The 115,343-nt window shown below is 35.4% G+C and carries 102 protein-coding genes, 2 tRNA genes, 1 other RNA gene and 1 pseudogene (1 of these 106 running past the window's edge); 30 read left to right on the forward strand and 76 right to left on the reverse strand.

Annotation, left to right across the window (positions count from 1 at the left end; genetic code table 11):
• The first annotated feature begins 208 nt into the window (after window positions 1-208).
• Window positions 209-2,419 carry an ATP-dependent RecD-like DNA helicase gene (locus AB1410_06730; GenBank protein MEW6456388.1) on the forward strand — a complete coding sequence of 737 codons (2,211 nt, stop codon included), beginning with the start codon at window positions 209-211 and terminating at the stop codon, window positions 2,417-2,419.
• Between the two features lie 291 nt (window positions 2,420-2,710).
• On the opposite strand, the gene AB1410_06735 is transcribed toward AB1410_06730, so the two are convergent.
• The 7 genes from AB1410_06735 to AB1410_06765 all read right to left on the reverse strand — a co-directional run bounded on the left by AB1410_06735 (window position 2,711) and on the right by AB1410_06765 (window position 8,688).
• The gene (locus AB1410_06735; protein MEW6456389.1) at window positions 2,711-3,112 is read right to left on the reverse strand and encodes a PIN domain-containing protein; all 402 of its coding nucleotides are present in this window, start codon (window positions 3,110-3,112) and stop codon (window positions 2,711-2,713) included.
• Entirely contained in the window at window positions 3,105-3,332 is a 228-nt protein-coding gene (locus tag AB1410_06740; protein ID MEW6456390.1) for an AbrB/MazE/SpoVT family DNA-binding domain-containing protein, read from the reverse strand. The genes AB1410_06735 and AB1410_06740 overlap by 8 nt, the downstream gene beginning before the upstream one ends.
• 355 nt (window positions 3,333-3,687) lie before the next feature.
• A complete protein-coding gene (locus AB1410_06745; protein MEW6456391.1) occupies window positions 3,688-4,506 on the reverse strand; it encodes a hypothetical protein in 819 nt (272 codons plus the stop codon).
• A 510-nt stretch (window positions 4,507-5,016) separates the two neighbouring features.
• A complete protein-coding gene (locus AB1410_06750; GenBank protein ID MEW6456392.1) occupies window positions 5,017-7,149 on the reverse strand; it encodes a hypothetical protein in 2,133 nt (710 codons plus the stop codon).
• Window positions 7,150-7,156: 7 nt separating this feature from the next.
• A complete protein-coding gene (locus tag AB1410_06755) occupies window positions 7,157-8,350 on the reverse strand; it encodes an aminotransferase class V-fold PLP-dependent enzyme (protein MEW6456393.1) in 1,194 nt (397 codons plus the stop codon).
• Between the two features lie 183 nt (window positions 8,351-8,533).
• Window positions 8,534-8,610: transfer RNA gene (locus AB1410_06760), tRNA-Arg, on the reverse strand.
• A 2-nt stretch (window positions 8,611-8,612) separates the two neighbouring features.
• Window positions 8,613-8,688, reverse strand: a tRNA-Pro gene (locus tag AB1410_06765).
• Window positions 8,689-8,890: 202 nt separating this feature from the next.
• On the opposite strand from AB1410_06765, the gene AB1410_06770 reads away from it, so the two are divergent.
• On the forward strand, window positions 8,891-11,002 hold the full coding sequence (locus AB1410_06770; protein MEW6456394.1) for a prolyl oligopeptidase family serine peptidase: 2,112 nt from the start codon (window positions 8,891-8,893) through the stop codon (window positions 11,000-11,002).
• A 584-nt stretch (window positions 11,003-11,586) separates the two neighbouring features.
• Here the strand turns inward: AB1410_06770 and tsaD are convergent.
• From tsaD to AB1410_06940, 34 genes are all read right to left on the reverse strand, one after another.
• The gene (tsaD, locus tag AB1410_06775) at window positions 11,587-12,633 is read right to left on the reverse strand and encodes a tRNA (adenosine(37)-N6)-threonylcarbamoyltransferase complex transferase subunit TsaD (protein ID MEW6456395.1); all 1,047 of its coding nucleotides are present in this window, start codon (window positions 12,631-12,633) and stop codon (window positions 11,587-11,589) included.
• A 103-nt stretch (window positions 12,634-12,736) separates the two neighbouring features.
• Window positions 12,737-13,774, reverse strand: a complete 1,038-nt coding sequence (mtnA, locus tag AB1410_06780; GenBank protein ID MEW6456396.1) for an S-methyl-5-thioribose-1-phosphate isomerase — start codon at window positions 13,772-13,774, stop codon at window positions 12,737-12,739.
• 2 nt (window positions 13,775-13,776) lie between these two features.
• Window positions 13,777-14,613, reverse strand: a complete 837-nt coding sequence (locus AB1410_06785) for a hypothetical protein (GenBank protein MEW6456397.1) — start codon at window positions 14,611-14,613, stop codon at window positions 13,777-13,779.
• Window positions 14,606-15,184, reverse strand: coding sequence for a hypothetical protein (locus AB1410_06790; GenBank protein ID MEW6456398.1), 579 nt, complete (start codon window positions 15,182-15,184; stop codon window positions 14,606-14,608). Before AB1410_06790 ends, AB1410_06785 begins: the two co-directional genes overlap by 8 nt.
• 141 nt (window positions 15,185-15,325) lie before the next feature.
• Window positions 15,326-16,180 carry a PIG-L family deacetylase gene (locus AB1410_06795; GenBank protein ID MEW6456399.1) on the reverse strand — a complete coding sequence of 285 codons (855 nt, stop codon included), beginning with the start codon at window positions 16,178-16,180 and terminating at the stop codon, window positions 15,326-15,328.
• Window positions 16,181-16,189: 9 nt separating this feature from the next.
• Window positions 16,190-17,593 (reverse strand): ROK family protein, encoded by a 1,404-nt coding sequence (locus tag AB1410_06800; GenBank protein ID MEW6456400.1) that lies wholly within the window; start codon window positions 17,591-17,593, stop codon window positions 16,190-16,192.
• A gap of 126 nt (window positions 17,594-17,719) precedes the next feature.
• Window positions 17,720-19,513 carry a translation elongation factor 4 gene (gene lepA / locus AB1410_06805; GenBank protein MEW6456401.1) on the reverse strand — a complete coding sequence of 598 codons (1,794 nt, stop codon included), beginning with the start codon at window positions 19,511-19,513 and terminating at the stop codon, window positions 17,720-17,722.
• Window positions 19,510-20,409 (reverse strand): ROK family protein, encoded by a 900-nt coding sequence (locus AB1410_06810; protein ID MEW6456402.1) that lies wholly within the window; start codon window positions 20,407-20,409, stop codon window positions 19,510-19,512. The genes lepA and AB1410_06810 overlap by 4 nt, the downstream gene beginning before the upstream one ends.
• On the reverse strand, window positions 20,406-21,308 hold the full coding sequence (locus AB1410_06815) for a class I SAM-dependent methyltransferase (GenBank protein ID MEW6456403.1): 903 nt from the start codon (window positions 21,306-21,308) through the stop codon (window positions 20,406-20,408). Before AB1410_06815 ends, AB1410_06810 begins: the two co-directional genes overlap by 4 nt.
• Before the next feature lie 115 nt (window positions 21,309-21,423).
• Entirely contained in the window at window positions 21,424-21,633 is a 210-nt protein-coding gene (locus AB1410_06820) for a hypothetical protein (GenBank protein MEW6456404.1), read from the reverse strand.
• Window positions 21,634-21,652: 19 nt separating this feature from the next.
• A complete protein-coding gene (gene tatA / locus AB1410_06825) occupies window positions 21,653-21,859 on the reverse strand; it encodes a twin-arginine translocase TatA/TatE family subunit (GenBank protein ID MEW6456405.1) in 207 nt (68 codons plus the stop codon).
• A 213-nt stretch (window positions 21,860-22,072) separates the two neighbouring features.
• Window positions 22,073-23,029, reverse strand: a complete 957-nt coding sequence (locus tag AB1410_06830) for a M48 family metallopeptidase (protein ID MEW6456406.1) — start codon at window positions 23,027-23,029, stop codon at window positions 22,073-22,075.
• 6 nt (window positions 23,030-23,035) lie between these two features.
• The gene (locus AB1410_06835) at window positions 23,036-23,584 is read right to left on the reverse strand and encodes a LemA family protein (protein MEW6456407.1); all 549 of its coding nucleotides are present in this window, start codon (window positions 23,582-23,584) and stop codon (window positions 23,036-23,038) included.
• Window positions 23,585-24,163: 579 nt separating this feature from the next.
• Window positions 24,164-24,400 (reverse strand): hypothetical protein, encoded by a 237-nt coding sequence (locus AB1410_06840; GenBank protein ID MEW6456408.1) that lies wholly within the window; start codon window positions 24,398-24,400, stop codon window positions 24,164-24,166.
• Window positions 24,401-24,528: 128 nt separating this feature from the next.
• Entirely contained in the window at window positions 24,529-25,419 is an 891-nt protein-coding gene (locus AB1410_06845; GenBank protein ID MEW6456409.1) for a cation diffusion facilitator family transporter, read from the reverse strand.
• Window positions 25,409-25,750 (reverse strand): P-II family nitrogen regulator, encoded by a 342-nt coding sequence (locus tag AB1410_06850; GenBank protein MEW6456410.1) that lies wholly within the window; start codon window positions 25,748-25,750, stop codon window positions 25,409-25,411. Before AB1410_06850 ends, AB1410_06845 begins: the two co-directional genes overlap by 11 nt.
• Before the next feature lie 11 nt (window positions 25,751-25,761).
• On the reverse strand, window positions 25,762-28,866 hold the full coding sequence (locus AB1410_06855; protein MEW6456411.1) for a CusA/CzcA family heavy metal efflux RND transporter: 3,105 nt from the start codon (window positions 28,864-28,866) through the stop codon (window positions 25,762-25,764).
• Between the two features lie 32 nt (window positions 28,867-28,898).
• Complete coding sequence (locus tag AB1410_06860; GenBank protein MEW6456412.1) at window positions 28,899-30,380, reverse strand: efflux RND transporter periplasmic adaptor subunit; 1,482 nt, start codon at window positions 30,378-30,380, stop codon at window positions 28,899-28,901.
• On the reverse strand, window positions 30,373-31,605 hold the full coding sequence (locus tag AB1410_06865) for a TolC family protein (GenBank protein ID MEW6456413.1): 1,233 nt from the start codon (window positions 31,603-31,605) through the stop codon (window positions 30,373-30,375). Before AB1410_06865 ends, AB1410_06860 begins: the two co-directional genes overlap by 8 nt.
• Before the next feature lie 411 nt (window positions 31,606-32,016).
• Window positions 32,017-32,895, reverse strand: coding sequence for a hypothetical protein (locus tag AB1410_06870; protein ID MEW6456414.1), 879 nt, complete (start codon window positions 32,893-32,895; stop codon window positions 32,017-32,019).
• An 18-nt stretch (window positions 32,896-32,913) separates the two neighbouring features.
• Window positions 32,914-34,332 carry a mercury(II) reductase gene (gene merA / locus AB1410_06875; GenBank protein MEW6456415.1) on the reverse strand — a complete coding sequence of 473 codons (1,419 nt, stop codon included), beginning with the start codon at window positions 34,330-34,332 and terminating at the stop codon, window positions 32,914-32,916.
• A 302-nt stretch (window positions 34,333-34,634) separates the two neighbouring features.
• Window positions 34,635-35,129, reverse strand: a complete 495-nt coding sequence (locus AB1410_06880) for a copper ion binding protein (protein ID MEW6456416.1) — start codon at window positions 35,127-35,129, stop codon at window positions 34,635-34,637.
• A gap of 17 nt (window positions 35,130-35,146) precedes the next feature.
• Window positions 35,147-35,470: a mercuric transporter MerT family protein gene (locus AB1410_06885; protein ID MEW6456417.1), complete on the reverse strand. Its 324-nt coding sequence runs from the start codon at window positions 35,468-35,470 to the stop codon at window positions 35,147-35,149.
• 14 nt (window positions 35,471-35,484) lie between these two features.
• Complete coding sequence (locus tag AB1410_06890; GenBank protein MEW6456418.1) at window positions 35,485-35,778, reverse strand: metal-sensitive transcriptional regulator; 294 nt, start codon at window positions 35,776-35,778, stop codon at window positions 35,485-35,487.
• A gap of 374 nt (window positions 35,779-36,152) precedes the next feature.
• The gene (locus AB1410_06895; GenBank protein MEW6456419.1) at window positions 36,153-36,764 is read right to left on the reverse strand and encodes a cation transporter; all 612 of its coding nucleotides are present in this window, start codon (window positions 36,762-36,764) and stop codon (window positions 36,153-36,155) included.
• Window positions 36,765-37,010: 246 nt separating this feature from the next.
• The gene (locus tag AB1410_06900; protein MEW6456420.1) at window positions 37,011-37,703 is read right to left on the reverse strand and encodes an isoprenylcysteine carboxylmethyltransferase family protein; all 693 of its coding nucleotides are present in this window, start codon (window positions 37,701-37,703) and stop codon (window positions 37,011-37,013) included.
• A 98-nt stretch (window positions 37,704-37,801) separates the two neighbouring features.
• Window positions 37,802-38,311 carry a TlpA disulfide reductase family protein gene (locus AB1410_06905; protein MEW6456421.1) on the reverse strand — a complete coding sequence of 170 codons (510 nt, stop codon included), beginning with the start codon at window positions 38,309-38,311 and terminating at the stop codon, window positions 37,802-37,804.
• Window positions 38,312-38,326: 15 nt separating this feature from the next.
• Window positions 38,327-39,061 carry a cytochrome c biogenesis protein CcdA gene (locus tag AB1410_06910; protein MEW6456422.1) on the reverse strand — a complete coding sequence of 245 codons (735 nt, stop codon included), beginning with the start codon at window positions 39,059-39,061 and terminating at the stop codon, window positions 38,327-38,329.
• 487 nt (window positions 39,062-39,548) lie between these two features.
• A complete protein-coding gene (locus AB1410_06915; GenBank protein MEW6456423.1) occupies window positions 39,549-40,013 on the reverse strand; it encodes a hypothetical protein in 465 nt (154 codons plus the stop codon).
• Window positions 40,014-40,069: 56 nt separating this feature from the next.
• Window positions 40,070-40,723, reverse strand: coding sequence for a c-type cytochrome (locus tag AB1410_06920; protein ID MEW6456424.1), 654 nt, complete (start codon window positions 40,721-40,723; stop codon window positions 40,070-40,072).
• Window positions 40,724-40,853: 130 nt separating this feature from the next.
• Window positions 40,854-41,714: a DUF5667 domain-containing protein gene (locus tag AB1410_06925; GenBank protein MEW6456425.1), complete on the reverse strand. Its 861-nt coding sequence runs from the start codon at window positions 41,712-41,714 to the stop codon at window positions 40,854-40,856.
• Window positions 41,711-42,250, reverse strand: coding sequence for a sigma-70 family RNA polymerase sigma factor (locus AB1410_06930; GenBank protein ID MEW6456426.1), 540 nt, complete (start codon window positions 42,248-42,250; stop codon window positions 41,711-41,713). The genes AB1410_06925 and AB1410_06930 overlap by 4 nt, the downstream gene beginning before the upstream one ends.
• Before the next feature lie 146 nt (window positions 42,251-42,396).
• Window positions 42,397-43,578, reverse strand: a complete 1,182-nt coding sequence (locus AB1410_06935; protein MEW6456427.1) for an acetyl-CoA C-acetyltransferase — start codon at window positions 43,576-43,578, stop codon at window positions 42,397-42,399.
• A gap of 36 nt (window positions 43,579-43,614) precedes the next feature.
• A complete protein-coding gene (locus AB1410_06940) occupies window positions 43,615-44,574 on the reverse strand; it encodes a transposase (GenBank protein MEW6456428.1) in 960 nt (319 codons plus the stop codon).
• Window positions 44,575-44,756: 182 nt separating this feature from the next.
• Between AB1410_06940 and rpsU the strand changes: the two genes are divergently transcribed.
• Genes rpsU through AB1410_06960 form a run of 4 tightly spaced genes read left to right on the forward strand, consistent with a single transcriptional unit; the run spans window position 44,757 to window position 47,549 of the window.
• Window positions 44,757-44,960, forward strand: a complete 204-nt coding sequence (gene rpsU / locus AB1410_06945; protein MEW6456429.1) for a 30S ribosomal protein S21 — start codon at window positions 44,757-44,759, stop codon at window positions 44,958-44,960.
• Window positions 44,961-45,019: 59 nt separating this feature from the next.
• Window positions 45,020-45,877, forward strand: coding sequence for a lipoyl synthase (gene lipA, locus AB1410_06950; protein ID MEW6456430.1), 858 nt, complete (start codon window positions 45,020-45,022; stop codon window positions 45,875-45,877).
• Entirely contained in the window at window positions 45,874-46,614 is a 741-nt protein-coding gene (locus tag AB1410_06955; protein MEW6456431.1) for a metallophosphoesterase family protein, read from the forward strand. The genes lipA and AB1410_06955 overlap by 4 nt, the downstream gene beginning before the upstream one ends.
• A complete protein-coding gene (locus AB1410_06960) occupies window positions 46,614-47,549 on the forward strand; it encodes a radical SAM protein (GenBank protein MEW6456432.1) in 936 nt (311 codons plus the stop codon). The genes AB1410_06955 and AB1410_06960 overlap by 1 nt, the downstream gene beginning before the upstream one ends.
• A gap of 152 nt (window positions 47,550-47,701) precedes the next feature.
• Here the strand turns inward: AB1410_06960 and AB1410_06965 are convergent, their stop codons facing one another.
• Together AB1410_06965 and AB1410_06970 are read right to left on the reverse strand one after the other, a co-directional pair.
• On the reverse strand, window positions 47,702-47,932 hold the full coding sequence (locus AB1410_06965) for a hypothetical protein (GenBank protein ID MEW6456433.1): 231 nt from the start codon (window positions 47,930-47,932) through the stop codon (window positions 47,702-47,704).
• A gap of 169 nt (window positions 47,933-48,101) precedes the next feature.
• On the reverse strand, window positions 48,102-50,030 hold the full coding sequence (locus tag AB1410_06970; protein MEW6456434.1) for a carbon starvation CstA family protein: 1,929 nt from the start codon (window positions 50,028-50,030) through the stop codon (window positions 48,102-48,104).
• 157 nt (window positions 50,031-50,187) lie between these two features.
• Between AB1410_06970 and AB1410_06975 the strand changes: the two genes are divergently transcribed.
• Entirely contained in the window at window positions 50,188-51,867 is a 1,680-nt protein-coding gene (locus AB1410_06975; GenBank protein ID MEW6456435.1) for a M20/M25/M40 family metallo-hydrolase, read from the forward strand.
• Window positions 51,860-52,480, forward strand: coding sequence for a hypothetical protein (locus tag AB1410_06980; protein MEW6456436.1), 621 nt, complete (start codon window positions 51,860-51,862; stop codon window positions 52,478-52,480). Before AB1410_06975 ends, AB1410_06980 begins: the two co-directional genes overlap by 8 nt.
• A gap of 152 nt (window positions 52,481-52,632) precedes the next feature.
• On the opposite strand, the gene AB1410_06985 is transcribed toward AB1410_06980, so the two are convergent.
• Both AB1410_06985 and AB1410_06990 read right to left on the reverse strand, forming a co-directional pair.
• Window positions 52,633-53,454 (reverse strand): DUF481 domain-containing protein, encoded by an 822-nt coding sequence (locus AB1410_06985; protein ID MEW6456437.1) that lies wholly within the window; start codon window positions 53,452-53,454, stop codon window positions 52,633-52,635.
• A gap of 164 nt (window positions 53,455-53,618) precedes the next feature.
• On the reverse strand, window positions 53,619-55,391 hold the full coding sequence (locus AB1410_06990) for a phosphoenolpyruvate carboxykinase (GTP) (protein MEW6456438.1): 1,773 nt from the start codon (window positions 55,389-55,391) through the stop codon (window positions 53,619-53,621).
• 290 nt (window positions 55,392-55,681) lie between these two features.
• Between AB1410_06990 and AB1410_06995 the strand changes: the two genes are divergently transcribed.
• Window positions 55,682-58,108 (forward strand): hypothetical protein, encoded by a 2,427-nt coding sequence (locus AB1410_06995; GenBank protein ID MEW6456439.1) that lies wholly within the window; start codon window positions 55,682-55,684, stop codon window positions 58,106-58,108.
• 182 nt (window positions 58,109-58,290) lie between these two features.
• Here the strand turns inward: AB1410_06995 and AB1410_07000 are convergent, their stop codons facing one another.
• The gene (locus tag AB1410_07000; protein MEW6456440.1) at window positions 58,291-59,433 is read right to left on the reverse strand and encodes a Fic family protein; all 1,143 of its coding nucleotides are present in this window, start codon (window positions 59,431-59,433) and stop codon (window positions 58,291-58,293) included.
• A gap of 532 nt (window positions 59,434-59,965) precedes the next feature.
• On the opposite strand from AB1410_07000, the gene AB1410_07005 reads away from it, so the two are divergent.
• On the forward strand, window positions 59,966-61,303 hold the full coding sequence (locus AB1410_07005) for an amidohydrolase family protein (GenBank protein MEW6456441.1): 1,338 nt from the start codon (window positions 59,966-59,968) through the stop codon (window positions 61,301-61,303).
• On the opposite strand, the gene AB1410_07010 is transcribed toward AB1410_07005, so the two are convergent.
• From AB1410_07010 to AB1410_07035, 6 genes are all read right to left on the reverse strand, one after another.
• A complete protein-coding gene (locus AB1410_07010; GenBank protein ID MEW6456442.1) occupies window positions 61,286-62,584 on the reverse strand; it encodes an ATP-binding protein in 1,299 nt (432 codons plus the stop codon). The genes AB1410_07005 and AB1410_07010 overlap by 18 nt on opposite strands.
• Window positions 62,585-62,775: 191 nt before the next feature.
• Complete coding sequence (locus AB1410_07015; GenBank protein MEW6456443.1) at window positions 62,776-63,042, reverse strand: type II toxin-antitoxin system RelE/ParE family toxin; 267 nt, start codon at window positions 63,040-63,042, stop codon at window positions 62,776-62,778.
• Complete coding sequence (locus tag AB1410_07020) at window positions 63,029-63,220, reverse strand: type II toxin-antitoxin system Phd/YefM family antitoxin (GenBank protein ID MEW6456444.1); 192 nt, start codon at window positions 63,218-63,220, stop codon at window positions 63,029-63,031. The genes AB1410_07015 and AB1410_07020 overlap by 14 nt, the downstream gene beginning before the upstream one ends.
• A 291-nt stretch (window positions 63,221-63,511) precedes the next feature.
• Complete coding sequence (locus AB1410_07025) at window positions 63,512-65,218, reverse strand: acyl-CoA dehydrogenase family protein (protein ID MEW6456445.1); 1,707 nt, start codon at window positions 65,216-65,218, stop codon at window positions 63,512-63,514.
• An 11-nt stretch (window positions 65,219-65,229) separates the two neighbouring features.
• Entirely contained in the window at window positions 65,230-67,353 is a 2,124-nt protein-coding gene (locus AB1410_07030) for a 3-hydroxyacyl-CoA dehydrogenase NAD-binding domain-containing protein (GenBank protein MEW6456446.1), read from the reverse strand.
• 56 nt (window positions 67,354-67,409) lie between these two features.
• Window positions 67,410-68,705: a thiolase family protein gene (locus tag AB1410_07035; GenBank protein MEW6456447.1), complete on the reverse strand. Its 1,296-nt coding sequence runs from the start codon at window positions 68,703-68,705 to the stop codon at window positions 67,410-67,412.
• A gap of 354 nt (window positions 68,706-69,059) precedes the next feature.
• Between AB1410_07035 and AB1410_07040 the strand changes: the two genes are divergently transcribed.
• From AB1410_07040 to AB1410_07050, 3 genes are read left to right on the forward strand one after another with little or no spacing between them, the layout of a single operon-like run.
• Window positions 69,060-69,668: a GTPase domain-containing protein gene (locus AB1410_07040; GenBank protein ID MEW6456448.1), complete on the forward strand. Its 609-nt coding sequence runs from the start codon at window positions 69,060-69,062 to the stop codon at window positions 69,666-69,668.
• A 32-nt stretch (window positions 69,669-69,700) separates the two neighbouring features.
• Window positions 69,701-71,314, forward strand: a complete 1,614-nt coding sequence (locus AB1410_07045; GenBank protein ID MEW6456449.1) for a LysM peptidoglycan-binding domain-containing protein — start codon at window positions 69,701-69,703, stop codon at window positions 71,312-71,314.
• Window positions 71,307-72,833 (forward strand): YifB family Mg chelatase-like AAA ATPase, encoded by a 1,527-nt coding sequence (locus AB1410_07050; GenBank protein ID MEW6456450.1) that lies wholly within the window; start codon window positions 71,307-71,309, stop codon window positions 72,831-72,833. The genes AB1410_07045 and AB1410_07050 overlap by 8 nt, the downstream gene beginning before the upstream one ends.
• A gap of 502 nt (window positions 72,834-73,335) precedes the next feature.
• On the opposite strand, the gene AB1410_07055 is transcribed toward AB1410_07050, so the two are convergent.
• Complete coding sequence (locus tag AB1410_07055) at window positions 73,336-73,938, reverse strand: cyclodeaminase/cyclohydrolase family protein (GenBank protein ID MEW6456451.1); 603 nt, start codon at window positions 73,936-73,938, stop codon at window positions 73,336-73,338.
• Between the two features lie 283 nt (window positions 73,939-74,221).
• On the opposite strand from AB1410_07055, the gene AB1410_07060 reads away from it, so the two are divergent.
• From AB1410_07060 to AB1410_07075, 4 genes are all read left to right on the forward strand, one after another.
• On the forward strand, window positions 74,222-75,238 hold the full coding sequence (locus tag AB1410_07060) for a 6-bladed beta-propeller (GenBank protein MEW6456452.1): 1,017 nt from the start codon (window positions 74,222-74,224) through the stop codon (window positions 75,236-75,238).
• Window positions 75,239-75,330: 92 nt separating this feature from the next.
• A complete protein-coding gene (locus tag AB1410_07065) occupies window positions 75,331-75,495 on the forward strand; it encodes a hypothetical protein (GenBank protein MEW6456453.1) in 165 nt (54 codons plus the stop codon).
• 329 nt (window positions 75,496-75,824) lie between these two features.
• Window positions 75,825-76,709 (forward strand): polyprenyl synthetase family protein, encoded by an 885-nt coding sequence (locus AB1410_07070; protein ID MEW6456454.1) that lies wholly within the window; start codon window positions 75,825-75,827, stop codon window positions 76,707-76,709.
• A 15-nt stretch (window positions 76,710-76,724) separates the two neighbouring features.
• Window positions 76,725-77,318 (forward strand): hypothetical protein, encoded by a 594-nt coding sequence (locus tag AB1410_07075; GenBank protein ID MEW6456455.1) that lies wholly within the window; start codon window positions 76,725-76,727, stop codon window positions 77,316-77,318.
• A gap of 264 nt (window positions 77,319-77,582) precedes the next feature.
• Here AB1410_07075 and AB1410_07080 read toward each other — a convergent pair whose 3' ends face one another.
• The 3 genes from AB1410_07080 to AB1410_07090 all read right to left on the reverse strand — a co-directional run bounded on the left by AB1410_07080 (window position 77,583) and on the right by AB1410_07090 (window position 80,814).
• The gene (locus AB1410_07080; protein MEW6456456.1) at window positions 77,583-78,626 is read right to left on the reverse strand and encodes a hypothetical protein; all 1,044 of its coding nucleotides are present in this window, start codon (window positions 78,624-78,626) and stop codon (window positions 77,583-77,585) included.
• A 72-nt stretch (window positions 78,627-78,698) separates the two neighbouring features.
• Window positions 78,699-80,372 carry a ribulokinase gene (locus AB1410_07085; GenBank protein ID MEW6456457.1) on the reverse strand — a complete coding sequence of 558 codons (1,674 nt, stop codon included), beginning with the start codon at window positions 80,370-80,372 and terminating at the stop codon, window positions 78,699-78,701.
• 187 nt (window positions 80,373-80,559) lie between these two features.
• On the reverse strand, window positions 80,560-80,814 hold the full coding sequence (locus tag AB1410_07090; protein MEW6456458.1) for a hypothetical protein: 255 nt from the start codon (window positions 80,812-80,814) through the stop codon (window positions 80,560-80,562).
• 137 nt (window positions 80,815-80,951) lie between these two features.
• On the opposite strand from AB1410_07090, the gene AB1410_07095 reads away from it, so the two are divergent.
• The 4 genes from AB1410_07095 to AB1410_07110 all read left to right on the forward strand — a co-directional run bounded on the left by AB1410_07095 (window position 80,952) and on the right by AB1410_07110 (window position 85,783).
• Window positions 80,952-81,842 carry a DUF362 domain-containing protein gene (locus AB1410_07095; protein MEW6456459.1) on the forward strand — a complete coding sequence of 297 codons (891 nt, stop codon included), beginning with the start codon at window positions 80,952-80,954 and terminating at the stop codon, window positions 81,840-81,842.
• Between the two features lie 12 nt (window positions 81,843-81,854).
• Window positions 81,855-82,997: an AmmeMemoRadiSam system radical SAM enzyme gene (amrS, locus tag AB1410_07100; GenBank protein ID MEW6456460.1), complete on the forward strand. Its 1,143-nt coding sequence runs from the start codon at window positions 81,855-81,857 to the stop codon at window positions 82,995-82,997.
• A 3-nt stretch (window positions 82,998-83,000) separates the two neighbouring features.
• Window positions 83,001-85,148, forward strand: coding sequence for a hypothetical protein (locus AB1410_07105; GenBank protein MEW6456461.1), 2,148 nt, complete (start codon window positions 83,001-83,003; stop codon window positions 85,146-85,148).
• Window positions 85,149-85,243: 95 nt separating this feature from the next.
• Window positions 85,244-85,783, forward strand: coding sequence for an arginine decarboxylase, pyruvoyl-dependent (locus AB1410_07110; GenBank protein ID MEW6456462.1), 540 nt, complete (start codon window positions 85,244-85,246; stop codon window positions 85,781-85,783).
• A 5-nt stretch (window positions 85,784-85,788) separates the two neighbouring features.
• Here AB1410_07110 and AB1410_07115 read toward each other — a convergent pair whose 3' ends face one another.
• The 15 genes from AB1410_07115 to AB1410_07185 all read right to left on the reverse strand — a co-directional run bounded on the left by AB1410_07115 (window position 85,789) and on the right by AB1410_07185 (window position 101,377).
• Window positions 85,789-86,769, reverse strand: coding sequence for a peptidyl-prolyl cis-trans isomerase (locus tag AB1410_07115; GenBank protein MEW6456463.1), 981 nt, complete (start codon window positions 86,767-86,769; stop codon window positions 85,789-85,791).
• A complete protein-coding gene (locus AB1410_07120; GenBank protein ID MEW6456464.1) occupies window positions 86,766-87,698 on the reverse strand; it encodes a peptidyl-prolyl cis-trans isomerase in 933 nt (310 codons plus the stop codon). Before AB1410_07120 ends, AB1410_07115 begins: the two co-directional genes overlap by 4 nt.
• A 37-nt stretch (window positions 87,699-87,735) precedes the next feature.
• Window positions 87,736-91,137: a transcription-repair coupling factor gene (mfd, locus tag AB1410_07125; protein ID MEW6456465.1), complete on the reverse strand. Its 3,402-nt coding sequence runs from the start codon at window positions 91,135-91,137 to the stop codon at window positions 87,736-87,738.
• 509 nt (window positions 91,138-91,646) lie between these two features.
• Window positions 91,647-92,117, reverse strand: a complete 471-nt coding sequence (rfaE2, locus tag AB1410_07130; protein ID MEW6456466.1) for a D-glycero-beta-D-manno-heptose 1-phosphate adenylyltransferase — start codon at window positions 92,115-92,117, stop codon at window positions 91,647-91,649.
• On the reverse strand, window positions 92,105-93,385 hold the full coding sequence (locus AB1410_07135) for an ABC transporter ATP-binding protein (GenBank protein MEW6456467.1): 1,281 nt from the start codon (window positions 93,383-93,385) through the stop codon (window positions 92,105-92,107). Before AB1410_07135 ends, rfaE2 begins: the two co-directional genes overlap by 13 nt.
• The gene (locus AB1410_07140) at window positions 93,386-94,195 is read right to left on the reverse strand and encodes an ABC transporter permease (protein MEW6456468.1); all 810 of its coding nucleotides are present in this window, start codon (window positions 94,193-94,195) and stop codon (window positions 93,386-93,388) included.
• A complete protein-coding gene (locus AB1410_07145) occupies window positions 94,192-94,935 on the reverse strand; it encodes a methyltransferase (protein MEW6456469.1) in 744 nt (247 codons plus the stop codon). The genes AB1410_07140 and AB1410_07145 overlap by 4 nt, the downstream gene beginning before the upstream one ends.
• A complete protein-coding gene (locus AB1410_07150; GenBank protein MEW6456470.1) occupies window positions 94,925-95,356 on the reverse strand; it encodes a F0F1 ATP synthase subunit epsilon in 432 nt (143 codons plus the stop codon). The genes AB1410_07145 and AB1410_07150 overlap by 11 nt, the downstream gene beginning before the upstream one ends.
• Window positions 95,353-96,762 (reverse strand): F0F1 ATP synthase subunit beta, encoded by a 1,410-nt coding sequence (atpD, locus tag AB1410_07155; protein ID MEW6456471.1) that lies wholly within the window; start codon window positions 96,760-96,762, stop codon window positions 95,353-95,355. The genes AB1410_07150 and atpD overlap by 4 nt, the downstream gene beginning before the upstream one ends.
• A gap of 9 nt (window positions 96,763-96,771) precedes the next feature.
• Entirely contained in the window at window positions 96,772-97,638 is an 867-nt protein-coding gene (gene atpG, locus AB1410_07160) for an ATP synthase F1 subunit gamma (GenBank protein ID MEW6456472.1), read from the reverse strand.
• Window positions 97,638-99,158 carry a F0F1 ATP synthase subunit alpha gene (atpA, locus tag AB1410_07165; protein MEW6456473.1) on the reverse strand — a complete coding sequence of 507 codons (1,521 nt, stop codon included), beginning with the start codon at window positions 99,156-99,158 and terminating at the stop codon, window positions 97,638-97,640. Before atpA ends, atpG begins: the two co-directional genes overlap by 1 nt.
• Complete coding sequence (gene atpH / locus AB1410_07170) at window positions 99,134-99,703, reverse strand: ATP synthase F1 subunit delta (protein MEW6456474.1); 570 nt, start codon at window positions 99,701-99,703, stop codon at window positions 99,134-99,136. Before atpH ends, atpA begins: the two co-directional genes overlap by 25 nt.
• A gap of 2 nt (window positions 99,704-99,705) precedes the next feature.
• A complete protein-coding gene (atpF, locus tag AB1410_07175) occupies window positions 99,706-100,293 on the reverse strand; it encodes a F0F1 ATP synthase subunit B (GenBank protein ID MEW6456475.1) in 588 nt (195 codons plus the stop codon).
• A gap of 164 nt (window positions 100,294-100,457) precedes the next feature.
• Window positions 100,458-100,919 (reverse strand): hypothetical protein, encoded by a 462-nt coding sequence (locus AB1410_07180; GenBank protein ID MEW6456476.1) that lies wholly within the window; start codon window positions 100,917-100,919, stop codon window positions 100,458-100,460.
• 143 nt (window positions 100,920-101,062) lie between these two features.
• Window positions 101,063-101,377, reverse strand: a complete 315-nt coding sequence (locus AB1410_07185) for a zinc ribbon domain-containing protein (protein MEW6456477.1) — start codon at window positions 101,375-101,377, stop codon at window positions 101,063-101,065.
• Window positions 101,378-101,533: 156 nt separating this feature from the next.
• Here AB1410_07185 and ftsH point away from each other — a divergent pair, with 156 nt between their 5' ends.
• The 9 genes and pseudogenes from ftsH (at window position 101,534) to rnpB (ending at window position 111,706) form a co-directional block, all read left to right on the forward strand.
• On the forward strand, window positions 101,534-103,408 hold the full coding sequence (gene ftsH / locus AB1410_07190; protein ID MEW6456478.1) for an ATP-dependent zinc metalloprotease FtsH: 1,875 nt from the start codon (window positions 101,534-101,536) through the stop codon (window positions 103,406-103,408).
• Window positions 103,405-104,250 carry a dihydropteroate synthase gene (gene folP, locus AB1410_07195; protein MEW6456479.1) on the forward strand — a complete coding sequence of 282 codons (846 nt, stop codon included), beginning with the start codon at window positions 103,405-103,407 and terminating at the stop codon, window positions 104,248-104,250. The genes ftsH and folP overlap by 4 nt, the downstream gene beginning before the upstream one ends.
• 8 nt (window positions 104,251-104,258) lie before the next feature.
• Window positions 104,259-105,029, forward strand: a complete 771-nt coding sequence (gene cdaA, locus AB1410_07200; protein ID MEW6456480.1) for a diadenylate cyclase CdaA — start codon at window positions 104,259-104,261, stop codon at window positions 105,027-105,029.
• Window positions 105,026-105,697: a CdaR family protein gene (locus tag AB1410_07205; protein ID MEW6456481.1), complete on the forward strand. Its 672-nt coding sequence runs from the start codon at window positions 105,026-105,028 to the stop codon at window positions 105,695-105,697. Before cdaA ends, AB1410_07205 begins: the two co-directional genes overlap by 4 nt.
• Before the next feature lies 1 nt (window position 105,698).
• Window positions 105,699-107,033 (forward strand): phosphoglucosamine mutase, encoded by a 1,335-nt coding sequence (gene glmM, locus AB1410_07210; protein ID MEW6456482.1) that lies wholly within the window; start codon window positions 105,699-105,701, stop codon window positions 107,031-107,033.
• Window positions 107,030-107,746, forward strand: a complete 717-nt coding sequence (locus tag AB1410_07215) for a pyridoxine 5'-phosphate synthase (protein ID MEW6456483.1) — start codon at window positions 107,030-107,032, stop codon at window positions 107,744-107,746. The genes glmM and AB1410_07215 overlap by 4 nt, the downstream gene beginning before the upstream one ends.
• A gap of 490 nt (window positions 107,747-108,236) precedes the next feature.
• Window positions 108,237-109,913, forward strand: a complete 1,677-nt coding sequence (locus AB1410_07220) for a PHP domain-containing protein (protein MEW6456484.1) — start codon at window positions 108,237-108,239, stop codon at window positions 109,911-109,913.
• A gap of 2 nt (window positions 109,914-109,915) precedes the next feature.
• Window positions 109,916-111,241, forward strand: a pseudogene (locus AB1410_07225) (sigma-54 dependent transcriptional regulator).
• A 29-nt stretch (window positions 111,242-111,270) separates the two neighbouring features.
• Window positions 111,271-111,706: RNase P RNA component class A (rnpB, locus tag AB1410_07230), an RNA gene on the forward strand.
• Between the two features lie 63 nt (window positions 111,707-111,769).
• Here the strand turns inward: rnpB and phoU are convergent.
• The 5 genes in view from phoU to AB1410_07255 are tightly spaced (at most 47 nt apart) and all read right to left on the reverse strand, a layout consistent with a single transcriptional unit that may run on beyond the window.
• A complete protein-coding gene (phoU, locus tag AB1410_07235) occupies window positions 111,770-112,435 on the reverse strand; it encodes a phosphate signaling complex protein PhoU (GenBank protein ID MEW6456485.1) in 666 nt (221 codons plus the stop codon).
• A gap of 12 nt (window positions 112,436-112,447) precedes the next feature.
• The gene (gene pstB / locus AB1410_07240; GenBank protein ID MEW6456486.1) at window positions 112,448-113,233 is read right to left on the reverse strand and encodes a phosphate ABC transporter ATP-binding protein PstB; all 786 of its coding nucleotides are present in this window, start codon (window positions 113,231-113,233) and stop codon (window positions 112,448-112,450) included.
• A gap of 44 nt (window positions 113,234-113,277) precedes the next feature.
• Entirely contained in the window at window positions 113,278-114,246 is a 969-nt protein-coding gene (pstA, locus tag AB1410_07245; GenBank protein ID MEW6456487.1) for a phosphate ABC transporter permease PstA, read from the reverse strand.
• Window positions 114,247-115,098 carry a phosphate ABC transporter permease subunit PstC gene (pstC, locus tag AB1410_07250; GenBank protein MEW6456488.1) on the reverse strand — a complete coding sequence of 284 codons (852 nt, stop codon included), beginning with the start codon at window positions 115,096-115,098 and terminating at the stop codon, window positions 114,247-114,249.
• Between the two features lie 47 nt (window positions 115,099-115,145).
• A protein-coding gene (locus AB1410_07255) for a PstS family phosphate ABC transporter substrate-binding protein (protein ID MEW6456489.1) crosses the window boundary here: on the reverse strand, window positions 115,146-115,343 show its end. It continues 816 nt past the right edge of the window; the window shows 198 of its 1,014 coding nt (coding positions 817-1,014); its start codon lies beyond the right edge, outside the window; the stop codon is at window positions 115,146-115,148.

Here is a 115,343-nt window from a genome sequence, read left to right on the forward strand (position 1 = left end):
ACTTTTTCAAATTCTGATTTCATCGAAAAAGTGGCCGGAATAAATCGGAATGGGTGGCCACTTTCAATCAGAATCAGTGGCCGGTTTGAATCGGAATCGATGGCCACTTTGGATCGGAATATACAGTCTTAATGTCAAATAAAACATTGAGTTATGGCATTTTCTTGCTAAAATTTGTATCATATGTTAATAATTTCTTAAATTAAAAATGTTAGAAATATTGCAGGGCACAATAGAAAAAATAATCTATGAAAACTCAGAATCAGGATTTGCAATTTTAAAGCTAAAAGAATACGAAAAAGGAGATGAAATTACTGCTCTTGGAAATTTTCCATCAGTTAAAGAAGGAGAACATGTAAGGATTGAAGGAGAATGGATTGTATCGCCAAAATATGGAAAACAATTTAAAGTCCAGAAAGTTGAACTTTTAATTCCTTCCTCGAAAAAAGGGATTGAAAAATTTTTAGCCTCCGGATTGATAAAGGGAATCGGAAATAAATATGCAAAAAAAATTGTTGAAAAATTCGGAGAAAGAACAGTCGAAATCCTTGATAAAAGTCCTGAGGAATTAAAAAAAACCTCTGGAATCGGCGAAAAAAAATTAGAGCTAATAAAAAATTCCTGGAATAAAGAGAGAGAAAAATTCAGAATAATCTCTTCGATTCAGGAATTTGGTATATCAATAAATTTAGCCCTGAAGATTTATAAATTCTATAAAAATAATTCACTCGAGGTGATCAAGAATAACCCTTATCAGCTTGCTCTTGACATCTGGGGAGTTGGGTTTAAAACAGCTGATAAAATAGCGCTATCCCTTGGGATTGACCCAAAATCTTTCATAAGAATAAAAGCATACATTCTATATTTAATGGAAGAAGATTTGTCAGAAGGAAATGTCTTTTCCATTAAAAATAGTCTCATAAAAAAAGCAGCAAAACAGCTGGAAGTTGAAGAAGAGGAGATAGGAAGGGCTGTAGAAGAATTAAAAAGAGAGAAGCTCGTCATCGAAGAACCTATAGCATCAAATTTGAGACCAAATGAGTTTATGAAATCCTCATCTGAAATTTTGACCGCTGAATTAGAAACTTATCAAAAAGCGTTATATCTTCCGTTTTTTTATAAGATTGAAAGAGAGGTGGCTGAATCAATCCTGAACCTTCTTTCATATCCGAAACTTTTTAAAAATATCGATGTGTCAAAATGGATTGAAGAAACAGAAAAAGAGATGGGAATCGAATTTGCAGAGAAACAGAAAGAAGCGATAAAAAAAGCTATAGATGAAAAAGTTATTATAATAACAGGGGGACCTGGCACGGGAAAAACAACTCTCATAAGAGCAATCTCAAAAATATACAGGAGCATGGGAAAGCTTGTGGTATTGTGTGCTCCAACAGGAAGGGCGGCAAAAAGATTGGGGGAGACATCCGGTGAGGATGCAAAAACAATACATAGACTTCTTGAATACAGACCCCAGGAAAATAGGTTTTTCCGCAACGAAAATAACCCATTAAAAGCAGACCTTGTTGTGATAGATGAGTTTTCAATGGTGGATCTCCCACTTTTTTATAATTTGGTAAAGGCGATTCCTTCCTGGACAAGTCTTTTAATAGTAGGAGATAAAGACCAGCTTCCCTCTGTTGGTCCCGGTAATGTATTGAAAGATATAATTGAATCAAATGCCATTCCTGTTGTTGAACTTAATGAAATATTCAGGCAGGCTAAAAAAAGTATGATTGTTTTGAATAGTCACAGAATCAGACGGGGAGAGTTTCCTTATCTTCCAAAAGATGACACCTATGACTTTCAATTTATTCCTGAGGAGGACGAGAACGAAGTGTATAAGAAAATTCTTGAACTCTCTGAAACGATTCCAAGGAAATACGGTTTTGAATCAATTTCATCGGATGTTCAGTTAATATCTCCGATGTATAAAGGAATTATAGGAGTTGATAATCTAAACAGAGCCCTTCAGAAATTATTGAACCCCAGCGGGAAAAAAATCTCAGAGATTCCATTCCACCAGGGAGATAAAGTGATGCAAATAAAAAATAATTACGATAAAGAAGTATTCAACGGAGATATGGGAAAGGTAATGGACATAAGCGAGAGGAGGATGAGAGTAAAATTTGAAGATAGGGAGATTGAATACGGAAGGGAAGAATTTGATGAGTTGGTTCTATCCTATGCAATATCCATTCATAAATCCCAGGGAAGCGAATATATAGCCTGTATAATTCCCCTTCTAACACAGCATTATATAATGCTTCAGAGGAATCTCCTCTACACAGCTTTAACAAGAGCAAAAAAATTGGCGATTATAATTGGTTCAAAAAAAGCTCTCTTCATTGCAATAAGGAACAATAAACCCCTTAAAAGAAATACAAACTTATCTACTCTCCTCCAAAAAGGTGTTGGATAGTTTTTTAATTAAACTAACACAAACGAATTAAATAAATTGACATGTAGGGCATGGCTTTAGCCATGCATTAAGCAACCTCCGAATCAACCCATGAAACAAGTCCAGGGCAAGGTTCGGGGCAGGCTCTGAAGGGTTGCCCTACAAATTATTTATTGCTTTTGTATTAACACATGTTCACAAACTTTTCACGCAAAAATGCAAAAAATGGGGTCAGGTCTTATTTTTTGCATTTTTTTAATCATGCGGTGTCAGGCTTAACACCGATAGACATCGATATATTAAATTTTAAATTTATTCCTTATAGGGAAGAGATTCCTGAGCTATGTACTCCTTTAATATTTCATATTCAGGATCTTTATGAATTAGAATTGCATCCATCTGTTTTGCATAAGCTGCAATTATTGCATCAGCTAAAGAAATGGGATGATTTGCTTTTAAATATCCTGCGCTTAAAAGTATTGGTTCGTCAATTTCATTCAAAATTTTTGCAGGGAGTCGTTTTAACATTGCATATCTTTCATCTGCAATTTCCTGACCTCTTCTTTTCAATGTGATGTAATATATCTCAATTAAAACAATGAAAGGAATATAAACATTATGTTTCTTGATTACATCTTCGACTCTATCAGCTCCTTGCTCATCTTCAAGTAGAGAAATAATGGCAGATGTATCTAAAATGAAATTTTTATTCAATCAGTTTATCCTTCTGACGTTCAGAAATTAATATTTGATTTAATTTCTCTCCTTTAGCCGAACCTCTCAGAGCTTTAACAATATCCTCAGGAACTGGAATAACTTTGATGGTTTTTCCTGTGTCAATCCATTCCAAAGAGGTACCATCTTTTATGCCATATTTATGCCTTATAAAAGATGGAATCACTGTTTGGCCTTTTTTTGTTACAGAAGTTTTCACTTTATTATCACCTATTTTATGATACAAGACATTTTTTAAATTTGCAAGTCAAATTTTGAATTATGGGGTTAAAATTGGGCGAGTTCTCAATCACGCAATGTCTATACTCTTTGCAAATCTAAATTAAAAAATTCAGAGGCGTCTCTGATTTTAAAAAGGTAGCCCACCCTTTTTGTTCTAGTGTGATGTCTCATAAATCTCTTTCCAGACAAACAATTTCTCATAAAGCACACTGAAGGGGTATGGGGAAGGAACTTCCCCAGCCTGGGGAGCAAAGCGTCTAAGGAGATCTTTCTCCCATAGGGAAAGTGTCATGTCACAATAATATAATGAAAGGTATTTAAGTGACATGACACTAGATGCTGTGGGGGATAAGGAATAAGATAAGGGTAAATATTGCTCCTAAAATCACAAGCTTTGCAAAAAGCTTTGAATCGATTTTTTTGAATTTATAAACAAGAAGGGCTAAAAGCCAGTAAATTAGAATTATTAAAGTTTTATTATCAGTTATATCCATTCCAAAAGGGATCCCTGTCCAGGCTTTCCCATATACTTCATAGGCAATCCACCATCCAATCGGAAACCCGGTAATAAAAAACACAACCAGAGCAATTAACACAGAATTAGTCATCTTGGAAATCGTTTCATTTTTATCATCACCAAAAAGATGAAGTAAAGAAAAATAAAGCGAATGAATCAGTATGAACAAAGCAGTCATCATAAGTGTGATATGGAACAAAGTCCCCACTTTTGAAACTGACCCTTCATGCTTTATGAAATATAAATTTTTCGGAGCATTTTTCGGAAGAATAATTTCTTTTCCTTCCCTATCCTTTGCCTTGAAAAAAAAGTAAGTTCTTTCTCCCTTTGGCTTTCCTTTTAAATTGTAAAAATAATAATCTGTACCTTGAAGTTGGGTCATGGTAAAAGTCTCAAATCCTTTCTCTTTCCTTAAATTTAATGTAACTTCTTCTGCACCGATAGGGGATGAAGATTTTACCTGAATCAGCTTGTCCTTTTTTTCAGGCTGCTCGTCTCTATGAACATATGAGATATAAAAATTTCCATTCATTGAAATTTCTGTTGGGTTTTTTATCAAAGTGGCTAAATAGATAAAAAAACCTATAAAAGAAATAAAAATTATTATGGCTCTTGCCTTTCTTTCTATACTCATCTTGCCTCCTCTATTTTAAAAAAAGATTTTATAAGAAAAAATTTAGATTATCAAACAGAACCTTTAAAAATTAATAGAAAAGCACAAATATTTGTTCCATTCTATTGTCGTGTCACTTAAATATCTTTTGTTATTCCTTTGTGACACGACACTTTCCCTATGGGAGAAAGATCTCCTTAGACGCTTTGCTCCCCAGGCTGTGGAAGTTCCTTCCCCATACCCCTTCAGTGCGCTTAAGGAGAAATTCTTTGTCTGTAAAGATATTTATGGGACAGCACACTATTTTTATCCCTCACCCCCGTATCAACCCATGAAACAAGTTCAGGGCAAGGTTCGGGGCAAGCTTTAATCTTCTCCCCTTAGGGGAGAGGGAAGGGTGAGGGGGTAGAAATGTATTAAAATTGAATACGTTTGCATTAGTTATAATTCGCAAAAAGCAAAAAGGGGACAGGCTACTTTTTCACACGCAAAAATGCAAAAAACAAGACCTGACCCCATTTTTTTGCATTTTTACTTTGAAGAGGGGATTATAGACAAAACAAAAGGGGGCTCTTCGCTAATTTCAGTTTCATCGTAAATTTTTAATCGAATAAAATAAAGATAGCGATCTTTATAAGGGAAAAAAGGGGGGTTTTCGATAGATTTTTCAAATTCTTTTTCTGTTAGACCTTTATAGATTAAAACATCTCCGGAAAAGAGGGAAGCTTTGGCTTTGATTTTCTTTCTATTTATTAGAAATTTTATCCTATTTATTTTTTTAAAAGATGTAAAAACAAAATCGAATTTTCCTTTATTGAAAAGGGAGAATTTTCCAAAATCTTCCATTAAAGTAGTTTCATCGATTGAATGGAATGAGACCTTTGTTCTATCCAGATAAATTGCTCTCTTTGAGCCTGTAATTCTTATTCTTGGAAAAACAACAAATATAAAGACTAAGAGTAAAGTAAAAATGAGAGTGAGGATTTTATTTATGTTGATTTTTTTTAGAAATTCAGGCTTTCTGATTTTAAAAATGTAAATAAAAATTAAAGCAACTGTTAGAAATACCCAGAAATAATTTGGAATGTATCCCCAGTTATCTATTTTAATAAAAGAGGGAAGAAACTTTGGTAACGAGATGTATAGATTGCTCAAATCGTAAAAAAGAGCCCCTGCTCTTATTTTTACATCATGGGTTGTTGGCTGATAAAGAGCAAGGGGATCAAGGGTCAGAAATACTGAAATCAAAATTGAAAGACACAGAGAAAGGAAAAAAATTGTCATAAAAAATTTAGATTTATTCTCTTTGAGAAAAAAGCCAAGAAAAATTATAAACGCAAAGGAAACTGCTGTGAAAGGTCTTGCGGGCGGGCACCATCCTCCCCTATGTGTTAAAAATGCGTAGTTAAAGAGGAATGAAAATGAGAGGATCGACCATAGAAAAAACTCAATCTTTGATTTTCTGAGAATTTCCACTAATCCAAGGAATGAGAAAAAATAAAAAGGAGAATATGGAAGAAGTCCATCCCTCTGGTCAAAAAAATAATCCAGAAAGGAATCTATCCTCAATTTTAAAGATATTTTTCTCATTATAAGATCTTTTAAATACTTCATCTTTTCAGGTGTTAATGTTCCCTCATAAACAGCAAAAGTAGAAATGGTCCCATACTTAGAATACATAAAATTAAGGAAAAACAAATACGAAATCAAAGGAATTAAGATAATTGGGATTATTCTAATAAAATAAATTTTATTCTTTATCGCAGAATAAATTAAAAATAAAAAAATTGAGATAAGAATTATATTGTATTTTACCCCAAACCATGGAAAAGTCGAGAGAAGCACGCCACAGAAGAATGAATTGAATAAATTCAATTTATTAAAGCGAACAATCCTCAATACATAAACAGAAAATGAAATCATTGGAATTTCAGGGTAGACATGAAAAGAATAAAATAGAATTGGAACGGAAAAAGAATAAATGGCCCAGATTGAAAGAGCTATTTTCAAATTTTTAAATTCATCCTTTGCAAATAAAAATATCTGAATTCCTAAAAATGCGCTCAATAGAATCATGAAAAATCTGACTATAAAATCTGCCCAGCCATGAATCTGGGTGGAAATCCAGTAAGCCGGGAGAACAAGGTATGAAAGACCCGGAAGATGGATCGAATACCATTCCGATGGGCCTTTTATCCCCCAGGTTGCGTGGGGTCTCAGTCTATATGGAAAAAATGTCTTGTAATCCTCTCTTATATAATTATTCCTTAAATTTATGTCTCCATCCTTTAATATGCTGTGGGAGATAAGAAGATAGTGAGGTTCATCTCCCGAGAATGAGATATTCTTAGAGAGAAATGCAAACAGGAAAATTGTATAGATTGCTAAAGAAATAAAAAAAAGTAGGAAAATGAGATTTTTTATATTAATTCTTGAAATATTTTCCAATAAATTCATTATTCTTTTTCTAAAAACATTTTTTATAGGTTCTAAATTGAGATAGACAATCAAAAACAAAACTATGAAAAGTAAAAAAAATGCTCTTGTTATGAAATCAGTCCTGTGAACATAAAGTTTAAACCTCATAAATGGAATCAGAGTTAAAAGAATAAGAGGTGATAGATTCAATAGTCTATTTAATTTATCCCAGGTCAATTTTTCCAATTTGTGATTAAATCTTTCTCTCAACAATAAGTTTGAGAGATTCGATGAACCTATCGATATCAGAGAAAGAGTTATAGATGTGGGTTGACACTCTTGTCAAATCATAATCATATTCGGAGACAATTCTAACTACAATCTTCTGATTTTTCCATAATTTTTTTGCTATCTCTGCTGCAGGTATTCCATCAATCTTAAATGATACAATGCCTGCTGAAAGAGAATTGTTCATCGGTGAATGAATTTTCAAGCCTGGAATTTCAAAAAGTTTCCCCCTCAGATATCGATTTAATTGTTTAATTCTCAGTTCAATTCTTTCTTTTCCAATTGTGTTCTGAAATTCAAAAGCTTTTTTTAATCCAACCAGCAATGATTCATTGATCGTTCCGACAGTGAATCTATCAGATAAAAGTTTTAAATCATTCCATCCTCCGCTTGCGATTACAGGATAGAGAAGGTGATTGATTTCTTTTCTTATGTAAAGAAGTCCTGTTCCTTTAGGTGCTAAAAGCCATTTATGGAACGAAGATGCATAAAAGTCACAGCCGATCTCTTTAAGATTTATTTTAATCATTCCAGGTGGATGAGCTCCATCGATTACAGATAGAATTTTTTTATCCCTTGCTAACTTGCATATCTCTTTTACAGGCATAACTGCGCCATTTGTGAAAAGGATATGAGATATACTTATCACTTTCGTTTTCTTTGCGATTCCATCATTTATGATGTTTAAAATCTCATTTTCATCTGCAGGTTGAAAGGGAAGGTGGACTCTTTTTATTCTTATCCCATCCCTTGCTTCTCTCACTTCCCAGCATGCTTTACCTCCCACATGTTCATGGTCGGATGTAAGTATTTCATCCCCTTTTTTAAGAACAAGACCCTGGGCTACCATGTTCATTCCTTCAGTGGTATTCCTTGTAATTACAATTTCTTCAGGGTCTGCTCCAAGAAACTCTGCTCCGATTTCTTTGAGGTTTGAATAATCCTCTTTCGTCTCTGTAAAATATATTTCATTTTGAACTATATCTCTTATCACAGCTTCGACAACAATTCTTGGTGAAATTCCAAGACTTCCATTGTTTAAATAAATTCCTTTTTTTGAAAGAATGAAGTGCTCTCTTACAAGATCCCAGTAGTATTCTTCATCGACAATCGATTGCTCTGAAATTCTCTGAAGAGAATATAGAGGACTTTTACTCATTATTCTCAGTAAAGCAGGCAAGCTTATCGAGAAAATTCCCCTTAAAAACTCTCTCCGAGAGTTTTGTCTTCTTTCGCTTATTCTTCCAGATTTTAATTTTGGCTTTGGAATTTAAGTAACCTCCTTATTTATAATTAAGAAATTTATACAATAAAATAAGAAGATTGCAAAATCAATAAAAAATGGCGCGCCTAGAGGGACTCGAACCCCCGACCCGCTGCTTAGAAGGCAGCTGCTCTATCCTACTGAGCTATAGGCGCAATCGGGGCGAGAGGATTCGAACCTCCGACCCCATGGTCCCAAACCATGTGCTCTGATCCAGGCTGAGCTACGCCCCGTCTTTACCAAAATAGCACAAGGATTGACTTGAGTCAATTACATGTTTTAAATCATCTAAAATGTAACCGAAAAATGTTATAAATCCTCCTCAGGAATAAAAGAACCTGACCCTTTTATATACCTTTATATAAAAATTTGTGGAAAATATTTTTATAAGATGTTAAAAATTTTAGTGTAAATAAAAAGAGGAGGCATGAAGAAATGAGAAAAAAATTAATTTCAATTTTTAAAGTTTTATTTTTAGTTTTAGTTTTTGTATCACTTTTTACATCAATCTCATTATCTGAAACTCAAAAACAATCTTTTACAATTGAAATGATAATGAGTGCTCCATTTCCTTCAAATTTAGTTGCATCTGAAAAAATGGATAGAGTGGCTTGGGTATTCAACGATCAGGGTAAAAGAAATATATGGGTTGCTGATGGGCCTGATTATAAAGTTAGACAGATAACAGATTACAATGAAGATGATGGCCAGGAAATAAGTGGATTAACTTTCAGCCCCGATGCTTCGATAATTGTTTATGTGCGAGGCGGCTCCCCCAACCGTCAGGGCGAAATACCAAACCCAACCAGTGACCCTAAAGGAGCTCAACAGGTTATTCTGGCTTTAAAAGTAGAAGATGGCAAGACATGGCAGATTGGCCAGGGAACAAATCCCCAGATATCTCCTCGAGGAGATTTAGTTGTTTTTGAAAGACAGGGAAAAATTTTTAAAGCACCTCTAGATGGAAGTGAGAAGGCTCAACTTCTTTTTGAAGCAAGAGGAAGGAATACCTCTCCAGTCTGGTCACCTGATGGCTCGAAATTAGCATTCGTTAGTTCACGAGAAGACCATAGCTTTATAGGAATTTTCGATATGGAAAAAAAAGAAATTACCTGGATTGCTCCCACGGTTGATAGGGATAACGAACCGGTATGGTCTCCAGACAGCAAAAGAATCGCTTTTATTCGGATTCCAGGAGCCATGGCTGACCCACCTACTACTCGAGATTTAGAATTGCCTTTTTATCTTTATGTAGCTGAGGTATCAACTGGACAAACAAAACAGGTGTGGGCATCCCCAAATCCCACAGGAGGGTTTGCTCAATACTACCCTTCCGAACCTCTAAGATGGGCTTATGGCGATTATTTAGTTTTTTATTCAGAGCATGAGAGCTGGATGCATCTTTACTCAGTTCCTGCTAATAGAGGAAAGGAAATCTGCCTGACCCCTGGTGAATTTGAAGTGGAAGATTCGTTTCTTTCTCCTGACAGAAAAATTCTTATCTTTAACTCAAACCAGGGCGACATAGACAGAAGACATCTATGGCAGGTAGATATCGGCGGAAAAGGTTTAAAACAGATAACAAAAGGAAAAGGGATTGAGTGGAGTCCTGTAATTACCCCCAAAAAAAGAATAGTATTTTTAGCATCAACAGCTCAACAACCCGCCTCACCAGCTACTCTTGAAGAAAAAGGAAATTCAATCCGATTAATATGTCCTGAAACTATTCCTGGAGATTTTCCTCAAAAGAAGTTAATCGAGCCCCAGCAGGTCATTTTCAAATCTCCGGATGGAGTACAAATTAACTCCCAGCTATTCTTACCCGAAAAGACTAAAGCTGGAGATAAAAGACCCGCAGTAATTTTTATGCACGGAGGACCTATCAGACAGATGCTGCTTGGATGGCATCCCCGTGGTTATTACCATAATGCTTATGCATTAAATCAATATCTTGCAAGCCAGGGTTATGTTGTCCTTTCCGTCAACTTCCGTTCTGGAATTGGCTATGGTCGTGCTTTTAGAACAGCTCCCGACCAGGGTCCAAGAGGTGCTTCTGAATATCAGGATATCATTGCTGCTGCAAAGTATCTTCAGGAAAGACCTGAAGTTAACCCAAACAAGATTGGATTATGGGGAGGTTCATACGGAGGATATCTAACTGCTCTGGGCCTTGCTCGTGATTCTGAACTTTTTGCAGCAGGGGTCGATTTGCATGGAGTCCATGATTGGTCTTTACGGGCGAGACAGAGAGACGGAGGAGGATGGGGAATTCATGGCGAGGAATTGATGCGATTGGCATGGGATTCATCTCCAGTTGCTGATGTAAGTTTCTGGTATTCTCCTGTTCTTTTTATCCACGGCGATGATGACCGCAACGTGGATTTTGTTCAAACTACAGACTTAATACAGCGTCTGAGAGCAGAAGGAAAAGCTCATGTGGAACAGTTAATCTTTCCGGATGAGGTTCACAGTTTTCTCTGCCACAAAAACTGGGTCCAGGCTTATAAAGCAGCAGCTGACTTTTTTGATAAGTTTTTGAAAAAATAAGTTATAGGGAACGCTAAAAATAAATAGATGTAGTACTAAGTTGCATAAGTTATGGTTCCATCATTCCCCCAGGCCTTAAGCGGGAATCTATTGATTTTACTGGATTACTGCTGGAGTTTACCCTCATAAAAATGGGGGCAGGAATGACAAATATAAAACGCTAATTTATGCAAATTAGTAGTAGGGCAAGGCTTTAGCCTTGCGTAATTTCATTCAATAATGCAAAGCTAAAGCTTTGCCCTACATTTATTATGTGAATTAGATTTACATCTTCATCTCATACATTTGTTGTAGGGCAAGGCTTTAGCCTTGCGAAAAGCGACCCCGAATCAACCCATGAAACAACCCATGAAACAACCCATGAAACAAGTTCAGGGCAAGGTACGGGGCAGGCTCTAAAGGATTGCCCTCCGAAGAAAATGCCAATTAATTTATGTGAGAGCCCTGAAAAACTTCCAGATCCGTCATTCCCCGACTTCATCGGGGAATCCAGTGTTTTTTAATCAAAGACTTCTGGATTCCCGCTTTCGCGGGAATGACACTAAAACAAGACTTTTTCAGATGTCTCTATGCGTTCAATACAATTATTTATATTTTTTAATTAATTGGGGAAGAGAGATATTTTCATTATTATTAATATAATAACGGGAGAAAGCGCTCGCATCATACGAGATAGTTTTTCCTTTCAAGAATAACTTATACCCAAGGGAGGCAACCATAGCAGCGTTATCTGTGCAAAGCTTTGGTGAAGGAATAAAAACATTTATTCCCCTGGATTTAGAAAAATCAGCCATCCTTTTTCTGAGTTCTCTGTTTCTTGCAACCCCCCCTGCTACGATAATAGAGCTTGTATCATCCATATCGATTGCTCTTTCAACGTTATGAATAAGATAATTGATTATTGCGTATTGAAAACTCGCCAGGAAATCCTTCAGATTATTACTATTCTTATCAATTTTCTCTTTTTTTATTATATGGAGCGCAGCTGTTTTCAACCCGCTAAAACTGAAATCAAGCGTTTTTTCCTTGATTTTTGGAATTGCGAATTTGTATCTCTCATAATCTCCTCCTTCTGCCATTCTATCGATTATAGGGCCACCCGGATATCCAAGGTTCAGAAATTTTGCTATTTTGTCCATGGTTTCTCCAGCCGCATCATCTCTTGTCTTTGACACCAGATTAAAATCAAGCTCTCTTTTTAAATAAAAAATACTCGTATGACCTCCAGAAACAACGAGCCCGAGAACAGGGAATTCAACATCATTTTCGATAAAGGCAGCTTCAAGATGGGAATGAAGATGATTCACGCCCACAAGAGGTTTTTCAAAATATAGGGATAAGGCTTTTGCAAAGGTTAAGCCCACTAAAAGGGAACCAATAAGTCCTGGCCCCTGAGTAACACAGAATAAATCTATTTCCTCTATTTTTAACCCTGCAATTCTCAAGGATTCCTCAAGGATAAAATCAATATTCTGAAGATGTTCCCTTGAGGCTAATTCAGGAACAACTCCTCCCCATGGAGAATGAATCTCATCCTGAGATAAAATCACATTAGAAAGGATATCTCTCTTATCGTTTAGAACTGCAACTGAAGTCTCATCACAGGAAGTCTCTATTCCAAGGACATACATCCTTGCCTCATTCAATTTTTTTAAATTTCCTAATATAATAATCCATTATTATAACCGCATTTAATTCCTATACGACTCTGCCCCCTTACCCTTCCCCTCTACCCTATGGGAAGAGGGGGGATATCTTTCTTAAATTATTCTTGTAGGGAGCTCTTATTATGCCCTTGTCAGTTATGATGGCTGTTATGTATTTATTTGGAGTAACATCAAAAGCAGGGTTCCTTATTTTTAACTCAGTGAAGGATTCTACCCCTTTCAATATCGAAAGCACCTCATCTGGAGACCTTTCTTCGATTGGAATCTGTTTTCCATTCCTTATTGATAAATCTATTGTTGAATGGGGAGCTGCCACATAAAAAGGAATTTTATTCTCCTTTGCAAGAATAGATAATGAGTATGTCCCGATCTTATTAGCAATATCTCCATTCGAAGCGATTCGATCTGCTCCTACTATAACCAAATCAATCTCTCCCTTATTCATTAGCCACCCAGCCATATTATCTGTAATCAGAGTAACAGGAATCTTCTCCTTTAGTAATTCCCAAGTCGAAAGTCTTGCTCCCTGAAGGAATGGCCTGGTCTCGTCAATAAAAACAGATATTTCTTTCCCATCCTGAAAAGCTTTTTTAATAATTCCAAGAGCAGTACCAATTCCTGATGTGGCCAGTGCACCTGCGTTACAATGAGTTAATATTCTATCCCCATCTTCAATCAAACTGCTCCCATATGCTGAGATTTTTCTGTTTAACTCTACGTCCTCTTTTTCAATTTTACAGGCCTCTTTGATGAGAATCTTTTTTAATTCATCGAGGGGAACTTTTCTGCTCTCTTCAAATTTTTTCTTGAGTCTTTCAATCGCCCAAAAAAGATTCCTTGCCGTCGGTCTTGTGGACTCTAATCTTTTGCATATTTCATAAAATTTATCATCCAATTTATCATTAAGTGAAAGATTTAACATTCCAAGGGCAATTCCATATGAAGCAACAACTCCTATGGCAGGTGCTCCTCTTATCGCCATATTTTCTATTGCTTTTGCAACTTCTTCATGGGTTTTCAAGATTATATATTCTTCTTTCTCGGGCAGATACCTCTGGTCAATAATCTTAATGGAATCTCCAAGCCACTCAAATGCTGGCCACATCCCTATCTTTCCTTCCAATCAGGAGTTTCTCCATCTTTCCATTTCCATCTTTTTATCCATTGCATATAAACTCTATTCAGCTTTTCTTTCTCATTACCTTCAGAAGATTTAATTAAATTCTTATAAGAAAATATTATCTGGAGGTCATTATCTCTTCTTATCTTTTCTGTCCTTAATCCTAATTCCTTTGCCATTATTGCTTCTTCATAGGATGTTTTCCAGTCATCTAAATGAGAGGAAATCTGGGAGAGCAAATAGTGAAAATAAGAATTTGAAGGATCTTCAATTATAAGAGATTTAACATTTTTTAACAATTCATTGAGATTCTTTTGCCTTTCCTTTTCATCTATTTCTAAAATCAAAGATAACTCCATATCAACCATTTTCTGAGATGCTAACTCTTTTATCTTCCCAATCTTTGATTTTCGATAAAGGTTTGCCCATATAGAGATTGTTGCATCTTGAATTCCCATTTTCTCAAGAGTAATTCCAACTCCTGCAAGGGAAACCTCTTTAGCCCATTTTCCCCCTTCTTCAAAACCAAAATCTTTTGCGATAAGAAAGCTACCTTTTGCATCTTCCCATTTTTCAAGATTTAACTCAATCAATCCCTTTAAAACAAAAGCCTGGGATGATGGATTTTTTCTTATTTCTTTTTCTAATTTTTCGAGGGCTTTCTTATGATACTTCAGAGCCTGCTCAGTGTTAAAGTTTTCATCAAAATGGTTCGCCTGAATATAGTAAATCTTTGCATCTTTAAGATAGGATGAACAGCTGAAAAAATAAAGAAAAATATGAAGGGTAAAAATTAATTGGATTGTATTTTTAATCTTATTCATGTAATTTCTTTTTTATCTCTTCAAGCAAAATTTTTCTTATCTCTTTTTTATCGAGAGAGCTTAAACCGAGGTTAAAAATCTCTTTTAAAATCTTATTTATCATAACTCTAAAATCCTTATCCATTCTCAAGGGTTCTGTGTCCTCTTTTGCTTTTTTAAGTCTCTCTTCATAACATTCAAAAATTTTCTCAAACTCATTTTTTTCAATTTCTTTTTTGAAAAGAGCTCTGAGAAACGGGTCATTCAAGCCGAGGATGGGATAAAGAGTGTTAAACCTTTGTCTCAAAAAGCTAATATCTTTATTTTTTACATATGGTTCATAATAATTTTTAAGTTCTGCATTAGAAGTAAAAAAATTCATTATAAATTTATCAGGTTTTGTTTCTACAATGTCAGGATTTATAAAAACTGGAAGAGAAAAAGCAATTTCCCCGCTTCTTTCTCTTTTTTTTATCGCATCTTCTATTATTGAAATTAACAAGGGGAAGATTAAATATTTTTTTTCAGGGATAAAAAATTCTATTGTTTCTACTGCGAATCCTAAAACTTTTTTAATTGTTTCTAAATTCATGACAAAAAGTAATTATACTTTTTATAATGAATTTTTCAAATCTTTCGTTAACCTCTTTTCACCTGAAAATCTCCCCTTGCCCTACATGTCAATTTATCTATTGCGTTTGTATTAATCCTTTAACGGATAATTCTACTGAGTTCAAAGGAGTTCTTCTATTCTTGTCTTAACATCTTCTGCAAATCGGTTTATATGAATCAAGATAAATTCTCTAATATCCAGTGTAGGGTCTTTGATCAATGGTGTTAAATCCATGTTAAAGCTCATGGAAGCAGCTACATCCACTGCATGGGAGGCATAATAGGTGGCATTTGCCCTTCTTCTACCGAGGGTTGCAAGGTCATATTTTTTTCCACCCCAAATCTGGGAATCATAAACACCCAAGAGGGAAGATGCAAGATTTTCATGGGCGGATACATCGAAAACAACCTTATCCTCGTCTACAAGCCAATCCAGGCCACCCCATACCTCACAACCATATAAATGGGATGGTTTTAGCTCCTCGGGTAACTCTCTTAATCCTTCTATTGTCCTCAATGCCACTGCCACATGGGTATTGTGCTTGTCTGCAAGGTTATGGGTATAGATTACAGAGGGCTTTGCCAATGTGAGAAGCTCCTTTATGTCCTCTTTCGGATTTGGATTTTTTGGATCCCTCACTTCTGAGCTCGGGTAGTTGAGAAAGGCAACCCCAGCATATTCACCAATAACAGCAGCTTTTTTCTGTTCCTTCCTTCTTACCTTTTTCATTTCCTCATCAGAATAGTTTGTATAAGGGCCACCCCTTGGGCTTCCTCCTCCATCCGTAACAATTATGCCAAAGAACCATTCTTTATCACTTTCAAAGCATTTTAATATGCCATCATAAGCTAATATCTCCATATCGTCTGGATGGGCTGCGATAGCTAAATGGGTGGTTCTCGTCATTCCTTTATCTACGGGCTTTCTATCGGGGATGAATATTTCCGCTCCAGAATGTCTCAGCTTAGGTTCCATTTTTTGCTCCTATTTACTCTCAATAACAGCCAGGCTTGCTGCTGCTAAAGCCTGACCAACACGACGGCTCCACTCATCGGGAAGGTGTATCTCGATACGGCTCTCAAGCTCTGGAAATTCCTTCTTCAAAACTTCCTTTGCCTTTTCCACTATTATGTATCCACCCTCTTCAGAAGCAACTCGCCCGAGAATGAGGATATGGGAAAAATCATAGAAATCAGCATAATGGGCGATGCCATAACCTAAGTAGCAACCTATGGTTTCAAATATCTTTATTGCCCTTGTATCCTTTTCTTTCAATAGCTCCTGGACAGCTCTCAGTCTTTCCACAGGGGATTGACTTTTATCAAGGATTATACCTACTACTTCTGCCAGCCTGAAGACTGCCTGTTGTGAGAAATAATTTACCCCACAGCCATAGTCACCTGACCATTCATCCCAAGGAGCTTTAGGGTTGAAGTCCACTGGAGCAAAGGCTAACTCGTTAAGCCATCCAGTGATGTTTCCATTCTCATTGACATATCCTCCTGCTTGACTTGAACCCATGGCAATACCAAGTACTCTATTCACATTTAAAGTCATCGAGCCCGCCAGTGCAGCAACTTCTCCATCATTTACAACCTCAAGGGGAACTTTCCACCATTTCTGAACATCAAGAAAGAGGTTTCTCACTTTTTTTTGGAAAAGGTTAGAGGGAACTCCCCTGAAAAGAGAGGCAACCATTACACGGTTATTTATATAGATCCCTGCTGCACTGCAGCCGATAGCATCCACAGAAGGCAAATGAGCAGCTGCGCGATGTAAGGCAGACATAATCTCATGATAATGATAGCGCGGGTCTTTTTTATTCTGGGGATCCCATGCCACCTCTTCACTGAAGACTGGTTCTCCCTCTACCACTGAGGTTACTTTTCTATCGCTAGCGCCAAGGTCAAATCCAATACGACATCCATCTAAATGCCTCCCTAAGGGAAGGGAAGGCTCTGAAGGGGAAGGGACCTTCTCAGGATCTGTAACCTCTACAGAAAAATCTTTTTTATAAACAGTGGACATTAAATTTAAATCAAACACTCTTTCTCCCGATGGAGAATAAACCTTCTTTATATGTTCTCCGATTTCTTCAGGACCCCCAATGATAATCTTATACCCACCCTTTTGCCATAGGAGCATCTTAACAAGCCTTTCTATATAAAAGAGATTTAAAGAAGCCAGCCCATGTCCAGAAGGAAAGACCTCCGTTTCAAAAACCGATATGGAACCATCCCCTCTCTCTAAACCGATTAAAAGAGGAATACCTTTTCCCGATGAATGGATTGCATCAAGAAAGGCATGATTCCATAAAACAGCAGGACAGAAGTTCTCATCTAAGGGTGGAATTACCTTTGGCTTTACCATTTCCATGATTTTATGCATTTTTTCTTTTGCTACTTTCCGAACGGTTGGACTCCAAAATAATGGTTTATAATATATCAGAAGGAGTTACTTTGTCAAAGGTTCGTATTAATACAAACCAAGTACAGGGCAGGCTTTAATTTTCAATCAATCTAACTTTAACAGGGCGAGGAAGGCTTCCTGAGGAACTTCAATTCTTCCAATCTTTTTCATCCTCTTCTTGCCAGCTTTCTGCTTTTCAAGTAACTTCTTCTTTCTTGTAACGTCACCTCCATAACATTTCGCTAAAACATTCTTTCTCATAGGCTTTACAGATTCTCTTGCTATTATTCTCCCTCCTATGGCAGCTTGAATCACCACCTCGAAAAGCTGTCTTGGTATCAGCTCTCTCATTTTTGTTATAAGAGCTCTTCCCCTTTCGTATGCTTTCTCTTTATGCACGATTGAAGAAAGGGCATCAATTGGTTCTCCATTTAACAAAATATCAAGCCTTACAAGGTCTCCTTCCTGATACCTTGAGAATGTATAATCCAAAGATGCATAACCACTGGAAACAGATTTCAGCTTACCATAAAAATCAAGAACTATTTCGTTAAGAGGGATATCGTATACTAATAAAATTTTATTAGCTGAAACATAATCGAGTTTTTTCTGAACCCCCCGTCTATTCTCTAATAATTTCAATATCGCCCCGAGATAATCTTCAGGCGTCAATATTAAAATCTCAATGATTGGTTCTTCAATTCTTAATATATTCGAAGCTGGTGGTAGCTTTGAAGGATTTTCCACATCAAAAAATTTTCCGTCTCTTTTTGCAACTTTATATCTCACAGACGGAGATGTGGTTATTAAATTTAATCCAAACTCTCTTTCGAGCCTTTCTTGAACTATCTCCTGATGTAAAAGCCCAAGGAATCCACATCTGAACCCATAGCCCAATGCAGGGGAATTTTCAGGTTCATAAACAAACGATGAATCATTAAGTTTCAATTTCTCAAGAGCATCCTTTAATTCTTCATAATTTGTATCTGCTGCAGGAAACAACCCGGCGAAAACCATTGGCTTTGCCTCTTTAAACCCGGGAAGCGGTGCTGAAGCAGGGTTGGAATCATCTGTAATAGTATCACCGATTCTCACGTCTGAAATTTTCTTGATGTTTGCGATTAAATAACCTACCTCTCCTGCTGAAAGAAATTCAAATTTTACAGGTTTTGGAGTTAGCTTTCCAACTTCTTCAACTTCATACAGGGCTCCTGTATTGAAAAACCTGATTTTCCTCTTTATTTTTAATGTGCCATCAAAAATTCTTACTAAAACAATTACCCCTCTGTATGGGTCAAACCATGAATCAAATACAAGGGCTTTTAAAGGATTCTCTTCAGAGCCTTTTGGAGGAGGGATTTTTTCTACGATTGCTTCTATAACCTCATCTATTCCTGTACCTTCTTTCGCACTTATCAGGTATGCCTCGCTCTGATTAATCCCTATTACATGTTCCATCTGCTCGAGGGTTCGAGGTATATCAGCGTTTTGTAAGTCGATTTTATTAATCAGAGGAATCAAAACAAGGTCATTTTCAATTGCAAGGTATGTGTTGGCAAGAGTCTGGGCTTCAACTCCTTGGGTGGCATCTATTATAAGAAGAGCGCCTTCGCATGCTGCTAAACTTCTTGAAACTTCATATGTAAAGTCAACATGACCTGGTGTATCAATAAGATTAAATACATAATCATTTCCATCCCTTGCTCTGTATTTCAAAGTTACAGTATGAGCTTTAATTGTGATTCCCCTTTCTCTTTCCAGCTCCATCGAGTCAAGAACCTGCTCTTCCATCTCTCTTGGTGAGATTGCTCCTGTTTTCTCGAGTAATCTATCGGCAAACGTGGATTTCCCATGGTCAATATGAGCAATGACAGAAAAATTCCTTATGAATTTGTTCATAAATTTTCCCTTGCCCAGAGAGCAGCTCCAATCATTCCTGCTCTGTTACCTAAAGAAGCAATGGATATCTCAGTGTTTTTATATATCCATTCATGACACCTTCGCTTTATTTCTTCTACAGCAGGTTTCATAATGAAATCACCTGCACCTATAATTCCGCCACCAATAACTATTCTCTGGGGATTTAATATATTAATCAGAGATGAAAGGCCTATCCCTAAATAATACCCTGCTTTTCTAAAAGCCTCGATAGCCTCTTTATCCCCTTTTTCTGCCCTTAAATATATCTCTTTTGTGTCTAAAATCTCTTCCTTTTTTTTCATTGCAAGATAATTTTTGAGAATTTTCGCTGCAGCGACCTCTGTCTCAACACACCCTTTGCCACCACATTTACAGTCATCACCTTCTGGATTCACCACCGAATGGCCAAATTCTCCACCAAATCCATTTGCACCAACCCATAGCTTTCCATTTAGTATAATTCCAGAACCAACACCTGTCCCCAGGGTGATAAACACCATAGAATGGGAATTCTTTCCAGAGCCTTTTTTATATTCTCCCCAAGCAGCTAAATTTGCATCATTGTTTATAAAAAACGGCACAGTAAAATAACGATTAAGGAAAAGCTTTATCTTAACCTCTCTAAAATAATCAATGTTTGGGGAGTTGTATATAATTCCCTTTTGTAAATTATGAAACCCTGCTATTCCAAGCCCTGCAGCTTCGATATCATATTTCTCTTTAAAATCTTTAAAAACATTTCCAATTGAATTTAAAAATTCCTGAAGATTCTTCGGAGTATCGATTGAAATTTCGCTTTCAATTTCTCCTTCCTCATCAACTACACCACACTTTATTTTTGTCCCTCCAACGTCATATCCTAAAAAATAACTCATTTTTTTAATCCTACAATCGCATAGTCAACGAAACCAAAGAGAATATTATTTATTTTCCTGAAATTATCTGAAATTATTCGAAATCTCTCATCATCTTCCGGGATTTCTTTAAGACGTTGCTTCTCTCCAACCTCAGAAAGATAAATTATCTCAATATCTCCAAAACCAGCGGATTCGAGAAGAAATTTTAAAGTTTCTGGATGGACTGGCTTTCGATGGGTAAAATCTCTTGAAAATATTTCAGATAGAGCAAAAAGGGATTTGGGATTTATTGTCTCAAGAATTAGATAGGAATCGCTTTTCAATTTTACAAAAGCTGTTCCAATTAGTTTCTGTAGATAATTTGGTTCTAAATGCTCAATAACCTGAGATGAAAAAATTCCACCTAAAGACTCATCATCGATTGAAAGAAGATGCTCAAGAATATCTGCTTTTACGCATTTAATGCCTTTTTCTTTACAGACCTGAACCATTTCATCATTTAAATCAATTCCATAAGATTCAATTCCATTTTCTTTTAGGATTTCAAGAAACTCACCTCTCCCACATCCAAGGTCAAGAACATTTTTCTTTCCTTTAAAATATTTTAAATAAATTTCCTGCCTTTTCTTTACTTCTTCCTGCCATCCCCTGAAATGAGTTTCAAATCTATGATAACTAAGAGATTCAAGAGCTGATGATAAATCTTTTGTTTTTTTCACATCGATTTTCCTGTACATTTTTAAATCCATTACAATCTCATCGAGTTCATTTTTAATTTTTGTGTGAGCTTTAAGAAGTGCCCTTAGATCTTCCTGCTGAAAACCAATCCTGTCAATCTTCCAGTTAAGACTATCGAATAAAATTCCTACATGGTTTGAACCAAGGGCATCCCATTCTCTTTCTTTTGCATCTATCATCGGAATGATGGATTTAAAATAAATAATGCATAAATTTGTTATTTTCTCGTAAAAAAATAGAATTTCTTTAAGATTTGTTAAATAATTGTAAAATAATTGGTTCTTTTCTTTTTTATTAAAAAAAAAATTTTTTTATTTTATCTGAGACCTTTGCTGGTTTTTTAATTGTTTGATTGATTTTTGTCAATGTCTTTTGAATTTCATATTTTAAATTTTTTAACTCTTCTGCATTTATTAAACTCTCAATTTCATTAAGGTATTTTAAATTTAGCTTTTCACTTTCCTCTCTTTCTTCGGCCAATTTTTTTAATACTAAAGGATCCATTTTATTCTAATTTTTTTAATTACTTATTTTCCTGCTCGTTAGAGTTTGAAAGAGATTTATTCTCTTCTTTCTCTTCTTTCGAGCTCGAGCCAGAAATCGCCTTCTTGAAATTTTTAATTCCCTCTCCAATTCCCTTTCCAATCTCTGGAAGCTTCCTTGCACCGAATAGAAGAAGAACGATCAGCAGTATTAATATAATTTCAGGCAAACCTATTCTTCCAAACATATTTTTCCTCCTTTCAAAAAATATTATAAATTCTTTAAAAAGTCAAACTTTATTTGACATTAGAGCCCTTTACATAAGCTTGAAAGAAGATTTATTCAGTTCATCCCAGTGCAGTCAGGGAAGCTGAAAAGAAAGAGATTCTTCTTATAGCTTCTTATCAGAGATAACAAAAGGCATTATTTAATTTGACTAAAATTATATTAAAAATCCCAGTCAATAATAAATACCTGCCATCTCTCTTAAAATTTTTATCCTTTTCTGAATTGGAGGGTGGGTGCTCCACATCTCAGCAAAAAATCCTTCTTTTGAATTTACTGCTTTGTTCATGGGGTCAGATATGAAAAGATGGGCAGTCCCCTGTGTGGCTCTATCCACAACTTTATCATAGTGATTTGCAATTTTTTCCAGGGCTTTTGCAAGGGCAAAGGGATTTCTTGTAAATTCTGCTGAAGCTGCATCAGCCATGTATTCTCGAGCCCGTGATATGGCCAGAGCCATCAACCTTGCGATGAGTGGAGCTAAAATTGCCAAAACTAAAAATACAATTAGAATTATGGGATGAATTCCTCCACCTCTTCCTTCTCTTTTACCTTTTGTAGATGTTTTTCCTCCTGAGTAGAACAAAATTCTTCTTGCCCAGTCCGATAGCAAAACAACTGCTCCAAGAAGAGCAGAAACAATAGTCATGGTTAATATATCTTTATTTCTGACATGTCCCATCTCATGGGCAATGACACCTTGGATTTCTTCTCGACTCATTGTTTCGATAAGTCCGGTAGTGACTCCAATTGAAGAATGTCTTGGGTCTCTTCCTGTGGCAAATGCATTGGGTGATGCTTCTGGTATGATATACACTTTTGGGGCTGGCATTCCAGATGCAAGGGACATCTCCCTCACAATATTTAACACCTGTTTTTCTTTTAAATCATTCTCATTTGCAGGTCTTGCTTTCATCGAGAGAAGTACTAATTTATCTCCAAAAAAATAGGCAATAAAACTCTGGAAGCTTCCAAATCCAAGAGCCAATGCTGTTGCATAGGGAAAATCCAGATTCAGGTAAAATCTGTCGATTAGATATCCGAGAATCCCAAGGATTACAAGGAAAATAAAAATTAAAAATAAAGTTTTCCTGTTGTTTATTCTCTGCTGTTCAAAGAAATCAATTTTCATTAAGTGTTAAAAACTTAAATCAACCTTTGGGACTGCCTTTTCTTCTTCTGGAGCTTTGAAAAATTCAAAGAGCTTAAAGGCAAATACAGAAGCAATTATATTACTGGGGAAAACCTGAGTTTTTGTGTTGTATCTCATAACAGAATCATTGTAGTGCTGTCTTGTGAAAGATATCTGATTTTCAGTTGTGGTAAGCTCTTCCTGAAGGGCAAGCACATTCTGATTAGCTTTTAAATCAGGATAGTTCTCAAAAAGGGCAAACAGCCTTGAAAGAACTCCGCTCAGCTCCCCTTCTGCTTCTGCTTTAGCTGTTACACTGGTTGCTGAAACAGCTTTTGCTCTTGCCTCCATCACTCTGTTTAAAGTCTCCTGTTCATATTTCATGTATCCTCTGACAGCATTAACTAAGTTTGGAATTAAATCATGTCTTCTTTTCAATTGAACATCTATCTGTGACCATGCATTATTTACCTGCACTCTCATTCTGATAAGGGAGTTATACATAAGTATTACCCAGACAATAAAAAGAACTACTAAAATAAGTATTACTGTCATTTAGCTTCCTCCATTTCCTGAAAATTAAAAAACTTTACGCAACGAAAATTCATATTATCAAAAAAATTAAACTCAATACAATATCTTAACGGCTTTCTCCACAACCCAGCCTCATCACCTTTTTATTTTATTAAACCCGAATTACGCAAGGTTTCCTTCAATGTCATTCCTGCCCCCATTTTCATGAGGGTAAACTCCAGCAGGAATCCAGCGTTTATTATCCCTTATTTCTGGATCCCCGCCCCCCGTTTTCACGGGGGCAAGTTTACCCCTGCGAAAGCAGGGGGCGGGAATGACGAATTAACGAAGGTTTACATAATATCTTTGCGTAATTCGGGTTAAATTAAAGAGAGAAACCTCTCACTGAGCGATATATCGACAAGCATCTAATACAAACGAATTAAATAAATTGACATGTAGGGCATGGCTTTACCATGCATTAAGCAACCCCCGAATCAACCCATGAAACAAAGTTCAGGGCAAGGTTCGGGGCAGGCTCTGAAGGGTTGCCCTACAAAGAAAATGTCAACTTATTTATGCCGCTCATTATAATAAAAAACTTTACTTGCTTCTTCTTTTTCACTCCACTGGAATCTCTTCGCCTTCCACCTTTCTGGGCCATTCAATCTCTAAGACTCCAGGTTTTGTAAGCCTTACTTTGATTTCTTCTTTTTTAACATCCGGGTTTATCTTAATTTTCAATACATGAAATTTCTCAGTCCTTGTATATCTTACAGGTCTTCCCTGCCCGTGAAAACCGAACCCGAATGGACCGATTCTTATCCCTAAATCTTCCCATAAATCTTCAAAATCCATGACAACCTCCTTTTTTATTATGAGAAAATATTCTATATCTTTCAATACTTCCAGTAAAATTAAGGCAAATTTTCAAATCAAAAATTTGGTGAGAAGAATCTCCTTTATCTCAATTTCTTATATTTTTTTCAATCACAAGGCTCAATCTTACATTCATTACCATTTATACTCTCCACTTGAATTGTGGAATGATGGATTCCAAACTTTGAAGAAAGTATATTATTAGATTTATCCAAAACCATTTGAGTATCTGTATTTTCTCTTACTACGAGATGAGCTGTTAAAGAAACAAATCCTGAAGTAATGCTCCAGATATGAAGGTCGTGAACTTTTTGAACTCCATGTATTAAAGTCAGGGCTTCTCTTACCTTATTGATATCCAAATAAGTTGGAGAACCTTCCATAAGTACATGAAAAGATTCTTTTATCAATTTCCAAGAGCTCCAAAGAATCAATATGCATATCAAAATACTTACTAAAGGATCCACTACCATCCAACCCGTAAAACGAATCGTAAGACTGGCAATAATTACACCCAAACTTCCTAAAGCATCGCCAAGGACATGAAGAAATGCTCCTTTGACATTTAAATTTTCCTCTCTTGAACGAAAAAGAATCATCCCACTTGTAAGATTTGCAAGTAATCCAATGGATGCCACTATAAGCATCATTCCACTTCTTACTTCCGGCGGTGATTGAAAGCGCTTATATGCCTCATAAACAATTACACCTGCAATTATCCACAGGGTCAGACCATTTACAAAAGCTGCAAATATCTCAAAACGATACCATCCAAATGTCTTTTTAAAAGTTCGATGTTTTGAAGATAGCCAGAACGCAAAAAGGCTTAATCCTAATGCCCCAACATCTGTAAACATATGCCCTGCATCAGCCAAGAGAGCGAGGCTTTTAGTTATTATCCCTCCTACAATTTCCACTCCCATAAAAAAGAGCGTTATTATAAGGGCATAGCTAAGTTTTTTCTTGCTTTCAGTTTGCGCTCTTTCCCTAAATTGCACTTTTTCCTCTTTCTCCAGTCCGAATTTTTATAACATCTTGAACCTCATATATAAATATCTTTCCATCTCCTTTACTTCCAGTTCTGGCATTCTCCTCAATAGTCCTGACAGTGACCTCTGTAAGCTCATCAGGTACAACGATTTCCAATTTTATCTTTTTATCATATTCTATAATTTCATCTGAGAATTTATCTTTATAGTTAACTTTCATACTCTTTCCAAAGCCCTTTACTTCAGAAACAGTAATACCAGGAAGCTCCTCAATATACCTCAGGGCCCTAATAACTTTTTCAAGCATCAATGGCTTTATAATCGCCTTAATTTCTTTCATCTCTTTTCTCCTTATATTTCAATCTCTTCTTTTTTGGCCTCAAACCAACCATACAATGTGGGAAGGACTAAAAGCGTTAATAAGGTAGAAGTTATCAATCCTCCAACAACCACTACTGCCAGAGGACGCTGCACTTCAGAACCAGGTCCTTGGGCAAAAAGAAGCGGGATTAGACTGAATATTGTGATAGAAGCTGTCATCAATACTGGACGGAGACGATGCTCACAAGCTTTTATGATAGATTCTCTTAAAGGCATTCCTTCTTGACGAAGCTGGTTAATGTAAGAAACCAACACAATACCATTTAAAACTGCTACTCCGAATAATGCAATAAATCCAACTGATGCAGGTACTGAAAGATAGAGGCCTGATATAAACAATGCTACAACTCCTCCTATCAAAGCAAAAGGCAGGTTCATAATAACAAGGATTGCTAATTTTATTGAATTAAAAGTCACAAACAAAAGAAAAAAGATAAGCCCTATGGTTATTGGAACAATAACCATTAATCTTTTCATAGCCCTTTGCTGACTTTCGAACTGTCCACCCCAGGTTATATAATAACCAGTAGGAAGCGTTACATTTTCTTTTATTTTACGTTTTGCTTCAGAGACAAAACCTCCAATATCCCTTCCATGTATATTGCATTCTATTCCTATGCGCCTCTGGGTATTTTCCCTGCTTATCTGGGCAGGTCCTTCAACAAATGAAATATCCGAAAGCTGGCTTAATGGTATTTTAAAACCATGGGGAGAATTTACTAATATATTTCCGATTGTGGATATTGAATTCCTTTTTTCTTCAGGAAATCTTATCAAAACGTCAAAGTATTTTTCACCTTCATACAGCTGAGTTGCAGGCTTTCCTCCTATTGCTGTTTCGATAATCATTTGCACATCATCGATGTTTACTCCGTACCGTGCTATCTTTTGACGATCTACACTTACAGAGAGATAAGGTTGCCCAGAAACTCGTTCGACAACGAGGTCTTCTACACCTTTAATTTTTGATAAAACTCTTCCGATTTCATCTGCCTTATTTTTTAACACCTCTAAACCCTCTCCAAATAGTTTTATGATTATCTGTGCTCGAGTTCCAGCAACAACTTCGTCAATCCTGCAGGCAATTGGTTGACTGAATGAAAAAGTTATCCCAGGAAGTATTGACAACGCATCTCTCATCTTTTGAGTTAATTCTTCTCTTTTTTTAGCGTTCTTCCATTCAGAACGGGGCCTGAGAGTCCCCACAAAACCAGTCCTTTCCACTCCCCTTGCTTCTATAGCTATACCAGTTTGACCTGTTCTTGAAACAACAGTTTCCAATTCAGGGAATTTCATAAGGGTCCTTTCAACTTCTTTGCTTATCTCCAATGACTTTGGTAGAGAAATTCCAGGTAATAATTGTACATCCATATCAAATGCACCTTCATCCATTATAGGAATAAATTCTGTGCCCAATGGAGGGATTAAATATAAGGTGAAAAGAAGGAGTATACCTGCCGAGATAAGAATAATAGCTTTATGGTTTAATCCCCAGCGTAAAACAGGCAAATATATTTTTTTTGCCCAATGAATCAAAAAAATTTTTTTCTCAGCTCCTGATTTTAATATCAAAGAGCAAAATACTGGGATAACAAAAATTGAAAGGATAAGAGATGAAAGAAGAGCTATTGTAACTGTGAAGGCCAGCGGAGTGAACATTTTCCCTTCTATTCCTTGAAGTGTCATTATTGGAATAAATGTTAATGCGATAATCAATTCTCCAAAGATACTTGGCTTCATCACCTCTAAAACTGCCCTAAGCACAGTTGATAATTTGTGCTTCGATGCATCTGATTCTGAGTGATGTCTCTGAACATTTTCAACCTGTATTATTGTAGCATCTATTATCATCCCAATGGAAATTGCCAAACCACCAAGGGACATGAGGTTTGCTGTAAGTCCAGTGTGTTTCATAACGATAAATGTACATAGAGCAGATAGAGGAAATGCAAAAATAACAATCAGGGCACCACGGAAACTTCTTAAAAATAGATAAAGAACAAAAATTACAAAAATTGCGCCTTCTTGCAATGCTTTTGTAACAGTGTGTATACTCTTCTTTACGATGTATGATCTTTTGTAAAAAGGCTTTATTTTCAATCCCTTAGGAAGAATGTTGCTTTCATTTATTTCTTCCACTTTTTTCTCAACCATTTCAACAACTTCACGACTGTTACTTCCCCGAAGCATCATTACTATTCCGCCCACAACTTCTTTTTCACCATTTTTTACAGAAGCACCCTGGCGAACCGCCTGCCCAATTTCCACATCTGCCACATCGCGCATAAATACAGGAATTCCATCCCGGGATTTTAAAACGATGTTTTCTATATCTTTTACTGATTGTAAGAGTCCTATGCCCCGGATTAAATATTGTTGGGAGTATCGCTGAAAAATATTCCCTCCTACATTCCGATTATTTCTTTTCAATCCTTCAACCACATCATCAAGGGAAATATCGAATTTCAGCAATTTATCTGAATCTGCATACACCTGATATTGTTTTATGTAACCTCCAAATGAATTAATTTCATTAACCCCTGGAATTGTTTTTAAAATAGGGCTTATAACCCAATCCTGAATCGTTCGCAATTCTGTTAAATATCTAATCCTATCCGTTTCATCATCAGGTTCATTTCCTTCTAATGTGTACTGATAGATTTCACCCATGGCAGTTGATACAGGCCCCATCGAAATATCCACGCCTTCCGGTACTTTCTCTTTTGCCTCGATTAACCTTTCCAATACAAGCTGTCTCGCAAAATATATGTCGACATCATCTTCAAAGACCACAGTAACAACAGATAAACCGAATCTGGAAACCGAACGTATTTGAGTCAATCCTGGTAGACCTCGCATTGCTATTTCAATTGGATAGGTAACAAATTTTTCAACCTCCAGAGGAGAACGACCCGGTGCGGTGCTCAAAATTTCTACCTGAATGTTTGTTACATCAGGAAAGGCATCGATTGGAAGTCTCATGAAAGAATAAATTCCCAATGTAATCAACAATATTACAACCACTATAATCATAAGTTTTTGATTTAATGAAAAAGATATTATTTTTTCAATCATCTTTATTCTACCTCCAGTGTCATGTCACTTAATTATCCTTCGTTACTTTCTTGTGACATGACACTTTCCCTATGGGGGCAAGCCCCCCTTAGACGCTTCGCTGAGCACCCCCCAGACATGGGGAAGCCTCTTCCCCATGCCCCTTCGGAGCGCTGAGGGAAAAATTGCTTATCTTTGAAGTGATCTACTGAACCGCGCTCCAGTGTCTTTTTAAGAAGTTCTGATTTGAGAATGAAACTGCCTTCAGTAGCAATAATATCACCAGTTTTTAAACCATTCACTATCTCAATAAAACTATCTAATTTTAATCCTGTTTCTATCTCTTTGACTGAGAAAGAATTGTTCCCAGATTGGAGAAAAACTACTTTTTTACCTTCTAAATCTTGAACTGCAATTTCTGGAATTAAAAGCGATTTTGATTCTGAAGGAAAAATCAAGTTAACTTCAGCGTACATCCCAGGCTTTAACTTTCCTGATTTATTCATAACTTCAACCCTTCCTTTTACAGTGCGAGTATTTTTATCTACCACATCGCTTAAAAGGGTGAGTTTTCCTTTAAATTCTTCATTGGGAAAAGCACTGACTCTTATCAAAGTCTTGCATCCCTGTTTGATTGAAGATAGGTCTTTCTCGTATATATTAACGTTGACCCATAGAGTGGATATATCTGCGATTTTAAAAAGACTCGTGCCCGTATCAATGTAGTCTCCAGTAACAACATTACTTTCAATAATGCTTCCATTAAATGGAGCTCTTATTGGCAGAAGGAATTTTATCGAATGAGTTTTTTCCAATTCAATTAATTCTTCTTCTCTTATATTTAACAAAATTAGTTTATTCCTTGCAGAATCAAGAAGGGATTTGGCATTTTGTCTCTCTTCTTCATCGTTATTTTTCATTACTCTTTTCAATCTTTCTTCAGCTTGAATAAATTCCGCCTGGGCAGAAAGAAAATCCGGACTATAAATGGAAAGAAGCAATTGACCTTCTTTAACTTTATCTCCTGGAAAAGCGAAAACTTCTTCAACTCTTCCTGATACTCTCGATGTTATATTTACAAACTTTCTTTGATTGAAAGAAATTTCGCCAACCACTTTAATTCTCTGGGAAACTGTCCTCAACTGAACAATGTCTGTTTTTATCCCAGCTATTTTTAAAGCATCCTCTGAAAGAGTAATGGTAGATCGAGCATTTTCTTCTGCATTCTCTGTATCAACCTCTTCGGCTTTTTTCTTATTGCATCCATATAAAAAAAGGGTAAAAGCTAAAATCATCAAAATATGTATAAGATAAGGATTCTTCTTCATTTTACCTCCTAGTGTTGTGTCACTTAAATACCTTTCCTTATTCTTATGTGACACAACACTTTCCCTATGGGAGAAAGCCTCTCCCTGGACGCTTCGCTGAGCACCCCCTGACATGGGGAAGCCTCTTCCCCATACCCCTTCAGTGTGCTGGAAGAGAGACCGTCTGCCTGCGAAGATATTTAAGGGACAGCACACTAGATTATTCATAATCCTCTCCAGCTACTTCCAAGTCAGCAAGAGAAACAAGATAAAAGTAAAGGGATCTCAAATATTCAAGCTTTGTAAGTGTATACGTACGATAGAGGTCTAAAAGATTAAGGGCATCGATTTTTCCATATTGATAATTGTGGATGCCAATTTTGAGTTGATCCTCGGCCTCTCTGAGAAGTTTTTGCTCAAACACCTTTACCTGCTCCTCTGCTGCTTTCACTGACGAATATGCATTCTCTAATTGTGTCATTATTCTTCTCTCTATGGCTTCTGAAGAAATTAGGTTTATCTGTTTTGTTGCCTCTGCTTCGAGTATTAGCCCTTTCTGTCTCTTCTTCCAATAAACCGGAATAGAGAATCCAAACACTACTCCCCCTGCCCCTGTCCGTAAACTCGGAAAGAAAAATTCCACAGAAAAATCAGGATAAAAACTCATATTTGAAAGCCTCAAGCCAGCATTGGCCTGTTCGAGCTTTAATGCAGCAATATAAAGGGAAGGTCTTGTCCTTTTAGCCTCTTCTTTGATCTTAGAAAAGTCTTTCTCAAAGGGAATAAAAGAAATATCTGTCAGCAAATGTAATGGTTCATCTCCCTTTCTTCCAAGAAGAAGATTCAAATAAGACTTATCTACTTTCAATTCTTTTTTAACCTCAATTAATTGATTCTGTATTCTTGCCTTTTCTACTCTTGCACGAAGAACATCAAGATAGGGAACCATTCCCACTTGATATTTGATGTTTGCATTATCGATAAATTCATCAAGGAGACCTAAAGTAGATTCAAGAGTTGAAATAGTCCTCTGACTTAAAATAGCTTTATAATATGCTCTCTTTACCCCAGCTTTAATTATAATCTCTATCCTTTCTAATTCAAAAAAAGATATTTCTTCTCCATATTTTCCAATTTTTCCTCTAAGAGACCTTTTTCCGGGAAACTCAAGAAACTGCTGGATTCCGAAACTTATCTCTCTCTCAGTTCCATTCCTGGAAATTCCACCCATTGGAATACCTTCGTCGCTAAAAGCTATTTCCGGGTCAGGAATGGCTTCCATTTGCAATCTTTTGCCCAATGAAACATTCAGTTCTCCCTTAGCAGAAAGAATCTCTGGGTTCTGTTTCATAGCGATATCAATTGCCTGCTCGAGGGTAAGACCTTCCTCTCCTTTAACTATACACCATGAAAAAAGGAGAACAATTATCAATAAATAATTAATTAATCTCAATTTGAGCCTCCATCACAAAAAAATATTAATTTAAAATTAAGGATTATTGGTAAAGCTCAGGAAATTTAATTTGGGGGATGGAAAATATTTTTTATAAATTCAGGAGGGATAATACAATTATTACCAAAATAAATATAAAATTTTGAAGAAAGATTAAAATGAAAGACATCATATATAACAGATGAAGGATTATTAAATAGACTATGTAATGGGCTGCATAATCCATTCAATTCGCCATAACAAAAGAAGTCATGGGAAATTGCAATTGTACTGAGTAAAAATAAAATAAGAAACAGGGTTAAAATGAACAAATTTTTCAACCATATTTTTTTTGTTTTATTCATTAATTACAGATTAGAATTATATAAATTAATTAGAAGAATTTCAAGCATATCTTTTAACACCGCCATTTTAAAAACCTTTTGAAAACCCAAGCTCGAAACTCCAGAGATATTTTGGCGAGTTGAGAGTCTCATAAGTATGCACAACAGCATAACCGACTGATAAATCCAAAAAAGTATCAAATATGAGTAAACTAATTCTCGGACCTATATCTAAGGTTAATCTTCTTGTATTCTGAAATACATCTACTGAGTCTTCTGAGGGGTAAGTAGTAGAAATTTTATCACCTTCCTGCCATACCAATGTTGAGTTTAAGCTAATTCCCAAATTTGTTTTAAAAAATCGCATTATACCGAGAGAAACTGTTGCCCTATTCCCAAAACTATAGTTAGATTGTTTTAGAAAATAACTGTAATAGAGTTCACTGAAAATTATATTTCCACCAATATTTATGGAATATGCTATACCGCTATTCAATCCCCATGGAATAGGTAGAGAATCATGCTCTTTATGAAAAACATAACCTGAAGGAATTTTAATCCCACCTATAATGCTCAAAATAGGTCGAGTTGAGACAAACGGCGCCTTCAAGATGAAGTAGCGAGTTAGAACATCAACACCATATGGTATTGAAAAAACAGTATGAAATTTTCCATCTCGCATAAATCCATTGGCATAAGATATTGGAATATTTGCTCCAAAAGACCAGCGGTCAAAATTTCTAATTAAAGATATTCTTGCATTTTGAAGATTTCTGTAATAAATATCATCTTCCTGACGCTCAAACCTGTAACGAAAACTAAAATCAAAATTTTGTAACGTAGTAAAAGCATAACCACGCAATGGTAATCCCACACTGCCAAGGCATGCAGGACATGTTGCAAAAGAAAAAGATGGAAATAAAATTAAACTTGCGATAAAAATCAAACGAAAACTTCTTCTAAGCATTTTTTGTACTTCCTTCAATTATTCCACACAACAACTCATTTTACTCATATCCCGGTTGAATGATTGACTAACTATTTTTATTGCTTCAGAAAATGTTGGGAAGATATGAACTGTATCTATAATATCCTCGATGGTTAACCCTAATTTAATCGCTAAAGTTGCCTCATGAATTATCTCAGATGCTAACCTGGAGACAATATGGACGCCTAAAATTTTTTTTGATTCTGGATGAAGAACCATATAAATTAAACCCTTTGTATCATTTATTATCTTAGCTTTTGGAATTCTATCCATCTTAACCATCTGGCATAAACAATTACCAAATATTCTCATAGAATCTTCTTCCTTAATTCCAATGCTGGCAATCTGTGGTGAGGTAAATATTGCATAAGGAATAATGCTGTAATCCATCTTGGTCTTCGCATTTTTTAATGCATTTTGTGCGGCTATATTCCCCTCTTTAGCTGCCACTGTCTCAAGCCATGGAGCCCCTGTTATATCACCAGCAGCAAAGATATGAAGTCGTGAAGCCCTTAAAAATTCATCTACTTTAATAAAACCATCTTTATCTGTTTCAATACCCACATTCTCCAGACCTAAGTCTTTACTATTTCCAACCAGTCCTGTAGCTAAAAGGATTTCATCAACAAGAAAGGTTTGTATTTTATTTTCTATCTCCACATCTGCCAATTTTTTACCATCCTGTTTTCTTACTCTTTGAATCTTCGCAGTGGTATATATTTTTATATTTTCTTCTATAAGAGATTTTTTAAGCTCTTCTGAAACAATCGGTTCAACTTGAGGCAAGATTCTTTCCATTAACTCTACTACAATAACTTTGCTGCCCAGACGAGAAAACATCTGAGCAAATTCTAAACCAATAGGACCTGCACCAATTACTAAAAAACTTTCTGGCAATTTATTTAACTCTAAAGCTTCACGGTTAGTTAAAAATCCAGTCTCCTTTAGACCTGGGATAGGCAATACTTTTGGGGATGAACCTGTGGCAATGATAAATTTAGAACCAGAAAACCTCCTGCCTTCAACTTCCACCTCTTTATCTGAGATAAAGCGGGCATAACCCTCAATGTAGGTAACATAAGGTAAATTATTTAATACATTTTGATAATTTACCTCTCTTAAAGAATTGACTAATTCATTTTTTTCCTCAATAAGTCTGGCAAAATCAATTTTAGATGATGAATTAAGTGACTTAAAGCGACTGTTATTCAACTGATGATAATGATCTGCAACTTCTAATAAAAATTTTGTTGGAATACAACCTACATTAACACATGTTCCCCCAATCGGGAGACTGGAATTTATCAGGAGCGTATCTGCCTTAAATTCATCTGCTTTAATTGCAGCCGAAAATCCTGCTGCTCCTCCACCAATAATTATTAAATCAAATTCATTTTTTTTGTCAGAAAAGTTCATACTATTGTTCTCTCCTTTATTACATCTTTAATTAATACAAACGCAAAAAGTTTTATTATATTCTTAGTATGACCCCCTCATAAATTGAAGAAGGTATAATAATTATCACCTCTACATCTAGTACTTAGTTGCATAAGTTCTCACTCCGTCATTCCCCCAGGTCTTAAGCGGGAATCTATTGATTTTACTGGATTCCTGCTGGAGTTTACCCTCATGAAAATGGGGGCAGGAATGACAACATAAGACGCTAATTTACGCAACTAAGTACTAGAAATATGCAAAAATTTTGTGCTTAGCTTAGATTACTCTGGCAAGGATGCTCTGTAGGCAATTTTATTTATAGCTTCTAATAGTTGAGAAATTTTTACTTTTTTTGGATCATAGCTAACCTCTGCTTCCTTATCTTTTAGGCTTACTTCCGTATTTTTGACACCCTCAATTTTACTCAAAGCAGACTTAACCGCTATTACACATCCTTCACATGTCATTCCTTCTACATGGATTTTCTGGGTTATCTCTTTAACTTTAAATTTGCCTTCAGCTATATCTTCAATTACTTTTGCTAAGTTTTGAGAGGAAACCTCTTTAGATTCAGCTTTTACAGAGACTTTTCCTTTTTCTAATGAGACATTGACTTCATTTACACCTTTTAAATTAGACAAGGAAGATTCTATATCTTTTACACACTTCTCACATACAATTCCATCCACTTTGTACTTATATTCAGCTGCATTAACTACCTTTATTCCAAAACTTAAAATCAACCCTGTGCTAACCATAATTAATAAAGTTCTCATCTTCTAATCCCCTCCTTTCATATCTTCCCTAATATATAGGGAAGAAGGATAATTAAAATTACTATTGCTGATACTAAAGTAAGGAAAATCTTATCCTTTGTCAGAAACTTTCTGGCCCCAGTCTCAACCTCACAACATTTATCTTTTTTTATAATAATCCACCAAGCCCAGCTAATGAGTAATAAGGCAATTAAAATAAATAAATACCTGAATTTTATCAGAAAAGGAATCCATCCTGCTCCAGATACCCCTAACGCAACTACTGCTATTGGTCCAATGCAACATATAGAAGCAAACATAGCTGAAATAACTGAACCCACTGCAGAAATTTTCTCTCTCATCTTAGATTAAAATTTTATTTGGCAAATTTATAAATCACATCCATCATCTCATTGTAGATTTCTTCCTGCCTTTTTTGATCTTTTGATCGCAGGGCATCAGTGGCGCAAATTTCAAGATAATTTTGCATAAGTACTTTCCCTAAACCTCGTAAAGCTTCATGCACTGAAGAAATTTGCTGCAAAATATCAACACAGTATCTATCCTCATCAACCATTTTCGCCAGACCTCTTATCTGACCTTCAATACGCTTTATTCTATCCTTACAAATCTTCCTCCTTTCCAGTGTTAAACAACCTTTTTTTGCCATATTAATATCTCCTTATACTATTACTCCCTATATCTATTATAATTAAAATTTTTTCTTTGTCAAGTCCTTAATGAAAAATTTAAGCATCACTTTTTCGGTGATAAGTTATGTAGCATATCTAACGAACTCTTTTCGACGCTCTTACCAGTAACTATCCCATTCTCCATTAAGCTTTAAAAGTCTCAATCTTAAAAGAAGATTAGTACCCTTTTTTTCAACCAAATCTCAGTAGGTGTATGGCAGTCTGTCAGACTAACGGACCAGGCATCAGCCGTGCATGGTAGCGTATCGGCTGATGCCGTGGTTAGGCGAGTGCGATAGCACCAAAATTTTCCCCCGAAAATTTTACGTATGACGTTAGGCAGGTGTAAAAATCAACAATCGCATAGTTTCTCTTCCTTTAAGGTGTTGTAACCTTCTTTTATTAGAAAGACCACAATAACTAATCCAACAATAGGGTCTGCTTGCCATAGTCCGTATAAATAATTCAGTCCTAATCCAATTAACAAAGCAGCGGACAAAAATACACATGCAAGTGTCTGCTTAGAGTCTGCTACTAAGCTCCTGCTATTTATTGATTTTCCAGTTTGATATTTCATATAAAACAATACTGGCATCACTATTATAGAGAGGACAGCAACGATTATTCCTAAAAGACTTGGTTCTGGGATTTCATGGAAGTACAGTTTCTTGATAGATTCATATAAAACATAAGCACTCAGTATAAAGAAGGTATAAGCAACGAATTTTATCGCTTTTTTCTCAATTTTTTTCTCTTCCTCTTTTGATATTTTTCCGTGTTTTCTAAATCTCCAAATCATCACACTTCCTGACGAAGATTCAACAAAACTATCTAGACCAAATCCGACTAATGCTATGCTACCAGCTAATAATCCAGCAAAGATTGATACTATTCCCTCTAAAATATTGTATCCTACTGTGAAGTATGATAATAAAAGTGCTTTTTTATGAAGTCTTGAATCCATAATATTAGTATCCATTTGTCAATATGACAAAGTATCTTTAAACGTCCGCCCGACTAATATGTCGCCAAACTTGTTATCTCCGAATTATTTCGCTTTTTGTCCAGCTTCGGGATGGTACCACGAGTAATTTCTGATATCCCAACTTTGGCTGAAAAGCCAGAAAAATTCCTAACGGTTAATAATTTTGTAATTTATAACCACCTCTGTTTTTATTGCCATATTTTTCTCTTTCATTTTTTTGACTTCTTATATTATTAACGGAATAAATCGTTTTGTTCGCTTCGCATATTCAAGATACAAAGTTCCAAATTCCTCAACAGCTTGTCGCTCCTCTTGTTTTGCAAGCCACACATAGGCACCAATCAAGATGGGCCATAAAATTAATGTTACTACTGAAGGCCAGTGCACAATCCATCCAAAGATGAAGAGAAAAATACCCATATACTGCGGGTGCCTTATATATCTGTAAATTCCTGTTGTGACTAACCCTTTTGCCCGATGTATCTGTGCCCAACCAATGGCAATCAAAGCAAGCCCTATGAAACTGATCGCTGTTCCTACCACAGCAGGTTTCAAACCAAATATTTTAAAATCTTCTTCAAATGCCTCTCCAATTCCAGGGATATTTACAAGCGGTGAAAGGAGAAAAATAATGAGGGGCCAACCAAACATTTCGGTCATAAGAGCAATCACAAAGGCGGCAAATGTCCCGCGTGATTTCCAGATATGTTTTGTTGGACGGCGAAATGGGAGCAGCGCCAAAAATCCTAAGACGATGAGAATGTTGAGAACAATGAGGCCCGTTTTTCCGAGGGTTTCTCGAATCCAGCGCACTGTTACAGGCGGTCCTTCTTGACGAGGTAATAGTTCAATAGCGTAAATTGCCACAAAGAGAACAATCGCCAACCACCCTAAGACTGAGACTATTTTTACTTTCATTTTTGTTTACTCCCTTTATATTTTAAAATGTATCCATCATTTATTGAAAACTCAATAAATCATTGACTCAATAAAATCAGTGATTCGGTTAATTCCGGTTACGATAACTTCCGAATCTCTGCTTCAAACACTTCTTTTCCTGGGTATCCGACGTATTTCTTGATGATACTACCATTTTTGTCAATTATAAACGTCGTTGGTATGCCTATGATGCCTCCATAGCTGTTAGCTGTTTCTCCATCATCGAGCACAATGTGGTAGTTAATTTTGTACTCTTTTATAAAGGGTTTAACGTCGTCCCATCCACCTTTATCCAACGAGACACCAATTATTTCAAGTCCACGATCCTTATAAGTGTTGTACAACTGGATGAAAGCAGGAATTTCAACTCTGCAAGGAGAGCACCATGTAGCCCAAAAGTTTAATATTACGACCTTGCCGCGGAAATCTTCCAAGCTTATCCGACGACCGTTTGCATCTGGAAGTGTAAAGTTTGGCGCTTTTGCTAAGTCACTTATTGATTGTTGCGTTTTAGTAGTATTGTACAATGCAACAACTACTAAAACAATTACTGTGATCAAGAGGGTCACTAAGCTAGCTTTTTTCATCCTTACTCTCCATATTTACTTTGCAAATTTACTTAAGAACCAGAGGTAACTGGATAACCTCGACAGGTTGTTTGTCATAATCAGTAAGCCTATAGTGATAAGAAGCGCTCCGCTAGCTATTTCAACCAGATTAAGACATTTCTTGAACCGCTGGTAGAACTTTAAAAACCCGTTAATGCCTAAGGCAGTTAATAGAAAAGGTATACACATTCCTGTCGAATATATACTGAGCAACGCTATCCCTTCATAAATTGTTTCTTTCGTGGCTGAATAAGCTAATATGCCACTTAGTATAGGTCCAATGCAAGGCGTCCAGCCAAATGCAAATGCTAATCCCATAATAAATGAGCTTATTAATTTGCCTGAGGCAGATCGCTTGCCAAGGCTATGAAACCTCTTCTCACGGTATAGCATTTCTATTTTGAAGAGCCCCATTAGGTGCAAACCAAAAACCACGATGATAGCTCCAGCTATTGGCCTCAGCAGCGAGATATCTGACAATAGAAGTTGCCCAAGCCATGTGGTTAGAGCTCCAAGGATTATAAATATAAGTGAGAACCCTATTACAAATGCCGCTGCATTGAAAATGATTTGCTTGAGCAGCCCTGCTCCTTTGTTTTCGCTCTTAAGACGTTCTATCGATACCCCTGATAGTAAAGACAAGTAACCTGGAACCAAGGGCAAAACGCATGGTGATAGAAACGATATTACACCAGCTAGAAATGCTGCTGGAATTGATACATCGGCCATTCTAATTAACCTCATAGATTTGATATTTTGTCACGATTGAAACTACTTCAAGCAAGAGCTGCGGGGCACTAACTATTACGATAATAACGGAGCCTTGAGCTTGAGTTCCAGCAATTGTCAATGAAGAGCTCTTGCTCAGAAAAATAAGTACCCTTCCTATCTTCACTGAAGGCTTGCCTGAGAATAATTTCTTCGGATCGCTTCTCAACATTAATGCCCTATGATTGCCCTGAGCATCTTTATAAAATTTAGAGTGTCTATTTTTTTATATTGTACTACATTTTTAAGTTTTTTTCTTCATCCTGTCAGAGGAAATAAGACCGTAGCATACAGGCTGGGTTAAGTGAAGTTGATAATTCTTTTCCCATTCCATTATCCACTCTTTCATAACGCCCAGCGGTTTGTGACCTCCACTTAAGGGGGATGTGACATAAGCCCTTGCATAAACCGCCTCTTATGTGATGTGTTCTGCAAGCCTCAAATGTTCTTACTTTTGTTTCCGTATCCAAATTCCTTTCTCTTCTTCCCACCTATAACGAGCTTTGCCATCTTCCTTGTGGATGGTGATTTCTCTTACCTCCAAGCCTCGTTCTGTATCTTCCATGAAGATATCAAGGTCGTATGAATGGTTATCAGGCGTCTTAAAATCCGCACAGGCAAAATAAAGACCTTTCTTCACCATTGAGAGGCGGTCATCATGAACTTTCACTAAGGTGAGCATGAGAGGTTTCTTGGAAAGATTGTCATAAAATAAGAAAAATCCACCCTTGAGTTCAGTGTCTTTTTGAACATAATCTTTAATCGCCGTGGTAAGGGACTCCTTGGTCAATCCAAGTCTTTTAGCACCTGGATGTTCCTGTGTCCCCATCGCAACTGGAATGGCGAATACAATAACCATTATCAGTAAACCACTCTTCCAGTTGTTTTTAAGGAAACTATTTAAGTCAATCATTTCTATCACCTCCTTTCTCAATTGGAAATTCTTTATCTATGGTTAGGTAACATCCCCTATTTCCCCTTTCTCATTCTCATCATCATGGGGCACATCTCTCCCATCGTCGGACGAGCAGGTTCCCCTTTCCCCTCCAATGACTCCACGAAAGCATAAAGTGCCTCTCTCTCAGAGGAAGTGAAGTGGTCGAAGGATGGCATGTAACAAATACCAGTCTCCAGAATCCTGAAGAATTCTTCCTTTGCAAACCGCTTCGTTGCCCCTGCTAAAGGCGCAGGCTCCATCATCCAAACATTAGGGGGCTTAGGGTCATTAGTACTCGCTCGATGACATGACGCACAGTTACTCTTGAATATCCTCTCTCCCAGTCCCGTGGTTGATATCGCAACGGACTGAGGCTTCTCATCAAGCAGAAAGGCGATGATGGCCGTCTTCTCTTGCGGAGTAAGATGGAAGAAGGCAGGCATCTTACCCTTACCTTTATCAATTATCTCTTGAATCTCTCTTTTTGAGAGTTTTTCTTCGATGTTCAACAATGATGGATAATATGGTGGATTTCCTGTGCGATCTGCTCCATGGCAACCGGCACAGTTCAACCGGTAGATATCTTTTCCTGTGATAATGGCATCTTGATTCGAGCTTGTTATGGCCGTCAGCACGATGATCGACAAGATAAATGACGGAGCGATGAGCGTTACTAATCTTTGCATTTTCGTCATCTCCTCCTCTGGCAGAATGTCAGAGATTCCCTTGGTTCGACAAATTTTGTCATATTTTACCTCTTTTTTGTTTCATATTGAAAAGACACGGAGACAAATGAAAATGTTACGCTTGGAACGATTATAGCGCATTTTCATTCATCCAATCACACCCCGGGCCCCATCGCCACTTCTTAGAGCGATGCTTTTCCTGACGCTGTATAGAGGGAGAATGCTTTGGCATTTGTTCCATCTCCTCATCCATCATTCTCCTTATCCAGCGACTACGCATATCGCACATCCTTCTCGCTTCATCTACAATTTCCCGGCTCACTGGATCAACCTGGGGGCGAATTTTCTCTAACACCTCCTTTTGATAAGCATTGAAATGGTCTAATTTAGCGAAAAAAATAGGTGCTTTTTCACTCGGTATCTTGCTCTCCTCCAAAGCCATCTTTGCCTCATCAAGCATTGCTTTTAAAAGTTCTATGTCAAGTGTACCAGAACGCTGGAGAAGATGGGTCATTTCCCTCAGACGTTCATCTGAAAAAGTAAGCCGAAGTTCTGCTTTCTTTTCAGAATCAAATGTAAGGAAAAATTTCACTTTTTCAGTTGCTATCTTTATGGGATACAAAATCTCTCCAGGCGTAGTGTTGGCAGAAATAGCAATTGCTCCCCAACTAATCAAAATTAAGACAAAGAATCCAATCACAGCTCTTAAGAGTAAAGGATGAGGAAAGAGAAGCCAGTTAATTTTTTTTGTCCTTTCTTTTTGCTTTACTAATTTTTCACCCGCGATTTCGCCAACTTTCACCAGGGTATAATATAATGCCTCTGGATTAGATTCTGGTTTTGGAGTTTTTTCTATAATCTGTACCATTTCAAGAAGGGGTTTTAACTCAGAAGAGAATTGAAGATATCTCTTAAGACAATCCTCAATTCTTTTGCCTTGCTGCAATTCTTCTATACATTTTTCCAATATAATCTCCAAATCCTCTTTCATTTTATATTACCTTCTTTGAATATATTCCTTAGATTCTTCAAGGCTCTAAATTGCAATGCCCTTATTGCTTCCTTTGATTTATTCATTATTTGTGAGATCTCGTCATTGCTAAATCCGTTTATGAATTTGAGAGTAATCATCTCTTGTTGTTCATTGCTCAATTTATTTATTGCTTTTTTTAATTCCTTTTGAGTTAAATTATCTTCCAATCGAGCTTTGGGTTCTTCTCTTTGCTCTACCAGATCCTCTGTTAAGGGAATCTTCTTTTGAATTCCTCGACGCCGATAATAATCAATAACTAAATTTGAGGTAATTTTGAAAATCCATGCCTGGAAAGATCCCTTCTGCTTTTCAATAGTTTTAATCATTTTTACAAAAACTTCGCTAACAATATCCTCGGCATCTTCTTTGGTGTTAACCCTATAATATACAAACCTGTGGACTTTAGGATAAAAATGTTCACAAAGTTTTGCCAGAGCCTCTGCATCATAATTTTTTGCTTGCTCTACAAGGGCAAGAAGCTCATTATTGTCCAACTTTAAACCTGCTCTGATCTTCTTGCCCTTTCCATATTATAAGACGTATAAGGGTTAAAATCGTTACACATATTTTTTCACTCCAAGGACCGATCGTTTCATTAATTGCAGAAAAATAGGGCCAACATGAGGAATGCCCTATCTTCCTACATCTCCACTGAAAGAGCTACTGAGCCCCCACCTCCGAGGCAGAGAGCTGCTAATCCTTTTTTTGCTTTCCTGTCCTTCATAGCATAGATTAATGTCGTTAATATTCTTGCTCCTGATGCTCCTATCGGATGACCCAAAGCCACTGCTCCTCCATTAACATTTACTCTGTCCCAATCCCAGCCCAATTCTTTCCCATCCGCAAGAACCTGGGCTGAAAAGGCCTCATTTATCTCGATCAAATCAAAATAATCAATGTCCTTTCCTATTTTTCTCAGAAGATTATTCACAGCTTTTACCGGTGCATAAAAAAGCATCTTTGGTTCTACAAATCCTGTTGCATAAAAGGTTATAAAAGCAATAGGTTCAATTTTTAATTCTTTTGCTCTGTCCTCACTCAGAATGACCAAAGCAGAGGCACCATCATTAACAGAGGGCGCATTACCTGCTGTAATTGTCCCATCAGGCTTGAATGCAGGCCTTAGCTTTGAAAGTTTCTCAACAGATGTATCAGCTCTTGGTCCTTCATCTGTATCAAACTTAATAGGCTCTCCTTTTTTTTGAGGAATCTCCACTGGAATTATTTCCTCCTTGAATTTTCCCTCTCTAATTGCTATTAAAGCTTTCTGGTGGGAATTAAAAGCAAATTGATCCTGTTCTTCCCTTGAAATTTTTGAATTTTCTGCAGTGAATTCTCCAAGCATTCCCATATGTTTATTTTCAAATGAATCCCACAATCCATCATAAATCATCAAATCAATAAGCTCTCCATGACCCATTCTATAGCCTGTCCTAGCTCGTTGAAGTATATAAGGACAGTTACTCATCGACTCCATACCTCCAGCGATAAAAATATCTCCATCTCCTGCTTTTATTGCCTGAACTGCAAGCATAACAGCTTTTAACCCAGAGCCACAAACCTTATTGATCGTCAGGGATGGGACTTCTCCTGGGATTCCAGCTTTTATTGCAGCCTGTCTTGCAGGAGCCTGGCCAATTCCTGCTGAGACAACATTTCCCATTATCACCTCATCTATAATTTTTGGGTCAATAGTAGCTCTTCTCACTGCTTCTTTTATTACAATAGCTCCCAGTTCAACCGCACTTAGAGGAGCTAAAGCCCCCAAGAAATTTCCTATTGCTGTTCTCACAGCACTTATGATTACTGCATTTTTACCCATATTATTCCCTCCTTATAAAAATGCAAAAAAATGGGGTCAGGTCTCATTTTTTGCATTTTTTATTAAAATATTATCGCGAATATTTTCAATCTTGCTTTTAAACTTTTCATTACTTAACATCAATTTTTCTATTTCTTTAATGTGTCGACTTATTACAGAATAATGAATTCCAAAAAATGATTTTATCTCGTTTAAATTTAATCCATTTATTTCTCTTAATAAATACATTGCAATTTTTTTCTTAATCTTTTTTTCTTTCTCTTTAAATTCATTATTTAAAATATTCATAATTCCTACTACGGGTAATGGAGAAAGTTTTTTTAATTCTTTTTTAGGTGAAATCTCCTTTTTCTTTTTTTTAGCAAAAATACTCTTCATTTTATTTACAAATGCATCATTCCCAAGAAAACTTTGAGCTTTTAAATTTCTAAACGGATTTATTACAGGAGATCTAATTCCATCCATTATGAATTTATTGAATTTTTCAATGGAGCTTTCAATATTTTCAGAAAATAGACTTAAGACTTCCTCTCTTTTTAACCATGGAATATTTTCTCTCCTTATATAAGTTTTATAACTGCTCCAGGGATAATCAGCTATATCATCAACGAGTTTTGCTCTTACAGGATTTAAATGGAGGTATCTTACTAATTCTAATAAATAAGAATCTTTCTCTACGAGGATACTTTTATATCTACCCTGTAAAAGAGGCCCTACTCTATTATATTCTTTATTAAAATAAGTTATATAGCTCGAATTCAAATCATGCATCATCTTACTTAAATTTCCTAAACGAGTTTCTAATAAAAGATGATAATGATTATCCATTAAAACATAAGCATAAAGATTTATGGAATACCTTTCGACCATTTTTTTAAGCAATTTTAGAAATATTCTATAATCTTTGTCATTCAGAAATATTTTCCTTTTTTCTATCCCTCTGGAAGTTATGTGATAAAAAGCGCCTGGGAATTCAATTCTTAATGGTCGTGCCATTTTGAATGACGATTTTACAGGATAAAAAAATAAAACACAATACAAAATTTATTTTTCTCAAAAATGCAAAAAATGAGACCTGACCCCATTTTTTTGCATTTTTTCCCATTCTTGATTTGACAATGAAGAAAAAATTTAATATATTTCATCTTTAAATTTTAAAAGAAAAGGGGGTGCTATAATTGGCATTTATTATTGTACAGGATGGAGAGTCATTGGAGAGCGCACTCAAGAGATTCAAGCGAAAAGTTCAGCAGGAATCAATAATAAAAGAAATTAAAAAACATTCAGTTTACATGAAGCCCGGGGAAAAAAGACGAATGAAAGAAGCAATGGCAAAGAAAAGAATACGGAAAAAACTGAGAAGAGAACCGATAGAATTTTAGCATCTTCTCTACAAAAAATAATTTAGTTTTAATTAAAAAAAGAAATAATGTTGGAATTAATGCAAAAGCCTTCTTGGCTTAAAACAAAAATTCCCTCCGGAGAAAAATACTTTTCGTTAAAAAAAATCTTAAAAGAAAATAAAATTTTTACTGTATGTGAAGAAGCAAAATGCCCAAATATTGGAGAATGCTGGAACAGAAATACTTTAACGTTTTTAATATTAGGAGATATATGCACGAGACATTGTAAATTCTGCAACGTAAAAAAAGATATTCCTTCTGAAGTTGATAAAGATGAACCAAAAAGACTTGCACGAATAGTTAAGAAACTTAATGTAAAACATGTGATTATTACTTCTGTTACGAGAGATGACCTCGAGGATGGTGGTGCAACGATTTTCTGTGAGACCTTGAGAGAATTAAGAAAAATAAATTCAAAAATAGTAGTGGAATTTTTAATTCCAGATTTTAACGGAAATCTAAATTCGTTGAATAATGTATTTAATGAAAACCCTGATATCTTAGGCCATAACCTTGAGGTTCCGGAAAATATATACCCAAAAATAGGAAGAGAGAGATGTCTTTACAATCGTTCTTTAAATATATTAAAAAAGGCAAAAGAAAATGAACTTACCACTAAATCAGGAATAATGGTAGGAATAGGTGAAACAATCAATGATATTATTAAAACTTTTAGAGATTTAAACTCTATAAACTGTGATTTTCTTGTAATAGGTCAGTACCTTTCTCCTTCAATTGGCCATATAAAAGTTGAAAAATACTATTCTCCTGAAGAGTTTGAAACCTTGAAAGAAATTGCAATGAGATATGGATTCAAGAATGTAATATCTCATCCTCTTGCAAGAAGCTCATATCGTGCTGATGAATTATTTAGAGATGTCCGATATCGCCAATGAAATATTTAGTATTCTCTGACATTCATGGAAATTTAGAAGCCCTTGTCTCTTTTCTCAAATTTATAAAAAAGAAGAGGATTGATTCCTTCTTATTTCTTGGCGACCTTGTAGGATATGGAGCAAACCCCAATGAAGTAATTGAAAGTTTAAAAAAATTCAGTTCTATAACAATGATCAGGGGAAATCATGATAAAGTTTCCTGTGAACTGAACGATATTGAAAGTTTCAATCCCATCGCTGCAGAAGCAATAAAATGGACAAAAGCCCATTTATCACTAGAGAACATTTCATATCTGAAGAGATTGAGAAAGGGTCCATTGGAAGTCGATGAAGAAATTTATATCTGCCACGGTTCTCCATCTAATGAAGACTACTACGTATTTGACGATTACGAAGCAAGGGAAGCATTTTCAGTTTTTAATTCAAAAATATGTTTTCTCGGTCATACTCACTTTCCGGTTATTTTTAAAAAAAAAGATAATCTCATTGAAACCCACTATATATTAGAAAATCATAAAATTATAAAACTCAATAGAAATTCCAGATATCTGATAAATCCTGGCTCAATCGGCCAACCAAGGGATAGAAATCCTAAGCTGTCCTTTATTATCTTTGATACGTTAAAATGGGAAGTGACCTTCTTCAGGCTTGATTATGACATCCAAACCGCGCAGAAAAAAATCATTGAAAACAATCTTCCCCCTATTCTGGCAAGAAGATTAGAGTACGGAATTTAATGGCTCTTGAACCATCCTACATAAAAATTTTTAAAACCGGTGATTTAAAAAAAAGGATTATAAAAGCATTCGAACTTTTAGAAAATTGTTCCATGTGTCCCAGGGAATGTGAAGCAGAAAGAACAAAAAATAAAAAGGGGACCTGTGAAATTGGGCATCTCCCCAGAATTGCAAGTTATCATGCTCATTTTGGAGAAGAAGATCCTCTTGTGGGAAATTATGGTTCTGGAACGATATTTCTTTCCTCATGTAATTTACTCTGTATTTATTGCCAGAATTACACAATTTCTCATCTGAATGAGGGGAGCGAGGTCAGTTTTGAGAATTTTGCAAAAATGATGCTCTATCTTCAGGAAAAAGGATGTCACAACATAAATTTCGTTACGCCTACCCATCAGGTGCCCCAGATATTAAAATCTCTTGAGATTGCGATTGAGAAAGGTCTTTCAGTTCCCCTTGTTTACAATTCAAGCGGGTATGATAAAGCTGAAACTTTGAAACTTTTAGATGGAATATTTGACATATACATGCCTGATTTAAAATACATGGATTCTGAAGCAGCACAGAAATATTCAAAAGCAAAAGATTATCCTGAGGTTGTAAAAAAAGCGATAAAAGAGATGCATAATCAGGTGGGAGACCTTGTGCTCGATGAAAGAGGAATTGCAATTCGCGGACTTCTCATCAGGCATTTAGTTCTCCCGAATAGATTATCAGGGACAAAAAAAGCGATGGAATTCATCGCAAACGAAATTTCAAAGAATACATATGTTAACATAATGGACCAGTACCATCCATGTTATAAAGCTTTTGATTTTCCAGAACTTTCAAGAAGAATTTCCCATGAAGAATACAAAGAAGCAGTAAACATTGCAAAGGAAGCTGGCTTAACCCGCCTCGACAGAAGGGAAAGAGTAAGGATTGTATTTCTTTAATTTTATTTAAATTAAGAGGTCAACCATCCCCTTCACTCAGAGGTTTTAGAGTAATCAGCAAGGGTGACTCCGAAAACCCGCTGTATTTTCCCCATCAAAGTGTCGCCTCACCTGAATACTCTTTGCTGTATCATTGTGAGACGACACTTTCCCTATGGGGCAAGCCCCCTTAGACGCTTCGCTGAGCACCCCCAGACATGGGGAAAATATCTTCCCCATACCCCTTCAGTGTGCTTTATGAGAGATATTTCTTCTTTGAAGATACATATGGAAAAGCACACTTCAAAATTACAGCTCTTAACTCTGTCTTCGCTCTTCTCTTCCGATATCCATCGGGAGAGAAACCATGCCCGCTCCGCATTCGTGACGGTTTTCTCCGCCACCCTTCCTGCTCACTCTTTTATGTTCAGTGTTTAGAATTTGCTGTTTCTTAGGTATTTAGATGCTCGTCGATATATCGCTCAGAAGATGGTTGACTTCTTTAAGGCATTCAGATGTGACCCTAATTTTCTGATCACCCTTGCTGCTCAAGTTATTAACCGCCAAAAAACCTTATTTACTTCCTTCTTCAACCATTAATTGAGTTGCTCGAAATCTATTGTTTATTATAATGAATTTTTTCCATTTGAACAGAGAGTCGATAACAATTATTGTTGCAAGAACCGCCATCGTTCCTATTAGAACTGCATTCAAATAGAAATTAAAACTCATCCCAGGTTCTTGAGCAGCTCTGTTTAAAAAATTGAAAAACAATTTATATGAAGCAGTAAAGGTCATGACCAACATGAAAGACATTGGAAGAATTGTTATCCATATATATTTTTCTTTTTTCATCTTTATAATTATGGTCGTTCCAACGCATAGAGCTAACATGCCGAGCAGTTGATTGGCAACTCCGAACATGGGCCATATCGTTGAAATCGAACCTGTAGCGATAAAATAACCCCATGCAAAAACAACGATAAAACTCATAAGAACATTTCCAGGAAGCCATCGATAATCGCCAAGGGGCTTGTATAAAAACCCTCCAACTTCCTGAAGGATATACCTTGCTACCCTTGTTCCTGCATCAATCGTTGTAAGAATGAATAATGCTTCAAACATAATCGCAAACTGGTAAAGGTATGCCATCAAATTTTTAAGTCCTGGAATTGAACCAAAAATGTATGCCATTCCCACTGCCAGAGAGACAGCGCCACCAGGCCTTCCAGCCAAATTTATACCTATCATCTGAGAAAGTTCATCTAATTTACTCACAGGAAAACCCATTGAAACAATCTGGCTAATCGAGAGTTTTGTGTTTATTGCAAAATAATCACCGGGAATTAAAACAGAGGCTGCAACAAGAGCCATAATTCCCACAAACCCTTCTGTTAGCATAGCTCCGTAGCCTATCATTCTCGCCTGGGACTCCTTTTCGATCATCTTTGGAGTAGTACCAGAAGAAATAAGTGAGTGAAATCCAGATATTGCTCCACAGGCTATCGTAATAAAAACAAACGGAAACATGGTTCCTGGAATTATCGGCCCTCCTCCTTTTATAAATTTTGTGATATCCGGCATGTGAAGTTCAGGAGCGACGATAAAAACTCCCAGGGCAAGAACAAAAATAACACCGATCTTCATAAATGATGATAGATAATCTCTTGGCGCTAAGAGCATCCACACTGGAAGAACCGATGCAACAAACCCATAGCCTGCAAGAAGAAATACAAGGGTATGGGCGTCAAAATCTAAAAATTTTGCTAAAGGACTTGTCGGGATGTACTTTCCCAAAACAACCGTCAGGAACAACAAAGAAATACCAATGACTGAAACTTCAAATACTCTGCCTGGCCTGAAGCTTTTTAAATAAAATCCCATAAGAAATGCAATCGGAATTGTCATTCCTATTATAAAAGTTCCCCATGGATTGTGATAAAGGGAATTTATAACTGCAAGACCAAGACCTGCAAGGGCTACTATTAAAATAAATATTATTGCTATTGCTGTTGCTATTCCTGTTACTTTTCCAATCTCTTCCTTTGCAATCTGGGCAAGGGATTTTCCATCCCTTCTCATCGAGGCTACCAGGATTATAAAATCATGGACTCCTCCGGCAATGACTGCGCCAATCAAAAGCCATATAAATCCTGGCAAATAACCGAATTGAGTGGCAAGCACAGGCCCAATAAGAGGACCGGCTCCAGCGATTGCAGCGAAATGATGGCCGAAAAGAACCCATTTATTTGTAGGATAGAAATTCTTTCCATCATTTAGTGTTATTGAAGGTGTTAATTTTGAATCATCAAGAGCTGCTACTCTTGCGGCAAGGAATGCTCCATAGAATCTATAAGCAAGGGCATAGAAACATGCTGCTGCAGTTAACAACCATATGGCATTTACCCTCTCAGATGGATTAAGAATTCCAGCAACAATCCCGAAAGCTACGGCAAAAAGAATTGAGATTATAATCCATATTAAAACTGAAATCTTTTTCATATTTCAGATTTAATAAAAATCCCCTCTCGATGTCAAATTAAATCAATATCTTGTGTATTTATATTAATTAAAATTAATGAAAGAAAACAAAATTATTTGACAAGTGATGATTCTCTTTTTCTTCTATTTCTAATATTATTTAATCATGAAGAAAACATTGAAAGTTTTCTTTCTCATCATTGCCCTCGGCCTTTCGATTACCTTTATCTTCCCTCAGAGGATGGAAAAAGATTTAGTTAAAATTTTTAGAAAAGATAGTTTGGAATATCTAAATTTTGATAAAGTCGAAATTCTTCAGGAACTCAAGAGAACTTACATAATCCGATCAGACCCAGAATACATCGAAGAAATAAAAAGCCTTAGAATTCCATTAGAAGTCATCGATAAAGATGTTGAGGGTAAAGAATATTTTCTTGTTAGAATTGAAGACATAAACGATTTACTGATTTTAAGAGCATATGGAAATGCTAAATTCATAGAGGAAAAGACAGCTCTTTTCTGGACTGATTCAGGTGAAGCGAGAGAGATTCTCCCAGAAAAATTTTTATTAAAGAAATTAAACGACACTCCAATCTATCTGAGAAAAGAAACATATAAGCCTTATTCAAGAGCTTATTATTTTCCAAAATTCAATTACACAATTCAGGAAATTAAAGAAAAATTCTCCATCGATAATGTTAAAAACATAATCAAGGATCTGGAAAATTTCAAGACGAGGTATGCCTCAACTTTAAATTGTGAGTTAGCAGGCGACTACATTTATAATTATTTCCATCAACTTGGTTTAAACGTTGAATTTGACCCCTTTATATTCAAAAATTATCAGACTCGAAATGTAATTGGAATTCTGGAAGGAAAAACAAACCCGGAAGCTATATATATCATCTGTGCTCATTATGATTCTTACAGTAAAAATGCGAAAATCAGTGCGCCAGGAGCAGATGACAATGCAAGCGGAACTGCGACGATGATGGAAATAGCAAGGATTCTCAGTGAATATTTTTTTGACTTCTCGATTAAATTTATAGCGTTTTCAGCAGAAGAATGGGGATTGTACGGAAGTAAGCACTATGCAGAAAAAGCAAGAACAAGGGGAGAAAGAATAGAAGGTGTGATAAACCTTGACATGATTGGATATGCGGATTTAATTCCTGAAGATTTGAATATCATCCTCAACAGATTCTCCAGCTGGTTGGCAGACAGGTTCATGCTTGCTTCCCAGTCTTATTTTCCATACTCCATTACAAAAAATCTCGATCCATCGTTTGTTTACAGTGACCATTCTCCATTCTGGGATAAAGGTTATGATGCAATATTGGGAATCGAAGATTACAAAATTAATAACCCCTATTATCATACTGAATACGATAGACTCGAGACTCTAAATAGTGAATTCCTATCATCTTCAGGAACATTAGCTTTAATTTCTATCGCTGACCTTTCTCAGCCAATAAGGTATGACCTCCCAAAAACTCCAAAAGGCTTAAAAGTATTAAAGCAAATAATTTCGTCTCTTTATCAGACAAGAAAATCAAATTACCTTTCCTGGGAAGAAAATCCAGATAAAATCATCGGATATAACATATATCGAACAGAAGTGAAGCACATAAATTACAAAAAATTGAATTCATCTCCAATAAAGGAGAATTTCTACATCGATAAGAATCTCGATATTAATACTATTTATTATTATACAATCACTGCAGTGGATACACAACTCAGGGAAAGCAACTTCTCTATGGAGGTATCAGATTCAGAACAAGAATTTTATGCAATTTATTATTCCTCATTCAATTTCACAAGGAATAAATTTTTGTTTAAAAAATTCAATGAATAACACAAAAAAAATTTTTCCAATCCTTTTGGTTATACTATTTATGCTCACCCTTTCAAAGCAAAATTTTTCTGAAGAATTTAAAATCTTTAAAAAAACTTCATTTTCTGTCATGACTGGCTATTTCATTCCTTCTGAGTCATCCTATAAAAAAATTTATGGAAATAGAAACTTCCCCATTTCTGTATCATTTTCTTTAGAGATCTCAAAAATAACTGGACTTTCTCTTGGATATAGATTCATAAAAAGTAGTGGTGAAACAATAATTCTTGGACCTAAATTATTTGAGGAACATTACAGCCTTACTCTTACGAATCATACTTTTTTTGTAAATCTATTTATTTTTTATACTGGAAGCAGGTTTAAGCCAAAATTTGAAATAGGATTGAATTTGAGTGACTATTCAGAAAAATGGAAGGAGATTAACATATCAACTGAAAATCAAAAGTTTGGATATAACACTGCATTTAGCGTTGAATCTTCCCTTTCAAGAAAAATTTCATGTATTGTAAAGCTACAGTATCTTTCAATTTCAACGCCATCCCAGAGTAAAATCAAAGAAAAAATTAACCTCGGCGGAATAGAAACCCTCCTTGGGATTTGTTATTATTTCTAATTAATGAAAGACATTTAAGTGACACGACACTAATCCGAAAGCACTAATATTTGTTACATCTTACTCGTTTTCCCCCTCACCTCAATCCTCTCCCCTCAGGGGAGAGGGAGGGGTGAGGGGACAGGAAAGCATCAGAATTAAATGCGTTTGTATTAGCTTTTTTCCCATTTAATACGGAGAGCTAAGGAATACAGGTTGTCTGCTTTTAAGAATCCAGATGGCGGAATGTTGTTGTACGATAAAAAATGAGAAAATACCAATCTTATTCTCTCAGAGAAAATAAAAGAAACTTCTGAATTTGAAATAATTTTATAGTCATTGAAAAAATTGTTTATAAAATTAGAGAAATTTGACATGTTCTGAAATTCAATTTTATCTGATAATTTTGTTTTTAAATGCGTCTTAAATGCAGACCGCAAGGTTTCTTTTTCAGCTTGGTTTCTTGTCGAATCTTCAATCTCTCTTGTAACGCCTTCTGCCAGTGAAAATTGAAATTCTTCTTTCTTTACAAAAACATATTCAATACCTGGTCCAGCCTGAAGTCTTTTTCTTATTCCTGTGTATGGATTTCCGAAATAATCTATTAAAACAAGCATATTCATTCGCTCAGAAAATCTATAACCACTGTAAAAATATCCAATCCATTGTTTTAAAAAAGTTTTCCCGAGTGATTCTCCATAGTTGTATCCTAACCTTGCTTTAATCACATATTTGTTTTTCTCGAGTTCAAGACCTCCTGAAGTTCCAAATGATATATTTTTTACATTTCCTGTGTTACGAAGAAAGCTGAAATCAAAATTTAAATTTAATTTATCATTTCCGGAAATACTTTTTTTTGTATCCGGGTTTACCACGAGATCAGCAAGGTTATCAAATTTTAAGTCTACTTTATCATTCCCTAAAACATCCCTTCTGAAAAAGAAAAGAAAAACCATAATTAAACTTAAAATAAAAATCTTCTTCTTTTCCATCATTCACCATCCTGCCAATAAATTTTGCCTAAATAAACTATAAAATTTTTTTAAACAATTCAATAAAAAAATAGCTAATAGAAGAAGAAAGCATTAGAAAAAGAGGGATAAGCGCTTTATTTAGTGCCCAAAGAGAATTAAATTGTAGATTAACTCTTATTATAAAGCTATATTCCAAGTCTTGCTTTCATATCATTAAATTCCTGCCAGATCTCTTGGGGCATGTGATTACCAAATTGGCCAAGAAACTTTTCTATATCTTCTAATTCTTGTTGCCACTCCGATGGATTAATTTCAAATAATTTTTTAAGCTTATCATTGGAGATATTTAATCCCCCCAGGTCAAGATCTCCTAAATGAGGGATAAGCCCAAGGGGCGTTTCTTTAGCATCCACTCGATTATTTATCCTGTCCGCTATCCATTTTAACACCCGGATATTTTCCCCAAATCCTGGCCAGAGAAATTCTCCTTTCTCATCAACTCTGAACCAATTAACCATATATATTCTTGGAGGAGAGGTTAGTCTTTTTCCAATGTCAATCCAATGTCTCAAATAATCGCCCATATTATAACCACAAAAAGGAAGCATTGCCATGGGATCTCTCCTCAATACGCCTACCTGATGAATAGCAGCAGCTGTAGTTTCAGACCCAGTTCTTGCACCTAAAAATACACCATGTTGCCAATTAAAATTCTCAACTACCAGAGGTATAAGTTTGGTTCTTTTCCCACCCAGAATTACCGCTGAAATAGGCACACCTTTGGGATTATCAAATTCTTTTGTGAGTGTGGGAGAATGATATATAGATACTGTAAATCGAGAGTTAGGATGGGCGGCTTTGGTACCCAAGGAGCTATTCCAGGGTTTGCCCTGCCAATCAGTTAAACTTTCAGGGGGAGATCCTTCCATTTCTTCCCACCAGGGCTCATTGGTCTCTACATTTAAAGCGGTGTTAGTAAACAATGTGGGATAGAAGGTTCCTTTCTTTAATGTTTTCAGCATATTGGGATTGGTCTTCATAGAAGTTCCCGGTGCCACCCCAAAAAGACCTGTTTCAGGATTAATTGCCCAGAGCCTGCCATCTGGACCGACATTCATCCAGGCAATATCATCTCCCAATGTCCACACTTTATACCCAGGTAGTGTGGATTCAAGCATTGCAAGATTAGTCTTTCCACAGGCAGAAGGCATGGCAGCAGTAACATAGATGATATTACCTTCTGGATCCTCAATTCCAATTATTATCATGTGCTCAGCAAGCCATCCTTCTTTTGAACCTAACCAGGAAGCAATTCTTAGCGAAAAACATTTTTTTCCTAATAGGGCATTTCCTCCGTAGCCAGAACCAACACTCCAAACTAAATTTTCGTCAGGAAAGTGCATGATAAAACGCCTATTGGGATCAAAGTCACCCACAGAATGAAGTCCTTTTACAAAATCCTCACGATTTCCTATCTTATCTAACACGAATTTTCCTAATCTTGTCATAATTCTCATGCTTACAGCCACGTAAGAAACATCAGTAAGCTGAACACAGGCCTTTGCATAAGGTGAATCAGGATGTCCCATCATATAAGGCAAAACATACATAGTTCTTCCCCGCATACAGCCATCACTTAATTTTATAAGCATCTGCTTTGCTTCTTGAGGCTCCATCCAGTTGTTATTTGGTCCTGTGGTTTCTTTATCAGGGTCGCAGATAAAAGTTAAATGCTCTGTCCGTGCCACATCTGTAGGATGACTGCGATGTAAATAGGCATTGGGCCAGGTTTTTTGATTCAATTCATAAAAAACAGGATTATTGCCAATTCTCTCCTCTTCCATACCTATCTCTATAAGTCTGTGGGCTTCCTCTTCTGAACCATCGCACCAGTAAATCTTATCTGGTTTGGTAAGCCTTGCCTGCTTTTCAACCCATTTTTCAAGCGGTATAGACATAATTTTAATGCCCTTCTCTCTTTATGTTAAAAACTTTATGTTAAAAATCATTATTTTGCAATAAAAAAACAATTTCATCTATCTCCAGCCAGGGATTTAAATTTTTGACTATATTCCTATACAAAAAATTAATTCTTTTTGTATGCATAATATTACAGTTTTATATAAATTTTTTATAAATGACAATAGCAATTTATTCTGCCTCCTTCCATGATTCTTTTCATTCAATAATAATTGACATACATCATCTTCTAATGGGATGATATATTTTTATTAATGGAGGGTGTAAAATGAAATCAGAAGCAAGGGCTATTCGCTTTATTGAAATCATTTTTTTAGCCTTCTTCGGATTCAATCTTTCGTTTGTCCCATTCCTTCATGCCCAAAATGACTACTGGGTACCCACCAATCCGCCGAAATGTCACTATGTGATCGATGGCCGTATAGACCTTGAGAAAGGCTTCATCGAGGGAAAGGAGAAGATTATCCTGAAAAATGACGCAAAAGCCGCATTGAGTGTTATAGCCTTAGACTGGTCTATCAGCTCAGACTCTTCGATCGAAATCTCTGTTTCAGATCAGAATCTCCCATTATTAAATCCCAAAAAAGGCTCTTCAGTCTCAGCTCCTCTTTTCTACCAGCTGCCAAAAACCCTTAGATCTGGGGCGAAAGTCGAAATTGAAGTGGCGTTCAAGCAATCCTTCGAATTCTCAAGCTTAAACACCGAGTTTAAGACAACCCGCTTTTACCCGCGCCTCTGGTGGGACGGCCTTCCTGTCCATGATTCCTACTCGGTCAAGCTTGACATTCCAGAAGGATTCGCCTTGGCTATCAGCGGACGTCTGAATGAAAAGACAGGCCGCTATGAAAACGAAGGAGCCAGAACCTTAGGCATTTACCTGGGAAAAAACCAGAAAAAAGAATCAAGGGAGGTTGAGGGTGTTCTCGTTACCACCCTATTCACGGAAAAAGGAGCCAGGTGTGCAGCCGTCTGTATGGAGACAGCCGTCGACGCCATCAAATTCTATAAAGACTGGCTCGGTTTCTACCCCTTTAAGTTTCTATATATCATTCCTGGCGGTAAAGGACGCTGGGGAGGCTATCCCTTTGCCACAGGTATTGTCATCATTCATGGCCAGGAGACATTCAAGGAAGGCGAGTCGCTTCTGTGGTGGCAGTGGATTACTGCTCACGAGATTGGACACGAGTATTGGGGGGAATGGGTCCTTGACCCTGACAAACCCGCCTGGCTCTGGATAGGGATGGGCATCTTTGCTGATACGGAGTATCTCATCGCCAGAAAGATTGACCCGGAACGTCGCACCAAGTGGATGAGTGATTATATCCAAGGAATCTCCATGTATTATGACACCACTGTGGATATTCCACCAGCCCGTCTTTCAAAGATTAAGTACGACCACAACAACACCATTATTCACAGCAAGGGCTTCAGCATCATCAGCGCACTCGATTCTGTAATAGGTCGAGATACCTTTGAGAGAATCTACAAGAAAGCATTAAAGGTTTACGGCGGTAAGCGTCTGAGCTGGCAGGAGTTCCAGAGGTTCTGCGAAGTGGAGAGGGGAGAGAACCTGGGCTGGTTCTTTGACCAGTGGGTGCGCTCGAATAATTACCTCTGCTACAGAATAGAATCAGAAGAGAGCAGGAAGGAGGGCGCTGGATATTTATCCATCATCAGAGTAAAAAGGCTCGGCTCGATGAAAATGCCCGTGATGGTTAAAGCAGTTTTCGAGGATGGTACAGAGCAAATGAAGTTTACAGACCGCAACCTGGAGTTAAGTGTTTTGAGATTGAAGAGCCAAGCCAAGCTCAAGAAAGCAATTCTCAATCCAGAAAAAAAAATTGCTATGCTGGAAAATCCTCTTCCTGAAATATCTGATGAGGCAGCCGAATTGCTCTCCCTTGGATGGAAGGCAGAAGAGAGTCGCGAGGTCTACTTAAGAGTCAGGGAAGAAAGCATAGAAAACAGCGATATCTGGTATCGTTTGGGAATGTATTTATATGATGGTGAGGATTTTCCCGAGGCCTTCGACTGCTTCAAGCGAGTCAATACTCTTCATTCAGACGGAGTAACCAAGTTTGCAGCACTTGGCTGGATGGGATTGCTGAAGGATCTTCTTGGAGAAAGGGAGCAGGCGCTCATTCACTATAAAGAAGCCCTTAAATATGACACTGGAGAGCCGATGGGACACTATAGTCTGAGAATTAATATGGACCGCAAGTGGCTTGAAGAAAGGCTCAAGGAGCCTTTCACCATGGAGAGCAAAATCGATATTCCTCCACAACCAACGGCCGAGCAGCTGATAAAGATCGTGGAGGAACTTAACTACAAGCGCGAAGGCAAGACACCCTTTCTGATCTATGAAAAGACGAAAAATCTGAATATAGAAAAGTATGACTTCTGGTTCAAGCTGGGATTATTGCTTTTTGATAGCGGATTCTATAAAGAGTCGTTTCTCGCCTTTGAGAAGGTCTTTAAATTAGAGTCCCCGGAGCTTTATAAATTCGCTTCTCTGACCTGGATGGGACATCTCAAGGACCTTGAGGGGCAAAGGGAAGAAGCTGTGAAATATTACAAGCAGGCTCTGGAAAGGGATACAGGAAACTCAATGCAGCACAGTCAGTACAGGATGAGAATCAACCGTAAATGGATTGAGCAAAGGCTTAAAACGCCTTTCACCTGGAAAAGAAAGTAAAAAAAGTATCACAACCATACACATGTATTAGTATATTCATATTTCACCTTTCCTAATTTATCAAAGGTCACTTTCTCTTACGATTAGAAATACCTTTGGATTCTAAATAATATCCTTAATAAACGGATCTTTTTCTTCCTTTTTGGTCATAAATTCTCTCTTGAAATTCAAAGAGGTGTACCTTAGATGTTTTCTGTTCCCTTTTTTATAATTTCAACATAATCTTTAAATTGGTATTTTTTGTATCTCTGTTTCCCGGTTATCTCTTTTAAAATCCTAATTTTCTCAAACCTTTTTACCAATGTATTTGCAGCCTCTTTTGAAATATTCAATTTTTCAATAACATCTTTCACACTAATCAAAGGTGTTTCAAAGAGCGTTTCGATCAGCTTCACAGCGTAGATACTCGATATAGAGTTTTCATGAAGTTTAGTTATCAAGGATTCTTTTAATTGAATAACTTCTTTGGCAGTTTTTACTGCTTCTTGAGAAGTATCAATGACCCCTTTAAGAAAAAATTGAACCCATTTTTCCCAAGCTCCTTTTAGTCGAACATCCATTAGCAATTTGTAGTAATTATCTCTATATTTTTTCAAATAATAACTCAGGTACAACAAAGGTTTTGATAAAATTCCCTTCCAGAAGAGATAAAATGTAATGAGTAATCTGCCTATCCTACCATTTCCGTCTAAGAATGGATGGATGGTTTCAAATTGGGCGTGTATTAAAGCAATCTTAATTAATAACGGAATTTCTTCTTTGCTGTAAAAGAATTTTTCAAGGTCTCCCATTGATGGTATAACCATATCAGGCGGCGGTGGAATAAATATTGCTTCACTCAAAGAAGCACCAGGTGGACCTATCCAATTTTGCGATTTCCTGAACTCCCCAGGATTTCTATATCTACCTCTTGAACCTTCTAACAAGATTTTATGGATCTCGGTTATAAGTCTCAAAGACATGGGAAGATTCTTGAGCCTTGATATTCCATAATTAAGCGCTTTTATGTAATTGATCACGTCCCTTATCTGATTTATATCTTCTCGAGGTATCACATCAGCCTCAAATTCTAAGATTCCCTCAAGAGAAGCCTGAGTCCCTTCAATCTGGGAACTTAAAAGTGCTTCTTTTTTCACATACATGGCGATGAAAAGGTCGGGATTAGGAAGAACGGTAGTAATCCCGTCTAATCGTGCAAGGGACCTGTCTGCTTCAGATAATAATTCTGCATTGTACTTAACAGGAGGTTCAGGAGGCAACGGATTGGGTATAAATGTCTTATATCCTTGCGGCTGTAGAACAAACCTTCCAGCCCTTTCACTCATAAGTCGCCTCTCTCTGACTTATACATAATTTTCATGTCTAAGTCAAAATTTCTTGACTTAGAAAGTGATAAGCATATTTAAGTCAACGATTCTTTACTTATTTACACTCAACTTTGACTGTTTTTGATTATTCGGAAAGCAAAAACCTTTACTCACCATCCTTAAATAAATTTTGCCTAAATAAACTATAAAGTTTCTTTAAATAATTCAATAAAAAAAATTAAAATTAAATTTAATTCTCTCAATGCATAACCTAAAAGGATTACAAAAAATTGATAAAGAGATAAAATTTTTTATAAAAATAGCTCTATTTTATCTCTTAAAAATCAATTTATATAATATTTAAAACTAATACAAAAGCAATAAATAATTTGTAGGGCAACCCTTCAGAGCCTGCCCCGAACCTTGCCCTGAACTTTGTTTCATGGGTTGATTCGGGGGTTGCTTAATGCAAGGCTAAAGCCTTGCCCTACATGTCAATTTATTTAATTCGTTTGTATTAATATATAATAAAGAATTTGGGAGGAAAGAAATGAAAATCATTCGAAAAATTTTAATTCTTTTTATTTTTATCCATTTTTTCAACCTGATTTTTATCTTATCAGCGGGTGAAAATATCAAATATAAAAAATTATTAAGCTTCATTGAGGAGACTAAATTTATCGATGTCCATTCCCATCCTGTCTCAGGCCATGTTAAATATGAGGCAAAAGACCTATATCCAACATTAGAACCTCCCCTTAGAAGACCATTCTGGGTGATAATAAAAGAAAGAATAGCTGTTTTTGATTCAATGCAAGTTGAAGCACTCAAAGAAATCTATGGCTATGACAAAAAAGATGTTTCAGAAAATGATATTAATGAATTGGAAAACCTTTCTTCAAAATTCTGGAAATCAGGAAACAAAGAAGGATTTAACAGAATTCTTGATATTTGCAGAATTGAAAAAGTTTTTTCAAACTCAGGTTTACCAATGAAAGACCTTGATGAAAAGAGAGTTCTCTGGGTTCCGTTTGTAGATGCTCTATTTTACCCTCTCGACCCATCTGAAGTGAAATCTATAAGCCCTAACCTTAAAAACTCTCTCCATGGCTATCACAGAGAGGTAACGGAACTCTCAAAAAAATTCGAAATGAACATAAAGGATTTATCATCTTACCTCGAGTTAGTAAACAGAGTTCTTGACCATTACAAGAAAAACAAAGCTGTTGCGTTGAAAGTTGCAAGCGGATACATAAGAACTCTCTGGTTTGATGATGTAGATGAGGATGAAGCTTCTAAAATTTTTAATGGGGAAATGAATGAAAAAATTTCAGATTGGAGTAAATATAAAAAACTCCAGGATTTTATAGCCAAATATATTTTTTTAAAAGCAGGAGAGCTAAGTCTTCCTGTTCACTTTCACACTGGATTCGGTGCAAATGCTACCTTGAAGAACCTTGATTCAAACCCTCTAAATTTAGAAAGTATTTTCTCAGATATGAGGTTCAAAGATACCAAATTTGTTATGCTCCATGCAGGCTACCCTTTCTGGGACAAACTAAAGCCAATACTTGAAAAGAAGAATGCATATGTGGAATTTTCCGCAGTAAATTGGTTTGTGTATGATGATGAATTAGAAAAAATTCTCTACGAGTGGCTCTGTTACCCTGGAGCTTCTGAAAAAATAATGTTTGGAAGCGATGCAGGAGCACCTGTATTTTTCTGGATTGCAGCAAAAAACTCACGAAAGGCTCTTTATAATGCTCTCTCCAAACTTATAGACAGAGAAATTATAACTGAAGGGAAAGCCATCCTCATCGCAGAAAAAATCATGAAGAGCAATGCACTCCGACTCCACAATTTAACTTTATTACAAAGGATTATGTGAAGCAGATGAAAGGGATGACTTCTGCCATAAATCAAACTCGATTGACCAGGGAGGCAGGAATTTTATAGGACAATTATTAATTTTTTTTTCATCCCAGATGTCTTTAGATACAACATATGCAATATCCAGCCTCATATTTTTTACTAACCTTTGAATTACATCTGGAATCTTATCTACTTCTCGCCATTTCACCTCTATCGGAATTATTTTCTTTTCTCTTCTTAAAATAAAATCAATCTCATTACCTGTTTTTTCCCTTAAAAATCTTATTTCTTCAGTACTTCTTAACTCTCTTAAAAGAGCAGTATACACCGTAGATTCTATCAACTTACCAGTATCAGTTCTAAGGAAAAAAGACCTGAAATCCTTAATTGTAAAATTCAAAAATCCAGTATCTAAAAAGTATAATTTGGGAACTCGTGTTAATTCTTTTTGCCTATTTTTTGCCCATGGTCTCAATAATCCTATAATAAATGTCTCTTCAAGAATTGTTATGTATCTCTGAACTGTAGCTCGAGCAATTCCAACCTCTTTAGAAATCTCTAAAACTTTAACAAGGCCACCGTTCTGCGCAGCTAAAAATTCCATAAGGAACCTGAATTTACTAAAACTTTCTTCTCTCATAAGGCCTCTAATCTCTTTATCAATATATGTGGTCTGAACTTCTTTAAGGATTTGCTCTTTCATATCATAAGAAGTTGCAAGGGCTACTTTGGGATAACCACCATAGATTACATATTCTTCATATGCTGCAAGGATATGGGAGATAAGCGGTTCTGGAATTTTTCTACCCTGAGAATTATCAAGAATTTCTTTGAATTCTTGTTTTCCTGAAAAATATAGGAATTCGCTGAATGATAAAGGATGAAGATCGAAAACTACTTTCCTGCCTGTAAGAGGTTCTCCCATTTTAAATTTTAATTTAAGACTTGAGGAACCTGTGGCGATTAGTTTCAATTCTGGATAATGGTCATGAGTATACTTCAATATGCTACTGATATCTTCAATATAATGGATTTCATCAAGAAAGATGTATGCCCTCTGACCCTTTCTCCAACCCAATGCCTCCAAAAAAGATATGAGGTTTCGTACTGACTTTATATATGATCGAAGTTCAATATCTTCAAGGTCAAGAAAATACGTTTTTTCCCCCTCTGCATCTAATTTCTCCTGGAGATAGTGAAGAAGTGAGGTCTTACCAACCTGTCTTGCACCAAGAATAACAATAATCTCATCCCTATCCAGCCAGGAATTTAACTTTTTGACTATATTCCTATACAAAAATTTAATACTTTTTGTATACATAATAATACAATTTTATATAAATTTTTGTAAATGTCAAGAAAAAAGCTATTTACATCCCCAATTTAACGGGTCTTCTTTTCTCACTGAAGCTGATAGAGGAATATCCGGTTGAGACCGAAAAGGAGAGTCGCAATCCCCAATTTAACGGGTCATAAATTCTCTCATCTCTATAATTTCCGATATGCATCTCTACGATGTCGAACATAATAAATAGTCACAGTCTTTGATTTAGTATCTACTTGGTAAATCACCCTATAGTCCCCGACTCTAATTCGGTAAAATCGTTCTACTGCTTGAAGCTTACGGTTTTGAGGTGGAAATGGATTGTTTGCAAGGGAATCGACAGCTTCAATAATTCGAGGAATATCTTTTAGATCGATTTTACTTAAATCCTTTTCTGCTGAGTGCTTCCATTGAACTTTATAAAAGGCCATCTTTTCTTAGCCTTTTCTTCAGTTCTTCAAAAGTAATCACAGACTCATCTCGACGCTCGGCAATAACTACTAAATCGTGAATATCCTCCAAAAGTTCTTCATATTCTTCAATCGGAAGAATCACTGCTGTCTTGTTTCCTTTTTCATCTACAATATATTGTTCCCGAGATTTCTCCATAATATTTCTCCTCTTTGATTTTCATGGCGATTATTTACATCTTTATGATACCACAGATTTACAATTTAGTATAACAGTTAATCTAAAGAAGTTGCTCCACTAACTCTTCTCTTCAAAAACAGAAATCTCTTCATCCCACCTCGCTTCCCATCGTCTCTCGCTCACCACTATTTCTTCATCGCAATCCCCAATTTAACGGGTCTTCTTTTCTCACTGAAAGAGCATGAGGGGCTTCGTGGTATCAGTTCAGAAGGTCGCAATCCCTTATTAATCAAGTCATAAATTCTCTCATTAAGAGATGGTTTTGCCTTTTATTATATTTTTTGAAATTTCGGACCAGAAATCGTCAATGTTGCGGTTGAGGTAGGAGATTCGGTGCCGGATTTGTTTTCTTGCCTCAAAGAAGAAAGCCTTGCAGAGCATAATTTCATAGCTTGAATTTTCAAGGCTTTTTTCTTTTATTATCGAATCAGTCTTAGAAAGTGTTGCAAGCATTCCGTAAAGATAAATTGCTACATCAGCAAGCCTTTCAAGGATATACTCTTTTTCGATTATCTTTTTACCGTATCTCTTAAGCACTCTTTCAGTCCAGATGCTCAAAGCCTGGGTATACTGGGAAACCATGTTTGCTTCTCTTTTCAAAGGCGAAGGAATTCCTTTAAGTTTTTCAGGTGCAATTCTTTTTTTTATCTCTTTATATGCAAAGTCTTTTAAAATGCCAATTGATGTAAATGGAGATTTAAGAGCTCTTCCCATCTGCTTTAAATATTCTCCTACCCCTCTTATTCCATAAAGGGCGATGAAAAGCCTCTGAATTTCATTTGTTCCCTCAAATATCGTATTAATCCTCGCATCCCTCAAGTATTTCTCATAGGGATAATCCTTTGTGTATCCATAGCCTCCTGCCACTTGAAGAGCTTCGTTCACGCTTTCCCACAAAATTTCCGAAGCAAATGTTTTGCATATCGCTGACTCCAATGAAAAGTCCACATCATCTCTTTCACTTATGCCAGCTGTAAGATAAACCATGCTGTCAGCTGCATATGTTAAAAATGCTATCCTTGATAATTTCTTTTTAATCAATTCAAAATCAGAAATTGGTGAACCAAATTGAACCCTCTCTCTGGAATACTCTGATGAAATTCTAAGAAGTTCTTTTGCTCCTCCGACACATCCTGCAGCAAGCCCGAGCCTTCCCCAGTCCAAAGCCTCCAAGGCAATCTTCAACCCTTTTCCAATCTCTCCTATTAGATTTTCTTTAGGAACCTTCACATTTTCGAATGTAATCTCAACTGTAGAAGATGCTTTTATTCCAAGCTTTTCCTCTTCCTTTGAAATAGAAATTCCTTCTAAATCTCCTGGAACAAGAAGCGCAATGAAACTATCTTTTTTCTCATCAGTATCCTCGAGTTTTGCAAAAACTGTGTAAATTCCTCGAAAACTTCCGTTTGTAACAAATAATTTTGATCCATCTAAAATTAAATATTTTCCATCATCTGAGATTTTTGCTTTTGTCTTTATCGAAGATGGGTCTGAACCTGCAGATGCCTCTGTAAGGCAGAACGCTGCAATTTTTTCTCCCTTTGCAATTGAAGGAAGAAATTTCCTTTTTTGCTCTTCATTTCCATAAAGAAGAAGAGGTTTCACTCCGATGGATTCATGGGCTCCAAGCATAGTTGCGAGTGAGGCATCAATTTTGGCCATTTCTTCCATCACTCTATTATAGGCCCATTGACTCATCCCGAACCCTTCGTATTCTTCAGGAATTATCATTCCAAAAATTCCCATCTCACCCAGAGCATTCAGAATTTCCCAAGAGATTTTTCCTTCCTCTTCCAATTTTTTTGGGTTTATCTTTTCTTTTGCGAATTTTCTCAATGAATCAATAAGAAAATCCAGGTTTTCTCTTTCTTCCTCAGATTGGGTTGGGAATGGAAAAATAAAGTCCTCTTCAATGTTTCCATCAAAAAGATTTTTAACTATACTTCTTTTTTGCATTTTTGCTCCTTTTATTGATAGAAATTCATTCCCCGCGAAGCCATGTCTTTAATGATTTGAGATGCTTTAAACCTTTCGCCATATTTTTCATAGAATCTTTGAAGTTCATTAAATAAATTCTTTATTCCCAGATTATCCGCATACTTTAAAAGCCCTCCTCTAAAAGGTGGAAACCCTGTTCCAAAAATCATCCCGATATCTACTACTGAAGGAGATTTTACAATGTTTTCTTCAAGGCAACGGGATGCTTCGTTTATCATCAAAAGCACCATTCTTTTTACAATTTCTTGTGAGTTGAATTCTCTTTTTTCAATGTTTAAGATTTTATAAATTTCAGAGTCGACTGCTTCTTTTCCGTTAAGTCTGTAAAAACCTTTCTTCGATTTTTTGCCAAGTCTTCCTGATTTTATGATGGCATCTAAAATTGATGGGGGTTTCATTCTATCACCAAAAGCCTGATGGATAACTTCTGAAACTTTTGAAGCTACATCGATTCCAACCTCATCTATAAGCCTCAAAGGTCCCATTGGCATCCCGAATTTTTTCATCTCTCCATCAATCTGCTCTATCGAAGCTCCCTCTTCAAGAAGGAAGGCTGCTTCATTAAGATACGGAGTTAAAATTCGATTAACGAGAAACCCTCTTGAATCTTTTACTACAATCGGTGTCTTTCCCATCTTTTTCGAAAGAGCCACAACTGTTGCCACGCACTCCTCAGATGTTTTTTCCCCTCTGATTATTTCAACAAGCGGCATTCTGTGGACAGGGTTGAAGAAATGCATTCCAACAATATTTTCGGGCCGCGAGGATGCTTTCTGCATTTCCGTTATGGAAAGCGATGAAGTGTTTGAGGCAAAGATTGCATCCTCCTTCATATATTTTTCAACTTCAGAGATTAATCTTTTCTTCACATCCATATCCTCAAACACTGCTTCTATTACGATGTCAGCCACTGAAAATCCGCTGAAGTCAACGGAAGGTGAAACAAATCCCATTTTTTTTATAAAATCTTTCTCCTTCATCCTTTTTCTTTTAACTGATTCTCTATAAATCGATGCAATTCTTTCCATTCCAACTGAGAGAGCGCTTAGGTTTACATCTTTTATTCTTACTGGAACTTCGATGTTGGAGAAAGCATGGGCGATGCCTGCGCCCATTGTGCCTGCGCCCATTACTCCTGCCCGCTTTATTTCAGCGGGCTTGATATCTTTTCTTTCTATGCCAGGGTCTTTCTTTATCTCTTCACTCATAAAGAATAAAGAGACAAGATTTTTACTCACCTCAGAAGTAATCAATTTCGAAATAGAGCGGGCATCCTGATCCAGTGCTTTCTTCAGCGAAGTCCAGCGACCTTTCTTCACCCTTTCTACTATCTCTAAAGGTGCAGGATAATTGCCCTTCGTTCTCTTAAAAACATCCTTTTTAGCTTTTCTAAAAACCAGTATCCTCACCAGGGGTTCGCTTTCAATCAAACGGGTTATAAGATTTCTCTTTCTCCCTCTGCTTTTTTTTAAGCCCTTTCTCATAACATCTTCTAAAAATTTTTCTACAAATTCTTCAAAATTCTGATGGGGAAAAACTGCGTCCACAAGGCCAGCTCTTAAAGCTCTTTTTGCATCAAGATTTCTTCCAGTTAACATCAAATCAAGCGCATTTATTGGACCGATTAACTCAGGTAATTTCTGACATCCTCCCCATCCTGGAAGAATTCCTAAATTTACCTCTGGAAAACCTATTCTCGTTGAAGGACTATCTGATGCAACCCGAAATCCAAAAAAAAGAGGGAATTCTGCTCCTCCTCCAAGAGCCACACCATCTATAGCTGCAACAGTAGGAAATGGAAGTTTTTCTACAAGGGAAAATATTTCCTGTCCTTTCCTTGTCTTCTCATAAGCATCGCTTACATCTTTGATTTCCTTAAGCTCATCAAGGTCTGCTCCTGCGATGAACACATCTTTTTTACCGCTCATAAAATATAAGCCTTTGACATCGGTTCTTTCCATAAGACTTTCCAATAAATCTTTTAGCTCTCTCATCACAGCGGTTGAAAACTTATTTACTTTCTCATCGGGAATGTCAAAGATTACTTTAAGAATACCTGATTCTTTTAACTCTTCTTTAAAATAAGTTCCCATTCTTTCCTCCAGAATATAAAATTAAAAAAAATAAAAATATAAAATCCTCCCTCTGTTTATTTTATTTCGAGGAGAAGTGAACCTCCCTGTCCTCCTCCAACACAGAGGGCAACAAGACCAAGGTTAAGATTTCTTCTTTTCATCTCCTTTAGTATCGTTATTACAAGTCTTGCCCCTGAAGTTGCCACAGGGTGTCCTAACGCTATCGCACCTCCATTCACATTGAGTATTTCTCGATTTATCTCTCCGAGTGGGTTGGAATCTCCATAGTATTTTGAGGCAAATTCTTTTGATTTGAATGCAATTTCATTTGCAATAACCACGGCTGCAAAAGCTTCGTTTATCTCAATCAATTGAATGTCTTTGAAAGAAGCTCCACCTCTCTTTAAAGCTAAAGGAGTTGCCATAGCAGGACCCAACCCCATTCTTTCAGGCTCAACCCCTGCATAGGCATAACTTCTGATTATTCCCATTGGCTCATATCCCAATTCTTTAGCTCTTTCTTCACTCATCAATATCATAGCAGCAGCACCATCTGTTATCTGAGAAGAATTTCCAGCTGTCACTGTTCCATACCTTCTGTCAAAAAAGGGCTTCAAGTTTGAAAGGGCTTCTAAAGTTTGACCTTTTCTTATTCCGTTATCTTCATCGACGGGAGTTTTATAATCGGGTGGAATAAAAACAGGAACTATTTCTTCTTTTAACTTTCCATCTGCTGTTGCCTTCTCAGCTCTCTGGTGACTCATGAGAGAAAATTTATCCTGCTCCAGCCTTGATATTTTGTACTCCCTTGCTAATAGTTCTGCAGTATCCCCCATCATCATTCCTGAGACATTGTCCCTCAAACCTTCCATCACTCCAACCACAGGGTTTAAAAAAGCCCCGAGAGGCATTTTTAAAAATCCTTTTAATCTCTGTCTGAATTTCTTTGCTTTTTGAAGGTTCTGGAAAAAATCAACAGCTTTTTTTCTGTAAAGAAAGGGGATCGAACTCATGGATTCCACACCTCCTCCTATAACTACATCGGCAAGACCGAGAGAAATTTTTTCTGCAGCTGAAGTTATCGCTTCTAAACCGGAGGCGCAATTCCTTCCCACAGTGTAGGCAGGGACATCTACAGGGATTCCAGCTTTCAATGCTATTACTCGTGAAATGTTAATTGAATCAACTGGTTGAGCTATGTTTCCAAATATGACTTCTGAGATTAACGAGGGAGAAAGGTTATTTCTCCATATCAATTCCTGAACAACTATCCTGCCGAGTTCGACAGGATGAATTTCTGAAAAAAGCGTCCAGGATTTTATGAATGGCGTTCTTAATCCATCGATAATTGCAATTTTTTTTGGAAGCATTCTTACCTTCCTTTCTATAATTTAATATATTGCTGAAATGGGATGTAAAAAAACCATATTATAAGAAATAATAAAAAGAATTTAAAAAACATTAAGTTAAATTCTATATTTAAAATACTAAATTATCAATCTCTCGCCCTAAATTGATGTTACTAATACGAACGCACTAATATTTGTTCCATCTTACTCGTTTCCCCCCCTCACCTCAATCCTCTCCCCAGTGGGGAGAGGGAGGGGTGAGGGGGGCAGGAATGCAAAGGAGGAGAGTTAAGGCGGGGGTATTGTCAAGTATATAAAGAATTTCCCTTGACTGAAAAAGAATTTATATGCTAATTTCACTGTTGCGAGGAAACATTGTTAATTGATTATGATTTAAAAGAACTGCTGGCAAAAATAGTTTACTATGGTCCAGGATTGAGTGGGAAAACGACCAATCTTCTTTTCATCTTTAATAAGTTTGATGATGAATCTAAGGGTGAGCTTATAACTTTACAGACTGATATCGAAAGAACTATTTTCTTTGACATCATTCCATTAAAAGTTGGAAACATCGGCGGCTTTCAGACAAGATTTCAACTTTATACAGTCCCTGGACAAACCCAATATAACACTATGAGAAGGATAGTTCTTAAAAATGTTGATGGAATTGTATTTGTTGCAGATTCTCAGAACGAAATGAAATATAAAAATAAAGATAGTTTGATAAATTTATCTGAAAATCTTTCCTACTATAAAATTTCTATTAAGCAAATCCCATTTGTGTTTCAGTACAACAAAAGAGACCTTCCAAACATCTCATCTATTGAAGAAATAAACAAATATCTAAACCAGAATGGGCATCTTTTTTTCGAAGCTTCAGCTATAAATGGGATAGGAGTAATGGAAACGCTTAAAGAAATTTCGAAATTAACTTTACATTCTATAAAAAACAAAATATTAGCAAGAAAAGAAGATCTTGAATAAATTAATTTAGGAGGAGAAAAATTTTATTTGAAATGAAAAAATATTTTACATTTTTTCTTCTTTTAATAATACTATTAAGTTGTAGAACTACCAACACAAAAAAAGAATTATCTTTAATTCCTTCTGAACCCCCTCCAATTAAAAAGCAAACAGTTGATACAGAAGATGCTGAAGTAAAAAAAATAATCAATAAGGCAAATGAATTATTTTTGCTTGGAAAAAAAGAACTGAACGATGGCCATCTTGAAAAAGCAAGAAATTATTTTGACCAGTGTATAGACGTGTTTCTGAATTCAGCGTTTTCAATAAGTGAAGATAATACTCTTAGATCTGCATTCGAAGATATTGTAAATAAAATTAACTCGATCGAAATGGATGCCATTTCTGAAGGTGATGGATTTACAGAAATTGGTTTTGAAAGAGCCACAATTGATGATCTTGAATCAATAGTGACATTTCCTCCTGAAAAAACAGAAGCCCAAAAAATAATCGAAAAGATTCAAAATGAAATGAAAGTGTCAAGGTATGATGTACCGATTGAGATAAACGATGCAGTTCTATATTTTTTAAATTATTATCAAAGTAATGGCAAAAGGGAACAGTTTGAAGCAGCCCTGAAAAGATCTGGAAAATATGTAGAGATGATGAAAGAAATTTTTAAAGAAGAAGGAATTCCTCAGGATATAATATATTTAGCCATTGTAGAAAGCGCATTTAAAACAAGAGCCTTGAGCAGAGCCAGAGCCAAGGGGATATGGCAGTTTATAAGAAGTACTGGAAGGAGATACGGACTCAGTGAAAACTGGTGGCTTGATGAGAAATATGACCCGGTAAAAGCAACAAGAGCTGCTGCAAGATACCTTAAAGATCTTTACAACATGTTTGGAGACTGGTATTTAGCCCTCGCCAGTTATCATGCAGGAGAAGGAAGAATTGAGAAGGCGATAAAGAAAACAGGAGGCAGCAATTTCTGGGATATAGCTAAGACCAAGTATATAAAAAGAGAGACAAAAAATTATGTGCCTGCATTTTTAGCAGCCCTGCTCATTGCAAAAAATCAAAAAGATTATGGTTTTAATATTATTCCAGATGAGCCTTTAAAATGGGATGAAGTTGAAATTTCTTCCCCTGCGGATTTGAGAATAATAGCTGAATGTTCTGGTTCAACAATTGAAGAGATAAAAAATTTGAATCCTGAGCTGTTGAGACTTACAACACCAAGACATGCATCCCTCTATAAAATAAAGATTCCTTATGGAAAAAAAGAAGAATTTCTTGCAAAATTTAATTCAATTCCTGAAGAGAGACGGGTTTTCTGGAGATATCATTTTGTAAAAAATGGTGATACTCTGTATTCAATATCAAGAAGATATGGTGTCAATGTAAGTATCCTTAAGGAAGTCAATTCTCTAAAATCAAATTTAATAAGGGTTGGCATGAGACTTCAGATTCCATCGAGTTATTCAACTGGAAGAAATTATACAAAAAAAGTTACTAAAATTATTTACAAAATTAGAAGCGGAGATACTCTATATCAAATCGCTCAAAATTATAATACCTCTGTTTCCAAGATTAAGAGATGGAACAATTTGAAAGATGATATTCTTTACCCAGGTCAAAAATTGATAATCTATCATAATGAGTAAAGGGCTCTCAAAAATATTTTCCTCCTCACTCCTTGGAGTTGATGCATACCTTGTGGAAGTTGAAGTTGATATCCATCCAGGACTTCCTGCTTATACAACAGTGGGTTTGCCTGATACTGCGGTAAGGGAAAGTAAAGAAAGAGTTAGAAGCGCCTTGAAGAATAATGGATATGAATTTCCATCTCAAAAAATTACTGTAAATTTAGCACCTGCAGATAGAAAAAAAGAAGGCTCATCTTTTGACCTTCCAATTGCCATAGGAATCATCTCCACTTATTTAAATTTTCCCGAAGAAAAAATAAATAGTTTTCTTTTGATGGGCGAACTCGCCCTTGATGGTAGACTTAAACCAATAAAAGGAGCTCTTGCATCTGCTTTTCTTGCGAAGGAGAAAGGATTTCAGGGAATAATCCTGCCAAAAGAGAACGCAAGAGAAGCATCCCTTGTAGAAAAAATCAATGTTTATGGAATGAATCATGTGATTGAAGTTGTCGAATTCTTTTTAGGCGAGGTAAAAAGTGAAAATAAATTTGAGCTGGCTGAATTTAATTTTTCACCTGTTTTTGATGTGGATTTCTCAGATGTAAAAGGTCAGTTTCATGTCAAAAGAGCTCTTGAAGTCGCATCTGCTGGAAGTCACAATGTTTTAATGATAGGCCCACCTGGTTCAGGAAAAACAATGCTTGCAAGGAGAATCCCCACAATTCTTCCGGAAATGAATATCGATGAAATAATCGAAATTACCAAAATCTATAGTGCTTCAGGACTGAACCTGGAAGACGGGATAATAAAACAGAGACCTTTCAGATCTCCGCATCATACTATCACAGATGTAGGGTTGATTGGAGGGGGTCAGATTCCAAAACCAGGAGAGATAAGTCTTGCCCACAACGGAGTTTTATTTCTCGACGAATTCCCTGAATTTGAAAAAAGCGCTCTTGAATCTTTGAGACAGCCAATGGAAGACGGAAAAGTAATAATATCAAGAGCTGGTATTTCAGTTACATTTCCATCAAAATTTATGCTTATTGCTGCAATGAACCCATGTGCAGAAACCATGGGATTTTCTGGCGAAGAGTATGATTGTACCCATTATCAAAAAATGAAATATTATTCAAAACTATCGACTCCTCTTTTAGACAGAATAGATATTCATGTGGAGGTTCCAAAAGTAAAGTTTCATGAGATGATCTCAGATGGAAATGAAGAAAGCTCTGATAAAATTAGAGCAAGGGTTGAAAAAGCAAGAAAAATCCAGTGGGAAAGATTCAAGGGGAAAAAGATTTGGGCAAATTCCCAGATGGGAAAAAAAGAATTGAAAAAATACTGTGTGCTTGATGGTCAATCCCTTCAGCTTATGGAAATGGCTATGAACAGATTAAAAATGTCAGCCAGAGCATTCGACAGGATTCTTAAAGTATCAAGAACTATAGCAGATCTGGAAGGCGAAGAGCACATAAAAAGTTATCATGTTTCTGAAGCAATTCAATATAGAATGCTCGACCGAACCTTCTTATAAAATAATTTAAAGCGAGGCAATTTTTTCCTGAGCGATATATCGAAAGGGATCAAAATTTACAAAGAAATATAGTGAGCAGGAAGGGTGGCGGAGAAAACCGTCACGAATGCGTAGCGGGCATGGTTTCCTCCGACATTCTGGAATATCAGAAGTTCGGAGGAAGAGCGAAACATGAGTGCCGAGCTGGAGTTTTCCAAGTGTGCTGTCCCATAAATCTTTTCCCAGAGAAAGGAGTTCTTTGACAGCACACTGAAGGGGTATGGGGAAGATGCCTTCCCTATGTCTGGGGGGTGCTCAGCGAAGCGTCTAAGGAGATCTTTCTCCCATAGGGAAAGTGTTGTGACACAAATAAATAACAAAGACAATTTTGAGTGTCACAACACTTTGATAGGGAAAATACAGCGTGTTTTCGAAGTCACCCTTGCTGATCACTATATGAAATATAAGGTCAACCATATCCTGAGCGAAGGGAAGAATTGAGTCTATTTAATTAAGAAGAAAACTAGATATTCAGTATTTCCTTGAGTAAATCCCTTGCTTTTTCCTTTATTTCAGATATTTTTTCCCTGTGATGCGTTTTAAACTCCTCGTCTTCAATTGAATCTAAATTTATTTCTGCATTATAAATTCCGCCCATAACTCCTGAGAATAAAAAAAGGACTGATACATAGAAATCGCTCAGGGTGTTTGGATTTATCTTTTCTTTTACTTTATGGGCATCTTCGAGAATTGAAAAGCTTAATGTAGAAGTCATGAGAGGGACATCTGTAGCCTTTTTTAAAGCCTCCTGAATTTTTTCTTTTCTGAATCTTTTCTCCTCATCTGAATTTTTTGGAAGTCTGAAACATTTCATAACCTCAGAAAAAGCCTCTGAATCAAGGTCCATCAATATCTCAGCCCCCCTTCTTTTCTCCGGCAATTTCTCGATTATTGTTCTCAGCATATTCTCTTCAACTTTTTTCAGTGATATTTTTCCTGTCATTTCAAAAAGAGAAGCCCCCAGGGCTCCTGAAAGAGCTGAGGCTGTTCCTCCTCCTGGAGTAAGAGAATCAGAAGCCAGGTCATCAAGAAAGTCTTTAATCTTTTTCTCTGCAAATTGTTCCATTATCCTCTCCTCATAATTTCAATAATAAATAAAAAAATAACAAAATGCTCAAAAGCTTTCAAGAGTAACAATATTACCTTTTTTCTAATTCTTATATTTTAAAGAGAGGTCAACCATATTTCAAAATTTTTTCTGCAGTTTTAATTTTTGCCACTAAATATATAATATAGAGGCAAAAATTAAGATTATGAAACCATGAGAGTAGAATTTAAAAACCAAAAAGAAAGTTTAAAATCCCACTCTTATGCCTCAAAAGAGATTTAAGGAAAGGAGGTTTATTTATATGACTAAGTTCAAATCATTGAAATGGTTTTTTATATTCATCGTTTTTATTTTTCTATTTAATAATTGTAAAACTGATAGCAAATATCCATATAAAAAAATCCAGATAAAGAAGTTGTTCGAGTTCGGTTCTGATGAGGGTGATGATAACTATATTTTTCACGACCCTCATCATCTTGATGTAGACAGCATAGGAAACATTTATGTTTTGGATACGGGAAATGCGCGAATTCAAAAGTTTAGCCCCGCTGGAAAATATATAGCAACCATTGGGAAAAAGGGTGAAGGCCCAGGAGAATTTAGTCAGTTTATTTTCACATTCTACATAGATAATAGGGATATTATCTGGGTTGTAGATCGTGCTAATTTTAGAATTAGCAAATTCAAAAGTTCTGGAGAATATTTGGGATCCTTGCCGATAAAATTTGATGCGTTGAAAATTTTAGTGAATAGTAAAGGAGATATTATGCTTAAAATTATGGATCGTACTCGTACTAACTTATTCGTTATTCTTAATAGCAAAGGGAAATCTCTAAAGAAATTCGGAAAAGTTCAAACTTTTGATAATCCTTATATATTTGTTCAAATGAATTATGGACAAGTTACTTTAAATCAGCATGATCAAATATTTCATTCTTTCTCTTCGCCATATGTAATCCAAATATATGGAGCAAATGGAGATTTACTTAATGAATTTACTCGAGAACTTCCATATAAAGTTTCTATCCCTACAGTTGATACCTCTAAAGGATATGCACAATTCAAAAATTATAAATGGGTTTCCTTCGCAATATCTGTTGATTCCCATGGGTATATTCTTAACCTTTTTTCTAACAAGCCCGAGAATACTGAGATAGGGGATGCTATAGATATATTTGATTCTTCTGGAAAATTGATGCAGACAATTTCTCTTGATACTCCGACAAGGTCTATGGTTCTAAAAGATGATAAATTATATACAATCTCTTTTGCTGATTTTTATAAAGTAAGAATCTTCGAAATAGAAAGGAGTAAATAAATATAGTCGCCATAAAAACTTATAAAATTAATAAAGAAAAGAAACCAAAAGAAATAATTAAGTTAATATCATTAAAGCAATTTCTTCCTTATATGAAGATTCAGTGGAAGAAAGTTCTTGCTTCCTCAAACTTAATGATTCTAGTTTCTCTCCTTGCCCTTCCTACACCTTATTTAATGAAATACATTGTAGATGAGGAGCTATGTGAGAGAAGTTCTTACTTTGGTGAACTTCTTCGGACTCAAAAAGATTCATAATTCTATTGTTACTAAAGCAAACGCATTATATAAATGTAAGGTAACTCTTTAGAGCCCACCCGGACCTTGCCCTGAACTTGTTTCATGGGTTGATTCAGGGGTTGCTTGATGCAAGGCTAAAGCCTTGCCCTACATGTAACATTATTTATTGCATTTGTATTAAGTTAAGGAAAATAGAGGGTTTTCGCTGATTTGTTTTTGAAACAATAAGTTTCTGGATATATCCTCTTTTATTTGATAGTTCCTTTATTTTCATTTCTCTCTTTGTGGTTTTTGTGAAACAAATTGATAAAAATGCTCCTTTATGATAAATTTTATAATCGATAGAAGTGGAAAAATTCCTGGAATATTTAGAAGAAAAAAGAAAAAAGATAGATAACTCAATAGAGAATATTTTACCTCCCCCTGAAATATATCCATCCAGTTTACATCAGGCAATGAGATATGGAGTCCTAAATGGAGGAAAACGGATAAGGCCAATTCTAACTATCGCTGTATCAGAAATAACAGGAGGCAAAGAAGAGCCTGCTATGATAGCAGGAACATCGATTGAACTGATTCATTGCGCATCTTTAATACTCGATGACCTTCCATGCATGGATAATTCAGTTCTCAGAAGGGGTAAAGAAACATGTCACAGAGTATTCGGAGAGGATATTGCAATACTTGCAGCATTTGGCCTTTTAAATATGGGTTATTATCTCCTTGCCACTCTGAAAGAAAAAGGAGTAAAAGATAAAATTGTTGTAAATTTGATGAAAAGATTTAATGATGCAATCGGAACTGATGGATTACTTGCGGGCCAGACTGTAGATCTTGAATCCAATTCAAAGAATATAACCAGCGAAATTATTGATTATATTTATAATAAGAAAACAGCTTCATTATTTGTGGCAGCAGCCGAATTTGGTTCAATTCTTTCTGAGATAAACAAGAAAGAGATGTTTTCAATTTTAAGGTATGCAAGAGATATTGGATTAGCTTTTCAGATAAAAGATGATATCCTCGATGCTGAGGGAGACATCAAAAAACTTGGGAAAGAAATAAAAAAAGATTTAAAAAAGACCACCCATGTTTCACTCTTCGGAGTAGAAAAATCTAAAGAAAAGGTTAAAGAATTAATAAATTCTGCGATAAATCACATCAATCAATTTGGGAAAAAAGCTGAATTACTGATTAACCTTGCAAAATTTATAGAGATAAGAGAAACTTAAAATTAAGGAGAAAAAATGAAAACTAAAATAAAATTTTTTTTAATCTTGATAGTTTTATCACTTTCACTTGCATTCATATTCTCAAACCCAGAATTTTTGAAAAAAATACCAATCATAAGAGGACTTACCCAGTACATAGAGACAATGAAACCAGAGGAATTAAAAAATTCCATTATGATTTTTGACATCGATACTATGTGGATTGAAAAATATACAAGACCTTGGGAAACCGTTCTTGTGCCAGTGATTTCATTTAGAGTTAAAAATATAGGAGATGAGCCTTTAAGGTTTGTTTATTTTAACGGAGTTTTTAAATTCAAAGATGAAGAGCAAAGTTTAGGAGACGCTTATCTTCTGACAATGAGAAAGCCTCTTTATCCAAATCAAGTTTCCGATAGAATCACACTTAAATCAAATTATGGTTATAAAGCCTCTTCTAAGGCAGCCTTCATAAACAACCCCAGATGGAAGGAAATGGAGGTAAAAATCTTTACGCAATCAAAATCTTCAGGATTTGTGTATCTGGGAACATGGAATATAAGCAAAAAAATCGAAGGCATCTCTCCTCTCAAGGAGAATAAAATAGAGATTGCAAAACCAAAAGATTAATAACCTGAATTTTAGTTTAATTTTTAAACACTGTACAGAAATTATTTAGTTCTGAGTTGTAGTTTTGATAGTATATATTCGATTTCAGTGTATAAACTACCCATTACAACTTAGAATTAATGATAATAACGCTTGTAGGGCAAAGCTTCAGCTTTGCTTAATTAAAAAATATGCAAAAATAAAAGCTTTCACTAATACTATTTTTTATTCAACTATTTTCTCCTTTATTTTATGGAGTGCGCAAGACAGCTAAAAATTAGGCAATTAGAATAGTTTTTTTAAGGTTTTAAAAAGTTCGACTGTATCTTTTTTAATCGAGTACATTTCATTAAATAAAATTCCGATACTTACTTCTTTTTCCTCGATTTTTTTAAACAAATTTTCAATCTCATTTAAATCTTTTTTTATACTCTCTCTCAGGAATAAATCATCTTTCAGGAAACTTTTAATCTGATTAATTTCTGAGTTAAGCTCACTGAATGAATCTTTTAATTCGATTAAATCTTTTTTTTCTGTCTCTTTTAGGGATTTTTCAATCAGATTTTCAACATCTACTATTCTCTCTTTTATTTTGTTGAATACTTCATCAGCTTCTTTTTTTAATGAACTAATTAAAAATAGTTTTTTAGAAATTTCCTCTCTATTAGCTGTATACAACTTAAATTCTTCATTAAGCCCATCTAATTTTTCATGATATTTATTTATTTTTTCCTCAGTGCTCAGGGATAATTTTCTAAATGAATTTTTTATCATAATTTCATTTTTTTTCTTTTCTTTTTTAAGTCTGATATGGTGTATGGAAAATAAAATTATGATGATCATAAAAGAAATAACCAATAAAATTTCTAATTTATTTAACCCCATCTGAGTTTTTTCAAAGTAATGCTCGGAAAATTTTCTGAATTCTCTTCCAATTTTATAAATCTCATTGAATATGTAATATTCAACTTTTATTTCACCTCTTTTATCTTTAATTTCGTTTGAAAAAAGATTCCAGTATTTGCGAAATGAATTAAGAAAAATCAGATTTGTTCTATCTCTTTCATTTTCAACGCACTCCGGGATGGAATAATTCAGCTTATTTAGAATCTCTTTCAACGCTGTGTAATAATTCTTCCCTCCAGTAAGTTTGTAAAGGGCAAGATTTCTTTCAAATTCTTTCAGCAGAATATCCACTTTTTCTATTCTTGATTTTTGAAACTCCTTTTTTTTAATAACTTCAATTTTTGAATATAAATAGATAAAAGAAAAAACTACGATAAATATTGAAAATATTAGAAATGCATTTTTTCTTAACATATTTTTCATTTAAGAACTTTTTCTAAAAATTTTTTCTAAAATAAAACAACAGAACCAATTTTCTTTCTAAAAGGAAAATTATTATATCACTCCTGACTTTAATTTCTTTAAAAACTTCATCACATTGTTTCTTCCCCGCCCAAAGTAGTTATATAACTTTGAATATTCTTTGAATAGCCTTTTATACATTCTATGATTTTCCTTATCAGGAACATAAACTGTATCTTTTAATCCTGCCATTTTTTCTGCAGCTTCAAAAATACTCTCATACCCACCATTTTCCTTACCTGCTGCTACTGCTCCGAACATGGCAGCTCCCAATGCTGAAGTTTCGCTCGATTTTGCCATTTTTATCTTCCTTCCTGTCACATCTGAAAATATCTGCATCAACAATGAGTTCTTTTCAGCAAGACCTCCACATGCATACAATTCTTTAACTTCAACGCCCTTTTTCTCAAAAGCATCGATTATTATGTTTGTTCCAAAAGCTATTGATTCGATAAGAGCATGATAAATTTCTTCAGGCTTTGTTCCAATTGTAGCACCAATGAGCAATCCTGTTAAGTCACCATCAACAAGTATTGACCTATTTCCATTCCACCAGTCAAGAGCCAAAAGTCCGCTCTGACCTGCTCTTAAATTTGAAGCCTTTTCCTGAAGAAGACTGTATAAATCTACTCCTTTTTCTTTTGCCTCATTTTCATAAAAAGAGGGAACACAATTTCTCACAAACCATGCTAAAATATCTCCTGCTCCTGCCTGTCCAGCTTCATAACCATAGTACCCAGGAATTATTCCATCCTCCACAACACCGCTTATTCCCTCTACAATTTTCTTCTCCTTTCCAAGAATCATATGGCAGATTGATGTTCCCACAATCATTAACATTTTTCCCTCTTCCGCTATTGTTGAAGCTGGGACACAAACATGAGCATCCACATTTCCCACAGAAACGGGTGTTCCCTTTTTCAGCTGTGTTATTTCTGCCATCTCTTTAGTAAGTCCACCTGCTTTTTCTCCAGGAGGATATATGTCAGACCTTAATTTTTCCTCAACAACTTTTTCCAATCGAGGGTCAAGGGCTCTGAAAAAATCTTTACTTGGGTATCCAATTCCTTTTTGCCATATTGCTTTATAGCCGGCTGAACATGAATTTCTCTTTTCACTTCCTGTCATCTTTAAAACAATCCAGTCAGCTCCCTCGATGAATCTATCAGCGGCATTATAAATTTCAGGCGCCTCGTCGAGAATCTCCATTATTTTTGGAAAAAGCCATTCGGAGGAGATTTTCCCTCCATATATTTCAAGAAAAGATTCTCCTCTCTGCTTTGCAACAGAATTTAATCTATCCGCTTCATATTGAGCAACATGATGCTTCCATAATTTTACCCACGAATGGGGGTTATTTCTGTATTCATCCAGCATACAAAGAGGGATTCCATTTTTATCAACTGGCATCATTGTACAGGAAGTAAAATCAATTCCTATTCCTATAACATCTTCAGGATTAACGTATCCTTTTTTTAATACATCAGGAATTGCATACTTAATAACATCTAAATAATCCTGAGGGTTTTGAAGAGCCCAGTCAGGCTTCAATTGAATATTACTGCCCGGGAGAAATCTGTCGATAACTCCATCTTTATAATAATAAACTGAGGTTGCTACTTCATTGCCAGTATCCACCTCTACAAGCACAGCCCTTCCGGACTCAGTTCCAAAATCAATACCAAGTGAATATTTTTTATTTTTCATCATATTTTTATCTACAAATGTTTTTTAAGCTCTCGTCCCCTTATAAATCCTCTCCGCTTTAAAAAGTCTATCAACTGAGCTAACCCAAATCAAGAAAAAAATCCGATTATAAATAAAAAATTTACATTACTTCGATGGGATGCAAGATCCTGTCTGAAATTAAATCTAAAAAACTAAAGAATAAAACTCAGGAATATTTTATTTTGAACTTTTTTGTGAGTTCTCCTCCTATTTGTAGTTTTTTTATCAATTTTTTCTTGTGATATAGACTATCGAGAGAGTTGGTTAATGGAAATAGACTGTTCAAAAATTTACAATTTATTGTAAATAAATGTTTTCCGGCCCTTTCGCTTTTTTGTCTACCGCAACTTTGATTTTGAGGATTTATTGCGAAGAGCCTGAATTTTACTTGCTTTTCAAATTGCCTTAACTTTATTTTCATTTCAAAGCTCCTCATAAAACCCTATTTATTTTTGAACAGCCTCTAAAAGTTATTTAGAAAATATTTTGTCAAGGATATGGAGGCTCTATGTCAAATTATTATTGACATAGATGGAAATGTAGCTTAAAAATTATTTTATGAAAGCTAAGGTTGTAATTGTTAGAGCTAAAGGAATTGTTGATACCGGGAAGATAGATAAAGAGCTTGCGAAAAAAGTTATAGATAAGGGATTGGGTGCCCTTTATGATGAAAAAAGTTCTGTAGAGCCTTTAAGGAAAATCTTTGGAAGGTCAAAATCAATCGGCATAAAAATAAACACCCTTGCTGGAAAGATGATGTCATCAATTCCAGAGATTCCTTTCGCACTTTCAGATTTAATAATTTCTTCAGGAAAAAAGGCTGAAAACATAATCGTCTGGGACAGGACAAACGGAGAATTAAAAGATTCAGGTTATAAATTAAACTATTCTGGAAATGAAATAAGAGTTTTTGGGACAGACACATATGGAGTTGGATATGAAGAGGAACTAACAGAACACAGGAACATAGGAAGTCTTTTTTCAAGGATACAATCGCAGTTAACAGACTCTTCGATAAGTCTTGGAATTTTAAAGGACCATGGAATAACAGGAATAACAGGAGGAATGAAAAATTATTATGGAGCAGTGCATAACCCCAATAAATACCATGACAATCATGGAAATCCATTTATAGCAGACCTTTTCTCCTGTGATTTGATTAAAAATAAGAATAAAATAATTATCCTCGATGCCCTGAAAGTTCAGTACCATCGAGGTCCTTCTTTCCATCCAAAATATTTTGAAATGTATGAATCTCTGATTTTTGGGGAGGATCCTGTGGCAGTGGATTCTGTTGGCTTGAAAATTATCGAAGAAATAAGAAAAAAACATGGTCTAAAATCTTTAAAAGAAGAGGATAGAGAACCCTTGTGGTTGAAGACTGCTTCAGATTATGGGTTAGGGGAATCTGATTTAAAAAAGATTGAAATCCAGGAAATAAATATTTAAAATATAATCAGAATGAAAAAATCGGGAAGAAGAAAATTTATCAAAAACCTTTCCTCCTGCGCTCTCTTGGCATCCATCAACCCAAAATTTCTAAAGAGTCTATTTCCGGAAGATTTATTCTTAAACTCATCATCTGAGCTTTCTTATGTTGAGGCAAAATTTTATAAAAAGCTACCAGATAATGAGGTTAAATGTGAAATCTGCCCGAGAGAATGTGTAGTAGGAGATAAAGAAAGAGGATACTGCGGAGTCAGAGAAAATAAAAAGGGGAAATATTACATTCTTGTGTATGGAAGGCCCTGTGCTTTAAACGTGGATCCAATTGAAAAGAAGCCCTTCTTCCATTTTTTGCCCGGAACAGAGGCATTCTCAATAGCAACAGCTGGATGTAATGTAAACTGTAAATTCTGTCAGAACTGGCAGATTTCCCAGGTCAGGCCCGAACAGATAAGAAGCTTCGATGTATCTCCTGAAGAGATTGTTAAATACGCCAAAAGATATGGAGCTCCTTCGATATCCTATACTTATTCGGAGCCGATTATTTTCTATGAATACATGTACGATGTCTCACTGATTGCATGGAGAAACGGGATCAGAAATACTGTTGTAACCGGAGGACATATAAACCCTGAGCCTCTGTTAGAGCTAACAAAGGTGGTTGATGCAATAAAAGTTGACCTTAAAGCTTTTCATGAAAAATTCTTTAAAGAAATAGTTCGGGGAGAATTAAAACCTGTTCTTGAAACAATAAAATTAATAAAGAAAAGCGGTAAATGGCTTGAAATTGTCTATCTTGTGATACCAACGCTCAATGATTCTCCTGAGGATATAAGAAAAATGAGTCAGTGGCTTGTTAAAGAAGTTGGAAATGATGTTCCTATTCATTTTTCAAGATTTTATCCTATGTATCTGATGAAAAATCTTCCACCAACTCCAATTTCAACATTAGAAAAATTAAGGGATATCACGATAAAAGAAGGGGTTAAATATGTATACATAGGAAATGTTCCCGGGCATGAAGGAGAAAAAACCTTCTGCGAAAAATGTGGACAGATTATTGTCGATAGATTTGGATATACAATTAGAAACATAAACATAAAAAATGGAAAATGTAAATTTTGCCTCAGCAAGATTCCAGGCGTTTGGAACATCTAAAATTTGAAATTAACCACTCAAGAATTATCGCCTTTTTTTCTTGGTTTTTTTAGCCTTGGTTTTCAAATAATCCTCATAAGAGAATTTTCTTCTTCGTTTTATGGAAATGAGATAATCTTCGGGATATTTCTCTCGTTCTGGCTGTTCTGGGGAGGAGTTGGAGCTCTCTTAGCTGAGAAGATAAAATTTAAAAAACATTTGATGGTATTTTTCTACTACATGGTTTTGATTCTGATTGTCTTTGCATTGATAGTCTTAAGGTATTCAAAAATTTTACTCGGGTTTCTTCCTGGAGAAATCCCTGGTCTTCTTCCCACGATTCTGGTTTCTTTTATTATAAATTTCATTGTCACTCTGCCTTTGGGAATAATTTTTGTTTTAAATGTAGAGTTTCTAAAAGGAAATTTAAGCAAAACATACATTCTAGAAAGCCTGGGTTCTGCCGTTTCATGTATCATCATATATTTTCTGATAATCCCTAAATTTTCAAACTGGCAGGGTTTAACATTTATAGCTATAAGTGGATTAATTTTCCTATCTTCTTTTCTCGAAAAAAAGAGATTTGTAATATCTATAATTTTAATTTCGATATCTCTCGCTTTTGGATTTTTACTCGATAAAATTACTATGAACCATGCGTGGAACCCCTTCCATCTGGAAAGATACAAGGATACTCTTTATGGAAAAATTGCTGTAATCAAACAGAATAGTTCTATATCAGTTTACGAAAATGGGTTGTTCTCTTACACCTATCCGGATAGGGAAGGTGCTGAAGAATCTGTACACTTTATTCTGCTACAGAGAGAAAACCCAGAAAACCTTCTACTGATAGGTGGAGGAATGGGAGGATCCCTTGAAGAAGCACTCAAATATAAAAATATTGAAATTGATTATGTAGAACTTGACCCTGAAATTATAAAAATTTCTCTTGATTATTTAGATGAAAAAGAAAAGATTCTGGAAAAAAGAATAAACTATATAACCGGAGATGGAAGGTTTTTTCTCATAAATTCAGTCAAAAAATGGGATGCAATTATTTTAAACCTCCCAGAACCATCAAATGCTTTAACCAATCGATTTTACACTGAGGAATTTTTTAGAATAGTTAAAGAAAGACTAACAGACGATGGAATATTTTCCCTTAAAATACCTTCATCTGAAAATTACATAAGTGAAGAGTTATTAGCTTTTGTTTCAAGTATCTTCCATACTTTAAAAAGTGTATTCAAAAATGTAGAAATCATTCCAGGTAACACAAACATATTCATCGCTTCGAATAGCTTCATTTCAATTGAACCCGAATTTCTAATAAACAGAAAAAACGATCTCGAAATCGAAACCTATTTCTTCAACGCTCCCTACCTTTTTAATAGATTAAGCCCTTTCAGATTAGAGATGTTGAGCAGTGGAATAGAAAGAGTTAAAAAAATTATAAACAGAGATTTTATGCCCACTTCATATTTTTTAAATTCAATTCTCTGGAGTTCTTTCTACGATGGAATTGAAAAAGGAATCTTAAAATTCCTTTATTCAAAATCGTCATTCTGGCTAATTGATTTACCAGTGTTATTATTTGCTTCAATTCTGGTTATCAATATGTTCAGGAAAAAAAATCCATTCCTCCTCCCCATCTGGACAATAGGATTTACGAGTATTTCAGTCGAAATAATAATAATTCTCGCATTTCAGGCTATCTTTGGATATTTCTATGGAAAAATTTCTTTGCTGCTCTTCTGTTTTATGGCAGGGCTTTACGTAGGTTCTTTTCTTTGCCATAAAAAAATAAAGATTAAATACACAAATTTATTGATGCTCCAATTTTTGATTCTGATATCAATATTCTTTATTATCATATTTCTGAAATTCTCTGGAGAATGGAGTGGAAAATTCAATTCATACTTTTTTTATTTGATTCTCTTTGTCTTTGGAGTTTATGGAGGCGGGGTATTCGTTATTTCAACAGAATTATATCTGAAAGAAAAGAGAAGGTATGGAATTGGATGGGCGCTTGACCTCTTTGGCTCCTCCATCGGAGCTCTTCTTATTTCAACGGTTCTTATCCCGCTTTTTGGACTCTTAAAAATAATGGAATACATTTTCATTTTAAATTCTCTTTCCTTCGGTTATTTGACTCTAAAAAAATTTATTTGAAGAGACCTCTTAAAAAACTTTATTTACTTCTTTGTTTAAAATAAATTTGAAATAAATTGCAAAATATAATAAATTTTTCCCTTATAATTTGAGAAATGGTTCCTAAGAAATTATTCTTAACAAAAGGAGTTGGCAGGCACAGGGAAAAACTTGCTTCCTTTGAGGAAGCACTTCGTGATGCCGAAATCGCTCCTTTCAATCTGGTTAAAACCTCTTCGATCTTTCCTCCAAAGTGTGAATTAATATCAAAACAAGAAGGAATTAAACTTCTAAAACCAGGTCAAGTCATTTTTTGTATTCTCAGTGAAAATTCTACCAATGAACCCCATAGATTAATTGTAGCCTCAGTAGGAATTGCCATCCCAAAAAATAAGAATACCTACGGGTATCTTTCAGAACATCATTCTTTTGGTCAGAGAGAGGAAGACGCTGGAGACTACGCTGAGGAATTAGCTGCATCAATGCTTGCAACCACTCTTGGACTACCCTTTGACCTTGAGAAAAGCTGGGATGAGAAAAAAGGAATTTTCAAAATTTCAGATAAGATTGTTACAACACGGAATATCACTCAAAGTGCTGTTGGCAAAAAAGGAGTTTGGACAACAGTAATCGCAGGAGCGATATTTATCTTTTAATCTGACTAATCTATTTTTTCAAAAGGATTTGGGATAAGAATTTTAATGTATGCTTTCTTTTTGAGGGATTCTATATATTTTCTTAAAGCTGGCATTCTCTTTACTTCCAGTATCTTATTATAAATTTCTTCTCTGGTCTCTTCAAATGGTTCCATTCCCTCCTCTTTTTTGCTCTCGAGTTTTATTTTATACCATCCATTTGGAACTTTTATCCATTGAGTTACATCTCCCACATTTGATGAAAAAATAGCTTCATCAAGGGATTTTTCCATTTCCCCTTTTTTAAAACTCCCAAGGTCTCCACCTTTATCTTTCTCGGGTCCTTGAGAATACATTGATGCAACATTTTCAAAGCTCTCCTCTTTCAATTTTTCCTCGATCTCCTTTTTTAATGATTCAACATTATCAGAATTCTTCAAAAATATCCCTTTGACATAAACCTCTGCTGGAATTCTAAATTCAGCCTGATGATTTTTGTAATAATCGAGTAACTCTGCATTTTCCACAATCAATGTAGTATCAATTCTCTTTCTTATTAATTTTTCCTGCAATATGTTTATTTCCATCTCTTTTTTCCATTCTTCGTATTTAATTCCCTCTCTGCTCATTGCTTCAGCAAGCTGCCTTTCATTCTCTAAATTGTTCTCCTTCATTATATTGGTGATAATAGATGTCAATTCAGCTTCAAACGTCAAATTCTCCTCTTTAGCCTCCTGATAAAGAAGTTTCTTCTCAATTAAATTTACAAGAATCGATTCCCTCGTTTTCTCAATTTCCTTCCTCAGCTCTTCTCCTTGAAATTTCTGAGAGAGAAATATTCTGAAATTTATGTCAACTTTTCTTACATCAGATAGCGTAATAATATCATTATTTACAATTGCTACTATCTCATCGATTACTTCAGAGGAAACTAATGTCGTGAATGTCATAAACACAGGGAAACCCAAGATGATACATAAAATCTCAATAAATTGTATCTTTTTCATTCACTTCTCTCATATTCGTAATCAAAAAAAAGCTTATCTAAATATACTCTATAATTTATCTTTTCTTTTACTTCTTTTAATTTTTGCTGATAAAGCATCGATTCTTTTTCCTGAAGTAATCTTAACCTTATTTTTTCTTTTGCTTCATCCAGAGAAACAATCTTCGGAGAAAATCTCTCCTCAACTCTGAGAATGTGATAACCAAAATTTGATTTTACAACAGGACTTATCTCTCCAACTTTCAGGGAAAAAATAACTCTTTCAAGCTCTTCCGGTAATTCTCCTTTTGCAAAATAACCCATTTCACCACCTCTCTGACTCTCAGGACTTATCGACTTATCCTTTGCTATCTTAGCAAACTCAGAAGGAGGGGATTTTTTCAATTTCTGAAGTATTTCTATTGCTTCAGACTCTGAGGAAAGAAGTATCTGACTAACTCTAACCCTCTCTAAAAGTTTAAATTTTTCAGGATGAGATTTATAATAATTTTCTATTTCCCCCTCGTCAATTTTGATGTTCTTTTTTATAAAATCAGAGACATATTTTTCAATAATATAATTCTCCTCATAAATTTTTTTATATTCTTCCTTGATGCCTTCCTGTTTCAAGAAATAATCCTCATCTTTTCCTAACTGAATTTCCATTTTTTTCGCTTCGAAAAGTAAAATTTTTTCATTAACAAACTTGTCAAACAGTCTGCTCAAAACTTTTGGCTGAAGGGTTTTTTCTCCTTCTTCAAAAATAAAGGAAATATAATCTTTAAAATCTTTATTTGTATAAAAGATTGAATCGATCTTTAAAATAATTTCTCTATCAGAATTTTTTACTTTATTAATATTTGGTTTTGTTTCACCCTTTTTTTCTTGATCTTTATTGCATGCAATAAACAAAATAAAAAATATTGTAACAATTGTTAAAAATCTTTTCATTTCCTGCTTACCTTTAGCAGAAAATTCTATCCGATAATTAAATACTTTTCAATAAATTCTTTATTTCATCAAGAATCGAACCCTTCTCTTTTTCTTTTAAGGACAAAATTACCTCTTCTTCTGGAGTAATTCTTCCTTTTGTAAGTTTTACCAGTTCTATCAATTTTTCTGTATTAAATTTGGGATGATTTACAAACTTTAGTTTCAAGGATGAATCCACTCTTTCAATTCTTTCTATTTCTTTTGTCTGCGCCAGGTATTTAATCTCTCCAAATTTTAATAAATCTACAAATTCAGGAGGGACTTTTCCGTATCTATCCTCCACCTCTTCTCTTATTTTCTCTATTTCTTCAAGTTCCTTTACAGAGGATATTTTTTTGTAAAAATATATTCTCTGACTCATTTCAGGAATAAAATCCTCGGGAATCTTCAATTCCATTTTCAAATCAATTTCTGAAATTATCCCAGCTTCTCCAATTCCTCTAAGTTCCCGGACTGTTTCTTCAATAAGCTTTATATAATAATCAAAACCAACTTCTCCAATATGCCCGTGCTGCCTCTCTCCCAGAAGATTTCCAGCGCCTCGAATTTCAAGATCCATAGCAGCAAGTCGGAAACTTGACCCCAGTTCGGAGAATTCTTGTAAAGCTCTCAATCTCTTCTTTGCAACATAATTCATTGCTCTCATAGATGGTGCTAGAAAATACGCATAAGCCTGTCTATCGGATCTCCCAACCCTTCCTCTTAACTGATACAATTGAGCCAATCCAAACATGTCAGCACGATTTACTATAAGAGTATTAACAAGAGGAATATCTATGCCGTTCTCTATTATAGTAGTCGAAACTAATATATCATATTCGTGGTTTATAAATTTCATCATTATATCCTCTATTTGAGAACCTTTCATTTTTCCATGCATGATTGCGATTTTCGCTTCTGGCACCAATCTTGACAAAAATGAATGAATTACATTTAAATTTTCAATCCTGTTGTGGACAAAATACACCTGTCCTCTTCTACCCAGTTCTCTTTTGATCGCCTCATAAATTACTTCTTTTGAAAAGTTTGTCACAATCGTCTGAATTGAAAGCCTGTCTTTTGGTGGAGTCTCGATCAAGCTTAAATCTCTCATACCCATTAAGGTCATGTTTAGCGTCCTCGGAATTGGGGTGGCTGTCATTGTTAAAACATCTATTTTTGTCTTCAATTTTTTTATCTTTTCTTTATGACTGACTCCAAATCGTTGCTCTTCATCAACAATCAACAAACCTAAATCTTTATATTTTAAATCAGAGGAGAGTAATCTGTGAGTCCCTATAACTATGTCCACCAATCCTTTTCCTAAATCATCGGTTATTTTTTTCTGTTCCGATTTTTTTTGAAGACGACTTAACATCTCTATCCTGACAGGATATCCCGTGAATCTCTTTTTAAAAGTGTTATAATGCTGAAAAGCAAGAATTGTGGTTGGACATAGAAGAACAACCTGCTTTCCATCCATAATTGCCTTGAATGCAGCTCTAATTGCCACTTCTGTCTTTCCATATCCAACATCTCCGCATAAAAGTCTATCCATAGGATAAATGGCTTCCATATCTTTTTTTATCTCTTTAATTGCTCTTTCCTGGTCTTCAGTTTCTTCAAACTCAAATGATTCTTCAAATTCTCTCTGCCATATACTATCTCCAGAATAGGCATGACCTTTAATTGTTTTTCTCATCGCATAAAGATTGAGTAGTTCGACTGCCATTTCTTTGATTGCCTTTTTTACCCTGCTCTTTACTCTCTCCCAGGTTACACCCCCGAGTTTGTCTAAAACAGGTGAGGTTCCACTCTTGTAAAGATGAATCAAATCAAGTCGATATAAAGGTAAAAGAAGCTTATCACCATCTCTGTATAAAATTTCCATCAGCTCATGAATTTGACTGTCTACTCTTACATTCTTCAACCCATTGAAAATTCCTATCCCATGCTCCGAGTGAACTATAAAATTCCCAATTTTTATATCCCTGAAAGATGAGGTGAATGGTTTTATATAAGACCTTCTGAAATGAAGTTCAATTTCACCAAACAAATCATTCTCGGTGAGAATATTTATCTTTTCTTCAGAAAAAGAAAAACCTTCTGAGAGGTCATTCCTTAATATTAACAATTTAGATTTACTGTTTGAACTTTCAATAAAATTAAAAATACTGTAATCCTCAAAAGCTTCATGCAGTCTTTTTGATTTATATTCTGATTTAATGAGAAATATGTAATTTTCATCATTCCTGATCCCTCTTTTTATGTCTTCAATAAAAATTGGGATATTCCCTTTATACTTTGGAGAAGTCTGAAAATTAAAATAAAATTTATTATCTCCTGGAGAAATTTCCTCAAAAAATATCCCATTTTTTTCAATGTTTTTAAAAAAATCAAAAGAAAATATATAATTAATCGGTAATACTAATTCCCGGTTTTTCTTTGCTGATTCAATACTTAATGAGACATTCTTGATATGGTCTTCTATTTCCTGTTCTATCTGATCTTTTTCATCAAGAACAAACAGAAAATCTCTGAAAAATACATCCGGTGAGATGAATTTTTCTTTTAATATCAAGAAGAGAAAGATAAATTCCGAAGAAATTTCTCCCTTTCTCAAGATATTTATTTTATCCTCTAATTTTTCCTTTAAAGAAGCATTTCCCCAGTAATCATTTGACAATTTTATCCATTTAGTTACTGAATCTTCATCAACAGGGATTTCAAAAAAAGAAGGAATTATTGCCTCTTCAATTTTCTTTATTGACCTCTGAGAAGAAGGGTCAAAATATCTGACAGATCGAATAATTTCATCTTCAAACTCAATCCTGAATGGATAGTTCTCCCATGGAGAAAAAACATCTAAGATCCCTCCTCTCCACGAAAACTCTTCCTTTAAAGTGGTCAGATCTTCCTCTTTATATCCAAAAAATTTTAATTTTTTAATTAGAGTTTCTCGATCATATTCATATCCAGTTATAATTTCAATAAAAAGATTTCTTACATCATTAAGCCCAAGAAAAGGCTTCAAGATCCCTATCCATGGGGTTATGCCGATGCTAATTGTATCGGTTTGCATTGCATAGAAAAATTTCATTCTTTGAGAAAGATTTCCCCAAGGAGTAGCAGGTTCATGGTAAGGATTGATTATTGATGGCGGAAGAACAAATGTCTCATCTTCTTTATTTAGTATTAATTTTGACAAAGGTTTTATCTTTTTTAGGTATTCCTCACTGGAAAATGCAGTTGGATGAATAAGGAGAATTTTCCTGTTCAGTTCTTTCTGAAGAATAGCCAAAACATAAGACTTTGCAGTTGAATTTAACCCAGATATATGAAGACCTCTTTCTCCAGATTCAATAAGATTGAGTAGATTTTTAAATCTCTTGTTTTTATTAATAAAACAAATATCCACTTTTTAATTTTATAAAATTTTCAATAATCAGCAAAGGTTTTGAAGCAAGTAAAGTTTTGTGGGGTAAGAAGTTAACTAATGTATTTATGGGCAGCAGGGGTGGCGGAGAAACCGAAGGTTCCTGAAAACCGTCACGAATGCGAAGCGGGCATGGTTTCCTCCCCATTTTAATTGGGGAGGAAGAGCGAAGCATGAGTGCTCCCGCACTAACTGTATTCATTCCAAAAAAATTAAGTGATGGGAGTAGAGATATTATGAATTCCTTAATTTATAGCAAACGCATAAAATATTGTTACATGTAGGGCAAGGCTAAAGCCTTGCATTAAGCAACCCCCGAATCAAGTTCGGGGCAGGCTCTAAAGGGTTGCCCTACAATTTATTCAATGCGTTTGTATTAGGTAATAATAAGTTAGTGCGGGACTGGGGAAAATACAGCGTGTTTTTGAAGTCACCCCTGCTGCCCAAATTTTTTACCACTACAAAACTTTACTTGTTTCCCCACAGATCAATCAAGTGTTTAATATCTTTGCGATGATTGCTGAAGTTGAATATTTTTTTTGGTATGGGAATATGAGAACTCTCCCCCCATATGACTCAACAAAATCTCTACCCACAACCTGGTCTGTGTTATAATCTCCTCCTTTTATCAGAAAATCCGGTTCGATATTCTTTATTAACTCAAGAGGTGTTTCTTCATCGAAAGGGACAAGATAGTCTATGTATTCAATGGATTCCAATATCTCCAATCTTTCATTCAAAGGGAATATGGGTCTATTTTTTCCTTTAATGACCTTTACTGAATCATCGGTGTTAACTCCAACGATAAGAATATCACCCATTGATTCAGCCCACTTGAAAAGCCTTATGTGACCAGGGTGAATCAGATCAAAACATCCATTTGTAAAAACAATTTTTTTATTGTGTTTTTTTAAATTTGTTTTTATTTCAATTATCTCATCAAGACTTCTTACTTTTTCCATTTTATGTTAGGTGAAAAGGTCCAAGAATGGTTTGGTCTCCAAATACCTATATCTTTTTTCCTTGAGAATACCCTGAATTCATATAGAGATCTGTGATAATCATACGCGTATCCATCTCTTTTATGAATTGCGACATCAAGAAAATAACTTCCATTTATCAAGTTAAGATTTTTTATTTTAAATGTGACCTTCCCTCTCCCTTCTAAATGGTCAGAAACAAAATCCTCAAAGTTAGTATTTGTTCCATAAACCGACATACCCTGAGGATTAAAAATTCCAATCCCAAAAACAAAATCATCAATTTTTTTCTTTGATTCTACTTCAAGCTCAATCCTCATTTCCTCGCCCTCATGAAATACCCACTTCTCTTCCCCATCGGAAGATTTCAACTTCACAGAGAGAATCTCCACTTCTCTACTGCCCCATCTTGCCTCTCTCTTTTCCTCTATTTGAGGAGCCAATTCTTCTCTCTCAGCTTCTTTCTCTTTTTCTTTATGAAGGGTCTCCAATTTTTCCTCTGTTATCTGAGCTACATCCTTCAAATATGCATCAACTACCCTTTTTGGGTCACCTTTCGTCTGACATTTACCTTTTTTTAGCCAGATCACTTCATCGCAGATATTCTCAACTGTCGTAAGGTCATGACTCACAAAAAGTATGGTCTTCTGTCTTCTTTTAAAATCTGCTATTCTATCAAGACATTTTGGTACGAAAGCTGCATCTCCAACAGCCAAAACTTCATCTATTAAAAGAATATCAGGGTTAACGTTTATTGCTATTGAAAACCCAAGTCTCATATACATTCCAGAAGAATAAGTTTTTACTGGCTGATCTATGAATTCTTCAAGCTCTGCGAATTTAACAATCTCATCAAACTTTTCCGAGATTTCCTTCTTACTCAATCCGAGCATAATGCCATTTATGTATATATTTTCTCTCGCTGAAATTTCAGGATGAAAACCTACCCCCAATTCAATTAAAGCTGAAACTTTACCATCCACATTAACTGCACCCTCTGTTGGTTTTGTGATACCCGCAATGACCTTCAACAGTGTGCTTTTTCCTGAGCCATTTGCTCCTATAATTCCGAGAGTTGCTCCTTTCTTTACACTAAAACTCACACTATCAAGAGCATGGATTATCTCATCTGGCCTTAATTCTTTAAAGAAAGTGCCCCTTAATAGAGCACTTTTTAATGTTTGAAATCTATATCTTGATGAATACTTTCTGTAGATTTTAGAGACATTCTGAACATCAATAACGATCAATTACACCTCCTCAGAAAATGAATCTCTCAGCTTATTAAAAACAAAATAGCCAATTAAAAATACTACTACAGAAAAAATGAATGTAACAGATAATCTTTTCCAGTGAGGCAGGGAGCTATAAAATATGGAATATTGATATGACTCTATCACATGAGTCATAGGATTCAGACTCAAAAATATTTTCAGGAATTTTGATTCCTGAATTACAGGGAATGAAAAAGGATAAATAATTGGTGTTGAAAAAAACCATAATGTCACAAGATTAGCTAAGATATTTTGAATATCCCTGAATATGACACTTAAAGAAGATATTAATAGCGAAAACCCCAATATCAGGATGAATTGAATAATTATTGAAATTGGGAGAAAAAAAACCCAGAATGTAAGATTCCTGCCGATTAGAATAAAAAATAAAAAAAGGATAGGAAGGCCAAATATAAAATTCATAAGATTTGCCAGAACTACTACTGTAGGCAGAACCTCAGCAGGAAATAGAATTTTTTTAATAAGATTTCCGTTAATTATTAAAACATTAGAACTTTCCAGAAGGGAGGAACTGAACCATATCCATGGAAGTAATCCACAAAATAGAAATAAAGAATATGTGAAAGGGTTTGCTTCGAAAGTCGGGTCTCTTGGCCTGATTATAAAACCAAAAACAATAGTATAAACGAGAAGAAGAAGGAATGGATTAAAAAAAGACCAAAGAAACCCGAGGATTGACCCTCTATATCTTGCTTTTAGCTCTCTTGAAACAAGACTTTGAATTAAAACTCGGTATTTTAAAAGCTCTCTGATGTTTTTTATCATATAACCTTGCCATTAAGAATATTCTGCATTTCTTCAGTAAAAGTTCCATCATCCTTGTGGATTATAATTGGCTCTTCCTCAATAATCTTGTTTGAAAAAAAAACAACTTCTGTGAGAAAAAGATTTGATTTGGAATTTTTTTTTGGATAAACATATTTTATTCTTTTAATTTTTAACTTATTCTTCATGCACGCATCTTCAAAATCATCTTTTCTTTCAGTCCTAAATATAAAATAGGCTTTTCCATTTTTTTTCATTAAAGAAGATGTGACTTTCATTACATCATAAATATCGCATAGAATCTCATGTCTTGCAATTGCCTTCTCTATATCAGGATTTGTCTTTCCCTCTCCTACTTTTCTGTAAGGAGGATTAGAAAAAACCACATCGTATTTTTCATTCAAACATAATTTCCTCAGATCAGCCTGAAGAACTTTGATTTTGTTTCCAAAGTTATTTATCTCAACATTTTTTTTCGCCAACTCTACAAGGGATTTCTGTATTTCAACAGTAACAATTTTCTTAAGGGGATTTGAGTGGGTCAATATTAAAGAAATAATTCCATTTCCAGCTCCCAATTCAATTAGTTTATCGCCTTTTTTTGTCTTGATGAAAGAAGCCAAAAGAGGAGCATCTATTGAGAAACGAAATCCTTTTACTTTTTGAAGTACCTTAATTTTTCCTTTAAAAAAGGAATCAAAACTTATTTTATCGTTAAATTCTTCGATATCAGTTTCCATGATATCTTTTATAAACCTTAATTCTCGTAAGAGCTTTTTGTAATTTGATCAATGCTTTATTTAAATCAGCGGGAGAAACTTGACCTCTCATTGCTCTCTGAATAATCTCTTCAGCCCGCTTTTTTGCATCTTCAGCTCTTGTAACATCTATTTCCTCTGCTTTTTCACCCTTATGGGCAAGCACTATTACTCTATCAGGCAAAACTTCTACAAATCCCCAGAAAATACTCAAATATTTACTTATTTTTCCTTTTTTATAATGAAGCTCCCCAATTCCAAGGAGGGAAAGAAGCGGTCTGTGACCTGGCAGAATACCTAAATATCCAAGTTTACCAGGAAGATATACTTCATCGACTTCATCTTTTATAAGCAATTTCTCAGGTGTAATAACTTCTAAAGTAAGTTTAGAAGGAAGACTCATTTCTCCAATTCCATTGCTTTTTCCCTAACCTCTTCAATTGTACCTACCATATAAAAAGCCTGTTCTGGAATGTTATCGCACTTTCCTTCAGCAATCTCTTTAAATCCTTTTATCGTATCTTTGATTTCAATATATTTTCCCTTTCTTCCGGTAAATTCTTCAGCTACATGGAACGGCTGCGAAAGAAACTTCTGGATTTTTCTCGCTCTTGCAACAATTATTTTATCCTCTTCCGAAAGTTCCTCTATTCCCAGAATAGCTATTATATCCTGAAGATCTTTATATCTCTGCAGAATGGCTCTAACTTGCCTTGCTACCTGATAATGCTCTTCTCCTATTATTCTTGGGTCAAGAATTCTTGAGTAGGAAGATAAAGGGTCAACTGCTGGATAGATTCCCATCTCTGCAATCTGGCGGGAGAGATTTGTGTTTGCATCTAAATGAGAGAATGTTGTTGCAGGTGCAGGGTCAGTGAAATCATCGGCAGGAACATAAATTGCCTGAACAGAGGTAATTGAGCCTCTTTTGGTTGATGTAATTCTCTCCTGAAGTTCTCCCAGCTCTGCAGCCAAATTAGGCTGATAGCCGACCGCTGAGGGCATCCTTCCAAGCAAAGCAGAAACTTCTGAACCTGCCTGAACAAATCTAAATATGTTATCTATGAATAAAAGTACATCCTGACCTTCTTCATCTCTGAAATATTCAGCAACAGTCAGACCTGAAAGACCAACTCTTAGTCTTGCACCGGGTGGCTCGGTCATCTGGCCATAAATTAAAGATGCCTTGCTTAGAACCCCGGATTGTTTCATTTCAAGCCATAAATCATTACCTTCCCTTGTTCTCTCGCCAACCCCCGCAAACACAGAAAAACCTCCGTGCTTCTTAGCAACATTATGGATTAACTCCATGATTATAACGGTCTTGCCAACCCCTGCTCCGCCAAAAAGTCCAATTTTCCCTCCTTTTAAATAAGGTTCGAGTAAATCAATAACTTTAATCCCTGTCTCAAACATTTCTAATTTTGTGCTCTGCTCATCTAATGGAGGAGCGGGCCTGTGAATTGGATATCTCTTTTTTGCTTTTATTTCCCCAAGTTTATCAGCTGGCTCTCCGATTACATTCATTAATCTCCCAAGAGTCTCTCTACCTACAGGAACAGTGATCGGACCTTCTAAATTAATCGCTCTCATCCCTCTGATCACACCATCCGTGGGATGCATAGAAACGGCTCGAACTCTATTCTCACCAAGATGCTGTTCTACCTCTACTATTATATTTATCTCCCGTGAGCTTTTAAATTCATCGGTAGTTATTTGTAAAGCTGTATAAATTTCAGGCACTTCACCTTCATCAAATTCCACATCAACCACAGGTCCTATAACTTGAACAACTCTCCCATATTTCATAAATTCCTCCTAAATTCTCGATTTAGCCAGAGCTTCTGAAGCAGTCATAATATCTATCAATTCTTTTGTGATGGAAGCCTGACGAATTTTATTCATAATCAATGTAAGATTTTCGATTAAATCCCCAGCATTCTTTGTTGCCTGCTCCATCGCCATCATTCTTGCAGAATGTTCAGCAGTAGCAGATTCCATCAAAATGTTGAAGACAAGAAATTCTACATATTTTGGCATAAGTTCATTGAAAATCTCCCGCGGTTCCGGCTCATAAATATAATCAATCATCACTTCTTCAGTTTCCCATTTGGGAACTGGCAATAACTTTTCCCATACAATTTTCTGTCTTATCAATGACTCAAATTTATTATATATTACATAAATTGCATCTGTTTTCCTGTTCTCGTAAAGCTCAATTATTTTTTTGGATATATCAAGAGTTTTCTCATAATTTATCTTAAAAAATAAGTCTATCCATACATGCCTTATGGGATAAGGTCTTTTTCTGAAAAAATCTCTTCCTTTTTTCCCTATCAAAATCAAATTAATTTTTGATTCTTTAGTCTTTTCCTCGATAAATTCATGGGAAAATTTTATAATGTTTGAATTGAAAGCACCGCATAATCCTTTATCTCCGGTAACAATAACTACATCAACCGATTTCTCTTCCCTTACCTCGAGCAAAGGATGGAGAGAAGTAACAACTCTTGAGGAAAGGCTTCTGATAACATCTTTTAACTTTTCAGAATAAGGCCTTGATGATAAAAGTGTTTTCTGAGTTCTTTTTAATTTTGCAGCAGAAACTGTTTTCATCGCACTTGTCATCTGTTGAGTATTTTTTATGCTTCTGATCTTTCTCCTATAATCTAAAAGTGTTGGCATTACTTATTTTGTCTGCCTTTAAATTCTTCGGTAAATCTTTTGATTGATAGATCTAATCTCTTCTCCAAATCCTCATCCAGATCCTTTTTCTCCCGGAGCTCATTAAAAATTTCAGGAAAATTTGTCTCAATGTATTTATACAATTCTTCTTCATAGAAGTTAATCTTTTCTATTTCCAGGTCATCGAGAAATCCGTGTGTTCCTGCATAAATTATAACTATCTGGTTTTCCACAGGATAAGGTTTATATTGATCCTGCTTTAGAATTTCTGTAAGTTTTTCCCCCCGATTTAATTGAGCTATTGTTGCTTTATCAAGGTCAGAACCAAACTGGGCAAATGTGGCAAGTTCCCGGTATTGAGCAAGGTCAAGTCTTAAAGTTCCAGCAACCTTTTTCATCGCTTTAATCTGAGCATTTCCACCAACTCTTGAGACTGAAATTCCTACATTTATAGCTGGTCTTATTCCAGCGTTGAATAAATCAGGTTCTAAATAAATCTGACCATCTGTTATAGAAATAACATTTGTTGGAATGTACCCTGAAACATCGCCAGCTTGAGTCTCTATTATAGGCAATGCAGTAAGAGAGCCTCCTCCCATATGATCATTAAGTTTAGCTGCCCTTTCTAAAAGCCTGGAATGTAAATAAAACACATCTCCAGGATATGCTTCTCTTCCTGGGGGTCTTCTGAGAAGAAGAGAAATTTCTCTGTAAGCTGCAGCATGCTTGGAAAGGTCATCGTAAATTAATAGAGAGTGCTTCCCTCTATCCCGAAAGTATTCACCCATGGCACATCCTGCATAAGGAGCAAGGTACTGCATTGTAGTGGGATCAGATGCTGATGCCACTACTACAATCGAATAATCCATTGCTCCTGAATCCTCGAGTATTTTTATCACCTGAGCCACTGTTGATTTTTTCTGACCTATTGCTACATATATGCATATCACATCTGAATTTTTTTGATTTAAAATTGTATCGATTGCAATAGCTGTTTTCCCTGTCTGTCTATCTCCAATTATTAGCTCTCTCTGTCCTCTCCCAATGGGAATCATAGCATCAATAGCTTTAATCCCTGCCTGAAGAGGTTCTTTAACGGGGAGTCTATCAACAACACCAGGAGCAATCCTTTCCACAGGCATAAAAACATTTGTTTTTACCGGTCCTTTTCCATCGAGGGGATTTCCAAGAGGATCAACAACTCTCCCTATTAAAGCTTCTCCAGCTGGAACAGACATAATCTTGTGAGTTCTCTTAATGAGGTCTCCTTCTTTAATTTTATGGGTCTCACCTAAAAGGACAGCTCCCACATTATCTTCTTCAAGGTTTAATGCAATACCTCTAACTCCATTGGGAAACTCCAGCATCTCGTTGTACATCACCATATCAAGTCCATGGATTCTGGCAATGCCATCACCCACTGAAATTACTATCCCCACTTCTTCAATATCAATATCCAATTTGTAATTCTCGATCTGACTCTTTATTATTTTACTTATTTCATCTGCTCTGATTTCCATTCTTTTTCTCCTGTTATTCTATCTTTAAGTCTTATTAGATTTCCTTTTATTGTTCCGTCATAAAATACATTTCCTTTTTTTATCTTCAACCCTCCAATGATAGAAGGGTCTGTTTTAAAATTAGAAATTATCTTTCCTTTTAAAATTTTTTCAAGCTTAGCTATTATCTGCTTTTTCTGTTCTGTTTTCAAGAGAAAAGCAGAATATATCTCTAATTTATGTATGGCTTTCTTTTGATACCATAAATCTTCATAACTCATGACGATTTCTTTCAGTAAATTTACTCTTCCTTTTTCTTCAACAAGATAAAGAAAATTTTTAGTTTTTTCTGAAAAATTAAAATATTCTCCAATTTTCTTTAAAACCTCTCCTTTAATTTTTCTCGGAAAAAAAGGAGATTCTAAAAATGAAATCAGCTCCTCAGAGCTCTTAAATATTTCTAAAATTTTATTCAATTCTCCATGTATTATTTTCCATTCTTTCTCAGAAGATGTAGCTCTCACCAATCCCATCGCATATCTTCTTGCTACTACTTCACTCTTCATTATTAAATCTCCTTTAAATCTTCCAAGACTTTGGTAATTATTTTCTCTTGCTGATCTTTATCCAGTGTTTTTTTCATTTTTTCTTCTGCCAGAGCTATTGAAAGCTGAGAACCATATTCTTTTAGCTCATCCATTGCTTTCTTTGCATGGGTTTCAATTTCCTTCTTAACAGATCTCAGGATTTTCTCTCTTTCTACCTCGGCTTCCTTTAATAATTTTTTCTTCTCCTCTATTCCTTCCTCCTCTGCCTTCTTCTTCATCCCTTTTATCTCTTCTCTTATTCTCTCAAGTCTCCTTTCAATTGATCTTAATCTTTCCTCTGCTTCTTTTTTGAGATTTTCTGAGCTTTCGATTCTTTCTTTTATTTTATCCCCTCTACCTTTCAAAAAATTTATCAATGATTTTCTAATTAAAAGGAATATGAAACCAAAAAGGATAACAAAATTAAAAGTTTTTCCAAGAAAATCAAACCATGCTGATCTGTGGGCTTCACCTTCGCTCATTCCGAAAATATCTATGGACGAGCACACTGAAAAGAAAATAAATAAAACTAATACAAGCCTGGTGTGCTGTCCCGTAAACATCTTCATAAACAAAAAATCTTTCCTACAGCACACTGAAGGGGCATGGGGAAGAGGCTTCCCCATGTCTGGGGGGTGCTCAGCGAAGCGTCTAAGGGGGGCTTGCCCCCATAGGGAAAGTGTCTTGTCGCATAAAAATAAAAAAAGATATTTAAGTGACAAGACACTCGCTTTCATATTTTTAAAAAACTCTCCACTATCATTTCTGAAATCTCATCGGCTTCCTTTTCTAACTTTTTTATAGCCTCTCTTTTTTGATTATCTATTTTTTTTAATTCCTCTTTCAGCATTTTCTCCGATAAAGCTTTTGCCTCATTTATTATTCTCTCAATTTCAGTCTGGGTTTTGTTTCTAATATTTTCCTTAATCTCTGAAGCTTCAATTCTTGCCTGGCTCAGTTTATCATTTAAAAACGATAATTTTTCCTCATAAATAGAAACTATTTCAGAAACCTTTTTTTCATTCTTAGAAATTAGACTCTCCCTGCCCTCTTTTATTTTCGAAACAGAATTGAAGTAAACTTTTTGCATGAAAAAGGTAAGAATGCCTATTATCAATGCAATAGCGAACAGCGACAGATCTAAAGAAATCATAAAACCATTTAATTTTTTAGCATTTTTGCACTCTAAAGTCAATTTCTCTCTATTGTATCATCAACATTTTTAACATAGAGCCTAAACCTATTTTCATGTCACACCAGAGAGACAAAGAGAATTTAAGTAAATTGTGTTTGATTCAAGTATTTTAAATAGGATTCAGATTAAACGAAATTCTTTAGTTAGTCGCAGGTACTGCAGCTTGTCATCTTACATGAAGAGCAAGAATTGGAAGAAGAAACACTGCTTTCAAACTTATCTCCTCCTGCTATGCCAAAAGGAGAGTAAAGTTTTTTTAAACTTTTACCCTTACATTTCGGACATTCTATAATCTGGTCTGATTTTAATATGATAACCTCAAATTTCTCATTGCACTCATTACAACTAAATTCATATATTGGCATAAATATTATATTAAAACATTTCCCTCTAATTGTCAAAAAAATTCTTTTGTCCGGAAGCATTTCCAATTTCGTGATGGAAGATAAAATGCTCATTTACGAGTGTTATTCCGAATCCTGAAAGTGTCATGCTGAAACAAGTTCAGCATGACATTTTCTGTCTTCATCACGGAAAAGGAGATGCTTACTGAATGTCAAATAATATTTGCAAATGTTTAAATTCGTGGTAAAATTTTAAATTAGAGGGTTTTAATGAATGGGAAAAAAAAGTCTACATTAAAAAGTGCTCTTTTTTGGATAGTAACAGGGATTATCATCATTCTATTGTGGAGCTTATTGCAGAGTCCAGCGAAGAAGAAACAAGAACTAAAATTCAGTGAATTTCTTGATGAGGTTACTCTTGGAAAAATAAACGAAGTAACAATCAGTGGCTCTGAAATAAAAGGTTCTTATGAGGATGGAACTGCTTTTAAAACAACAGCTCCACCTCAGTATAATGACCTTGTCAAGATCTTAAGAGAGCATAAAGTAATAATATCAGTAAAAGACACATCTCAGAGCCCCATATTTTCCTATATATTTACATGGGCACCACTTATTATCCTCGTTGTTTTCTGGATTCTTTTTATGAGACAGATGCAAAGTGGTGGAAACAAAGCCCTTTCGTTTGGAAAAAGCAGAGCTAAACTTTTTTCTGAGTCGGGCAAAAAGGTAACATTTAGAGATGTTGCTGGTGTTGATGAAGCAAAGGAAGAATTACAAGAAATAATCGAATTTCTTAAAGATCCCCAGAAATTTCAAAGACTTGGAGGCAGAATTCCAAAGGGTGTGCTTCTTGTCGGTCCACCAGGAACAGGAAAAACATTGCTTGCAAAAGCGGTAGCTGGAGAAGCAGATGTGCCTTTTTTCTCCATTAGCGGTTCAGATTTTGTTGAAATGTTTGTGGGAGTTGGTGCATCAAGGGTGAGAGATTTATTTGACCAAGGGAAAAAGCATGCACCCTGTCTAATTTTCATAGATGAAATAGATGCTGTGGGAAGAGAAAGAGGTGCTGGACTTGGCGGTGGGCATGACGAAAGAGAACAAACTTTAAATGCTCTCCTTGTGGAGATGGACGGATTCGATTCCAATGAAGGAATAATTTTAATAGCTGCCACAAACAGACCCGACATTTTAGATCATGCCCTTTTAAGGCCTGGAAGATTTGACAGAAGAATTGTTGTAAACAAGCCGGATGTTAAAGGAAGGGAAGAAATATTAAAAGTTCACACAAGAAAAATTCCCCTCGATAAAGATACAGATTTAAAATTAATTGCCAGAACAACTCCTGGTTTCTCAGGAGCAGATTTAGCTAACATGGTGAATGAAGCTGCTCTAAATGCAGCAAGGTATGGTAAAAAAGCCGTTCAAATGAAAGATTTCGAACATGCCAAGGATAAGGTACTTATGGGTGCGGAGAGAAAAAGCTTGATAATTTCAGACGAAGAAAAGAAAAATACTGCATTTCATGAAGCAGGGCATGCATTGGTAGCATCGGTTCTCCCTGAAGCTGACCCGATCCATAAAGTTTCAATAATTCCAAGAGGACTTGCCCTCGGAGTTACTCAACAATTACCCCTTGATGACAGGTACACATACAATAAAGAATATTTAGAAGCCCAGATTTCAGTTCTATCTGCTGGTAGAATCGCTGAAGAAATAGGTCTTGGAAATATGACCACCGGAGCTGGCAATGATTTTGATGTAGCCACAGAGATAGCTCGAAAAATGGTATGTCAATGGGGTATGTCAGATTTAGGCCCAATAACATTTGGGGAAAGAGATGACCTTGTATTTCTTGGCAGAGATTTGACAATGAGAAGAGACTTCAGTGAAGAAACAGCGCAAAAAATCGATGAAGAGGTAAAGAAAATCATTATGAGAAATTATGAAAGAGCAAGAAATATATTATCGGAGAAAAAAGACAAACTCTTCAAGATTGCAGAAACATTACTCGAAAAAGAAGTGTTAACATCAGATGAAATTAATGCTATTTTAGAGACAAAACCAAAAACTGAAAAAGCCCAGAGAAAGAAAACAAGAGAAACATCTTCGCCGGAAATGGCCGGAGAGATTCCTTCGAAATGAGGGAAATTTTCTCGATAAAATTTAAAAGTAGACAACTCATTCTTGGAAAAGAAACAAAAATAATGGGAATCCTGAATGTAACACCCGATTCTTTCTCTAATGGAGGTGATTATTTCAGTACTGAAAAAGCTATAGAAAAGGGAACCCAGATGGAGGAAGAAGGAGCTGAAATAATTGATATAGGTGGAGAAAGCACAAGACCTGGTTCCGAGCCGACTCCTCTGGAAGAGGAAAGAAAAAGAGTAATACCTGTACTAAAAGAATTGAGGAAAAAAGTAAATTGTTTCATTTCCGTGGATACCTATAAAGCAAGAATAGCTGAAGAAGCTTTTGATTGGGGAGCAGATATGATCAATGATATAAGTGGATTGAGGTTTGACAAGGAAATGATAAAAATTATAAAAAAAGAGAGTTGTCCTTTCGTTATTATGCATATGAAAGGAACTCCTAAAACCATGCAGGACAATCCTGTTTATGAGAATCTTTTCGAAGAAATTGAAAATTTTTTTTATGAAAGGATAAACTTTCTCAGTTTAAACGAAATAGATCTAAACAAAGTTATTATAGATCCAGGAATAGGTTTCGGAAAATCATACGAGAACAATCTCAGAATCATAAAAAACCTTAATTTTTTGGAAAAATTTAAAAGACCTGTTCTTATTGGAGTTTCAAGAAAATCTTTTATAGGTAAGATTCTCAACCTTCCCCCAAAAGAAAGAGTTGAGGGATCGATTGCAGCATCAATAATTTCAGTAATAAATGGTGCTCATATTCTCAGATCCCATGATGTAAAATCAATAAAAAGAGCAATAAAAACAGCGGAAGAAATATTATATTCATAAGACAAAAAATGGAAACCCTTCTTCATCTTTTATCGAAGTTTAGTCTTGCTGATATTTTCGATATTCTTATTGTTGCATTTCTTATTTACAATTTTCTTCTCCTGATAAAGGAAACAAAAGCTTATCAGATGACAATAGGACTTTTTATCATTGGCTTTGCCTATATAATTTCAAAACTGATTAATCTTCGTGCTTTCAACTGGCTGATAAGAAATTTCATCCCATACCTTATATTCGCACTAATTGTCCTGTATCAGGCAGAAATAAGAAAATTTTTAGCTGACATTGGCTCAAAAAAACTTTTCAGACCATTTGTTCCCAAACCTTCAGAAAAGAGCATAAAAGAAATATCTGCTGCGGTTGAGTATCTCTCATCCCAGAGGATAGGCGCCCTAATAGGAATTGAAAGAGAAATATCTCTTAAAAGCTTTGCGGAAAAAGGTATACCCATAAATGCAAATATATCAAAAGATTTAATAGTGAACATATTTTACCCGAGAACCCCTTTACACGATGGAGCTATAATAATTCAGAAAAATAAAATAACCGCAGCGGGATGCCTTCTCCCCTTTCCTTCTCATCATTCTTATGGTGAAGAGCTAAAGATAAAAACAAGACATTTGGCTGCTATTGGACTTTCTCAGGAGACGGATGCAATAGTTGTAGTTGTGTCAGAAGAAAATGGCTCGATATCTCTTGCATCCAGAGGGAATCTTATAAGAAATTTAACAAGGGATGAGCTTGAAGAAAGGATGATAAAATTAATAGGTATTGAATGAAGAATATCATAAAGAATTTTTTTAAGGAAAACATTGAAATTAAAATTATTTCGATTGTGCTTGCATTCCTGATATGGTTTACAATTGGTAAAGATGAAAAATCTTTTTCTGATATCTACATTCCTGTTCCAATCGAACTAAAAAACATTCCAAATAATTTGGAAATTATCGGAACCTCTGTAAAAAATGCTGAGATAAGAATTCGAGCCCCGGAAAGAATAATAAGGAATTTAAATCCAGACAAAATCTCACTAAAATTAAACCTTGAAAAAGCGAAAGAAGGAACACAATGGTTTAAAATTTCTGATGAAGATATAATCATTCCTGAGGAAGCAGAAATAGTTAAAATAAACCCGTCGATGATTCAGATTACTTTTGACACCATTCAAGAAAAATATGTAGACATTAAACCAGTTATAACTGGAAAAATGGCGAAGGGGTTAAAGTTAAAGAGTGTAACTGTGTTTCCAAACAAAACTAAAGTATCTGGGCCCAAGACAAGATTTAAAGACGGGATGAACGTTAAGACTGATTCTATAAATCTATCCCAATTAAATTCTTCGATAGAAATGAAGGTAAATATTTTTCCTCCCAATCAATATTTAAGGCTTTTGGATGATAAATTTGTGATAGTAAAAATAGAAATCGAAAAGACAAACGAGGAATAGAATGTCAAAATATTTCGGAACAGATGGCTTAAGAGCAAAAGCAGGAGAATTTCCTTTAGATTATGATTCTTTGTATATAATCGGGCAAATACTCACTGAAATATTTGAAGAGAGAGGAATTAAAAAAAATGTCCTGATTGGAAAAGACACAAGAGAATCGGGTTCCTGGATAGAAGCATCACTTTGCTCGGGGATAAAATCAAAAAATGGGAAAGTTTATCTTGCTGGAATAATTCCAACCTCAGCCATATGTTACTTAACAAGAAAATTTAATTTTTCCGCGGGGATATCTATATCAGCTTCTCACAATCCCTATGAAGATAATGGAATAAAAATATTCGGTTCTGATGGGATAAAGATTGAGGATGAAATTGAAGAGGAGATCGAAAAAAGATTAATCGAAAGAAAGAGGTCAAAGATAAAAAGAGAAGAAATTATCGAAGATAAAAAATTCTCTTCGGAATATTTTAATTTTCTCAAAAAAGTAGGAGAAGGGCTAAATGGGGATAACCTGAAAATTGTTGTGGACTGTGCGAATGGAGCAGCATCAAATTTTGCCCCTATCCTATTTTCAGAACTGGGCTTTGATGTTATTCCAATAAACAATAACCCTGATGGAAAAAATATAAATTATAGATGCGGTTCCCTTTTCCCAGGATCTCTTTCAAAGGAGGCTACATCAAAAGGAGCTATTTTTGGTATTGCCTATGACGGAGATTCTGATAGGGCTATTTGGGTGGATAAGGATGGAGAAATTTTTGATGGTGATCACACTCTTCTAATTCAGGCTAAATATTTAAAAGATAAACTTATCTCTCCATTCATCATAGGAACTGTGATGAGTAATTTAGGATTAGAAATTGCTTTAAAAAAGTATGGCTTTAAGCTGATTAGAACTCCAGTGGGAGACAAATATGTACTACAGGAAATGAGGAAGAGAAAATCAAAACTTGGAGGAGAACAATCTGGTCATACAATCTTTCTCGATATTTTACCAACAGGAGATGGAATTGTCACTACTATACAGATGCTGAAAGTAATCGTCGCTGAAAAAAAGTCCCTGAAAGAGCTTTCCTCAGATATGGAGAAATTTCCTCAAATTTTAGTAAATGTAAAAGTCAAGGAGAAAAAACCTTTAAATGAATTGCCTGAAATAGTTAACATCGAAGAAAAAATAAAAAAAGAAATCGGAAAGCGTGGTAGGATTCTTCTCAGATATTCAGGTACAGAGCCTAAACTGAGAATAATGATAGAAGGCGAAAATGAAGAGAAAATCAAAGATTGGGCAGAAGAAATTGCTTCTGCTGTAAAAAATACCTTGGGAGATGAAAAATGAAATTATGTGTGAATGTGGATCATATTGCAACTCTAAGACAGGCAAGAAAAGCAAAAGAGCCAGACCCTGTTTTAGCATCTTTGTTAGCTGAAATTTCTGGAGCTGATGGTATTGTAATCCACCTTAGAGAAGACAGAAGACACATTCAGGAAAGAGACCTTGAAATTTTGCGAAAAGTTGTCAAGACAAAATTAAATCTTGAGATGGCAGCAACTACTGAAATGATAGAAATCGCGGCAAAATACAAACCTGATATTTCTACTCTTGTTCCTGAAAAAAGAGAGGAACTCACCACTGAAGGAGGTCTTAATGTTATTTCCAATTTCAAGGAATTAAAAAATGCTGTTGATAGGTTGAAAAAGGAGGGAATAGAAGTATCTATATTCATCGACCCAGATGTAGAACAAATCAAAAAATGTGGAGAGTTAGGAGCAAATACGATCGAAATCAATACTGGAAAGTACTCAGAAACAGAAACGCTGGAGGAAAGGGAAATGGAACTTCAGAAGATTAAAAATGCCGCAAAAATTGGAAAAGAAATCGGATTCAAAGTTGTAGCGGGTCATGGGCTTGACTATAAAAATGTATCACCAATCGTAAAAATTGGAGAAATAGAAGAGCTAAACATCGGCTTTTCAATCATCGCAAGGTCAGCAATCGTCGGGATCGAGAAGGCAGTAAGAGAAATGAAAGAGCTCATCAGAAGGAAATAATCATTAAAATAAAACGATGCTTTTTTATGAAAATAAGTAAAGTTTTGTAGTAGTCAATAATTAGAGCTGGAAGAGTGACCCTAAAACATGCTGTATTTTCCCCATCAAAGTGTTGTGACACTCAAAATTGTCTTTGTTATTTATTTGTGTCACAACACTTTCCCTATGGGGGCAAGCCCTCCTTAGACGCTTCGCTGAGCACCCCCCCAGACATGGGGAAGACACCTTCCCCATACCCCTTCAGTGTGCTGTCAAAGAACTCCTTTCTCTGGGAAAAGATTTATGGGACAGCACACTTGGAAAATTACAGCTCGGCACTCATGCGTCGCTCTTCTCCCGAAAATGCACGAGAGAAACCATGCCCGCTACGCATTCGTCACGGTTTTCAGGAACCTTCGGTTTCTTTGCCACCCTTCCAGCTCATAAAAATGTTAAGTTGATTTATATTACCACAAAACTTTGAACGCTAAGTTTTTTTATTGATAAATAAATGAAATTAAAAAATACACTAAAAATAGTCTTATTATTTTTATTATTAATTTTCCTCTTAAATTATAAAAAATTTTTTTTCACACCTTATAAAAGTGATGTAAATTCATCCGAACTGGAAGGAGTTATTCATGTTCATTCTATCCTTAGCGATGGAAAATCCGATGTAAAACAGATTTCAGAAGAGGCAAAAAAAGCTGGCCTTGATTTTCTGATCCTCACGGACCATGGTCACCCGAATTTTAAGTCTTTAAAACAGGAAGGAATTCATAACAGTATCTCTGTAATTTCCGGTTCAGAAATCTCTGTCCATGAAGGACATCTTCTTGGAATTGGTTTTGAAGAGCCAACTTATAAATTTTCTCCAGTTGGTAAAGAAGCTATGGAGGATGTAAGAGAAGGGGGAGGAATTTCAATAATAGCTCATCCTAATTCTAAGAAGGTTCCATGGAATGGAAATTTCGATGGAAATTTTAATGGAATTGAAATTATAAATATTGATTCTCAGATGAGAGGTCACAATCTTGTTTCTCTTGTTACTCTTCCTTTTATATATCCAATAAATCCATTATACGCATTCTTAAGGATAATAAAAAACCCAGTAGAAGAGATAAAAAAATGGGATTCATTGAATAAAAAGGGAGAAGTCTGGGGTTTTTATGCCCTTGATGCCCATGGGAAGCTTAGCATTACAGAATCGTTTTCTCTTCCTTTTCCTTCATACAGCTCGCTTTTCAGAATAATCAAATTACATATTCCTGTTGAAAAAGATTTTCCCATAAATTTTAGGGAAAAAAGAGCGTTAATCCTGAATAGCCTGAAAAATGGAAAATTCTATTCTTCGATAGATGGGGCTTCCTCAAGTCGTGGATTCAGGTTTTATGGGAAAAAAGGTAATAAATTTTTAAGTGCCGGGGAGATAGAAGAAAAAGAATCCGACCTTTTTGTAGAAGCATCTTTTAACTTTCCCTTTGAAATACATCTTATCAAAAATGGAGAAACTATAAAAAAATCAAAGGAAAAAATTCTGAAATACAGGGTTAAAGAAAATGGCTTTTATAGAGCAGAGGTTCATCTCATCAATAATCCAGTGTTAAGGGAGGATGTGCCATGGATCCTGTCAAATCCAATTTATATGAGAAGCAAAAAAACTGATGAAATCAATGGGCAAAAAAATGAACTTTTGAAAGAAAAATTTCTAACGGATTTTAAAAATGAAAAATATTTTGTGGAGGAAAAAGACCAAAAATCATGGGTACATACTGAAATTTCAGAGGATGGGAATAAAAATTATCTTTTAATGAAATTCAAACTTGGAATTCCTGAAAAAAAGAATGAGAACCTCTGGTGCGCCCTTACACGAAGAGAATACATGAATTTTAATGAATACAAAGGGCTTTCTTTCAACATTAAGAGTGATAAAAAATTGAGAGTCTGGTTTCAAGTTAGAGACATATTCCAGAATGAGGAAAGATGGTGGGCCCGATCAGTAAAAATAAAAGAAAATTGGGAGGAAAAAATAATATATTTCAAAGATCTTTATAATATAAAGGGAAAAAAGGATTATCCCATTAATCTTAAATACATAACAGGTATTTTCTTTGTTTTTGACAGAGGTTCAACTATAGAAGGAACTGATGGAAAAATTTATTTATCTAAGTTATGCTTGATATATTGAAAATGGTGAAGAAAAAAATCCTAATTGTTGATGATGAAGAAAACATAAGGAAAAGCTTAAGTATGATACTCGAATATGAAGGATATGAATGCATCGAAGCTGAATCAGCCTTATCTTCATATAGATTATTAGAAGAAGGTCCGGATTTAATCCTTCTGGATATAAAAATGCCGGGCATCAATGGAATGGAAATTCTTCAGGAAATAAAAAAAAGAAAGCCCCTTACAGAAGTCATTATGATATCCGGTCATGGAACTATATCCACTGCAGTAGAAGCAACAAAATTAGGGGCTTTTGATTTTCTTGAAAAACCCCTCTCAAGAGAAAGGGTTTTACTCTCAATTAGAAATGCCTTAGAAAAGAATAAACTTCGAGAAGAAAATATACTGTTGAAAAAGAAAACAGAAAAAAAATATGAGCTAATAGGTGAATCGACATCAATAAAAGAATTGAGAGAGCAGATTTTAAAGGTTGCCCGGACAGATGCAACTGTACTGATTATGGGAGAAAGCGGAACAGGAAAAGAGTTGATAGCAAGAGAGATTCACATATTAAGTCTAAGGTCATCCTTTCCGTTTATACAGGTAAATTGTGCAGCAATTCCTGAAGAACTAATCGAATCAGAACTATTTGGCCATGAAAAAGGAGCGTTCACTGGAGCAACCGACAAAAAAATTGGAAAGTTCGAACTTGCCCATAAGGGAACGATATTTCTTGATGAAATAGGAGATATGAGCCTGAGAACCCAGTCAAAAGTGTTAAGAGTTCTGGAAGAAGGAGAAGTGCAGAGGGTGGGCTCATCAAAAATCATAAAGGTCGATGTCAGAATTTTAGCTGCTACAAACAAAAATTTGAAAGATGAAATAAAAAAAGGAACCTTCAGAGAAGACCTCTACTTTCGCCTTAGTGTTGTTCCAATCGTTTCAGCTCCTCTCCGAGATAAAAAAGAGGACATACCAATTCTCATAAATTATTTTTCTGAAACTTTCTCAGAGGAAAATAATTTTAAGATGAAAAAATTCTCCGATGAAGCAATAAAATTTTTGATGAGATACCCATGGAAAGGAAATGTGAGAGAATTGAAAAACCTTGTTGAAAGACTTATTATAATGACTGAAAAAGAAATTATCGATGCGGATGACCTCCCTAATTATATAAAAGGTGAAACATCAGTTTTAGTTCCAGAAATAAGCAGGACTAAAACACTAAAAGAGTTTAAAGAAGAAGCTGAAAAACTATTTATTGTTGAAAAATTAAAAGAGAATAAGTGGAACTTATCAAAAACTGCGAGAAAAATAAAAACACCGAGGTCAAACCTCTACAAAAAAATTGAACAATATGGTATAAAATATAAGGCTGGAGCAGGCGATGGAATCGCTTCCCCAAAATACTATGGGGAGGAGGAAAGTCCGAACTCCACAGGGCAGGATGCTGGGTAATACCCAGGGTTCCGAGAAATCGGAATACGGAAAGTGCCACAGAAAACATACCGCTCTGTTCTTTATAAAGAACAGGGTAAGGGTGAAAAGGCGAGGTAAGAGCTCACCGCTCTGATGGTGACATCAGAGGCATGGCAAACCCCATCTGGAGCAAGGCCAAATAGACCCTGCTTTCCATTCTCCTTTTGCTAAAGGAAAATGGATAAGAATTGCCCGTTCGAATCTTTGATTTATCAGAGAGGCAGGGTGGGTAGGCTGCTAAGATTCCAGGAGTAATCCTGGAACAAGAGAAATGATTCCATTCTCCGATTTATTCGGAGAAAACAGAATTCGGCTTATGCCCTGCTCCAGCCTTCCTTATCCAAAAATAAATGAAGAAATCCTCCTTTAATTGATTGAGAAATAGGTTAAACAATTTTATTTTATTTCTTCAAGATGATGTCTCACATCTTTCCCTGCCACCATAAAAATTACATCTTCCGCTATGTTTGTGGCGTGATCTGCAATTCGCTCTAAATGTCTCGATATCAGGATTAAATTTAATGCTCTTTTAATCGTAGAGGAATCAGAAATCATATAAACTAACAATTCATTAAAAACCTGATTTTTTAGAGCATCTACCTCATCATCCCTTTTAAGTATTCTCCTTGCGTTGTCAATATCTTTTCTGATGAAAGAATCAATGCTTTCTCTTACCATTTCTTCAGCAATCTGTGTCATCCTTGGAATATCAATCAGAGGTTTTAACTGAGGTTGAGTTATAAGAAACTGTACACTTTCAGAGATATTAATCGCCTGATCAGCCATTCTTTCTAAATCAGTATTGATTTTGGCAGCTGCCAGTATAAACCTTAAGTCAGCTGCTGCGGGTTGATGAAGAGCAAGTAATTTCAAACTTCTTTCATCAATTTCAATATGAAGTCTGTTGACTTCATCTTCTTTTATGTAAACATCTTTCAAAAAGGAATCATCCTTTTCAACAAGTGATTTTATCGAATTGTGAATCATTGATTCAGCGAGACTCGCCATGTAAAGAAGTCTATTTTTTAATTCATTTAATTCTATATCAAAGTGTCTTTCCATATTTCCTCCTTGTTATCCAAATCTTCCAGTTATATAATCTTCGGTTAGTATTTTTGATGGAGTAGTAAATATTTTTTCTGTTTTATCAAATTCTACTAATTCTCCTAAATATATAAAAGCTGTATAATCAGAGACCCTTGCTGCCTGCTGCATGTTATGGGTTACAATAATGATGGTAACCTCTTTTTTAAGTTCCATTATAAGCTCTTCAATTTTAAAGGTAGCTGTAGGATCAAGGGCAGATGTAGGCTCATCAAACAATAAAATTTCCGGGTCAGTGGCAAGGGCTCGTGCTATACATAATCTTTGCTGTTGGCCACCTGAGAGATTGAATGCCATTTCATGAAGTTTATCTTTAACCTCATCCCATAAAGCTGCTTTTTTTAAAGAGAACTCTATTCTCTCATTTAAAAAGCCCCTTTTGTTCAGCCCGCGTATTCTAAGCCCGTAAGCAACGTTTTCATATATAGACTTTGGAAAGGGATTTGGTTTCTGGAAAACCATACTTATACGCATTCTAATCTCTACTGGGTCGATTCGAGAGTCTAAGATATTAATGTTATCTGGATAGATAATTAATTCACCATTATATTTATTATGAGGGTAAAGGTCATGCATTCTGTTAAAACATCTAAGGAAAGTAGTCTTACCACAGCCAGAGGGGCCTATAATTGCTGTTACCTTATTTTCAATAATCGGCAGATTTACATCTTTTAGTGCTTGAAAATCATTATAATAAAAATTAAGATGCTTAACTTCTGATTTCAAATCTTTATAAATAGCTTTTTCCACAGACATTTTTTTCTTCTACCTATACTTCTCTACCTAATAAAACTTTAATTTTACCATCTTATTTTCTTCCTGAATTTGTACCTTATATAGATTGCTAAAGAATTTATAAATAACGTTATTATTAAAAGAACTACAGCTGCTGCAGCGGCATTGACATGAAATTCATCCTGAGGTCTTGATACCCAGTTGAATATTTGTATGGGAAGTACTGTAAAAGGGTCAAGAAGCCATTTAAAAGATATAAAAGGAAAACTTGAAGATATAGGGGATGAAGGAAGAAAAGCTATAAAAGTCAGGCCTCCTATTGTAATCAGAGGAGCTGTTTCTCCAATAGCTCTTGAAAGTCCTATAATAACGCCGGTGAAAATTCCTCCAAGTGAATAAGGGATTATATGATCTTTCACAGTTTGCCACTTTGTTGCACCAAGAGAGTAAGAGGCTTCTCTTATAGAGTTAGGTATTGCTCTTATAGCTTTCCTGGTCGTTGTTACTATCAAGGGAAGTATTAAAAGAGAAAGTGTCAATCCTCCTGTCAATATGCTTTCTTTAAATTTGAAGAAATAAACAAATAAACTCAGGGCTAAAAGTCCATATATTATAGAAGGCACTCCAGCAAGGTTTATGATGTTAATCTCTATTATATTTGTGAGCCAGTTTTCTCTGGAATACTCCTCAAGGTATATACCTGCGGTTACTCCTAAAGGAATTGAAACAATTGCGGTGACAACCATTACAAGAATAGTTCCAATTAATGCTGAAAGGATGCCTGCATTTTCAGGAAACCTTGAAGGAAAAGACGTTAAAAATCTACAGTTCAATCTTAAATAACCATCTAAAAATAAATCAATTATCAATGTAAACAGGAGAACAAAACCGATTAAAGTTGAGAAAAGACCTATTGTCCAGAAAGCATAATCCTTGAATTTATTAAAGACAATTCTTTTCTTAATATATTCTCTATTTTGATCTAATATTGATATATCCTGATTATTACTTTTGAAAACATTTAAATTTTTCATTTAATATGATTCCCTTATCCTTTTCTTTAGCCAGGCGCCAATCAGGTTAAAAAATAAAGTTAGTAAGAATAAAGTTATCCCTGCTGCAAATATTGTTTTATACTCAATAGTTCCATGAGGAGCATCTCCTAAGCTTATCTGAACTATGAAAGCAGGTATAGCCTGAACAGACTCAATCGGATTTAACGTTAAATTTGGCATCATTCCAGCTGCAATTGAGACTACCATTGTTTCTCCAATCGCTCTTGATATTCCCATGATAAAAGCTGCTGATATTCCAGAGAATGATGCTGGAATTACGACCTTAAAAGCTGTTTGAAATTTTGTAGCTCCCATGGCATAGGAGCCCTCTTTAATATGCATTGGAACAGATTTCATAACATCTTCGCTTAATGAGCTTATATATGGAATTATCATTATTCCTATTATTATTCCCGGACTTAAAGCATTGAAGCCCTGGATTTCAGGAATGATTTTTTTTAGCAAAGGGGTTAAAAAAAGCAGTGCAAAATAGCCGTATACTACTGTTGGAACCCCGGCTAAAAGCTCAAGAAGTGGCTTTAAAATTTCTCTGATTCGATAGTTAGCATATTCACTTAGATAAACAGCTATTATTATTCCCAAGGGTAAAGCTACTGTTAAAGAAATTACACTTATTAAGAGGGTTCCTGTGATAAGGGGCAATATTCCAAATTTTGGGTTCGCAAAAAGGGGTGTCCACTGTTTTTCTGTCAAAAATTCTTTTATAGAAACTTCTTTGAAAAATCCCATTGCTTCATATGAAAGAAAAATTACTATACTGATTGTAATAAATACAGAAAAAGAGGCACTGAGGAGGAATGCCCCCTCAATAGCCCTCTCTTTTGTCTTACTGAGTACTTTTCCTTTAGCTCTTCTTTTTATTTTTTCTTCTCCTCCAACTTGAGTAAATCCTCTATCCTTACCCCAACTTTAGCTTCCCCACCGAATACTGTACCAGTGATACCTTTAATGAACCTATCCAAAGTAAGCTTATAGGCCTTATCAGTTAAAGGAATGTATTTCACTTCCTTAACAAGGACTGGAGCTTTCTTTATGTAGAATTCAACAAATTCTTT

This window comes from Acidobacteriota bacterium (genome assembly GCA_040756905.1).
Lineage (GTDB): Bacteria > Acidobacteriota > Aminicenantia > JBFLYD01 > JBFLYD01 > JBFLYD01.

Excerpts from the sequence above, each read along its gene's own strand:
- AB1410_06730 (MEW6456388.1), top strand. The coding sequence starts at position 209 with ATGTTAGAAATATTGCAGGGCACAATAGAAAAAATAATCTATGAAAAC.
- AB1410_06745 (MEW6456391.1), bottom strand. The coding sequence starts at position 4,506 with ATGAGTATAGAAAGAAAGGCAAGAGCCATAATAATTTTTATTTCTTTT.
- AB1410_06755 (MEW6456393.1), bottom strand. The coding sequence starts at position 8,350 with ATGAGTAAAAGTCCTCTATATTCTCTTCAGAGAATTTCAGAGCAATCG.
- AB1410_06770 (MEW6456394.1), top strand. The coding sequence starts at position 8,891 with ATGAGAAAAAAATTAATTTCAATTTTTAAAGTTTTATTTTTAGTTTTA.
- tsaD (MEW6456395.1), bottom strand. The coding sequence starts at position 12,633 with ATGTATGTCCTTGGAATAGAGACTTCCTGTGATGAGACTTCAGTTGCA.
- mtnA (MEW6456396.1), bottom strand. The coding sequence starts at position 13,774 with ATGTGGCCAGCATTTGAGTGGCTTGGAGATTCCATTAAGATTATTGAC.
- AB1410_06785 (MEW6456397.1), bottom strand. The coding sequence starts at position 14,613 with ATGAATAAGATTAAAAATACAATCCAATTAATTTTTACCCTTCATATT.
- AB1410_06790 (MEW6456398.1), bottom strand. The coding sequence starts at position 15,184 with ATGAATTTAGAAACAATTAAAAAAGTTTTAGGATTCGCAGTAGAAACA.
- AB1410_06795 (MEW6456399.1), bottom strand. The coding sequence starts at position 16,180 with ATGGAACCTAAGCTGAGACATTCTGGAGCGGAAATATTCATCCCCGAT.
- AB1410_06800 (MEW6456400.1), bottom strand. The coding sequence starts at position 17,593 with ATGCATAAAATCATGGAAATGGTAAAGCCAAAGGTAATTCCACCCTTA.
- lepA (MEW6456401.1), bottom strand. The coding sequence starts at position 19,513 with ATGAACAAATTCATAAGGAATTTTTCTGTCATTGCTCATATTGACCAT.
- AB1410_06810 (MEW6456402.1), bottom strand. The coding sequence starts at position 20,409 with ATGAGTTATTTTTTAGGATATGACGTTGGAGGGACAAAAATAAAGTGT.
- AB1410_06815 (MEW6456403.1), bottom strand. The coding sequence starts at position 21,308 with ATGATAGATGCAAAAGAAAGAGAATGGGATGCCCTTGGTTCAAACCAT.
- AB1410_06820 (MEW6456404.1), bottom strand. The coding sequence starts at position 21,633 with ATGGATCCTTTAGTATTAAAAAAATTGGCCGAAGAAAGAGAGGAAAGT.
- tatA (MEW6456405.1), bottom strand. The coding sequence starts at position 21,859 with ATGTTTGGAAGAATAGGTTTGCCTGAAATTATATTAATACTGCTGATC.
- AB1410_06830 (MEW6456406.1), bottom strand. The coding sequence starts at position 23,029 with ATGAAAATTGATTTCTTTGAACAGCAGAGAATAAACAACAGGAAAACT.
- AB1410_06835 (MEW6456407.1), bottom strand. The coding sequence starts at position 23,584 with ATGACAGTAATACTTATTTTAGTAGTTCTTTTTATTGTCTGGGTAATA.
- AB1410_06840 (MEW6456408.1), bottom strand. The coding sequence starts at position 24,400 with ATGGATTTTGAAGATTTATGGGAAGATTTAGGGATAAGAATCGGTCCA.
- AB1410_06850 (MEW6456410.1), bottom strand. The coding sequence starts at position 25,750 with ATGAAAGAAATTAAGGCGATTATAAAGCCATTGATGCTTGAAAAAGTT.
- AB1410_06855 (MEW6456411.1), bottom strand. The coding sequence starts at position 28,866 with ATGATTGAAAAAATAATATCTTTTTCATTAAATCAAAAACTTATGATT.
- AB1410_06860 (MEW6456412.1), bottom strand. The coding sequence starts at position 30,380 with ATGAATAATCTAGTGTGCTGTCCCTTAAATATCTTCGCAGGCAGACGG.
- AB1410_06870 (MEW6456414.1), bottom strand. The coding sequence starts at position 32,895 with ATGCTTAGAAGAAGTTTTCGTTTGATTTTTATCGCAAGTTTAATTTTA.
- merA (MEW6456415.1), bottom strand. The coding sequence starts at position 34,332 with ATGAACTTTTCTGACAAAAAAAATGAATTTGATTTAATAATTATTGGT.
- AB1410_06880 (MEW6456416.1), bottom strand. The coding sequence starts at position 35,129 with ATGAGAACTTTATTAATTATGGTTAGCACAGGGTTGATTTTAAGTTTT.
- AB1410_06885 (MEW6456417.1), bottom strand. The coding sequence starts at position 35,470 with ATGAGAGAGAAAATTTCTGCAGTGGGTTCAGTTATTTCAGCTATGTTT.
- AB1410_06890 (MEW6456418.1), bottom strand. The coding sequence starts at position 35,778 with ATGGCAAAAAAAGGTTGTTTAACACTGGAAAGGAGGAAGATTTGTAAG.
- AB1410_06895 (MEW6456419.1), bottom strand. The coding sequence starts at position 36,764 with ATGGATTCAAGACTTCATAAAAAAGCACTTTTATTATCATACTTCACA.
- AB1410_06900 (MEW6456420.1), bottom strand. The coding sequence starts at position 37,703 with ATGAAAGTAAAAATAGTCTCAGTCTTAGGGTGGTTGGCGATTGTTCTC.
- AB1410_06905 (MEW6456421.1), bottom strand. The coding sequence starts at position 38,311 with ATGAAAAAAGCTAGCTTAGTGACCCTCTTGATCACAGTAATTGTTTTA.
- AB1410_06910 (MEW6456422.1), bottom strand. The coding sequence starts at position 39,061 with ATGGCCGATGTATCAATTCCAGCAGCATTTCTAGCTGGTGTAATATCG.
- AB1410_06915 (MEW6456423.1), bottom strand. The coding sequence starts at position 40,013 with ATGATTGACTTAAATAGTTTCCTTAAAAACAACTGGAAGAGTGGTTTA.
- AB1410_06920 (MEW6456424.1), bottom strand. The coding sequence starts at position 40,723 with ATGCAAAGATTAGTAACGCTCATCGCTCCGTCATTTATCTTGTCGATC.
- AB1410_06925 (MEW6456425.1), bottom strand. The coding sequence starts at position 41,714 with ATGAAAGAGGATTTGGAGATTATATTGGAAAAATGTATAGAAGAATTG.
- AB1410_06935 (MEW6456427.1), bottom strand. The coding sequence starts at position 43,578 with ATGGGTAAAAATGCAGTAATCATAAGTGCTGTGAGAACAGCAATAGGA.
- AB1410_06940 (MEW6456428.1), bottom strand. The coding sequence starts at position 44,574 with ATGGCACGACCATTAAGAATTGAATTCCCAGGCGCTTTTTATCACATA.
- lipA (MEW6456430.1), top strand. The coding sequence starts at position 45,020 with ATGCAAAAGCCTTCTTGGCTTAAAACAAAAATTCCCTCCGGAGAAAAA.
- AB1410_06955 (MEW6456431.1), top strand. The coding sequence starts at position 45,874 with ATGAAATATTTAGTATTCTCTGACATTCATGGAAATTTAGAAGCCCTT.
- AB1410_06960 (MEW6456432.1), top strand. The coding sequence starts at position 46,614 with ATGGCTCTTGAACCATCCTACATAAAAATTTTTAAAACCGGTGATTTA.
- AB1410_06970 (MEW6456434.1), bottom strand. The coding sequence starts at position 50,030 with ATGAAAAAGATTTCAGTTTTAATATGGATTATAATCTCAATTCTTTTT.
- AB1410_06980 (MEW6456436.1), top strand. The coding sequence starts at position 51,860 with ATGAATAACACAAAAAAAATTTTTCCAATCCTTTTGGTTATACTATTT.
- AB1410_06985 (MEW6456437.1), bottom strand. The coding sequence starts at position 53,454 with ATGATGGAAAAGAAGAAGATTTTTATTTTAAGTTTAATTATGGTTTTT.
- AB1410_06990 (MEW6456438.1), bottom strand. The coding sequence starts at position 55,391 with ATGTCTATACCGCTTGAAAAATGGGTTGAAAAGCAGGCAAGGCTTACC.
- AB1410_06995 (MEW6456439.1), top strand. The coding sequence starts at position 55,682 with ATGAAATCAGAAGCAAGGGCTATTCGCTTTATTGAAATCATTTTTTTA.
- AB1410_07000 (MEW6456440.1), bottom strand. The coding sequence starts at position 59,433 with ATGAGTGAAAGGGCTGGAAGGTTTGTTCTACAGCCGCAAGGATATAAG.
- AB1410_07005 (MEW6456441.1), top strand. The coding sequence starts at position 59,966 with ATGAAAATCATTCGAAAAATTTTAATTCTTTTTATTTTTATCCATTTT.
- AB1410_07015 (MEW6456443.1), bottom strand. The coding sequence starts at position 63,042 with ATGGCCTTTTATAAAGTTCAATGGAAGCACTCAGCAGAAAAGGATTTA.
- AB1410_07020 (MEW6456444.1), bottom strand. The coding sequence starts at position 63,220 with ATGGAGAAATCTCGGGAACAATATATTGTAGATGAAAAAGGAAACAAG.
- AB1410_07025 (MEW6456445.1), bottom strand. The coding sequence starts at position 65,218 with ATGCAAAAAAGAAGTATAGTTAAAAATCTTTTTGATGGAAACATTGAA.
- AB1410_07030 (MEW6456446.1), bottom strand. The coding sequence starts at position 67,353 with ATGGGAACTTATTTTAAAGAAGAGTTAAAAGAATCAGGTATTCTTAAA.
- AB1410_07035 (MEW6456447.1), bottom strand. The coding sequence starts at position 68,705 with ATGCTTCCAAAAAAAATTGCAATTATCGATGGATTAAGAACGCCATTC.
- AB1410_07045 (MEW6456449.1), top strand. The coding sequence starts at position 69,701 with ATGAAAAAATATTTTACATTTTTTCTTCTTTTAATAATACTATTAAGT.
- AB1410_07050 (MEW6456450.1), top strand. The coding sequence starts at position 71,307 with ATGAGTAAAGGGCTCTCAAAAATATTTTCCTCCTCACTCCTTGGAGTT.
- AB1410_07055 (MEW6456451.1), bottom strand. The coding sequence starts at position 73,938 with ATGGAACAATTTGCAGAGAAAAAGATTAAAGACTTTCTTGATGACCTG.
- AB1410_07060 (MEW6456452.1), top strand. The coding sequence starts at position 74,222 with ATGACTAAGTTCAAATCATTGAAATGGTTTTTTATATTCATCGTTTTT.
- AB1410_07065 (MEW6456453.1), top strand. The coding sequence starts at position 75,331 with ATGAAGATTCAGTGGAAGAAAGTTCTTGCTTCCTCAAACTTAATGATT.
- AB1410_07075 (MEW6456455.1), top strand. The coding sequence starts at position 76,725 with ATGAAAACTAAAATAAAATTTTTTTTAATCTTGATAGTTTTATCACTT.
- AB1410_07080 (MEW6456456.1), bottom strand. The coding sequence starts at position 78,626 with ATGAAAAATATGTTAAGAAAAAATGCATTTCTAATATTTTCAATATTT.
- AB1410_07085 (MEW6456457.1), bottom strand. The coding sequence starts at position 80,372 with ATGAAAAATAAAAAATATTCACTTGGTATTGATTTTGGAACTGAGTCC.
- AB1410_07090 (MEW6456458.1), bottom strand. The coding sequence starts at position 80,814 with ATGAAAATAAAGTTAAGGCAATTTGAAAAGCAAGTAAAATTCAGGCTC.
- AB1410_07095 (MEW6456459.1), top strand. The coding sequence starts at position 80,952 with ATGAAAGCTAAGGTTGTAATTGTTAGAGCTAAAGGAATTGTTGATACC.
- amrS (MEW6456460.1), top strand. The coding sequence starts at position 81,855 with ATGAAAAAATCGGGAAGAAGAAAATTTATCAAAAACCTTTCCTCCTGC.
- AB1410_07110 (MEW6456462.1), top strand. The coding sequence starts at position 85,244 with ATGGTTCCTAAGAAATTATTCTTAACAAAAGGAGTTGGCAGGCACAGG.
- AB1410_07115 (MEW6456463.1), bottom strand. The coding sequence starts at position 86,769 with ATGAAAAAGATACAATTTATTGAGATTTTATGTATCATCTTGGGTTTC.
- AB1410_07120 (MEW6456464.1), bottom strand. The coding sequence starts at position 87,698 with ATGAAAAGATTTTTAACAATTGTTACAATATTTTTTATTTTGTTTATT.
- rfaE2 (MEW6456466.1), bottom strand. The coding sequence starts at position 92,117 with ATGGAAAAAGTAAGAAGTCTTGATGAGATAATTGAAATAAAAACAAAT.
- AB1410_07140 (MEW6456468.1), bottom strand. The coding sequence starts at position 94,195 with ATGATAAAAAACATCAGAGAGCTTTTAAAATACCGAGTTTTAATTCAA.
- AB1410_07145 (MEW6456469.1), bottom strand. The coding sequence starts at position 94,935 with ATGGAAACTGATATCGAAGAATTTAACGATAAAATAAGTTTTGATTCC.
- AB1410_07150 (MEW6456470.1), bottom strand. The coding sequence starts at position 95,356 with ATGAGTCTTCCTTCTAAACTTACTTTAGAAGTTATTACACCTGAGAAA.
- atpD (MEW6456471.1), bottom strand. The coding sequence starts at position 96,762 with ATGAAATATGGGAGAGTTGTTCAAGTTATAGGACCTGTGGTTGATGTG.
- atpG (MEW6456472.1), bottom strand. The coding sequence starts at position 97,638 with ATGCCAACACTTTTAGATTATAGGAGAAAGATCAGAAGCATAAAAAAT.
- atpA (MEW6456473.1), bottom strand. The coding sequence starts at position 99,158 with ATGGAAATCAGAGCAGATGAAATAAGTAAAATAATAAAGAGTCAGATC.
- atpH (MEW6456474.1), bottom strand. The coding sequence starts at position 99,703 with ATGAAGAGTGAAGTAGTAGCAAGAAGATATGCGATGGGATTGGTGAGA.
- atpF (MEW6456475.1), bottom strand. The coding sequence starts at position 100,293 with ATGAAGATGTTTACGGGACAGCACACCAGGCTTGTATTAGTTTTATTT.
- AB1410_07185 (MEW6456477.1), bottom strand. The coding sequence starts at position 101,377 with ATGAGCATTTTATCTTCCATCACGAAATTGGAAATGCTTCCGGACAAA.
- ftsH (MEW6456478.1), top strand. The coding sequence starts at position 101,534 with ATGAATGGGAAAAAAAAGTCTACATTAAAAAGTGCTCTTTTTTGGATA.
- folP (MEW6456479.1), top strand. The coding sequence starts at position 103,405 with ATGAGGGAAATTTTCTCGATAAAATTTAAAAGTAGACAACTCATTCTT.
- cdaA (MEW6456480.1), top strand. The coding sequence starts at position 104,259 with ATGGAAACCCTTCTTCATCTTTTATCGAAGTTTAGTCTTGCTGATATT.
- AB1410_07205 (MEW6456481.1), top strand. The coding sequence starts at position 105,026 with ATGAAGAATATCATAAAGAATTTTTTTAAGGAAAACATTGAAATTAAA.
- glmM (MEW6456482.1), top strand. The coding sequence starts at position 105,699 with ATGTCAAAATATTTCGGAACAGATGGCTTAAGAGCAAAAGCAGGAGAA.
- AB1410_07215 (MEW6456483.1), top strand. The coding sequence starts at position 107,030 with ATGAAATTATGTGTGAATGTGGATCATATTGCAACTCTAAGACAGGCA.
- AB1410_07220 (MEW6456484.1), top strand. The coding sequence starts at position 108,237 with ATGAAATTAAAAAATACACTAAAAATAGTCTTATTATTTTTATTATTA.
- phoU (MEW6456485.1), bottom strand. The coding sequence starts at position 112,435 with ATGGAAAGACACTTTGATATAGAATTAAATGAATTAAAAAATAGACTT.
- pstB (MEW6456486.1), bottom strand. The coding sequence starts at position 113,233 with ATGTCTGTGGAAAAAGCTATTTATAAAGATTTGAAATCAGAAGTTAAG.
- pstA (MEW6456487.1), bottom strand. The coding sequence starts at position 114,246 with ATGAAAAATTTAAATGTTTTCAAAAGTAATAATCAGGATATATCAATA.